The organism is Gaetbulibacter aquiaggeris (assembly GCF_044003965.1).
GTDB lineage: Bacteria > Bacteroidota > Bacteroidia > Flavobacteriales > Flavobacteriaceae > Yeosuana > Yeosuana aquiaggeris.
In genome coordinates this window covers 1326445-1441787 of record NZ_JBAWKC010000001.1, presented here as the reverse complement: position 1 = coordinate 1441787, position 115343 = coordinate 1326445, and the positions used below count along the sequence as shown (strand labels likewise).

General features: G+C 32.4%; 101 protein-coding genes (2 of these 101 only partly in view). 53 read left to right on the top strand and 48 right to left on the bottom strand.

Features of this window, described 5'->3' with window-relative positions:
- On the top strand, positions 1 to 560 hold the 3' portion of the coding sequence (locus tag V8G56_RS06230; RefSeq protein WP_395437560.1) for a 2,3,4,5-tetrahydropyridine-2,6-dicarboxylate N-succinyltransferase. Its footprint begins 256 nt before the window's first position; only the last 560 of its 816 coding nucleotides appear in the window; its start codon lies off the left edge, out of view; the stop codon is at positions 558 to 560.
- An 8-nt stretch (positions 561 to 568) separates the two neighbouring features.
- Here V8G56_RS06230 and V8G56_RS06225 read toward each other — a convergent pair whose 3' ends face one another.
- On the bottom strand, positions 569 to 1327 hold the full coding sequence (locus V8G56_RS06225; protein WP_395437559.1) for a glycosyltransferase family 2 protein: 759 nt from the start codon (positions 1325 to 1327) through the stop codon (positions 569 to 571).
- A 134-nt stretch (positions 1328 to 1461) separates the two neighbouring features.
- Here V8G56_RS06225 and V8G56_RS06220 point away from each other — a divergent pair, with 134 nt between their 5' ends.
- Positions 1462 to 2427 carry a hypothetical protein gene (locus V8G56_RS06220; RefSeq protein WP_395437558.1) on the top strand — a complete coding sequence of 322 codons (966 nt, stop codon included), beginning with the start codon at positions 1462 to 1464 and terminating at the stop codon, positions 2425 to 2427.
- Between the two features lie 141 nt (positions 2428 to 2568).
- Positions 2569 to 3327 (top strand): glycosyltransferase family 2 protein, encoded by a 759-nt coding sequence (locus V8G56_RS06215; protein WP_395437557.1) that lies wholly within the window; start codon positions 2569 to 2571, stop codon positions 3325 to 3327.
- Here V8G56_RS06215 and V8G56_RS06210 read toward each other — a convergent pair.
- Both V8G56_RS06210 and V8G56_RS06205 read right to left on the bottom strand, forming a co-directional pair.
- Entirely contained in the window at positions 3317 to 4084 is a 768-nt protein-coding gene (locus V8G56_RS06210; RefSeq protein WP_395437556.1) for a lipopolysaccharide kinase InaA family protein, read from the bottom strand. The two genes, V8G56_RS06215 and V8G56_RS06210, sit on opposite strands and share 11 nt — an antisense overlap.
- A 95-nt stretch (positions 4085 to 4179) precedes the next feature.
- Positions 4180 to 4833: a DUF1919 domain-containing protein gene (locus V8G56_RS06205; RefSeq protein WP_395437555.1), complete on the bottom strand. Its 654-nt coding sequence runs from the start codon at positions 4831 to 4833 to the stop codon at positions 4180 to 4182.
- Between the two features lie 102 nt (positions 4834 to 4935).
- On the opposite strand from V8G56_RS06205, the gene V8G56_RS06200 reads away from it, so the two are divergent.
- The 5 genes from V8G56_RS06200 to V8G56_RS06180 are packed head-to-tail and all read left to right on the top strand — an operon-like array spanning position 4936 to position 8997.
- Complete coding sequence (locus V8G56_RS06200) at positions 4936 to 5496, top strand: L-threonylcarbamoyladenylate synthase (protein WP_395437554.1); 561 nt, start codon at positions 4936 to 4938, stop codon at positions 5494 to 5496.
- Positions 5497 to 5556: 60 nt separating this feature from the next.
- Positions 5557 to 6981 (top strand): CCA tRNA nucleotidyltransferase, encoded by a 1425-nt coding sequence (locus tag V8G56_RS06195; RefSeq protein ID WP_395437553.1) that lies wholly within the window; start codon positions 5557 to 5559, stop codon positions 6979 to 6981.
- On the top strand, positions 6978 to 7430 hold the full coding sequence (locus V8G56_RS06190) for a GNAT family N-acetyltransferase (protein ID WP_395437552.1): 453 nt from the start codon (positions 6978 to 6980) through the stop codon (positions 7428 to 7430). Before V8G56_RS06195 ends, V8G56_RS06190 begins: the two co-directional genes overlap by 4 nt.
- Before the next feature lies 1 nt (position 7431).
- The gene (locus tag V8G56_RS06185; RefSeq protein ID WP_395437551.1) at positions 7432 to 8448 is read left to right on the top strand and encodes a COX15/CtaA family protein; all 1017 of its coding nucleotides are present in this window, start codon (positions 7432 to 7434) and stop codon (positions 8446 to 8448) included.
- 36 nt (positions 8449 to 8484) lie between these two features.
- On the top strand, positions 8485 to 8997 hold the full coding sequence (locus V8G56_RS06180) for an IS1096 element passenger TnpR family protein (RefSeq protein ID WP_395437550.1): 513 nt from the start codon (positions 8485 to 8487) through the stop codon (positions 8995 to 8997).
- Between the two features lie 9 nt (positions 8998 to 9006).
- Here the strand turns inward: V8G56_RS06180 and V8G56_RS06175 are convergent, their stop codons facing one another.
- Entirely contained in the window at positions 9007 to 10065 is a 1059-nt protein-coding gene (locus V8G56_RS06175; protein WP_395437549.1) for a hypothetical protein, read from the bottom strand.
- A 122-nt stretch (positions 10066 to 10187) separates the two neighbouring features.
- Between V8G56_RS06175 and V8G56_RS06170 the strand changes: the two genes are divergently transcribed.
- The 6 genes from V8G56_RS06170 (at position 10188) to uvrB (ending at position 27032) form a co-directional block, all read left to right on the top strand.
- A complete protein-coding gene (locus V8G56_RS06170; protein ID WP_395437548.1) occupies positions 10188 to 11084 on the top strand; it encodes an ABC transporter ATP-binding protein in 897 nt (298 codons plus the stop codon).
- Between the two features lie 4 nt (positions 11085 to 11088).
- On the top strand, positions 11089 to 11919 hold the full coding sequence (locus V8G56_RS06165; protein ID WP_395437547.1) for an ABC transporter permease: 831 nt from the start codon (positions 11089 to 11091) through the stop codon (positions 11917 to 11919).
- A 27-nt stretch (positions 11920 to 11946) separates the two neighbouring features.
- Positions 11947 to 14667 (top strand): T9SS type B sorting domain-containing protein, encoded by a 2721-nt coding sequence (locus V8G56_RS06160; protein WP_395437546.1) that lies wholly within the window; start codon positions 11947 to 11949, stop codon positions 14665 to 14667.
- Between the two features lie 188 nt (positions 14668 to 14855).
- A complete protein-coding gene (locus V8G56_RS06155) occupies positions 14856 to 19682 on the top strand; it encodes a T9SS type B sorting domain-containing protein (RefSeq protein ID WP_395437545.1) in 4827 nt (1608 codons plus the stop codon).
- A 213-nt stretch (positions 19683 to 19895) separates the two neighbouring features.
- On the top strand, positions 19896 to 25001 hold the full coding sequence (locus V8G56_RS06150) for a T9SS type B sorting domain-containing protein (RefSeq protein ID WP_395437544.1): 5106 nt from the start codon (positions 19896 to 19898) through the stop codon (positions 24999 to 25001).
- Between the two features lie 27 nt (positions 25002 to 25028).
- The gene (gene uvrB, locus V8G56_RS06145) at positions 25029 to 27032 is read left to right on the top strand and encodes an excinuclease ABC subunit UvrB (protein WP_395437543.1); all 2004 of its coding nucleotides are present in this window, start codon (positions 25029 to 25031) and stop codon (positions 27030 to 27032) included.
- Positions 27033 to 27094: 62 nt separating this feature from the next.
- Here uvrB and V8G56_RS06140 read toward each other — a convergent pair whose 3' ends face one another.
- A complete protein-coding gene (locus V8G56_RS06140; protein ID WP_331630167.1) occupies positions 27095 to 27502 on the bottom strand; it encodes a TerB family tellurite resistance protein in 408 nt (135 codons plus the stop codon).
- 370 nt (positions 27503 to 27872) lie between these two features.
- Here V8G56_RS06140 and V8G56_RS06135 point away from each other — a divergent pair, with 370 nt between their 5' ends.
- A complete protein-coding gene (locus V8G56_RS06135; RefSeq protein WP_331630165.1) occupies positions 27873 to 28133 on the top strand; it encodes a DUF1456 family protein in 261 nt (86 codons plus the stop codon).
- 35 nt (positions 28134 to 28168) lie between these two features.
- Here the strand turns inward: V8G56_RS06135 and V8G56_RS06130 are convergent, their stop codons facing one another.
- Positions 28169 to 28477 carry a hypothetical protein gene (locus V8G56_RS06130; protein WP_395437542.1) on the bottom strand — a complete coding sequence of 103 codons (309 nt, stop codon included), beginning with the start codon at positions 28475 to 28477 and terminating at the stop codon, positions 28169 to 28171.
- A gap of 213 nt (positions 28478 to 28690) precedes the next feature.
- The gene (sucC, locus tag V8G56_RS06125) at positions 28691 to 29881 is read right to left on the bottom strand and encodes an ADP-forming succinate--CoA ligase subunit beta (protein WP_395437541.1); all 1191 of its coding nucleotides are present in this window, start codon (positions 29879 to 29881) and stop codon (positions 28691 to 28693) included.
- 203 nt (positions 29882 to 30084) lie between these two features.
- Between sucC and lysA the strand changes: the two genes are divergently transcribed.
- The 27 genes from lysA (at position 30085) to V8G56_RS05990 (ending at position 57756) form a co-directional block, all read left to right on the top strand.
- Entirely contained in the window at positions 30085 to 31320 is a 1236-nt protein-coding gene (lysA, locus tag V8G56_RS06120) for a diaminopimelate decarboxylase (RefSeq protein ID WP_395437540.1), read from the top strand.
- A gap of 310 nt (positions 31321 to 31630) precedes the next feature.
- Positions 31631 to 32359, top strand: a complete 729-nt coding sequence (locus V8G56_RS06115) for a hypothetical protein (protein ID WP_395437539.1) — start codon at positions 31631 to 31633, stop codon at positions 32357 to 32359.
- A 297-nt stretch (positions 32360 to 32656) separates the two neighbouring features.
- Positions 32657 to 34003: an MFS transporter gene (locus tag V8G56_RS06110; protein WP_395437538.1), complete on the top strand. Its 1347-nt coding sequence runs from the start codon at positions 32657 to 32659 to the stop codon at positions 34001 to 34003.
- A 4-nt stretch (positions 34004 to 34007) separates the two neighbouring features.
- Positions 34008 to 34883 carry an ester cyclase gene (locus V8G56_RS06105; protein ID WP_395437537.1) on the top strand — a complete coding sequence of 292 codons (876 nt, stop codon included), beginning with the start codon at positions 34008 to 34010 and terminating at the stop codon, positions 34881 to 34883.
- A gap of 25 nt (positions 34884 to 34908) precedes the next feature.
- A complete protein-coding gene (locus tag V8G56_RS06100; RefSeq protein WP_395437536.1) occupies positions 34909 to 35769 on the top strand; it encodes an SDR family oxidoreductase in 861 nt (286 codons plus the stop codon).
- A 136-nt stretch (positions 35770 to 35905) separates the two neighbouring features.
- Positions 35906 to 37075, top strand: coding sequence for a dipeptidase (locus V8G56_RS06095; RefSeq protein WP_395437535.1), 1170 nt, complete (start codon positions 35906 to 35908; stop codon positions 37073 to 37075).
- Positions 37076 to 37091: 16 nt separating this feature from the next.
- Entirely contained in the window at positions 37092 to 38141 is a 1050-nt protein-coding gene (locus tag V8G56_RS06090) for a proline iminopeptidase-family hydrolase (RefSeq protein ID WP_395437533.1), read from the top strand.
- Positions 38142 to 38171: 30 nt separating this feature from the next.
- Positions 38172 to 39569 (top strand): short-chain fatty acid transporter, encoded by a 1398-nt coding sequence (locus V8G56_RS06085; RefSeq protein WP_395437532.1) that lies wholly within the window; start codon positions 38172 to 38174, stop codon positions 39567 to 39569.
- 42 nt (positions 39570 to 39611) lie between these two features.
- Positions 39612 to 40910 carry a DUF418 domain-containing protein gene (locus tag V8G56_RS06080; protein WP_395437531.1) on the top strand — a complete coding sequence of 433 codons (1299 nt, stop codon included), beginning with the start codon at positions 39612 to 39614 and terminating at the stop codon, positions 40908 to 40910.
- A 13-nt stretch (positions 40911 to 40923) separates the two neighbouring features.
- Positions 40924 to 41961: a hypothetical protein gene (locus V8G56_RS06075; protein WP_395437530.1), complete on the top strand. Its 1038-nt coding sequence runs from the start codon at positions 40924 to 40926 to the stop codon at positions 41959 to 41961.
- Positions 41962 to 41963: 2 nt separating this feature from the next.
- A complete protein-coding gene (locus V8G56_RS06070; RefSeq protein ID WP_395437528.1) occupies positions 41964 to 43379 on the top strand; it encodes an MBOAT family O-acyltransferase in 1416 nt (471 codons plus the stop codon).
- Positions 43380 to 43382: 3 nt separating this feature from the next.
- On the top strand, positions 43383 to 44636 hold the full coding sequence (locus V8G56_RS06065) for a DUF418 domain-containing protein (RefSeq protein WP_395437527.1): 1254 nt from the start codon (positions 43383 to 43385) through the stop codon (positions 44634 to 44636).
- A gap of 112 nt (positions 44637 to 44748) precedes the next feature.
- Entirely contained in the window at positions 44749 to 46485 is a 1737-nt protein-coding gene (locus tag V8G56_RS06060; protein WP_395437526.1) for an amidohydrolase family protein, read from the top strand.
- A gap of 21 nt (positions 46486 to 46506) precedes the next feature.
- A complete protein-coding gene (locus tag V8G56_RS06055; RefSeq protein ID WP_395437525.1) occupies positions 46507 to 47679 on the top strand; it encodes a DUF1624 domain-containing protein in 1173 nt (390 codons plus the stop codon).
- A gap of 12 nt (positions 47680 to 47691) precedes the next feature.
- Entirely contained in the window at positions 47692 to 48999 is a 1308-nt protein-coding gene (locus V8G56_RS06050; protein ID WP_395437524.1) for an APC family permease, read from the top strand.
- Positions 48992 to 49759, top strand: coding sequence for a DUF6090 family protein (locus V8G56_RS06045; protein WP_395437523.1), 768 nt, complete (start codon positions 48992 to 48994; stop codon positions 49757 to 49759). The genes V8G56_RS06050 and V8G56_RS06045 overlap by 8 nt, the downstream gene beginning before the upstream one ends.
- On the top strand, positions 49756 to 50505 hold the full coding sequence (locus V8G56_RS06040; RefSeq protein WP_395437522.1) for a DUF6090 family protein: 750 nt from the start codon (positions 49756 to 49758) through the stop codon (positions 50503 to 50505). Before V8G56_RS06045 ends, V8G56_RS06040 begins: the two co-directional genes overlap by 4 nt.
- Entirely contained in the window at positions 50502 to 51251 is a 750-nt protein-coding gene (locus V8G56_RS06035) for a DUF6090 family protein (protein WP_395437521.1), read from the top strand. The genes V8G56_RS06040 and V8G56_RS06035 overlap by 4 nt, the downstream gene beginning before the upstream one ends.
- 1 nt (position 51252) lies before the next feature.
- Complete coding sequence (locus V8G56_RS06030) at positions 51253 to 51966, top strand: DUF6090 family protein (protein WP_395437520.1); 714 nt, start codon at positions 51253 to 51255, stop codon at positions 51964 to 51966.
- A complete protein-coding gene (locus tag V8G56_RS06025) occupies positions 51963 to 52697 on the top strand; it encodes a DUF6090 family protein (RefSeq protein WP_395437519.1) in 735 nt (244 codons plus the stop codon). Before V8G56_RS06030 ends, V8G56_RS06025 begins: the two co-directional genes overlap by 4 nt.
- 49 nt (positions 52698 to 52746) lie before the next feature.
- Positions 52747 to 52938, top strand: a complete 192-nt coding sequence (locus V8G56_RS06020) for a hypothetical protein (protein WP_395437518.1) — start codon at positions 52747 to 52749, stop codon at positions 52936 to 52938.
- A gap of 197 nt (positions 52939 to 53135) precedes the next feature.
- Positions 53136 to 53888, top strand: a complete 753-nt coding sequence (locus tag V8G56_RS06015; protein ID WP_395437517.1) for a hypothetical protein — start codon at positions 53136 to 53138, stop codon at positions 53886 to 53888.
- A 1-nt stretch (position 53889) separates the two neighbouring features.
- Positions 53890 to 54648 (top strand): DUF6090 family protein, encoded by a 759-nt coding sequence (locus V8G56_RS06010; protein WP_395437516.1) that lies wholly within the window; start codon positions 53890 to 53892, stop codon positions 54646 to 54648.
- A gap of 12 nt (positions 54649 to 54660) precedes the next feature.
- Positions 54661 to 55407, top strand: a complete 747-nt coding sequence (locus V8G56_RS06005; protein WP_395437515.1) for a hypothetical protein — start codon at positions 54661 to 54663, stop codon at positions 55405 to 55407.
- Between the two features lie 32 nt (positions 55408 to 55439).
- Positions 55440 to 56219 carry a DUF6090 family protein gene (locus V8G56_RS06000; protein ID WP_395437513.1) on the top strand — a complete coding sequence of 260 codons (780 nt, stop codon included), beginning with the start codon at positions 55440 to 55442 and terminating at the stop codon, positions 56217 to 56219.
- Positions 56220 to 56222: 3 nt separating this feature from the next.
- Positions 56223 to 56963, top strand: a complete 741-nt coding sequence (locus V8G56_RS05995; protein ID WP_395437512.1) for a DUF6090 family protein — start codon at positions 56223 to 56225, stop codon at positions 56961 to 56963.
- On the top strand, positions 56956 to 57756 hold the full coding sequence (locus V8G56_RS05990; protein ID WP_395437511.1) for a DUF6090 family protein: 801 nt from the start codon (positions 56956 to 56958) through the stop codon (positions 57754 to 57756). Before V8G56_RS05995 ends, V8G56_RS05990 begins: the two co-directional genes overlap by 8 nt.
- A gap of 211 nt (positions 57757 to 57967) precedes the next feature.
- Here the strand turns inward: V8G56_RS05990 and V8G56_RS05985 are convergent, their stop codons facing one another.
- From V8G56_RS05985 to V8G56_RS05975, 3 genes are all read right to left on the bottom strand, one after another.
- Positions 57968 to 58543 carry a hypothetical protein gene (locus tag V8G56_RS05985; RefSeq protein ID WP_395437510.1) on the bottom strand — a complete coding sequence of 192 codons (576 nt, stop codon included), beginning with the start codon at positions 58541 to 58543 and terminating at the stop codon, positions 57968 to 57970.
- A 13-nt stretch (positions 58544 to 58556) separates the two neighbouring features.
- Complete coding sequence (locus V8G56_RS05980) at positions 58557 to 59939, bottom strand: M20/M25/M40 family metallo-hydrolase (RefSeq protein WP_395437509.1); 1383 nt, start codon at positions 59937 to 59939, stop codon at positions 58557 to 58559.
- Positions 59940 to 60011: 72 nt separating this feature from the next.
- Positions 60012 to 60890 (bottom strand): PPK2 family polyphosphate kinase, encoded by an 879-nt coding sequence (locus tag V8G56_RS05975; protein ID WP_395437508.1) that lies wholly within the window; start codon positions 60888 to 60890, stop codon positions 60012 to 60014.
- A gap of 120 nt (positions 60891 to 61010) precedes the next feature.
- Between V8G56_RS05975 and V8G56_RS05970 the strand changes: the two genes are divergently transcribed.
- Positions 61011 to 61739 carry a hypothetical protein gene (locus V8G56_RS05970; protein ID WP_395437507.1) on the top strand — a complete coding sequence of 243 codons (729 nt, stop codon included), beginning with the start codon at positions 61011 to 61013 and terminating at the stop codon, positions 61737 to 61739.
- A 63-nt stretch (positions 61740 to 61802) separates the two neighbouring features.
- Here the strand turns inward: V8G56_RS05970 and V8G56_RS05965 are convergent, their stop codons facing one another.
- The 9 genes from V8G56_RS05965 to V8G56_RS05925 form a co-directional block, all read right to left on the bottom strand.
- A complete protein-coding gene (locus V8G56_RS05965; RefSeq protein WP_395437506.1) occupies positions 61803 to 62966 on the bottom strand; it encodes a sigma-54-dependent transcriptional regulator in 1164 nt (387 codons plus the stop codon).
- 11 nt (positions 62967 to 62977) lie between these two features.
- Entirely contained in the window at positions 62978 to 63853 is an 876-nt protein-coding gene (locus V8G56_RS05960) for a mechanosensitive ion channel family protein (protein WP_395437505.1), read from the bottom strand.
- 1 nt (position 63854) lies between these two features.
- On the bottom strand, positions 63855 to 65168 hold the full coding sequence (locus tag V8G56_RS05955) for an ABC transporter permease (protein WP_395437504.1): 1314 nt from the start codon (positions 65166 to 65168) through the stop codon (positions 63855 to 63857).
- Positions 65169 to 65170: 2 nt separating this feature from the next.
- Positions 65171 to 66097, bottom strand: coding sequence for an ABC transporter ATP-binding protein (locus V8G56_RS05950; RefSeq protein WP_395437503.1), 927 nt, complete (start codon positions 66095 to 66097; stop codon positions 65171 to 65173).
- 255 nt (positions 66098 to 66352) lie between these two features.
- Positions 66353 to 67468, bottom strand: coding sequence for a molecular chaperone DnaJ (dnaJ, locus tag V8G56_RS05945; protein WP_395437502.1), 1116 nt, complete (start codon positions 67466 to 67468; stop codon positions 66353 to 66355).
- 9 nt (positions 67469 to 67477) lie between these two features.
- Complete coding sequence (locus V8G56_RS05940) at positions 67478 to 68032, bottom strand: nucleotide exchange factor GrpE (RefSeq protein ID WP_395437501.1); 555 nt, start codon at positions 68030 to 68032, stop codon at positions 67478 to 67480.
- Positions 68033 to 68263: 231 nt separating this feature from the next.
- Positions 68264 to 69766 carry a hypothetical protein gene (locus V8G56_RS05935; protein WP_395437500.1) on the bottom strand — a complete coding sequence of 501 codons (1503 nt, stop codon included), beginning with the start codon at positions 69764 to 69766 and terminating at the stop codon, positions 68264 to 68266.
- A gap of 11 nt (positions 69767 to 69777) precedes the next feature.
- Positions 69778 to 70347 carry a hypothetical protein gene (locus V8G56_RS05930; protein ID WP_395437499.1) on the bottom strand — a complete coding sequence of 190 codons (570 nt, stop codon included), beginning with the start codon at positions 70345 to 70347 and terminating at the stop codon, positions 69778 to 69780.
- Positions 70331 to 70882 carry an RNA polymerase sigma factor gene (locus tag V8G56_RS05925; protein ID WP_395437498.1) on the bottom strand — a complete coding sequence of 184 codons (552 nt, stop codon included), beginning with the start codon at positions 70880 to 70882 and terminating at the stop codon, positions 70331 to 70333. Before V8G56_RS05925 ends, V8G56_RS05930 begins: the two co-directional genes overlap by 17 nt.
- 174 nt (positions 70883 to 71056) lie before the next feature.
- On the opposite strand from V8G56_RS05925, the gene V8G56_RS05920 reads away from it, so the two are divergent.
- From V8G56_RS05920 to V8G56_RS05905, 4 genes are all read left to right on the top strand, one after another.
- The gene (locus tag V8G56_RS05920) at positions 71057 to 71629 is read left to right on the top strand and encodes a DUF2911 domain-containing protein (protein WP_331633673.1); all 573 of its coding nucleotides are present in this window, start codon (positions 71057 to 71059) and stop codon (positions 71627 to 71629) included.
- A gap of 21 nt (positions 71630 to 71650) precedes the next feature.
- Entirely contained in the window at positions 71651 to 72727 is a 1077-nt protein-coding gene (meaB, locus tag V8G56_RS05915; protein ID WP_395437497.1) for a methylmalonyl Co-A mutase-associated GTPase MeaB, read from the top strand.
- Positions 72728 to 73164: 437 nt separating this feature from the next.
- Positions 73165 to 74913, top strand: coding sequence for an LTA synthase family protein (locus V8G56_RS05910; RefSeq protein WP_395437496.1), 1749 nt, complete (start codon positions 73165 to 73167; stop codon positions 74911 to 74913).
- A gap of 5 nt (positions 74914 to 74918) precedes the next feature.
- Positions 74919 to 75800: a diacylglycerol/lipid kinase family protein gene (locus V8G56_RS05905; protein ID WP_395437495.1), complete on the top strand. Its 882-nt coding sequence runs from the start codon at positions 74919 to 74921 to the stop codon at positions 75798 to 75800.
- 86 nt (positions 75801 to 75886) lie between these two features.
- On the opposite strand, the gene V8G56_RS05900 is transcribed toward V8G56_RS05905, so the two are convergent.
- The 6 genes from V8G56_RS05900 to mnmA form a co-directional block, all read right to left on the bottom strand.
- Complete coding sequence (locus V8G56_RS05900; RefSeq protein WP_395437494.1) at positions 75887 to 76456, bottom strand: phosphatase PAP2 family protein; 570 nt, start codon at positions 76454 to 76456, stop codon at positions 75887 to 75889.
- Positions 76456 to 76683, bottom strand: coding sequence for a hypothetical protein (locus V8G56_RS05895; protein WP_331633667.1), 228 nt, complete (start codon positions 76681 to 76683; stop codon positions 76456 to 76458). The genes V8G56_RS05900 and V8G56_RS05895 overlap by 1 nt, the downstream gene beginning before the upstream one ends.
- 17 nt (positions 76684 to 76700) lie before the next feature.
- Entirely contained in the window at positions 76701 to 78074 is a 1374-nt protein-coding gene (locus V8G56_RS05890) for an MATE family efflux transporter (RefSeq protein ID WP_395437493.1), read from the bottom strand.
- Positions 78075 to 78289: 215 nt separating this feature from the next.
- Positions 78290 to 79231, bottom strand: a complete 942-nt coding sequence (locus tag V8G56_RS05885; RefSeq protein WP_395437492.1) for an NAD(P)H-dependent flavin oxidoreductase — start codon at positions 79229 to 79231, stop codon at positions 78290 to 78292.
- A 2-nt stretch (positions 79232 to 79233) separates the two neighbouring features.
- The gene (locus tag V8G56_RS05880) at positions 79234 to 80847 is read right to left on the bottom strand and encodes a S8 family serine peptidase (RefSeq protein WP_395437491.1); all 1614 of its coding nucleotides are present in this window, start codon (positions 80845 to 80847) and stop codon (positions 79234 to 79236) included.
- Between the two features lie 26 nt (positions 80848 to 80873).
- Complete coding sequence (gene mnmA / locus V8G56_RS05875; RefSeq protein WP_395437490.1) at positions 80874 to 82061, bottom strand: tRNA 2-thiouridine(34) synthase MnmA; 1188 nt, start codon at positions 82059 to 82061, stop codon at positions 80874 to 80876.
- Positions 82062 to 82332: 271 nt separating this feature from the next.
- Here mnmA and V8G56_RS05870 point away from each other — a divergent pair, with 271 nt between their 5' ends.
- Positions 82333 to 83718, top strand: a complete 1386-nt coding sequence (locus V8G56_RS05870) for a fasciclin domain-containing protein (RefSeq protein ID WP_395437489.1) — start codon at positions 82333 to 82335, stop codon at positions 83716 to 83718.
- A 95-nt stretch (positions 83719 to 83813) separates the two neighbouring features.
- On the opposite strand, the gene V8G56_RS05865 is transcribed toward V8G56_RS05870, so the two are convergent.
- From V8G56_RS05865 to V8G56_RS05855, 3 genes are all read right to left on the bottom strand, one after another.
- Entirely contained in the window at positions 83814 to 84506 is a 693-nt protein-coding gene (locus V8G56_RS05865) for a toxin-antitoxin system YwqK family antitoxin (protein ID WP_395437488.1), read from the bottom strand.
- A 70-nt stretch (positions 84507 to 84576) separates the two neighbouring features.
- Positions 84577 to 86475, bottom strand: a complete 1899-nt coding sequence (gene yidC, locus V8G56_RS05860; RefSeq protein WP_395437487.1) for a membrane protein insertase YidC — start codon at positions 86473 to 86475, stop codon at positions 84577 to 84579.
- 63 nt (positions 86476 to 86538) lie between these two features.
- A complete protein-coding gene (locus tag V8G56_RS05855) occupies positions 86539 to 88179 on the bottom strand; it encodes a CTP synthase (RefSeq protein WP_395437486.1) in 1641 nt (546 codons plus the stop codon).
- A 345-nt stretch (positions 88180 to 88524) separates the two neighbouring features.
- On the opposite strand from V8G56_RS05855, the gene V8G56_RS05850 reads away from it, so the two are divergent.
- Positions 88525 to 89955: a glycosyltransferase family 39 protein gene (locus V8G56_RS05850; RefSeq protein WP_395437485.1), complete on the top strand. Its 1431-nt coding sequence runs from the start codon at positions 88525 to 88527 to the stop codon at positions 89953 to 89955.
- Between the two features lie 285 nt (positions 89956 to 90240).
- On the opposite strand, the gene V8G56_RS05845 is transcribed toward V8G56_RS05850, so the two are convergent.
- The 5 genes from V8G56_RS05845 to bshC form a co-directional block, all read right to left on the bottom strand.
- A complete protein-coding gene (locus V8G56_RS05845) occupies positions 90241 to 90474 on the bottom strand; it encodes a DUF3820 family protein (protein ID WP_395437484.1) in 234 nt (77 codons plus the stop codon).
- A gap of 75 nt (positions 90475 to 90549) precedes the next feature.
- Positions 90550 to 92481: a LysM peptidoglycan-binding domain-containing protein gene (locus tag V8G56_RS05840; RefSeq protein ID WP_395437483.1), complete on the bottom strand. Its 1932-nt coding sequence runs from the start codon at positions 92479 to 92481 to the stop codon at positions 90550 to 90552.
- Between the two features lie 216 nt (positions 92482 to 92697).
- Positions 92698 to 94233 carry a glutamine-hydrolyzing GMP synthase gene (gene guaA / locus V8G56_RS05835; protein ID WP_395437482.1) on the bottom strand — a complete coding sequence of 512 codons (1536 nt, stop codon included), beginning with the start codon at positions 94231 to 94233 and terminating at the stop codon, positions 92698 to 92700.
- A 147-nt stretch (positions 94234 to 94380) separates the two neighbouring features.
- Positions 94381 to 95754: a pyridoxal phosphate-dependent decarboxylase family protein gene (locus V8G56_RS05830; RefSeq protein ID WP_395437481.1), complete on the bottom strand. Its 1374-nt coding sequence runs from the start codon at positions 95752 to 95754 to the stop codon at positions 94381 to 94383.
- 3 nt (positions 95755 to 95757) lie between these two features.
- On the bottom strand, positions 95758 to 97359 hold the full coding sequence (gene bshC, locus V8G56_RS05825) for a bacillithiol biosynthesis cysteine-adding enzyme BshC (protein ID WP_395437480.1): 1602 nt from the start codon (positions 97357 to 97359) through the stop codon (positions 95758 to 95760).
- Between the two features lie 263 nt (positions 97360 to 97622).
- Between bshC and V8G56_RS05820 the strand changes: the two genes are divergently transcribed.
- Positions 97623 to 98927 carry a carboxypeptidase-like regulatory domain-containing protein gene (locus tag V8G56_RS05820; RefSeq protein ID WP_395437479.1) on the top strand — a complete coding sequence of 435 codons (1305 nt, stop codon included), beginning with the start codon at positions 97623 to 97625 and terminating at the stop codon, positions 98925 to 98927.
- Positions 98928 to 99125: 198 nt separating this feature from the next.
- Here the strand turns inward: V8G56_RS05820 and rimO are convergent, their stop codons facing one another.
- Entirely contained in the window at positions 99126 to 100430 is a 1305-nt protein-coding gene (gene rimO / locus V8G56_RS05815; RefSeq protein ID WP_395437478.1) for a 30S ribosomal protein S12 methylthiotransferase RimO, read from the bottom strand.
- Between the two features lie 121 nt (positions 100431 to 100551).
- Between rimO and V8G56_RS05810 the strand changes: the two genes are divergently transcribed.
- Positions 100552 to 101628, top strand: a complete 1077-nt coding sequence (locus V8G56_RS05810; RefSeq protein WP_395437477.1) for a serine hydrolase domain-containing protein — start codon at positions 100552 to 100554, stop codon at positions 101626 to 101628.
- Here the strand turns inward: V8G56_RS05810 and V8G56_RS05805 are convergent.
- The 13 genes from V8G56_RS05805 to recR form a co-directional block, all read right to left on the bottom strand.
- The gene (locus V8G56_RS05805; RefSeq protein ID WP_395437476.1) at positions 101625 to 103334 is read right to left on the bottom strand and encodes an amidase family protein; all 1710 of its coding nucleotides are present in this window, start codon (positions 103332 to 103334) and stop codon (positions 101625 to 101627) included. The genes V8G56_RS05810 and V8G56_RS05805 overlap by 4 nt on opposite strands.
- A gap of 59 nt (positions 103335 to 103393) precedes the next feature.
- Positions 103394 to 103606, bottom strand: coding sequence for an SRPBCC domain-containing protein (locus V8G56_RS05800; protein ID WP_395437475.1), 213 nt, complete (start codon positions 103604 to 103606; stop codon positions 103394 to 103396).
- Positions 103607 to 103825: 219 nt separating this feature from the next.
- Positions 103826 to 104779, bottom strand: coding sequence for a signal recognition particle-docking protein FtsY (gene ftsY / locus V8G56_RS05795; protein WP_395437474.1), 954 nt, complete (start codon positions 104777 to 104779; stop codon positions 103826 to 103828).
- Positions 104780 to 104927: 148 nt separating this feature from the next.
- Positions 104928 to 105080: a DUF4295 domain-containing protein gene (locus V8G56_RS05790; protein ID WP_331628309.1), complete on the bottom strand. Its 153-nt coding sequence runs from the start codon at positions 105078 to 105080 to the stop codon at positions 104928 to 104930.
- Positions 105081 to 105125: 45 nt separating this feature from the next.
- Entirely contained in the window at positions 105126 to 105308 is a 183-nt protein-coding gene (gene rpmG / locus V8G56_RS05785) for a 50S ribosomal protein L33 (protein ID WP_007648529.1), read from the bottom strand.
- Between the two features lie 25 nt (positions 105309 to 105333).
- On the bottom strand, positions 105334 to 105570 hold the full coding sequence (gene rpmB, locus V8G56_RS05780; RefSeq protein ID WP_395437473.1) for a 50S ribosomal protein L28: 237 nt from the start codon (positions 105568 to 105570) through the stop codon (positions 105334 to 105336).
- Positions 105571 to 105652: 82 nt separating this feature from the next.
- Positions 105653 to 106903 carry a competence/damage-inducible protein A gene (locus tag V8G56_RS05775; protein ID WP_395437472.1) on the bottom strand — a complete coding sequence of 417 codons (1251 nt, stop codon included), beginning with the start codon at positions 106901 to 106903 and terminating at the stop codon, positions 105653 to 105655.
- Positions 106903 to 107244, bottom strand: coding sequence for an Hpt domain-containing protein (locus V8G56_RS05770; protein WP_395437471.1), 342 nt, complete (start codon positions 107242 to 107244; stop codon positions 106903 to 106905). Before V8G56_RS05770 ends, V8G56_RS05775 begins: the two co-directional genes overlap by 1 nt.
- Positions 107245 to 107856 carry a fumarylacetoacetate hydrolase family protein gene (locus V8G56_RS05765; RefSeq protein ID WP_395437470.1) on the bottom strand — a complete coding sequence of 204 codons (612 nt, stop codon included), beginning with the start codon at positions 107854 to 107856 and terminating at the stop codon, positions 107245 to 107247. It lies immediately after the preceding gene.
- 18 nt (positions 107857 to 107874) lie between these two features.
- Positions 107875 to 108651 carry an exonuclease domain-containing protein gene (locus V8G56_RS05760; protein ID WP_395437469.1) on the bottom strand — a complete coding sequence of 259 codons (777 nt, stop codon included), beginning with the start codon at positions 108649 to 108651 and terminating at the stop codon, positions 107875 to 107877.
- 96 nt (positions 108652 to 108747) lie between these two features.
- Entirely contained in the window at positions 108748 to 110070 is a 1323-nt protein-coding gene (locus V8G56_RS05755; RefSeq protein ID WP_395437468.1) for a dihydrolipoamide acetyltransferase family protein, read from the bottom strand.
- 89 nt (positions 110071 to 110159) lie between these two features.
- On the bottom strand, positions 110160 to 111260 hold the full coding sequence (locus V8G56_RS05750; protein ID WP_395437467.1) for a glycosyltransferase family 2 protein: 1101 nt from the start codon (positions 111258 to 111260) through the stop codon (positions 110160 to 110162).
- A 7-nt stretch (positions 111261 to 111267) separates the two neighbouring features.
- On the bottom strand, positions 111268 to 111885 hold the full coding sequence (gene recR / locus V8G56_RS05745; protein WP_395437466.1) for a recombination mediator RecR: 618 nt from the start codon (positions 111883 to 111885) through the stop codon (positions 111268 to 111270).
- A gap of 137 nt (positions 111886 to 112022) precedes the next feature.
- On the opposite strand from recR, the gene V8G56_RS05740 reads away from it, so the two are divergent.
- Complete coding sequence (locus V8G56_RS05740) at positions 112023 to 113465, top strand: sodium:solute symporter (RefSeq protein ID WP_395437465.1); 1443 nt, start codon at positions 112023 to 112025, stop codon at positions 113463 to 113465.
- Here the strand turns inward: V8G56_RS05740 and V8G56_RS05735 are convergent.
- Positions 113436 to 113798, bottom strand: a complete 363-nt coding sequence (locus tag V8G56_RS05735; RefSeq protein ID WP_395437464.1) for a CoA-binding protein — start codon at positions 113796 to 113798, stop codon at positions 113436 to 113438. The genes V8G56_RS05740 and V8G56_RS05735 overlap by 30 nt on opposite strands.
- Before the next feature lie 115 nt (positions 113799 to 113913).
- Here V8G56_RS05735 and V8G56_RS05730 point away from each other — a divergent pair, with 115 nt between their 5' ends.
- A protein-coding gene (locus V8G56_RS05730; RefSeq protein ID WP_395437463.1) for a TonB-dependent receptor domain-containing protein crosses the window boundary here: on the top strand, positions 113914 to 115343 show its 5' portion. Its footprint extends 1054 nt past the window's final position; the window shows 1430 of its 2484 coding nt (coding positions 1–1430); the start codon lies at positions 113914 to 113916; its stop codon lies beyond the right edge, outside the window.

The window sequence follows — 115343 nt, the reverse complement described above, 5'->3', positions numbered from 1 at the left end:
CAGGATATGCTGAAAAAGGAATAAGAGTGGTACCGCACGCAGTTGCACGTCACGGAGCATATATCTCAAAAGGAACCATCTTAATGCCTAGCTATGTAAATATTGGAGCCTATGTAGATGAAGGCACTATGGTGGACACATGGGCAACTGTTGGTAGTTGTGCTCAAATTGGAAAAAATGTGCATTTATCTGGTGGTGTTGGTATTGGTGGTGTTTTAGAGCCCTTACAGGCGGCTCCTGTTATCATTGAAGACAATGCGTTTATTGGATCTCGTTGTATAGTAGTAGAAGGCGTTCGTGTTGAAACCGAGGCTGTTTTAGGGGCAAATGTTGTTTTAACAATGAGTACAAAAATCATTGATATTACAGGTGAAACCCCTGTTGAATACAAAGGTAGGGTTCCTGCCAGATCAGTTGTAATTCCAGGTAGTTATTCGAAAAAATTTCCTGCTGGTGAATTTCAAGTACCTTGCGCTTTAATTATTGGAAAACGTAAAGAAAGTACAGATAAGAAAACGTCCTTAAATAATGCACTTCGTGAGAATGATGTAGCGGTTTAACGGCCCTTTTAATTAGTCTTTGTTTCCTGTTTTTGAAGTTTTCTGAGTTTAGCGTATTTCATGTAAGAAAAGAAGGCCTGTATAAAAGAAAAGGTAAAACCATCAACTCCATTAAAGATACCTTTCTGTAAAAAATAACATTTAAAGAAAGACACAAAACCATGGCTAAAAGGTGTAAAAGGATTAGTCCGCCTTTTGGTTTTAATAAATTGTTCTGCCTGCCAATCAGTATATTGATTTTTTTTGGCAATAATCTGGTATAAATTACTCCAAGCATAGTGTGCAAAGTGTACATTTACTCTTTTAATATTTTTGCCCTCAACTCTTTGATGTACCATAGCTTTTGATGGAGAGGCAGTTTTTTTATTAAAGAATCTACAGGCATAATCGGGGTACCAACCAGCAAAATCTATAATATCATTACCGAGATAATTTTTTCTTCTAAACTCATAACCATCATAAACATCCGTTTCAAAACTTTTGCTCAATATAAATTCCAAGGCATCTTCCTCTAAAAACTCATCTGCGTCAGGGTTTAAAATCCAGTCATTTTTACAAAACTGCAAACCATGAATACGTTGAGGACCATCTCCTAAAAATTTCTGACAATATACTCTTGCCCCATGTTTTTCGGCAATTTCAGCTGTTTTATCCACACTGAAAGAATCTATAATAATTACTTCATCACAAACTTTAAAAAGAGTTTTAACACATCTTTCAATATATTTTTCCTCATTATAAGTTATAACCAGACCACTGATTCCCATGTGAATTTTAATTTGTGCTTAGCTAAAATATTACTTTTTTAACTAATTACATCATAACCATCAAGGAGTCTTTAAATACTTTGTATTTTTACCAGATAAATAAAATTCTACTAAACAAAGAAACGTCTCTCAGCATGAAAAAAGTTTTGATTATAGCCCCAAAATACATGGGTTACATGGAAAAAGTTGCTGATGAACTCAGAAAAAATAATAATATACTAGTCACAGATATTCACATACCTGAATATAAATACAGTACTTTATCGTTAAAAGTAAAGAACTTTTTTTTGAAAAAAATTGGCGAAGATTTAAAATTTGAATACCGCAAGAAATACATCAAAAAAGTTATTGGCAATGAAAACTTTGATACTATTTTGATTGTCAGACCGGATATGTTGTCTTTTAAAAATTTAGAACAATTAAAATCAAGAACCCCCCTTTTAAAAACCTATTTTTTTGATGGCATCAATCATTACCGGAGAAAATTAAAAACTATAAAATATTTTAATGAAATATATAGTTTTGAACCGGGTGACTGCGAAAAATATGGTTTTAAACCCATTACTAACTTTATCTATGAAGAAAACGATATAAATTCAGAAAATAAAAAATTGAAGTATTGCGTTTTTAATATTAGTAGTTATGACAAAAAAAGATTCCCTGTCTTATTAAAAATATCTTCTATTCTAAGAGACCAAAGAAAAGATTTCAAAATTATTGTAAAAACAAATAAAAAAGTAAACACTTATAACTTAATTGAAATAATCAAGGAACCGATGTCTTTTAAAGATATTAAACTAATTTTAATGGAAACTATCTGCATGCTAGATTTGGGACAGATTCGCAAGCATCGAGGACTGACATTTAGAGTATTTGAAGCCATGGGATTTCATAAAAAATTAATAACAAACAACCCTGACATTGTAAATTACGATTTTTATGACCCACAAAATATTTTGATTATTGATGAAAACAATATAAATATTCCTGACTCCTTTTTATATTCTAGTTACAATCCCATTCCAAAAAAAGTATTTGAAAAATATACTTTAAATACTTGGGTCAAAACAGTTTTTAAAGAAGTCTATACTAACAAATAATTAATAAGCATTTTATTTTTAGAATTCATTATTATAAATGCTTAGCATTTTGCTTACAAAATTTAATAATCTATTTTTGCAACAATAGTCGAGAAAACGGTAATTATGTTCACTGCACTCAATATATTCTAGTTAATAAAAATGATTAAACTTTCAGCTGTTATTATCACATACAATGAAGAGGAACATTTAGAAAAATGTTTAAGCTCTTTAAAGGGGATTGCTGATGAAATTATTGTTTTAGATTCCTACTCTACAGATAGAACAGCAGAAATATGCAAATCATTTAACACTACTTTCATTCAACATAAATTTGAAGGATATATAGAACAAAAAAACCACGCCCTCTCTTTAGCTAAAAATGATTATATTTTATCATTGGATGGTGATGAAGTCCTTTCTGAGGACTTAAAAACTAGTATTTTAAACATTAAATCCAATTGGAAATTTGATGGTTATTTTGTCAATAGGTTAAATAATTATTGTGGTCAATGGATTAAACATTCAGATTGGTACCCGGATAAAAAACTTCGATTATTTAAAAAAGGTAGTGGAGAATGGAAAGGTATAAACCCACATGACTGCTATGTTTTAAAAAAAGGGCTCAAATCGGGTAAATTAAATGGAGATTTATTGCATTGGATGTATAGGGACTATTCTGAGCATAATCAAAAAATAGAGGATTTTACTACTATTGCTTCAGAAGCCTATTTTAAACTTGGGATCAAGTCATCTGTATGGAAAATAATATACAGACCTTTTTGGAGCTTTTTTAAAGCTTACTTTTTAAGATTGGGATTTTTAGATGGGATTAATGGTTTAATTATTTGTGTTCAAACTTACCACGGTACTTTTTTAAAGTATATAAAACTTTATAGGTTATGGAAAACTAAGCGTTAGCATTTTTTTTCCAAAATTTTAGTTTCTTTTTTAATCTCATTCTATTTTGATATTTTTTTTGAAACAGCAGTGTAGATTTCCACATCAAATTAAAAATTAATTGGCGATCTTCTCCTGTACATTTAGCATATTCGTCACTCATAATTTCAACCATGGATTTATACATGGTAAGTCTGGAAAAATTTTTTATTCTCGTTTCAAAATCAAGTTTACCAAAATTCATCCGGTTTAAGTCAACCAAATAAAAATCATAATTATCTCCGTTTTTTTTAATGAGCGTATTCCCAGGTGAATGATCTAAAAACTGAACCCCTTTTTCATGTAATAAATAAGTAAACCTTGTAAAAGCCCTTAAAATAGTTTCATGATTTGGATAATTTAAATCTGTTATGAGCTCTCTATAAGTTAGATCGCAATCCTGTTGCTCACTTAAATAGAAGCTTTTTTTAAATAACAAAAGGGTGTTATATTCAAAAAAAGCTAAGGGTTTAGGAGTACCTATACCAAGTTCTATTAGTTTTTTAGCATACTCAAAAGATCTTTCCGCTTTACTTTTTCTAAAAAACCTGTAGGCAATTTGATTAAAAATATTAGGAATTTTAAACGCTTTAATATTAACATTGACCCCATCAATATTTAAAATTTTAATGGTATTACGGTCGCCTACTCCTCCTTCATAACTATCAAAATCATGAATTGCAAGAGTTAGTTTATTTCTGTTTTTTACGTGATCATGAAAAACCTTCTTTTCCTTCATTCTAAATAAAATCAATATCTATTGCATTTAATTTTTTAAACCCCATGTTAATCATTAAAATCAATTTATGTAAAAAATAATACTCAAAAAAAAACTCAACCTATTAACCATTTACTTAAATCAAAATACAGATAAGTTAGTTTAAATAGTTTTTTTCCATTAGGCACATATTCCCCTTTATTTTTTTCTGATTCTAAAATAACGATATGATTACATGACTTAAGTTCTTCATAATGATTTACCGAAAATGAAATTTTATTTTTGAAAGGTAACTGATGAAACTCCAATAAATTTGACTTTGTAGTTAATTGTCGATCACAAATTTTGAAAAAATAATTATCCATATTGGTTACTTGAAGCATTCTTGCCGTTCTTCTTTCCCATTTTTCTCTTGCTTCGTCTTCAGAAGCAAAGTGCTGAAAATGTATTTCAATATCACTCAATAATCCAATTGGATAGGATTCACCAATTGCAGGATACCTTGAATTAGTTGTAAAAGATAATTTTTGAGCCATATAATACTCAAAATTATTCAGCAATTTCATATAACAAGAACCATGAATAAAAAGCCCAACAAAAGGCGTATTATAAGGTCTTCTATACCATTGGTATGCACTCCCTCCCCAACAATTGTTTGATATGATTACAAACTCCTTGTTTTTCAAAATCTCCAAATCCTTTTTCCTGAAATAATCTTTAAATAAAGACCTGAATTTTCTACTTACAAAAACATATACTTTTCTAAACATTTATAAGGATTAAAGTAATCATGTATTATATTTTAGACTGCAAAATTACGAAGTTTTATGTAATGAATAAAAGTAATGCTAAATTTGAAAAAATATAACTCCATGCAACAAGAAATAAACAAAGCCTTACAAATTTTAAAAGAAGGCGGACTTATACTCTACCCTACTGACACCGTATGGGGTATTGGTTGTGATGCAACTAATCCTGAAGCTGTAAACAAAGTTTTTCAATTAAAGCAGCGTAGAGGTAGCAAAACGCTCATTTGCTTAGTAGCAGATGACAGAATGCTTAAAAAATACATTAAAAAAATACCTGAAGTTGCTTATAACATAATTGAGGTTTCAGAAGAGCCTATAACCATTATTTATGACGATGCACAAAATTTAGCACCGAACCTAGTTGCAGAAGATAATACTATTGCCATAAGAATTCCCAATGATGATTTTTGCTTCCAGTTATTGCGACGATTTAATGGGGCGATAGTTTCAACATCTGCTAATATTAGTGGAATGCCTACCCCAAAATCATTTAAAGAAATATCTCAAGAGGTTTTAAAAGGTGTGGACTATGTTGTAAATTTGCATCGCGAAAAAATTTGCAACAAACCATCATCTATGCTTAAATTAAGTAGTAATGGAGTTGTTAAAATTATAAGACCATAAAAGCTATAAATTTCAATTCAAACAATTGAAGCTTGAAATATTATTATTGCATTATAATTAATGAATTACAAAGACGCCTTAAAACACAATATTTTCAAAATCATTTCTCAATCTGCTAATCAACTAGATCTAGATTGTTATGTTATAGGTGGTTTTGTAAGAGACTTTTTGCTGAATAGAGGTTTGCCAAAAGATATTGATATTGTTGCCATTGGAGATGGTATTCAACTTGCCAAACAAGTTTCAAAAAATTTACCAAACAAACCCAAAGTACAGGTTTTTAAAACTTACGGTACGGCAATGCTTCGCTACGATGATATTGAAATTGAATTTGTTGGTGCCAGAAAAGAATCCTATAGTGAAGACAGTAGAAACCCCGTAGTTGAAAATGGGTCTTTACAGGATGATCAGAACAGACGAGATTTTACAATAAACGCTTTAGCTTTAAATTTAAGCGAATCAAATTTCGGAGATTTACTTGATCCATTTAATGGAGTGCAAGATTTACAAAATAAAATTATACGCACCCCTTTAGACCCTGACTTAACTTATAGTGACGACCCGTTACGGATGATGCGTGCCATCCGTTTTTCAGCGCAATTGGATTTTAAAATTGAAGAGATTAGTTTAAAAGCCATCTCGAAGAATAATCACAGAATTCAAATTATCACTAATGAAAGAATTGTTGTTGAATTAAACAAAATCTTAGAAAGCAAAAAACCTTCTGTAGGCTTTTTATTGCTAGAACAAACAGGTTTACTTGATTATATTTTACCCGAGTTAATGGCATTAAAAGGGATTGATGAAATAGAAGGTCAAAGACATAAAGATAATTTTTATCACACACTTGAGGTAGTTGATAATATTGCAGAAAACACCAATAATTTATGGTTACGATGGGCGGCTTTATTACATGATATTGGTAAAGCTCCTACTAAAAAATTTAGCAAAAAGGTAGGCTGGACTTTTCATGGCCATGAATTTGAAGGGTCAAAAATGGTGTATCAATTATTTAAACGCCTTAAAATGCCATTGAATGACAAAATGAAATTTGTTCAAAAAATGGTATTTATGAGTTCCAGACCAATTGTATTAGCCAATGAAGAAGCAACGGATTCTGCCGTGCGTCGTTTAGTATTTGATGCGGGTATATTTGTAGATGATTTAATGACGCTTTGTGAGGCAGATATCACCACAAAAAATCCAAAAAAATTTAATCAATATCGCAACAATTTCAAAATTGTTCGCGACAAAATTATTGAGGTGGAAGAACGTGACCATGTACGAAACTTTCAACCACCCATATCGGGTGAAGAAATTATGGCAACTTTCAATTTAAAACCTTCCAAGGAGATTGGTATTATCAAAGAGGCTATAAAAGAAGCTATTCTTGATGGTGATATCCCAAATGAGCACAAAGCCGCTTATGACCTCATGCTGAAAGAAGGTAAACGTTTAGGTTTAACAATTACCTCGCAGAAATGATTAAGCTAGTTAGAACAAATTCTGAAAATATAGATTTCATTAATCTTGTGAAAGACTTAGATGCCTTTTTAAAGATTACCGACGGAGATGAGCATGAATTTTATAATCAATACAATCATATTGATGTTATAAAACACACAGTGGTAGCCTATTTAAATGATCAACCTGTTGGTTGCGGCGCTTTAAAACCTTTTGATACTGATAATATTGAAATAAAACGCATGTTTACCCGAACTGAAGCAAGAGGAAATGGTATAGCCACTAAAATACTGCAAGAACTAGAAGCTTGGGCCAGAGAATTAAATTATAAATCCTGTATTTTAGAAACAGGTATCAGGCAAATGGAAGCTATTGCACTATATAAAAAAAACAAATTTCAATTAATGTCTAATTATGGACAATACAGAAATGTAGTCAATAGTTTATGTTTTAAAAAAAACCTTTTATAAAATGAAAAAAGATAATAATAAAGTCATTTATTGGCTGCTTACTGGTTGCATTTTAATATTCATCATGGTTGTTGTTGGCGGTATTACTAGGTTAACACATTCAGGTTTATCTATTTCCAATTATAAATTAATTTCCGGAGTCATCCCTCCAATGAATGATATTGAATGGCAAGAAGCTTTTGATTTATACAAACAATATCCTGAATATCAAAAACTCAACAATCATTTTAACCTTCAAGATTTTAAAGATATTTATTTTTGGGAATGGCTGCACCGGGTCATTGGTCGTTTTATTGGCTTAGTATTCTTAATTCCATTTTTATACTTTTTAATCACCAAACAACTTTCTAAACCTACAATAACAAAATCTATTATCCTGCTTGGTCTTGGGGCTTTTCAGGGATTTATGGGCTGGTATATGGTTAAAAGTGGTTTAGTTGACAATCCAGACGTGAGCCACTATAGGTTGGCAGCTCATTTAACAACCGCATTTGTGACTTTTGCATATACTTTTTGGGTGGCATTGGATTTAATTTATCCTGTTAATAAAGATATCAATATAGACTTTAGAAATTTTATAAGATTTGCTTTAGTTGTCTTATTAATACAAATCATTTATGGCGCTTTTGTAGCTGGATTAGATGCCGGTTTTATTCATAATCATTGGCCTATGATGAGTGAAGGCCAATTCATGCATGACACCGTTTTTATTGAACAACAACCCTGGTATAAAAACTTTGTTGAAGGTAAAAGCGGTGTTCAATTTGCGCATAGAATCTTAGCATATATTGTGGTGTTTTCGGTAATTGCAATTTGGCATAAATCTAAAAAATTGACATTAACTAAACTTCAATCAAATGGTATTTTATCCTTGTTAATAGTGGTTGGGATTCAATTTTTATTAGGCGTTTTCACTATTTTATTTCAAGTTCCGGTGTGGCTTGGTGTGGCACATCAGGTTGGTGCTTTTATTTTATTAAGTTCTATGATATTTACGTTGCATCGCTTTACTAAATAATTGAAAACTGTTACATTTGCAACTTAATTTATTACTATGATTTATAGGTTTAGAGTTATTCTTGATAATGATACAGATGAAGATGTATTTCGTGATTTAGAAATAAAAGAATCTGATACTTTAGAAGATTTACACAATGTCATAACCCAGTCTTTTGGATTTGATGGTACAGAAATGGCTTCCTTTTATGTAAGTGATGCTATGTGGAATCAAGGTCAAGAAATTTCATTATTTGATTTAAGTGAAGATGCCTCAGCTCAATTAATGAGTGATACTGTTATAAATAGTATTGTTTATGAAATGCAACCCAAATTAATCTATGTATATGATTTCTTCAATCTTTGGACGTTTTATGTAGAATTAGCTGAAATTGTTGAGGAAATGGAAGGTGCCTCTTATCCTAATCTACTATTTTCAAAAGGACAAATCCCTGAGGTTGCTCCTGAAAAATTCTTCGAATCTGAAGATTTAGAAGATTTTAATGAATTTGATAATGATTTAGATATTGATGATTACGAAAATTTAGATTTCGACGAAAACTGGAATTAATAAGTTCCTTTAAAATCTGGACGGATTTACATTTTCATAATTTCTCAACACATAAGCTAAGGCATTCTTAATAATATCACCCATATTTTTACTGCGCTTAAATTTGACATCCAGGGTGTATTCATAAATTTTTGATTTTAAGGTATCGATGTTTTCCTTAGTGGAAATAGTGTCTTTTATCATACAATCAAGCAAGGCCTCAATTCTATCGTGATAACTCTTTAAACGCTTTGCAATAATAGAGCGTTCTTCAATTTTATATTGGTCAATAGATAATTTTTGAAAACTATCAGTTACCAGTTTCACCATAATAAAGTTTTCTTTAAAAAATTGAGGACGATAGATGTTAATCTTGCCTTCATACGATTGCTGGTCAAAATCAATAGCTCTTATTTTATAAACCACCTGATCAAAATCATGTGTTGGCACAATAACATAATTATAAGAACGCATATCTCCTAAAAGTCTGATCATGCAACGTTCATTAAATTTGACAAACTCCTTCGCAATTTGTGATTTTTCAGATTTGCTACATTTTGGCAACATATTTTTAATGAATTCATCCCCAGGAATACCTGAAATATGCTCTTCAATTAAAGTGTTTTTATAAACCAGAAAATTTAGATTATACGGAGATAACATATGTTCTAACTCTAAGCCATAAATACGAGAAGCATCAGCTATTTTTACATAAAAATAGGTAAAGTTATCATTCAAAATATTTCTGATTTTTATTCTAAACGGTTTTGAATTACCAAACGTGCAATAATCAATAGCATCAACATTTAGAAAGGCTATGGAGCTTTCGTTGCCGTCAGAATGCAAAATAGTATAGACCCTTTTTAAACTTAAATCAATTTCTTCACGGTCATATTCACTGTAATAAACACGAATCCATAATGTGTCATTATCCAATTTGTCATAAACCGTTACAGAGCCTTGAAACCTAAGGAGGTCTTCATATAAAATAGGAAGCTTTATATTTCTGTTAAACTCTGAAAGATATTTGTGCAACTCATCATTTACAGGATAAGATGGCTTCTTTTTTGAAATTTTTAAATCTTCCATTAATTAAACTATTGAAATTTTAAACTTATTTTTATAAACGCGTATGTAACAAATTTACATAACAATCGTCATATTTATTAACTAACCTGTTGATTTTAGATCAACGCAAAAATTAGAATATCTTGGAGCCTATCCTTACAATTAACAATCTAACAAAAAAATTTGGTTATTTAACTGCTGTAAAAGATTTATCATTTACAATAAACAAAGGTAATGTTTATGGTATATTAGGTCCAAATGGCAGCGGAAAATCAACCACATTAGGTGTCGTTCTTAATGTAGTAAACAAAACTTCAGGTGAATTTCATTGGTTTGATGGCCATACTTCAACGCATCAGGCTTTAAAAAAGGTAGGTGCTATTATTGAGCGTCCAAATTTTTACCCTTACATGACAGCCTATCAAAATTTAAAATTAGTTTGTAAAATTAAAGAAGTTGATGCTAGTAAAATTGAGGAAAAATTAAGACTTGTAGAATTAATTGATAGAAAAGATAGCAAATTCAGCACCTTTTCACTGGGAATGAAACAGCGTTTAGCCATTGCCTCTGCCCTATTAAATGATCCGGAAATTTTAATTTTAGATGAACCAACCAATGGATTAGATCCAAAAGGAATCCATCAAATTAGAGAAATCATCAAAGAAATTGCCAGTGCAGGGACTACTATCCTATTAGCCTCGCATTTACTGGATGAAGTAGAAAAAGTTTGTACGCATGTAGTGGTTTTAAGAAAAGGGGAGAAATTATACTCGGGAAGAGTTGATGAAATGATAACCAGCTTTGGTTTCTTTGAATTAAAATGCGCCAATCAAGACGAACTTATTATATTTTTAGAAAATCACAGTTCTATTTCAAGTGTAAAAGTCAAAGATCATTTAATCACAGCATTTCTAAATGAACCCATGGAATCTGCTGCTTTTAATAAACTGTTGTTCGGAAATGGATTTATATTATCACATTTAGTACAACGCAAAGAAAGTTTAGAAGAGCAGTTCTTAACACTAACCAACAATCAATAAAAGCATGTATAGACTATTAAATATAGAGTTTCAAAAACTAATGCATAGTAGAGCCAGTAAGGTATTAATTATAACCTATTTTGTTTTACTTACTTCCATTGCTCTTATTGCAGCCATTAAGTTTGATATTGGCCCCATTAAATTTCATTTAGCCGAAATGGGCATTTTTAATTTCCCCTACATATGGCATTTTAACAGCTATTTTGCGGCCATTTTTAAATTATTTCTGGCCATTGTGATTGTTTCTATGATGGCTAATGAATATAGTAATAAGACACTGAAACAAAACTTAATTGACGGATTAAGCAAAAAAGAATTCATATTATCTAAGTTTTATACAGTTATTGTCTTTTCAATAGTTTCAACCCTATTTATATTTATTGTTTCTTTAATTTTAGGCCTCATATTTTCAAATTATACCGAGTTAAGTATTATTTTCTCTGACTTAGAATTTCTATTAGCCTTCTTTATCAAGTTAGTTGGTTTCTTCTCGTTTTGTCTGTTCTTGGGGATTCTAGTGAAACGATCAGCCTTTGCTCTTGGATTTCTATTTGTATGGCAGTTTATTGAAGGGATCGTATTTGGGTTATTACGCTGGAAAACAGACGCAGACACCGCTACCAGTATTATGCAGTTTTTCCCTTTAAATTCCATGTCTAATTTAATTAAACAACCCTTTTCACGTTTAAGCGCTGTGCAATCTGTAGCCAATCAAGTTGGAGAGAAATTTGATTTTGATTACGCCGTTCATTGGTATGAAATTGTGATTGTATTATTTTGGACTGCTATATTCATCTTTTTATCTTACAGATTGTTAAAAATGCGTGATTTATAATATCTTTCGATAGCTTTGCTATTGAAGATGAAAAAAATCGCATTACTATTTACTTTCTTTTTTATAAGTTTCTATTCTTATAGCCAGAATGAAGCGGCTAACTGGTATTTTGGCGATAATGCTGGTATTCGATTTAATGTAGATGGAACTATTACTTCCTTATCTAATGGGCAATTAAGTACAGAAGAAGGTTGTACAAGTATTTCTGATAATAATGGTGACTTATTGTTTTACACCGATGGTCGATTTGTTTATGATAGGAATGGTAATGTAATGCCCAATGGCAGTAATTTATATGGTGATAAATCTAGTACACAATCTGCAATAATAATTCCAAACCCAGGAAATCTTAATATTTATTATGTTTTTACCGTTGACACTTCAATAGGACCAGGAGATCCAGATTATGGATTCAATTATTCAATAGTAGATTTAAGTTTAGGAGATGTTACAACAAAAAATTTTTCTATATTATCGGATAGTTCAGAAAAAATAAGTGCAGTGGTAAAAGATTGTGAGTCAAAATCAATTTGGGTTATAACTTTTTCTTCTAAAGATGGACTAACGCAAACGACGAATAATCCATTTAATACTTTTTATGCTTATGAAGTAACTGCTGCGGGTGTCAACCCAAACCCAGTCACAAGGACATTTGATATTGATATTAGTGATGGTAGAGGCTATTTAAAGTTTTCTCCGGATGGCACAAAACTTGTTTGTGCTAATGCAACTTCAGGATTATATCTTTACGATTTTGATGCATCTTCTGGCGTAGTTAGTAATCAAAAAGAAATACCTATAAATTTTTCACCAAATTTATCAAAACCCCAATCTGCTTATGGCGTGGAGTTTTCGCAAAACAATAATGTATTATATGTGTCGGCATTTTACAATCCAAATTCAGATGAATTTAATTTAGCTTCAGAGCAATATGGATCTTTATTGCAATATGATTTAACCGCTGCAAATATTAGTAGTACTGAAATTGTTATTGATAAAAGACAAATGTACAGAGGTGCATTACAATTGGGTCCTGATGGTAAAATTTATCGAGCTATGAGTAACACTTACAACAATGGCTCTCCTTTTCTATCAGTTATAAATAATCCAAATATTATTGGTTTAGGCTGTGATTATAAACATAACGCGATTCCTTTAACCAGAAACTCAAGACAAGGATTACCCCCTTTTATAACCTCCTTCTTTTCTCAAAAAATTGATATCATAGGGAATAATGCAACGTCTAATGATTTACCATTATGTACTGGTGAGATTTATACCTTAAATGGTATTGAACTTCCTGGCGCCCTTTACCAATGGTCCTTAAACGGAATAATCCAAGTAGAAGAAACTGATTTCTATTTACCTATTTCAAAGCCAGGGCTATATAAGCTTTTAATTGATCCTAATGATGGTAATTGTGATAGATTTGAAGGCCAGGCTTTGGTTACTTATAACGAAAACCCTAAGGCATTTCAAACTACCTTAATACAATGCGATGAAGACGGAACAAAAGACGGTCAAACCATTTTCAACCTCAATGAAGCCAATTCCAGTTTAACAGACCCGACGGAAAATGTGTTTACTAAATTTTATAAGGATGCTACTAGACTTGACCAAATATTAAACCCTGACAATTACATTAATGATCCGTACTCCCCAATTATATTTGTCGAAGTTATAAATAGCCAAACTGGTTGTTCAACCAATACGGAACTTGTTTTAAACGTGAGTGTCACGGATTCAAATGATGTGGAATTGATTGTTTGTGATGATGATGGTATAGAAGACGGAAAATACAATTTTAATTTGAGGGAGGCAGATTCAAAAATTATTACCCCCTTAACTAATGGATTGGTAATAAGCTATTACGAATTTTATGAAGATGCTTTAATTGAACAAAACAATTTAGGTGACACCTTTAAAAATACAGAACCCTATTCACAAACCATTTATGCAAGAGTTGAAAATACCAACAATTGTTATGGTATTAGTGAATTATTACTTACTGTTAATAAATTACCAGAAATTAAAACTGATGATATTGTTTATTATTGTCTAAACAAATATCCGGAAACTATTATTATTGATGCGAATGTTATAAATGATGCACCCGATAATTATACATATTCATGGTCAACGGAAGAAAGCACCTATGAAATACAGGTAAATGAACCTGGAACTTATAAAGTTTTGGTAACAAACTCTAATAATTGCACGAAAGAAAGAACCGTGGTTGTAGAACCTGCAAACATTGCTACTTTTGAAACAATAAAGGTGGTTGATGCTGCTCAAAATAACATCATTACTGTTTTTGTGTCGGGTGAAGGCACTTATGAATATTCCCTTTTAGATTCTGATAATATCCTTTACAGACCCTATCAAAATAGTAATATTTTTGAAAATATTGCTCCAGGGTTTTATACCATTTATGTTAAAGATGTCAAGAATAACTGTGGAAATGTCAATAAGAAAGTATCCGTTATAGGCTTTCCAAAATATTTCACACCCAATAATGATGGCATGAATGATACCTGGCAGGTTTATGGTGTTTCCAGCCTCTTTCAACCAGATTCAAAAATCTTTATTTTTGATCGTTACGGGAAACTTTTAAAACAATTAAAGCCAACAGAAAAAGGATGGGACGGCTCATTTAATGGTAAAATTTTACCAACTGATGACTATTGGTTTTCGGTGATCTTGCAAGATGGAAGGGTTTTTAAAAGCCATTTTACGTTAAAGAATTAATCTATAATTGACGAAAAACTAACAAAAGAGCGTTTAGTCTGTTTGTTTTGTATTTAAACTAAAGATTAGCTATTTTTCAAGCATTATTTAATCATAAAACAATGCTGTTTTTACCCCAATTAAGCAAAGTAAAAAGAAACCTACAAAATTATGCCTTATGGGCTCTATTTTTTTGTAGCAGTAGTTTTATGTTTTCTCAAATAATTGTTGACAGCTCTGTCCCGTTAATTGAGCTTATTGAAGATAATTTAATTGAAGGTTGTGTAGAAATTTCAGATATTAATTCTAATGTCAATGGAAACTCATTTGGATTTCCAAGTTATGCTTATTTTAATCGTGGTAGTTCAGACTTTCCTTTTGAAGATGGTATTATGTTATCCACAGGAAGTGCCGAATCTGGAGGAAATGCGAAAAGAGAAGCATTATTAAGTGAAGGCTCAGATATTTGGGGCACAGATCCTGATTTAGATGCCTTAGGAATAACCAATACATTAAACGCCACCTCTATAGAATTTGACTTAGTTTCTGCTACAAACCAAATTCAATTTAACTACCTATTTGCCTCAGAAGAATATTACGGATTCAACTCTTGTAGTTTCGGCGATAGAATTGTATTTCTAATTAAGAAGGCAGATGATACATCACCATTTCGCAATATTGCAGTAATTCCAAATACGGCAAACATTCCTGTAAGCACAGAAACAATACGCCCGGCTATTCCTGATACAGATGATACGTCAGGATGTGACGCACAAAACCCTGAATATTTTGAAGGATTTAATGATCCGGATACGAATTATGAAGGAAGAACTATACCACTATTTGCAACTGCCAGTATAGAACCTTTCGTAAAATATCATGTTAAACTTATTATCGCAGATTTTGCAGATAGCACTAATGATTCTGCTGTTTTTATTGAGGCTATCAGCGTTGACAATCTAGAACTAGGAGACGATATTATTACCTGTCTTAGCTCTAGAACATTAAATGCAGATATCCAAAATCCTTTAGCAACATATAAGTGGTTTAGAAATAATGTTGAGATAACTGGTTTAGATGACAAGCTTTCTAATCTAAATGTAACGACTGACGGTAACTATAGTGTTGAAATTTCAATTCCTTTAAATAGTAAAGTATGTACTTTAACTGATGACATTCAAGTAACGCTAAATAAAGAGCCTATTTATGATGTTATTCCGCCTTATGAAAAATGTGACGATTCGAGTGGCGACGGCATAGAATTTTTTGACCTTCAAACTAAAATTCCAGATATCATTAATATACTTCCTCCCAAAAGCAATTATTATTTAACATTTTTTCCTTCCGAACCGGAAGCCAGAAATGGAAGTAATGAAATAACAACCCCTATCGAAAATAATACGTATCCAGAAATTTTCGTTAAAATAGAGAATATAGATACTGGATGCGTGTCTTATGCCCCATTTAACCTTATCGTAAATGAATTACTCGTCATTTCTCCTGTGAATGATACTATTTGTGACGATGACAATAGTCCGAATGGCCTAACTGATATTTTACTTAGTAACTATGACGATTATTTTATTTCTTCAAACCCAAATGATTTCACAGTTTCCTATCATAATAGTCCGGGGGAAGCCGTTTCTGGGAACAACCCAATCAACTCGACGCAACCTTATTTTAATGCCGTATTACCCTATTTTCAAACATATTACGTAAGAGTTGTAAATACTATAAGCAATTGTTGGAATACGACCACTCTTAATATAGAGATTATAGACAGTCCTTTTATTGATACTGAAAACCCTTTCTATTTAGATGCTTGTGCAGGAGTAGATATAAATGGAGTAGCTATAAATACAGCTACCTTTAATCTTAATGAAATATTGCCTCAGGTTTTACCAGGTTTAACGGGTGTTGTTCCACCAACATTTTATCTAAGCTACGAGGATGCAGAGGTTCCACAAAACCCCATTCTTGACACTGAAAATTTTACAAATACCGAACTTGATGTACAGCGCTTATTTATTAGAGTTGAAAATGAGATCGGTTGTGCAACTATTGTCCCTTTTGAGGTTCACACCAATTTATTATTAACAGGAACTTATTTAGAAGAGGTAGCCATATGTGTTGAGCCTGATATTAATGGTCTAGCGTATTTTTACCTTAATCAAGTTACTAATAAAATAGCCAATGGTATACCAAATATTAGTTTTACGTATTACGATTCACCAGAAAATAGAAATGATGACATAGCACTAGATGCTAATATACTTCATGAAGTGGAAAAAGAAGACGGAAGAACTTTATTTCTTAGCATAACGAACGGTTTATGTACTGTGGATGCACAAATAGATATAATTGTTAATCCTTTATTACTATTTGAACCTCCAGAAAAAGTTCAATATTGTGCTTCTGATGAAAACCTTAATATTAATGTAGATTTACATTTATTGGACGAAAGAATTACTGGTGGAAATACAGATTTTGAAGTTAGTTATTTTTTAGACGAACAAGATGCCATAGATAATTTCTCGAATAAAGAACTATTCTTCTATCAAGTTGATGAAAGCCAAAAATTTTTTGCAAGAATTGAAAACAAGGCTTCAAGCTGTAATAGAATAAATCCTCTTGAAATTCAAATTTTACCAGCTCCTACCATAATCAAACCAGCTCCTGAACTTATTTGTGACGATGATCAGGATGGTTTTGCCGAAGGTATTGATCTTACAAAAACAGATCTTGGGATTTCGGATTTTACTGGATTAAATATCACCTTTTATGATGAGAAAAATGAACTAATAACTAGCCCGGAAAAGGAAAATTTCAAAACTAAAACACAAAAAATTACCATTAAGGTACAAGATACAATTTCCCCATTAAGGTGCACAAGTACAACCTCTTTACAAATTATAGTAAGCACTTTACCTGTCATTCCAACTATTAGTAATTACGAAATCTGTGAAAGTGATGGAGACGGTTATGAATTCTTTTTACTGGAAGAAAAAGATGAAGAAATATTATATACCTCATCTGGTACAGAGGTTTTATATTTTGAAGATCCGGAATACACTATTGAAATAAAAAAAGACATTCCTCATAGAAATGCATTGCCGAATGTAGAACAACCCATATATGTGAAAGTTCAAAATCAATCCGATCCAAGTTGTTTTAATGTATCTCAGTTTTTTATTAAAGTTTCAAAAAACCCGGAATATAATACCGAATTTACAGGATATACTATTTGTGAAAATCCAGATAGCGATGGTTTTCATACATTCGATTTAAACGAAATGGCTTCGGAGATCAAATATGGTGCACCACGGCCATTAAATATTTCTTTTTTTAAAAATAAGACAGATGCAGAAAACAATAATGAATCTGTAAAATTAGAATCGCCATATAGAACCTTGGATGATTCTAATACGATTTATGCTAGAGTTCAGGAAGTTGGTTCAATTTGTTATAATGTAACAGATATAATCATAAAAATTGTATCACGCCCAGAGGTTACCCCTGGTGAAAATCTAATTTTATGCTCTGATAATTATAATGATGATACCGCCATATTTAATTTACGTAACTTCAATTTTACATTACCTCCAAGACTAAATGCTGAAATAAACTATTTCGAAGAGGAAGCTGACGTTGATGATTTATCAAAGGCAATACAAAATTTAACAGATTATGATTCGAGGTCAAGAACAGTTTTCCTGAAAGTTACAGATTTGACGGTAGGTTGCTCTAGCGTAATTCCTTTTAATTTAGTAGTAAACCGTCCTCCAAAAACATATGATGTTGGCACCATACAAATTTGTGATAATGATACCAAAACATATGATTTATCTCAGCTTAATAATGTGATTGTAGATGACCCTGCCGCTGTAAATATTAGTTACCATAGCAGTTTATCCAACGCTCAAAATAGTATCCCATTAACAAACATATTTAATTATACTGACAGTTTTCACAAGTTTTTTGCCAGAATAGAAGACCCAAATACAGGCTGTATCATTATACCTTCATTCAATTTACAGATTAACCCAAATCCGGTTGCCATTGCTCCACCACCTCTTGAAGGTTGTGACGATGATTATGATGGCTTTTTAGTCTTTGATTTATCACAACAAAAAGACGCAATTATTGGTGCAGAAAATAAAACAAATTTTGAAGTTACTTTTTATTCTAACCCAAATGACGCGTTTATTGGAGACAAAAACAATGCCTTAGATGCAAATTATCCTGCTATTGATGGTGAAATTATTTATGCAAGAATGCAAAATAATAAGACGCCCTGTTTTGATATCACTTCTTTTAGTGTTATAGTGCATCGGCTTCCCGTTATAAATGTTGGAGACATCGTTCCTTTATGTATGAATGATTTACCTTTAATAATCGATGCTAGTACAGGCGTTTCAGGGGACACTTATTTATGGTCAACTGGCGAAAAAACGAATCAAATTGATTTAATGCCAGAAGATTTAGGTAATTACTGGATTACTATAACGTCAACTGATAATTGCGTGGCATTTAAAGCGTTTTCAGTCATTGAATCAGAAGAAGCCACCATTAATTTTACAACTACCGTTGATTTTGCAGATCCCAATAGTATTACTGTAGACGTGAGTGGTATAGGAAACTATGTTTACATTTTAGATGATCAAGAACCACAAATTTCAAATGTTTTTGAAAATGTCACTTTTGGACCACATATAGTCACAATAAGAGATGTTAATGGCTGCCAGGATGTTTCAAAAGAGGTCGTAGTTATTGATGTTCCTAAATTTGTAACCCCAAATAATGATGGCTATTTTGATACCTGGCACATCGTTGGGATAGAACAATTACCCGGAACTATTGTCTATATTTATGACAGACATGGTAAACTCATCAAAACTTTGCCTTCTTCTTCACCTGGCTGGGATGGTACCTATAGAGGCCAAAATATGCCTTCTGATGATTACTGGTTTTTAGCAAAAGTTAAAAAAGATGGTGTTGATTTTGATGTAAAGGGACATTTTGCATTAAAAAGATAATTCTAAAAAAACTATTTTTTTGCACATTGATGACCATTTTGTTCCATTTATCTAAAAAGATTAATCCTCTTTAATATTTTTAAGTCTAAGATTATTAAATACTATACTTTAGTATTTAGTTTTATTCTATCAAAAAATATTTAATTAGTTTTAAATTTTCAAATGGTTAACCTTAGCTTATTCAAAACATTATTATTTTCCATAGGTTTTTTTATGACTAGCCTTAGTTTTTCTCAATTAAGCAAAACCCATTTTATTCCACCATTAACTAATGCTGAATTTGGAAATGCTAACCCAGAGGAACAATATATTTATATTTCGACTCCAAGTCCAGTCAGTATAAATTATACCATTAAACCCATGGGGCAACCAACCTCTAACTACATAACAGGTATTGTTTCTAATACAAATCCACGAGAAATTTATGTAGGAACTGGAAATGGTCAATTGTTTATCCCCTCATCTATAACAAGTACCGTAGTTAATGACAGAGGTTATATTATTGAAGCTGAAGCCCCAATTTATGTATCCGTGAGGATGAATGCAGGTGGTGGCGCACAGGCAGGAGCCTTGGTTAGTAAAGGATTAGCAGCATTAGGAGATACTTTTAGAATTGGAAGTTTTACTAATGAAAATCCGCAAAGTAATTATTTAAATTTTGTGTCAATCATGGCAACCGAGGATAATACCCAAGTTACTTTTGACAATCTTCCTTCAGGATTAATAATAAAAAACTACTCCGGAACAACACCTGTAACGGCTATTTTGAATAAAGGAGAAAGTTATACCATCGCAACAAATAGTTATGATAGTGTCATTAATAGAGATGGATTAATAGGATGTTTAGTAAATTCTGATAAACCTATTGTGGTTAATTGTGGATCTGCAAACGGGAGTTTTAGTAATGGCACTGGTAGAGATTATGGTATTGATCAAATTGTAGATCTCTCAAAGGTTGGAACTGAATATATTTTTGTAAGAGGTGACGGTAATAATGATTGGGAAAATGTTTTAATTGTAGCCCATTCAAATAACACATCCATAAGTATAAATGGTAATGCTACTACAAGTATTAATGCGGATGAATACTATGTGATTGAGGGCAATCAATACAGCGCCAATGGCAATATGTATGTCTCAACATCCCAGCCTGTGTTTGCCTATCAAGGCATCGGAGCAACTACAAGCGAAGCTAATCAAGGGATGTTTTTTGTGCCTCCACTAAGTTGTGAAACACGTGGAAACCTTGACAATATAGCATATATAAACAATATTGGAAGTACCACATATTCAGGAGGTGTTTCAATAGTCACTAAAATTGGAGCAACAGTTACTATTAACAACACACCTATTTCAAATTTTTCAACAATAGGTCCTAGCACCGTAACCGGTAAATCAGATTATGTGACCTATAAAGTTCTTGGCCTAAATGGCAACGTATCTGTGCAATGTGATGACGAATTATATTGTGCGTATTTCAACTATAATGGCGCAGCAACATCTGGTAGTTTCTATTCTGGCTTTCCAACGGCGCCTGAAATAAATTTTGATACGTCATTTGTAACATTAGGGATTTGTATAGGAAATAATTTAACCTTAGAAGTCGCGAACATGGGCAACTTTGACAGTATTGAATGGTTTTTTGATGATGGCTCAGGCTCTGGTTTTGTATCAACTGGTTCTAATGCATTACAATATGTACCTATTGATTCTGGTACCTATAAATTAATTGGAAAATTAAACTGCTCTGGTCTTACATTAGAATCACTAGAAGTACCTGTAAGCATTTGTCCCGATGATATTGATAATGATGGTATTCCCGATAATATTGATATTGATAATGATAATGATGGTATTTTGAATTGTACCGAATCTAATGGCAATCAAGAAATTAATTTATTAAACAGTAATGGTGGCACTATTACTGTTGGGAACTACACTTATACAGGTTTAGTTGCTCCCAATGGCAATGTGTCCTCAACATCTTTTATTGGGACTGCAGATGGCACTTTTATGAGTGAAACTCCAAGTAAAAATGGCACATTAGAAACCAGTGTAGCCTATGATTTAAATTTTAACAAAAAACTTAATTTATTATTTGAATACGCAACCTCCACAGCGTTAGGTAACGGTTTACTCACCAACGATGAAGAGTTTATTATTCGGGTACCGAACACAAAAACAATTACCCTTTTAGATCCAGATGACCAGTTATTAGTCGATACTAATTTCGATGGTGTTTATGAAACTGGAATAACTCAAATTTCTGCTTTCGAAATACGTTTTAAACTTAATGGAACATCTTTAGCTTTAGGAACTGGCACGTTTAGTTTTTCGGCAAATGGTGTTGATGCCTTTACCTATATTCACAAAAACACATCCGACACTAACAGTAATCAGGCAACTTTCAAACTAACAGCTACTTGTGTCGCAAATGATAATGATTTTGATGGTATTGAAGATGCATTAGATTTAGATAGCGATAACGATGGCATTCCTGACTTTATTGAAAACACAGGAATCCTTCAACCACTTTCTGGGGTTGATGTAGACTTTAATGGTTTGGACGATATGTATGATATAGCTGGAACACCTCTTGATACTGACGGCGATACCGTTCCAGATTTTTATGATCTGGATAGTGATAATGATGGCATTACAGATTTAATAGAAACTGGACAATTAGGCCTTTTATCTGACACCGATTTAAATGGAATTGTAGATACCGGAGTTCCATTTGGAATTAATGGTTGGGTAGATACTGCTGAAACTAGTCCTGATAGCAATATGATTGGATATACACTTAATGATTTAGATGGGGATACTATTTTTAGTTATATCGATTTAGATAGTGACGGAGATGGATGCAGCGATGTTATTGAAGCTGGTTTTTCGGATGGGAATAATGATGATTTTTTAGGTGATAGCATAGCTTTAGTTGATTTAACAGCTGATATTGCTAAAGGACAAGGTCTAGTTATTAATGCAAGAGATGGGTACACTTTACCAAATAGCATCTATTTAATTGACGGAACCATAATAATCACTACCCAACCATTGGATACTGAAGTATGTGATACATCTGATACTGTTATTTCTGTAATTAGTAGTCCAGTAGATATCATCAAATGGGAGCTCAGTACAGATGATGGTAACAATTGGAATCCTATAACAGATAATGCACTTTACAGTGGCTCATCAACCAGTAATTTAAATGTTTTAGCAGTGCCGTTAACATATAACAATTACAAATACAGGGCTTTTTTAAATAGAACGGATAATATCTGTGGAATTTATTCAAATGAAATAACATTAACGGTTAATTCGTTACCTACAGTTAATAATCCAAGCACCTATTCACAGTGTGATGATGCCTCAAATGATGGGCAAGCATTTTTTAATCTGACCTTAAATAGTATTAAGGAAGAAATCAATTCAAATTATATAACAGAAGGACTTACTTTCAAGTACTACAAAGATCAGAATGAAGCGCTCTCCGATGGCATAGCAATTGCTAACCCCGCAAGTTACCAGGATGCATTAGGCTTTATACTCGAAACCGTTTGGATTAGAGTTGAAAACACCAATGGTTGTTTAAGGGTTGTGCCCCTTACATTAGAAGTTACACCTTCCAGTGCTGCTTTAGATTTATATAACCCAAATTCTATTTACCAATGTGATGACGGCCTTGACCTTAGGGATGGCGTCTCAACGTTTGACTTGACTGCAATACAAAATCATATTACAAATGTCGTTTTTTCTTCTATTAATGTAACAGTTTATTTTTACGAAACACAATTAGATGCTGAATTGGAAATTAATGAAATTATTAACATAGCTAGCCACGAAAACAGCAATTCTCGCGACTCTCAAAATATTTGGGTGCGTGTAAAAAGTGATTTGGGAAACAATTGCCTTGGCTTGAAAGAGTTTAAAAATTTATTGATTGTTGAGTCCTTACCATATGCAAACCCAGTGACAATGCAAAGACAATGTGATTATGACACGTCAGACTCACAACTATCCTATCCTTTTGACACCTCTCAAATAGAAAGTATCTTACTTGGTTCACAAAACCCAGCCGATGTAACCATCACCTATTATGATGAAAATGGGAATATGCTACCAAGCCCGTTGCCAAATCCATTTATAACTACTAGCCAAATTATTACCATTCGAGTGACTAACAATGTTACTTCTGCACCAGATGGTCCTTGTTATGATGAAATCACTCTGGAATTTATTGTAGATGTTCAACCCGCTGCAAATCCAGTTTCTCCTCAAATTGTGTGTGATGGTGATGCAGATGACATAGATAATGATGGTCTATATCCTTTTGATACTTCAACCTATATAAATACGATTCTGCAAGGACAAACTGGAATGGAAGTTTATTTTGATTATGTTGACGAATACGGCAATCTTGTTATGAATAGTCCATCATTACCAAACCCGCTAATATCAGGCTCACAAAAGATTCAAGTAGAAGTAATAAATCCTATAAACACCTCATGTAGAGCATCAACTACTATTGAATTGACCGTGAACCCATTACCAGAATTCTCAATTGACACCCCGCAAATTGTTTGCTCTTCAGACCCTACATTTACAGTTATTTTAGACCCGCTCGAAGATAATCCCTCAGAAGTATTTGATTATGAATGGACATTTCAAGATGGCACGCAACTTTCAAATACTTCAACCTTATCTGTTTCCACACCGGGCACTTATTCTGTTACTTTAACGAAAACAGATGGAACCGGATGCTCCAGAACCAAAGATGTTTTTGTGAATGCTTCAGAATTGGCTACCATTACAAAAAATGATATTAGCATTATTGACATCTCAGATAACAATAGCCTTATCATTACTGATTCTGGTTTAGGTCTAGGTGATTATGAATATGCCTTAGAAGACGCTTCTTCAACATTACAGGATGAAAACTTTTTTAATTATCAAGACGATTTAGTCTTTAATCATATAAAAGGAGGCCTCTATAAATTATATGTTAGAGATAAAAACGGCTGTGGCACAACATTTCTTGAAATATCAATTATTGGATACCCAAAATTCTTCACACCAAATAATGATGGAAACAATGATTTTTGGCAAATTCAAGGGCTTAGCTCTCAGTTTCAACCTAATAGTAATATCTTCATATTTGATCGTTACGGAAAATTACTAAAACAACTAAACCCCTTGAGTAATGGATGGGATGGAACCTTTAACGGCCATTTATTGCCAAACGATGACTATTGGTTCAAGATACTATTGGAAGATGGCAGAGATTTTATGGGACATTTTACTTTAAAACGTTAACCCATATATTTTGTGTAATTTTGCAAAATGCAATTTAAAATTGAATCAGAATTTAGTCCGACCGGAGACCAGCCTCAAGCCATCTCTCAGCTTGTCAATGGCATAAATTCTCATGAGAAATACCAGACCTTACTTGGTGTCACAGGTTCTGGCAAAACGTTTACTATTGCCAATGTTATTGAAGAAATCCAAAAACCAACCTTAGTTTTAGCACATAACAAAACCTTGGCGGCTCAGTTATATTCTGAATTCAAACAATTTTTTCCAAATAATGCTGTAGAGTATTTTGTATCCTATTATGATTACTATCAACCAGAGGCTTATATACCCGTTTCTGGTGTATATATAGAAAAAGATTTATCCATTAATGAAGAGATTGAGAAGATGCGTTTAAGCGCCACTTCTTCACTGCTTTCTGGTCGTCGCGATGTATTAGTAGTAGCTTCTGTGTCTTGTATTTATGGTATTGGGAATCCGGTGGAATTTCAAAAAAATGTCATTACCTTAAAGCGTGATCAGATTATTTCAAGAACAAAATTACTTCATCAGTTAGTTCAAAGTTTATATTCGCGAACCGAAGGAGAATTTAATCATGGTAATTTTAGAATAAAAGGAGATACGGTTGATATTTTCCCCAGTTATGCCGATGATGCTTTTAGAATTCATTTTTTTGGTGATGAGATTGAAGACATGGAATCCTTTAATATTCAAACCAATCACGTGATTGAAAAATATGATTTACTAACCATTTATCCTGCCAATATGTTTGTAACCTCTCCGGATGTGTTACAAAATGCCATTAAAGAAATACAGGACGATTTAGTAAAGCAACATGATTATTTTAAAGAAATTGGAAAACATCTGGAAGCAAAACGACTTAAAGAACGTACCGAATTCGATTTAGAAATGATTCGTGAATTAGGTTACTGTTCTGGTATTGAAAACTACTCCAGATATTTAGACGGTAGGCAACCTGGCACACGTCCTTTCTGTTTATTAGATTATTTTCCTGAAGATTATTTAATGGTGATAGATGAAAGTCATGTCACCATTTCTCAGGTCCATGCCATGTATGGAGGAGACAGAAGCAGAAAAGAAAATTTAGTAGAATACGGTTTTAGATTGCCCGCTGCAATGGACAACAGACCTTTAAAATTTGAAGAATTTGAAGCCATACAAAATCAGGTAATTTATGTGAGCGCCACACCAGCAGATTATGAATTACAAAAATCAGATGGAATTTATGTGGAACAAGTGATTCGCCCAACAGGATTATTAGATCCGGTTATTGAAATACGTCCAAGCTTAAACCAAATAGATGATTTAATAGAAGAAATTCAACAGCGCGTTGAAAAAAGTGAACGCACTTTAGTGACTACGCTTACTAAACGCATGGCTGAAGAATTAACGAAATATTTAGACAGGATTCAAATAAGATGCCGTTATATTCATAGCGATGTAGACACTTTAGAACGTGTAGAAATCATGCAAGACTTGCGTAAAGGGCTTTTTGATGTCCTAGTTGGTGTTAACCTTTTACGTGAAGGATTAGATTTACCCGAAGTTTCTTTAGTAGCTATTTTAGATGCAGATAAAGAAGGATTTTTGAGATCGGCTCGTTCATTGACACAAACCGTTGGTAGAGCTGCCAGAAACTTGAATGGAAAAGCCATCATGTATGCCGATAAAATAACTAATAGCATGCAAAAAACGATTGATGAGACTAATTATAGAAGAGAAAAACAAATAGCTTACAACATCAAAAATAATATTACACCAAAAGCATTAAATAAAAGTTTGGATAATGCCTTAACAAAAAACTCAGTAAGCACGTACAAATATGAATTGGATGCTTTAAAGGCTGCAGAACCAGAAAGCGCCTATTTAAGTAAACCTGAATTGGAAAAGAAAATACGTGAAAAGCGGAAACTTATGGAAGAAGCAGCCAAAGCATTAGACTTTATTATAGCTGCCCGATTAAGGGATGAAATAAAGGGATACCAGCAAAAATTAGAAAAGCTAAACGTTTAAGCGTTTAGCTTTTAAAAACCCTATCGAGAGGTTACTCTTCAAAATTAATTTAAGTAAATTTTCTAATTATATTGTGTTTTAAAAATATCTATTAATACGTCTGGTGGAACGATCTTATTAGGAAAACTTTCCATTAAATAAAGGACTTTTGTAATCGATTCATGGCTTAATCCCATTCTAAGTCCAAAATTGTATAACTTAATAACTCCAGATGAATTGGCGTCCCCGTTGTTTTCAATATTCATTAGTAAAACCAAACGGTGAAATTGAACAATTCTTTCACTATGACTTTTTAAATGAATATAATTAATAGGGTTTTCTATTAAATAATCAAAATCTTCTCTTGAAATTTCAAGTTGTTTTGCAACACCTAATAAAAAATTATATTCTATATTCTTAATGTCTTTATCATACTTCGCAAATGCTATCATTTCCGATAATAAACTTAACTTTTCGACCCGGTTTATCATAATTAGAGGGATTAATTAATTACACTATAAAGTTACAACAGTACTTCACTTTTATAATCGTCGATATTATGTAACTTATCGAAAACACTGGGTTTATTCATCGGTAATTTTATTTATTTCATCATATATTTTCATTTTATTTTAAAAAAACATTTTTATTTCTTGATCAAAATTAACATTTAACATTAATAATTTTAAATTTTATAGTGCTGAATATCAATGTTTTACTATTTTTAAATTATTAAGGATCGCGGATAAAATCCTATAAATTTTTTAACTTCTATATAAAAATCACAAAAACGCTAGAAAACGCTGAGTATTCAATTAATTTTGTTAAAAATAATTAGTTCTACTTTTATAAATTAAAGCCATGACAAATAATGATATTTTAAAAAAATTGCGTGTTGCGTTGAAACTTAGAGATGATGATATTGTTAAGATTTTAGAACTTGTTGATTTTAGAATTTCAAAAAGTGAACTGGGTGCTTTTTTCAGAAGTGAAGACCATCCCAAATACATGGAATGCGGAGACCAAATATTAAGGAATTTTCTAAATGGTTTAGTTATTCATTTAAGAGGTCCGATGCCTAAAAAAGAAGAAAAAACAATTCAAAAAAAGAAAAGCTCCTGATTACAGAAGCTTTTTACAAATAAATTTTAACTTATTTATTTCTTAGTTAATCTTACTGGTACTATATAGTGTTCACTTTCGTGAACCAAAGAAGCTGATACTTTGCTATAATTTAATCTATTTTCAATAAATCTTTTAAATTCAGCATGTTCAGTTTCTACAGATAACACTACAATTTCATCGTATTTGTTAAATGTAATTGTAACAATGGCTTCAACGTCTTGTTCCACATCAAACCTGGCATTTTTCAATAGTTCGGAAATTTCTTTAGTTAAACTAGAAGGATCTTCTGTTTTTGGGGTCGTTCCTGCGAATAATACAGTGCTAAAGGTAATGGCTACCATTAGCAATAAAGTTTTGATTGTTTTCATAATTGTTTGATTTTTAATTGATTTATACTTTATAGACTGCTTTAAATTATAAATGTTACATCAAAATCATCTTTTAACAATTCTTTAACCCAAAAAATTTCATACTCAACGGTCTTGGCAAACTATTAAAAACGAAAAAGGTCAGTACTGATTGTACTGACCTTTTATATAATAAGTTAATTAATTTTAAGCTAAAACTTGTTGTACCTTATCTGCCGCTTCTTGAAACTGCGTAGCACTTAATACAGCTAAACCAGATTCATCAATTAATTTTTTAGCAATATCTGCATTAGTACCTTGTAATCTCACAATAATAGGAACATTAATATTACCCATATTCTTGTAGGCATCGATAACACCTTGAGCCACACGATCACAGCGAACAATGCCTCCAAATATGTTAATTAAAATAGCTTTCACGTTTGGATCTTTAAGTATGATTCTAAAAGCAGCTTCAACGCGCGCCGCATCTGCCGTACCACCTACATCTAAAAAGTTAGCTGGCTCTCCTCCTGCTTGTTTAATTAAATCCATAGTTGCCATAGCTAAACCAGCACCATTTACCATACAACCTACATTTCCATCTAAATCCACATAGTTTAATCCTACTTCTTTAGCTTCAACTTCAATTGGGTTTTCTTCACGTAAATCGCGTAAATCAACATAATCCTTATGTCTGTATAAAGCATTATCATCAATAGTAACCTTTGCATCAACAGCCATTATTTTGTTATCACTTGTTTTTAAAACAGGATTAATTTCAAATAATGACGAATCAGATTTCACATATGCGGTATAAAGATTAGAAACAAATTTTGTCATTTCCTTGAATGCATTTCCAGATAAGCCTAAATTAAAAGCAATACGTCGTGCCTGAAATGGCATCAAACCAACACTTGGATCAATTTCTTCAGTAAAAATTAAATGTGGCGTTTTTTCTGCAACAGCTTCAATATCCATTCCACCTTCAGTAGAATACATAATCATATTTCTTCCAGTACCGCGATTTAACAAAACAGACATATAGAATTCATCTGTTTCACTTTCTCCAGGATAATAAACGTCTTCTGCAACCAACACTTGATGAACTCTTTTCCCCTTAGCAGATGTTTGCGGTGTTATTAAGTTCATCCCAATCATTTTACCTGCAATTTCTTCAACTTCTTTGAGGTTTTTTGCAAGTTTCACGCCACCCCCTTTTCCGCGGCCACCAGCATGAACCTGCGCTTTGATAACATACCAACTAGTCCCTGTTTCAGTAGTTAAATGTTTGGCAGCTGCCACCGCTTCGTGAGCATTTTGAGCTACAATACCACGTTGAATACGCACGCCAAAACTGCTTAATATTTCTTTACCTTGATATTCGTGTAAATTCATAATTTGCTTAATATTTTAAGAACAACAAATGTATAGAATACCTATTAATTACGCTAATGTTTTATTTAGTAATCCCATTATAAGTTTTTACTCATTTTATTTTTGTTAATTATTTAACATTTTGTTTAATATGTGAAATAATTTAATTAATTATTTTTAAATTAAGTAAAAAAAATACCTTTGCTAAAAAATAGAAGTATCTCATGTTGAATTCTCAATTACTTAAAATAGCAGAAAATTTTGGAAGCCCAGTTTATGTTTATGATGCTGAAAAAATAGCCTTTCAATATAAACGTTTAACTGATGCCTTTATAGAGGTGAAACATCTCAAAATAAATTATGCAGTAAAAGCCCTTTCTAATATTTCAGTATTGAAATACTTTAATATACTTGGTGCAGGCATTGACACCGTTTCAATTCAAGAGGTTCAGTTAGGATTAGCTGCAGGTTTTTTACCAGAACAAATTATTTTTACACCTAATGGTGTTTCCTTAAGTGAAATTGAAGAAGCTACAAAATTAGGTGTTCAAATTAATATTGATAACTTATCTATTTTAGAACAATTTGGAACCAAACATCCACACATTCCTGTTTGTATAAGAATAAATCCACATGTTATGGCTGGTGGAAATAGTAATATTTCTGTTGGTCATATAGATTCAAAATTCGGAATTTCTATTCATCAAATACCACACTTATTACGCATTATTGAAAACACTAAAATGAACATCAATGGCATTCATATGCATACAGGTAGTGACATTTTAGATATTGATGTGTTTTTATACGCCAGTGAAATTTTATTCGAAACGGCGAAACAATTTAAAAACTTAGAATTTATTGATTTTGGTTCTGGCTTTAAAGTACCTTATAAAATAGGAGATATTGAAACCAATATTGAAGAATTGGGTAAAAAGCTGAGTGAAAAATTCAATAGTTTCTGTAAAGAATACGGCAAAGATTTAACCTTAGCTTTTGAACCAGGTAAATTTTTGGTTAGTGAAGCTGGTTACTTTTTAACACATGTTAATGCGGTTAAACAAACTACTTCAACCGTCTTTGCACAAGTTGATTCTGGTTTTAACCATTTAATTAGACCTATGCTGTACGGTTCTCATCATGATATTATTAATATTTCAAATCCAAAAGGTAGAGAAAGGTTTTACACGGTTGTAGGATATATTTGTGAAACAGATACGTTTGGTAATAACCGACGCATTAATGAAATTAATGAAGGTGATGTGTTATGCTTTAAAAATGCCGGAGCCTATTGTTTCTCAATGTCTAGCAATTATAACTCCAGATATCGTCCTGCTGAAATATTATGGCATAATAAAAAAGCCCATTTAATCAGACAGCGGGAAACCTTTGATGATATATTAAAAAATCAAGTAGAAATTGATTTTAAATCTAAAGAAGATAAGGTTTTGGTAGGTTAAGCATTATCCCTTTTTAGTTCAAAAGACTCAACACGTTTTGGGTCTTTTTTTTTATGATTAAAAACCTTTCATTTTAATATTTTGAAAAAAAACAGAAAAATATTGAAAAATAAAAAAAAATGCTATCTTTAACATCTCCCTATTAATATGTTAAAGCAAAAATTAAGTTGATAATGATTTAATATTTTGCGTGCTACACAATCGGTGAAATAAACTGATGGTGCCCCAAATTGATTTAAATTTTGGATTTTTACGTTAGACCAAGATCTAACACTTAATTATATATTAACAATTAAAACCAACTAAAATTATGAGAAAATTATTTTATGCATTGTTATTACTTCCATTTTTTGCTGTATCACAAGGAAATGAAGCTTTTTTAATAAACTTATCAGAAATCACTGTAAAACCAGGTCATAATGCCCAATTTGTTGAAGGTGTTAAATCATGGAAGAAATGTTATAAAGACAATGATGGGAAAGACCCATGGAATATGTGGAAACGTGTTCAAGGCGAGGGCACAGTATACACCATGACTAGCACCATGGCTAACTGGGCAGAAATGGATAAAGATGGTGATGCCGCCGGAAAGGAATGTAGGATGGCCGTTGTAAACTTAATTATGCCACATGTAAAAAGTGTTAATTATAATATTGCCCGTTCCATGCCTGACATTAGCAGATCAACTGGCATGCCTCAGGACACCAAAGTTGTTTGGGTTTATAATGCAAAAACTAGCAACTCCGGAAGTTTTAGAGAGGTTGTTGGAGAATTGACAGCTGCCACTAAAAAAGCAGAAGGTGATGCCAGAGGAACATGGTACAATGTTCAAGGTGGAGCTCCTGAAGGAGCCAATTATTTCGTAGCAGTTCCATTCAAGAATTTTGCTGACCTAGATGTGGATCGTGATGGTGTATGGAATATTTATGAAAAAGCCAATGGCAAAGCCAAAACAGATGCCTTAAGAGCAAAAATGAGAGCTTCTGTTTCAAGTGACTGGTCTTATATATATTCATTAAATGAAGAACTGTCCTTTTAACTATTATTCATATTGATGGTAAATTCAATACACTTAAATTTTAAAAGAAGTTCAACAATTGTTGAACTTCTTTTAATTTTCATGACAAAATTTCAATATTTCAAAAATATTAATTAGATTTAACAACTCCTCAAGTCTTATTTGTAGCAAAAATAAAAAGACAACATATGAAACTCTCAAAATTCCTTAAAAGGGAATTAATGTTCTTATATTTTTATTCAAATTGTACAGATTATTTTTGATTTTGTTTTAAAATAATTAAAAAAACAATCTATTAACCAACCAAAATAAACCAATTTGAAACTACAAAATGAATCTATTGACATCGTTGATGACACAGAATCTAAAAAGGATCATTTATTCTTAACTGAAAACTCCGTTTTAAGATATTTAACGTTTTCAGCTTTATATCTCGCCCAGGGAATTCCAGAAGGAATCACCTATTTTGCTATACCTGCTTGGTTAGCAATGAATAATAAAACACCGGTTGAAATTGCAAGTTTTGTAGCAGTAATTGGAATACCATGGAGTTTTAAAGTTTTGATAGCTCCTTTAATGGACCGCTTTACCATTTTATCCATGGGAAGAAAACGTCCTTGGGTAATCTTTGGGCAATTGGGTCTTATAGTTTCTTTTTTAGCAATTGGTCTAGTACACGACCCTTTAAATAATTTAAATGGACTCATGATTGCTGGTTTTTTTATTAGCTTTTTTGGAGCTTTTCAGGACGTAGCAACAGATGGAATGGTTATAGACGTGGTCCCTATTAATGAGCAAGCCAGAGCTAATGGCTTAATGTGGGGAACAAAAATTATTGGTACCTCCTTGTCTGTAGTCATTGGAACCAGTTTAATAAATATTTTAGGTTTTACAATAGCCATTTCTTCTTTATCTATTGCCGTTGCTTTTATTATACTAGTTCCTATTTTCTTTAGAGAACGTCCTGGTGAAAAAATAATGCCTTGGATGGCAGGAGAAGCATCAGATGATTCGAAAAAAGCACAACTAGGAAGCTGGAAAGAAATTTTTAAAAGCCTTTTTAAGGTAATTATTTTACCATCAACCATTATTATGGGCATTGCGACAGTAATTAGTGGTACTATGTATGGTTTAATTGATACTCTTTTACCAATTTTTACGATTCAAGAACTGGGTTGGACTAATACATCCTTTTCCCAAGTATATTCTATAACCACATTAGTTGGTGGCTTTTTTGGCATGTTTGCGGGTGGTGCTTTAGTTGATTTTTTTGGCGATAAAAAAATGATTCTTATTTATCTAATTATAACAACTCTTTTGATAGGTGGATTTGCTCTATTACCTGATTTTTGGAAAAATGACACATTTGTATTTGGGTTTATTTTGCTTTATTATTTATTCTATACCTTCCTCTGTATTGCCATGTTCGCTGCTAGTATGAAATTATGTTGGCAAGTAGTTGCCGCAACTCAATTCACCCTATTTATGGCACTTTCTAATATGGGAAGAGCCGTTGGCTCAGGCCTTGTTGGAACTTTTAAAGAAATGATGTCCTGGGATTATGTCTTAATAATCACCGCCATTTCACCATTGCTTACCATCGTTTTTATAAAATTTATTAATTTCAAAAAACAAAGAGAAACTATAAATCAATTTAAAATTTAAACCTATGAAAAATTCAATTAAATTATTTCTTACAATTCTATTAATTAGCCTCACCTCCTGTGAAAATGCCAAAGTTGAAAAAAACATTAAAATGTATTCGAGTACCTGGGATGAAATTATTAACAAAGGGAATTTAGACCTTATTAATGATACGCATTTTACAGAAGATATTACATTAGTTATGAGTCCGGAAAATATTGTGGGTATTGAAGGTTTTAAAGACTATTATTCAAACTTTGTAACCGGCTTTTCTGATGTTGAGTTTACTCTGGCTGATGTTTTTGGTCAAGGTGATAAAATAGTAAAACATTGGAACTTTAAAGGAACACATTCCGGAGAATTTTTTGGTATTCCTGCCACTGGTAAATCTGTAAATGTTGAAGGTGTCACATTAGTAAAGATGAAAGATGGAAAAATTGCTCAAGAACAAGACTTTATGGATAACATGGTATTCCTTCAGCAATTAGGCATACTATCCAATCCCGAAAATGTGGGTATTATAAACGGTCTTTATAATGCATTTGGTGCGGGAGAGATCCCCAATGTACTAGCTGCCCTAGATGCCAATGTGATTTGGAATGAAGCTGAAGGTAATGCCTATGCAGATGGTAATCCATACATTGGGCCTGAGGCCGTTTTAAATGGTGTTTTTGCTCGTGTAGGTGCAGATCATGAGTATTTTAATCTGGCTAATATAGAACTTCATGATATGTCAAATAATCAGGTACTTGCCACCTTACGCTATCAGGGTAAATTAAAAAAGAATGGAGTGATATTCGATGTACAAGCGGCACATCTTTGGACTCTTAAAGACGGGAAAGTTGTTGCCTTTCAACAGTATGTTGACACCAAAAAACTGGCTGATATCAGCAAGAAATAAAAAAACACTATAAAACCAACCAAAAATGAAAACAGTTTTAGTAACTGGAACAAGTAAAGGCATTGGCCTTGAAACGGCTCTTGCCTTTGGAAGAGCCGGCTATAAAGTATTTGCCACGATGCGCAATACTGTAATGGCCAGTGATTTCAAGGAAATAATAAAAAATGAATCGCTTGATATTAGCATATCTGAAATGAATGTTGACTCTGATGCATCAGTAAAAAAGTGCATAGAGGCCATCATTAATGAACATGGCAAAGTAGATGTATTAGTCAATAATGCTGGAATAGAACGTCATGGTTCTGTAGAAGAATTGAGCATGGAGGATTTTAAATCGATTATGGAGACCAATTATTTTGGAGTACTCAGATGCACTAAAAGCTTGCTTCCTATAATGAGAAAGAATCGGAAAGGCTGTATTATAAATGTGGCCTCAGTTGCTGGTCATATTTCAAACAGTCCCTTAGGTGCTTATGCGGCGAGTAAATTTGCCCTGGAAGCAGTTAGTGAAGCCTTGGCACAGGAGGTAAAACCATTTAATATTAGAGTGGCCATAGTTGAACCCGGTATTATAAATACACAAATGGCTCAGGACATTAAGGGAGCATTGGTAAGTAAATCTATTTATCCTCAGGTAAATCGTTTTGGAGGTCTTTTTGCAGCTTCGCTTAAAACGCCAACACCCCCAACTCTGGTAGCTGAAAAGATATTGGAAATTTCTGAAAGTAACACCTGGAAATTAAGACATCCAGTAGGGCCAGATTCAGAACCATTTATACAATGGCGTGCTTCCATGTCTGATGAACAATGGATAGACTGGAATGCTGCGAGTGATGAAGACTGGTATCAATCTGTTGAGCAAGACTTTGGTTTAAATGCCAGATAATTATTGATAAAGAAACCATTCGTATCAGAAATACAGGCGTTATTGGATATTGTTTTCTATTATAAAGACAATTATTTTTTTACCTTTCTATAATTCATATGTTAAATTTAACCTCAAGTTAATCAGTTCAAAATAAATGAAAATAAAAATCATAATCATCATTCTTAGTTTTACACAGCAATCTATGGCTCAATCCTATAAAGAAATTCATAATAATGCCATTTTAATAGATACGCATAATGATATCTTGATGAAAATGGTAGACGATGGCCTTTTGATGGATAGCAATTTAAAAGGAAAAACCCATAGTGACTTAGCTCGATGGAAAGAAGGAGGTCTTGATGTTCAAATTTTTTCTGTGTTTTGTGATGGGACTAAAGTGAATCCCTTTAATTATGCCAATCTACAAATGGATTCTTTGGATGTAGTAGTCAAACGAAATCCAGATAAAATAGTAAAAGTTGCCAATACCAAAGAATTACTAGAGGCTGTAAAGCAAAACAAAATAGCGGCTATGTTTGGGGTTGAAGGTGGACACATGATAGAAAATGATTTAGAAAAATTAGAAGTTTTATATAATCGTGGCGCAAGATACATGACCCTTACATGGAACAATTCAACAGATTGGGCCAGCAGTGCTTTTGACGAGACATTTACAAAAGATTTACCACATCAAGGCCTTACAGATTTTGGAAAACAAGTCATTCATAAAATGAACCAATTGGGAATGATGATAGATGTTAGTCATGTGGGTGTACAAACATTTTCAGACGTTATAAACACAACTACAAAACCTATAATAGCTTCACATAGCTCTGTATATGCCTTATGCAAGCATCAACGCAACTTAAATGATGAACAAATAAAAGCCATTGCTAAAAATGGTGGGGTTATACAAGTAAATTTTCATCCGGGTTTTATTGACCCCAGTTTTGAGGAAAAAGAAAAAGCCTTTTTAGCAAAGCATCAGTCAGAATTGGATTCATTAATGAAAAGCGGAACAGATGAGTGGTACTCTATGGATTACCTTTATAAAAAATACACGAACGAATCAACGGCTATGCGTCCTCCATTATCCATGCTAATTGACCATATTGATTATATAGTAAAATTAGTTGGTACTGATTATGTTGGTATTGGTTCAGATTTTGACGGTATTAATCTGACACCTCAAGGATTAGATGATGTATCAACTTATCCTCTTATAACAAAAGCTTTAGTTGAAAGAGGTTATAGTCAACAAAACATTAATAAAATATTAGGTAAAAACCTTTTACGGGTATTAAAAGCCAATGAATTAAAATAACCATAAAATAAACCCTATGAAAAATACCTTTTTTTATGTTCTATTATCATTACTTCTTCTTGTTGTTAGCTGCAATGAGAAAAAACAATCTCCTATAGAAAAAGAATGTGATCCAAGCTATTTGGATTATTCAAAAAGTGAGGACCAAAAAACCGGAGGTATTAAAATGATACCTATTACTACTCCTAAAGGCACTTTTAATGTGTGGACAAAACGGGTGGGGAACAATCCTAAAATAAAAGTTTTGTTGCTTCATGGAGGGCCGGGTGGTACCCACGAATTCTTTGAAAATTTTGATGGTTATTTACCTAAAGAAGGTATTGAATATATTTATTATGATCAATTGGATTCTTACTACAGCGACAAACCAAATGATTCAACCCTTTGGACAACAGAACATTTTGTTGAAGAAGTTGAGCAAGTCCGTAAGGCATTACATATGGACAATAGCAATTTCTACCTTTTTGGTCAGTCCTGGGGTGGCATATTGGCCATGGAATACGCATTAAAACACCAAGATCATCTAAAAGGTTTGATTATATCCAATATGATGGCAAGCATACCAGCCTATGAAAAATATGCAGCGGAAGTATTAGGACCTCAGCTACCGCCAGAAGTGTACAAAGAAATTAAGGACATGGAAGCAAAAGAAGATTTTTCAAATCCAAGATACGCTGAATTAGTGACTCAATATTATTATACAGAACATGTATTACATCTTCCTTTAAATGAATGGCCAGAATTTATCAATCGTGCCTTTTCACACCTCAACCCTAACATTTACATCTATATGCAAGGCTATAGTGAATTTGGTGTGACTGGTAATGCCACCTTAAAAGGCTGGGACGTTTCAAGCAGGCTCAAAGAATTAAGCATCCCAACCCTCATGATTGGTGGAAAATATGATACTATGGATCCTAAATATATGGAATGGATGAGTACAGAAGTACAAAGAGGCCGCAGTGTAACTACCAATGGCGCCCATTGTTCACAATATGACGACCCTGAAACTTATTTCAATGGTTTAATTAAATTTATAAAAGATGTAGACAATAAAACTTTCTGATTACATTTATAAAACCTATCAACCAACCAAATGATAACCAAACTAGGTGAAAAAGTAACAGTTTTGTTTCAAAAATACATGCCTGATGCATTTGTTTTTGCCATACTACTTACCTTAATAACAGCCTTAATAGCCTATTTTTGGCTTCATGCTTCACTCTTGCAGATCATAGAGTCATGGTATGATGGTTTCTGGTCTTTAATGGAGTTTGGAATGCAAATAGTACTCATTATCATCACTGGTTATGCCATCGCTATTTCACCTATTATCAAAAAAGGTATTGACAAACTTACACTCCTAATAAAAACACCAAGGCAAGTTTACTTTTTTGTTGTTTTTTCAAGTGCCATACTGAATATGATTAGCTTTGGATGGATTGTTATACCCTGTGTTTTAGCAAGAGAATTAGCACTTAGAATTAAAGGGGTTAATTATCCGTTTTTAATTGCTTGTGTCTATTTTGGTGGTGGTAGCTGGGTTACTGGTTTATCAAGTTCTATACCCTTATTGTTAGGTACAAAAAGCAATTATTTAATAAAAGCGGGCATTTTATCAGAAACAATACCTACCACGGTAACACTTGGTTCTTCCTTAAATATAGTGATGATGGTTGTGTTTCTAGTTTTTGCTCCTTTATTGATTCTTTTCTTAATTCCAAAAAGCAACAACTTTAAAGAATTAAACCAAATGTTAGAATCTACCGATGGCAAAAAAGAACTATCCATAAAAGAAGAAGCTTTAAGTTTTAATCTCTCTACCCCGTCTTTTTCAGACCGATTAAATAATGGTTTCTTATTACAAGGCCTTATCGTAATTATGGGACTGACCTATATACTCTTTCATTTTTACACCAATGGATTCGAACTGAATTTCAATATCATGATATTTATATTTTTAATTATTGGGATGTTACTTCACAAAACACCCATGCGCTACGTCATTGCTATGAAACGATCAAGTGGTAATATTTCAGGTATTTTGTATCAGTATCCGTTTTATGCAGGTATCATGGGTATCATGCTATATACAGGGCTTGGTGAGAAATTAGCCCAGATAATGTCCTCAGTTGCCACCATAGATTCCTATGCATTTTTCGCATATCTAACCGGAGGCATAACCAATTTTGCCATTCCATCAGCTGGAGGAGAATTTGCTGTTGTAGGTCCAAGTATCATCAATGCAGTTAAAGATATTGGAGCGGGCCTGCCTGCTGAAGAGATGTCAGCAATGATTTCCAGAGCTTCATTATCTGTTGCCTATGGCGAAAGCTTAACTAATTTATTACAGCCCTTTTTTCTGTTGCTGGTATTTCCAATTATGGGAGCTGGAATCAAAATACAGGCACGAGATGTTATGGGTTATTTAGTCATACCATTTCTTATATTTTTTGTTATACAATCCATCTTAGTAACATGGATACCTTTATAAAATTTTAAAACAATAAAAACACTAACCAATAAATATTTTTTTATGACCACAACCAACCAACATTTTAAGCCCACTCAACAAAGTGGACGCATTAATTCCCTTGATGTCATTAGAGGCATCGCCTTATTAGGAATATTATTAATGAATATTAACGGCATGGGACTACCTTTTGCTTATTCAGACCCAACCATAGCCGGAGGTTCAGAGGGCTTGAATTTACAAGTTTGGATTGCTAATAATATGTTTTTTGAAGGTACTATGAGAGGTTTGTTTACCATGCTCTTTGGTGCAGGTGCCATATTATTAACCAGCAGATTAGAAAAAAGCGGCGCAGGAATAACCACAGCGGATATTTACTACAGAAGAATCCTTTGGTTACTTCTCTTCGGAATTATTAATGTTTACATTTTTCTTTGGCATGGTGACATATTGTATCCTTATGCCATTTTTGGATTGATGTTATTTCCTTTTAGAAACGCAAGTGTTAAAAATCTCATTTTAGTTGGATGTGCTTTGATAACTATCGGTGTTTTGTGGGATATAAGTGATTACCGCAATAATCTTGATACTCAGAAAAATGGCATTGAAATGCAAACGCTTAAAGAACAAGGGGTGGCTTTGAATGAAGAACAACAAGATGTTTTAAACAAATGGGAGAAATTAAATACTAAGCATACACCAGAAGAAGTAAAAGAAAAAATTGAAAAAATGCATCAAGGCTACTGGTCTGTACTTATGGAAAAAGTGAAAGGGAATCAATTTATGCAAACCTGGTTACCATACAGATTATGGGTTTGGGATATATTAAGTTTTATGCTTTTGGGAATGGCATTGTTTAAACTTCGTGTGTTTCATGGAGAACGGAGTAATCAATTTTATATCATACTCCTTGTAACAGGCTATCTCATAGGACTTAGCATCAACTATATGGAAACAAAGATGCTTATTGATAGCAATTTTGATCCTGTAACTATTTCAAAAGCAGATCAATCCTATCAGTTAGGTCGCTTGTTTACCACTTTAGGTCATATTGGGCTTTTTATGTTATTTATTAAATCTGGTATACTTAGATTTTTGCAAAAATCTTTAGCGGCCGTTGGAAAATTAGCTTTAACTAATTATTTAACACACAGTGTGGTTACTTCCATAATTTTTTATGGCGATGGCTTCGCTTTATTTGGTGAGCTTCAAAGATATGAGTTGTACTATATTGTTGGAGCTATTTGGATAGTTCAATTAATCTTTAGTCCTATATGGCTTAAATATTTCTTGTACGGACCAGCAGAATGGGTATGGCGTTCATTAACCTATCAACAAAAACAACCTTTCAAAATAAATTAAAAAAACAACTATCATGCAATTAAAACAATCCATAATAATAGCTTTAGCCCTCAGCGTATTGAGCCTTACTGCTTGGGAAGTCTTTTGGCGCGCTCAAGGGGTGTATCCCACATTAGACGATAACGAAGCCCTTTGGGCTGTACAAAGGCAAAGAGTAGAAAAAGCCACAGATAAAGATATTGTACTCATGGGTTCTTCAAGAGTGCTTTTTGATATGCAATTAGATCAATGGCAGGAACAATCTGGTATTCGTCCGATTCAACTCGCATCAGTAGGTAGCACACCATTACCCATTTTTCATGATGTAGTTAATAACACCAATTTTAACGGAACTATTGTTGTTGGCGTAACACCCGGACTGTTTTTTTCAACCACTTCTCCAGATGCTCAACCTTGGCAATGGCCTCAATCTAAAGTAGATTATTATAAAAAAAGAACCTATGCACAAATAGCAAATCATTTTTTATCATTACCACTACAAAAAAACTTAGCATTTATAAGTGAAGACCAAGGGGTTGATGGTGTTAAATTAAAAGAATTACTTGGAAAAATAAATGTAGGAGATCGGGTTGTAGACCCAATGCCTCCTTTTCATGAATTTGGAGAAATTCAAGAAGACAGAAATTTAAAAATGAAACAAATTACCGTTACTGATACGGCCTATGCCAATTCAATAATAAAAGTATGGCAGTTTTTTATGAAAGGTGCAGCAAGCGGTCCACCACCAGATAAGGAATCAACTATGACCTTCTTTTTAGATGATTTAAAAATATTTGAAGCTCGTGGTGGTCATGTCATTTTAGTAAGATGCCCCTCTAGTGGAAGTTTAAGAGTCGGAGAAAATATGGGAGTACCTAGAGCAGGATTTTGGGATGACCTTGTAAAACAATCTCATTTAAAAGCATATCATTTTGAAGATTATGACCAATTAAAAGATTTGAAATGCCCTGAAGAGTCACACCTTTCTGCTGAAGATGCCCAATATTTCACCACAGAAATTGTAAAAATAATGAAAGCTGATGGCGCTTTATCTCACCTTAAAACCAACTAATTATGTTATTTAATTCATTAAGTTTCGCAGTGTTTTTAGTAATTGTATTAGCACTGTATTATTCAAAATTATTCAATTGGACTGGTAAAAAGGGTATGCTGCTTTTTGCTAGTTATATATTTTACGGATTATGGAATCCGCCTTTAGTTATTTTACTCTGGATTTCAACAGTGGTAGACTGGATTACAGGAAAAAAATTAGCAATAGAAGAGGATAAGCGCAAAAGACTGTACTGGTTATTGTTAAGTATGTTTGTCAACTTAGGCTTTCTCACCTTTTTTAAATACCGGGATTTCCTTCTCGACAATTTTACTACCGTAGTGAACACCTATGGTTATGGCTATCAATCGTCAAAAATGGATATTATATTACCTATGGGAATCTCGTTTTATACTTTTCAAACCATGTCTTACACTATAGATATGTATTTAAAACGTACTGAACGAGCCAAAACCTTTTTAGATTTTGCGTTATATGTTACATTTTTCCCGCAATTAGTGGCAGGTCCTATAGTAAGAGCTCAAGATTTGATTTCTCAGTTTTACGAAGCAAAAAGAGCGACTGTCAATCAATTTGTCTGGGGTCTGTTCTTATTGACTTTAGGACTTTTCCAAAAAGTAGTCATGGCAGATACCTTGCTTTCAGACAGTGTTGATAAGGTTTACGGCTCAGATAAAATTTTAAATTTCTGGGATGCCTGGATGGGCACCCTAGCGTTTTCAGGTCAAATATTTTTTGATTTTGCCGGCTATTCAACCTGCGCCATTGGAATCGCTTTAATGTTAGGAATTATCTTGCCAGACAACTTTAAATATCCTTACGCCTCCTTGGGTTTTTCTGATCTATGGAAACGATGGCATATAACCCTTTCTTCTTGGTTACGTGACTATTTATACATCCCTTTAGGCGGCAATCGCCACGGAGTAGTGAGAATGTACTCTGCCCTCATGATTACTATGTTGTTAGGCGGCCTTTGGCACGGAGCTGCATGGACCTTTATTGTTTGGGGCGGTTTACATGGTACGTATCTTATTTTAGAGCGCTTACAACGTCAATATATTCCTTTTAAAATCACTAAATGGAATGGGATGTTTCTGGCTTTTACAACCTTTACCTGTGTGAATATTACCTGGGTCTTTTTTAGAGCCAGAGAGTTTAAAACAGCCTGGAATATGATTGGTTCTATGTTCTATTTGCATCCTGAAGGCGAAAAAGTACTAGGTTCCTTTGATGTTTTGAAAGTGGGAATTATTATAGGGCTCCTTTTTATATGCCATTGGTTTATGAGAAACACCTCAGTTGAAGCGGTTTCAAAAAAAATACCACCCATAGCATTGGCTATTGTTTGGGCTGCCATGTTCTTCTTGGTTGCCATAGCACAAGGTAGTGGTGAGCAATTTATTTATTTTCAATTTTAAAATATGACTAATAAAAACAACTTAATTCAACCAGTAAAAAAGGAAAATAGAATCATTTATCTTGATATCTTAAGAGGGATAGCCATATTTTTTATTTTCTCCGCTAATATTGTATATTTCTCGGGCCACTTTACATTTCCCGAAGAAGGGCGCTTACCTTCAACTCTTTTTATATTTGATAAAACTTTAGATTTCATCCTTTATAGCTTAGTTGATGGTAAGTTTTATTCCTTATTCTCTTTGCTATTTGGTATTGGCTGTGCCATTCAGCATCAAAATTTAACAAAACACAATAAACCATTTGCGCCATTCTTTAAACGCAGAATGTTTTGGCTTTTAATATTTGGGCTCATTCATCTGCATATATTTTGGTTAGGAGACATTTTAACCTTATACGCATTACTAGGTTTTGTCCTTATATTTTTTGTGGATTTCACAAACAGACAGCTAATAACTTATGCCAGTGTTTTAATACTCTTACCCATTTTAAATTGGTTTATCATAAATGTGATAGGGTGGAATTACCCAATGTTCTTTTTTAAGTTAAACTCTCAATATTATGAGTATTTTAATTTACCAATGATTGAAAATAATGGTATAAAAAGGTCAAATTTTGGAGCCTTTATTTTAAATGAAAATATTCTTGATTTCTTAAAAATGAATATTGGTAATTCGTTTTTAAGAATTGGAGGTATTTTAAATGAAGGAAGAATTTTTAAAGTTTTAGGGATTTTCTTAATTGGCCTATGGGCAGGTCGAAAAATTTTAAACGAAAACTTATTGGAAAACTCAAGCTTTTTAAAAAAGGTGGCCATTTGGGGAATTTTTATCGGATTACCAATGAGCTTTTTCAGAGGATACATAGAATTTTATGCTCAGAGAACAGAAATATGGAATCTGTTACACACAATCACTTATGCCTTTGGAACTGTTCCCTTGGCTATGGGCTACGCCGCTTTGCTCGCGATTTTCTATAAAAAAATTCCGCTTTTAAACGGATTTGAATTAGTAGGCAAAATGGCTTTATCTAACTACTTATTTCAAACAGCATTAGCAATCACTATTTTTTATGGTATTGGATTTAGCTTTGCTGGTAAACTGGGATTTACTGTAATAATTGGAATAGCCATTTTAATTTATAGTGTACAGGTGTTGTTAAGTATGTGGTGGTTAAAATCGCATAGTTTTGGACCAATGGAATGGCTATGGAGACAATTAACCTATAATAGGTTGTTCAGAAAAAAGAATGACTTATAAATCATTCTTTAACTTCAAATAAAACATCATTTATTTATTTTCAATTTTTAAAAAAAATATTTTTTCAGTATCATATTTAAACTAAACATTTAATAAACTAATAAAATCAATCATGAAAAGGAATCTTTGCATATTTATTTCATTTATCTTAATTAATACGCTTTTCTCGCAAACTTATATAAATAATGTAACCATTGCTGATGTAGAAAATCAGAAAATGATTCCCAATCAAACTGTTGTTATTACGAATGATCTAATAAGTAATATCCAACCCAGTAAAAAAATAAAAATTATAGTTAACGCTACAGTTATAGAGGGTGAGGGAAAATATTTGATACCGGGAATGACCGATGCCCACATCCACTTTTTTCAAAATGGAGGTTTATATGCTCGTCCCGACGTAATTGATTTACGAAAAGATATGCCTTACGAAACAGAAATGGCCTTGACCAAAAGTGATATGGAATATAAATTGCTAAGGTATCTTAAAAACGGAATAACTACTGTAATAGATGTCGGGGCCAACCTTCACTTCCTTAAACAACGGGAAGATTTTAGAGACAAAGATTTTTCACCCACTATTTTTATTACTGGACCTTTATTAACCACTTATGAACCTCAAGTTTATGAAAACTTGGGAGATGACGAACCTTTTATTTTGACCAAAAATATAGAAGACGGCATCAATGGTGTAAAAAAACAATTGCCATTAAAACCAGATTTTATAAAAATTTGGTATATCGCAGGTGCAGACGGTTTGTCTGTAGAAGAGAGCGCTCGCAAAAATCTTCCAATAGTAAAAGCTATAATCAATGAAGCCCACAAGAATAATTTAAAAATTGCCGTGCACGCTACACAGCGCATAACCGCTCAACTGGCTGTGGAAAACGGAGCCGATTTTTTAGTACATAGCGTAGATGATGAAGTTTTGAAACCAGAATTTGTGCAATTAATGAAGAAAAATAAAACAGTGCTCTGCCCTACCTTAATTGTTCATGATGGCTATGTAAAAACGTTTGGTCAAAACATTAACCCAAGTAATTATGATTTGCTAAAAGCCGATCCATACCAATTAGGTTCATTATTAGATTTAAAACATCTACCAGATACCTTGCGCATCAATATGTACAAACAAAGAGCTAATTCTCCGCAAAGCATTGCCAGTTTAAAAGCAGCCGATTCCATCAGTATGGCAAACCTAAAAATCCTTTCAGATGCAGGTGTTTTGATTGCCACTGGCACGGATGCTGGAAATATTGGCACCATGCATGCTTCTTCCTATTTAGCTGAATTGCAGGCGATGCAGCAAAGCGGTATGAATAACTGGCAAATATTAGCCGCTTCAACACTAAATGGCGCTAAAGTTTTGGGTAAACAAAACGAATTAGGAAGCGTAAATGTGGGTAAAAAAGCAAATCTTGTTTTGTTAGATGCCAATCCTATTGACAATATTGAAAACGTAACAAAAATAAACCGCATAATCAATAAAGGAGTTGTTTTTAATCCAGATGAACTTTTAAATGACGCACCAGAAGATTTAGCACAACGTCAACTGAACGCTTATAATTTCAGACATATTGATGCTTTTTTGGAACCTTATGCCGATGATGTGGAAGTGTATACATTCCCAAATACTTTGCAATTCAAAGGAAAAGAAGCGATGCGAAAAGGTTACACTCCAATGTTTGAAAACACGCCAAATCTGCATTGCGAATTGGTTAACCGAATTGTTCAGGGCAATACAGTCATGGACCATGAACGTGTTCAAATAGGCAATAAAATAGTAGAAGCAGTAGCCATCTATCAGATTGAAAATAACAAAATCAAAAAAGTATATTTTATCAAATAATACAGAATAATCAGTTACTCTATGATACCAACAAAATCAAATCGAATTGCCTCTATAGATTTACTAAGGGGTATGGTTATGATATTTATGGCTTTAGATCATGTAAGAGATTATTTTCATTATGATGCTTTCTTTTTTGACCCAACAGATCTATCCCAAACCAATGTAGCTTTATTTATAACCCGTTTCATCACACATTATTGTGCACCTGTTTTTATGTTTTTAGCAGGTACTTCAGCTTTTTTTGTCGGACAAAAACGCAGCAAAAAAGAGTTAAGTGTCTGGTTGTTAAAAAGAGGATTTTGGCTCATACTGGTAGAAGTGACTATTATGAAATTTGGTTGGAATTTCAATTTAAATTATACTATGACCGTGTTTCAGGTAATCTGGGCTCTTGGCGCTTCCATGGTATTTTTAGCAGCCTTTATCCACGTGCCAAAAAAGTTAATGATTGCCATTAGTTTAATAGCCATTTTTGGTCATAATATGTTAGATGGTTATATGCCTGAAACATGGAAAAACCTATGGATCCTTCTGCATGTGCAGGGTCCAATAGTAACACCTATTACCACAATTTTCAGTGCCTACCCGCTTATACCATGGATCTTTGTTATGCCTCTGGGCTATCACTTTGGTTTATTATACCAACAGGATTTTAACCAAAAACTAAGAATAAAATGGTTGAGATATATAGGTGTTTTGGCGATTTTACTTTTTATTATCATTAGATACTTCAATGTATACGGAGACCCGAATATGTGGGAACCACAAAAATCATTTACTTTTACAGTATTATCGTTTATAAATTTCGCTAAATATCCGCCATCATTATTTTATTTATTAGTAACCCTTGGGCCCACCATTTTATTACTCAGCTTTGCAGAAAAGTGGAAAGGCAAATTATATAGCGCCGTAGTAACCATAGGTCGGGTACCCATGTTTTTTTATATCATCCATGTTTATGTTATACATCTTCTGGCTTTAATTGCTGTAACTCTTTCTGGATTATCACCTAAGCTTATGGTTATAGAGTTGTTTGTTACTCGAACGCCTGAGCTTAAAGGATATGGGTATAGTTTATGGGTTGTGTATGTCATATGGTTTTTATTAATACTAGCCCTATATCCGGTTTGCAAATGGTACTGGAATTATAAAAGTAATAATCGAGATAAGTGGTGGCTTAGCTATTTGTAATAAAAATAAAATATGGCGCAAAAAGGAGAAGGATTAAAAAGAAGCATTAGTCTTTGGGGATTATCTGCCAATATTATAAACACTGTCATTGGCGCTGGTATTTTTGCTTTGCCAGCCATTGTAGCTGAAGGACTTGGCTCGGGAAGTATATTTGCCTATTTATTTTGTGGAGCTCTTGTTATTTTAGTCATGCTTTGCTTTGCTGAAGTAGGTAGCAAGATTTCACATCCAGGTGGAATTTATGCCTATATTGAACAAACATTTGGCAAATACGCAGGATTTTTAGCTGCTATTTTATTTTTAATTGCATCCGTTTCAAGTGATGCTGCCGTTGCCAATGCATTAGCAGATATTATCAGTACTTTCTGGCCTTTTTTTCAAGAAACATGGATTAAAACATTATTTTTTATGTTACTTTTTTCAGGATTAGCAGTTATTAATGTCAAGGGAACTAAAGAAGGGGTACGATTTGTAATGTTAATTACCTTTATGAAAATAATTCCTTTATTGGCAATTGTTCTAATCGGGTTTAAGGATATTGACATAACAAATTTGTATTGGAAAACCGTGCCCTCAATAAAGGATTTAGGTGAAATGTCTCTTATTCTGTTTTTTGCTTTTCAGGGTGCAGAATCTGGTTTATCAATTAACGGAGAGGTGAAAAACCCACAAAAAACAATTCCAAAAGCTATATTCATTAGTGTTGCTGTAATTCTTATACTTTACATTTTAATACAAACCGTTGCTCAAGGTGTTTTAGGAAATACATTAATTTCATTTCAAGAAAATCCATTAGGCGAATTGGCAAACCAAATTTTTGGCCCTATCGGATTAACTTTAATTACTATAGGCGCAGGAGTTTCTATATTTGGAACTTTAAGTAGTGAAATATTTGGTATACCCAGAGTCATTTTTAGTGCTGCTAAAGATGAGGTCATACCTATTAAAATACTCACTTCTGTTCATAAAAAATATATAACTCCACATATAGCAATTATTGTTTATGCTACTTTAGGATTTTTATTTGCCACTTTTGGCGGATTTAAACAATTAGCAATACTTTCCAGCGCAGCCTTATTAATTATTTACTTGGGCGTGGCGCTTGCAGTTATAAAGCTAAGAATTAATGAAAAAAAGGAGGACAAATCTAAAACTTTCAGAATTCCTGGTGGTTATATAGTTCCTATACTTTCCGCATTAATAATTCTATATTTTCTTTCTAATTTGACTAAAAATGAAATGATTACTACTGCAATATTCATTGGTATAATATCAATTATTTATCTTGGTATTTTAAAATTTAAAAAGAAAGATGATTAAGCTTTTTAGAAATATCCGTCAAAATCTACTTAATGAAGGTAAAACATCAAAGTATTTCAAATATGCCATTGGTGAAATTGTGCTAGTAGTGATTGGGATTTTAATTGCCCTGCAGATTAATAATTGGAATGAAAAACAAAAAGAGCAAGGAAAAGAACAACAAATACTCATTAGTCTGAGAGAAGAATTTAAACAAAATATTAAGGAACTAGAGTTTGATCACGATGTAAACTTAAGTTGCATAAATGCTATTGTAATGCTATTGAATTTTGATGAAACTAAAAGTTTTGAAACCAAAACTATAGATAGTTTAATTGGGAAAATTTTCAATTTTGCAACTTTTGATGCTAGACAAGGAGTCATGAATGATATTATTTCTTCTGGTAATTTAGAATTAATTAAAGATTCTAATCTTCGATATGTCTTAAACCAATGGACAGGAGAACTCGATGATTACGAAGACGATGCTGTTATTAGACGAGAATATTGGATAAACAATGTGCCTCCTATACTATATAAATTCTTACCACTAAGAAATGCAGATGCCACAATGGACAGAGAAGATTATAAAAGGGACATTCTCATTCCTCGAATACAAGTGCCAAAATCTAATTATGACGAATTTTTAAGCAGTCTCCAAGTAGACAATATGTTGTTTGATTATTACATGAATCAATCCTTTGTCACAACAAACGAGGAGCTTATTATGACGTTTTTAAAAGAAACTCTTGAGTTAATTGAAAACAATATCAAACAATGATTAAATTCTTCCGTCATATTCGTCAAACCCTTGTTATGGAAAATAAAACCAGTAAATACTTTAAATACGCCATTGGTGAAATTGTGCTTGTGGTAATAGGGATTTTAATTGCTTTACAAATTAATAATTGGAATGAGTACAAAAAAACAGATTTAAAAATTAAAAACTCACTGGAAGCCTTAAGAAGTGATTTAATACAAGATACTTTACTAATAATTGAAAGACAACCTTTTATAATAGAACAATATCAACTTAATGAGTCTCTAAGAGCAAGAGTTGCAAAACCTTATGCTACTTTAGACACTTTAATACAAATTATGCATCATCAGTTTAACCCAAATTGGAGTGCTCAAATTATATATAATACAAACGCCTATAATAGTCTTAACCAAACGGGTTTAATAGAAAACCTTTCTGATTCACTTAAGACAAACATTAAGAATTTTTACAATAAGAAGTTCTCTCTTTATGGAAGAGTTGAACAAACTACTAATGATTATAGAGAAAAAATCACATCCTATGTCAATACCTATACTTTTGGCTCCACACCTATTCATGACCAAGGTAAACTCATTGATTCATTAGTTTGGAAAAATATAAATCCCGGGCATCTTGCAGCTACCTTTCAAGGCATCAGTAATTTTAAGAGAATCCTCTTTACAGAAACCAGAGAAGAAATGGATTTTTCTCTTACTAATTCTAAAAAATTATTACAGCAGATAAATAATTATTTGAAAGAAAAATGATCAAACTCTTTAGAAACATCCGTCAAAACCTTCTAAAAGAAGGAAAAAAAGCAAAGTACTTCAAATATGCTGTTGGAGAAATTGTATTGGTAGTAATTGGGATATTGATAGCCTTACAAGTAAATAATTGGAATGAAAACAGAATAAGTATTATAAAAAAAGAAAAACTTCTCAATGCACTCAAGATAGAATTTACCTCTAATCTTACCCAGCTAGAAAAAGTGCTGTATTTTGACAGCATAGTTCTTGAAGGCACCAAAAGGTTAATGAGAATTGATCCTGAAAATTCCATTGAAATAACAAGTGATTCTATGCCAAATTGGTTACAAAACGCCTCCTTTAGATGGACTTTTAACCCCATTAATGGCGCCTTGAGATCAGGTATTTCATCAGGACAAATTCATTTAATAAAAAACGACTCATTAGTTAATTTACTTTTTGGGTGGCAGGACTTTGTAGCCGATTCCAGGGAAAATGAAGAAAGATGTGTAGCAGCGGTCATCGCAGCAAGACCTATTATTGAAAAGTATATCAGAAATCTGGATTATAGAAGAACTTATATAATTGCACTTAGAAAAAGTAGATTCCCCTCAGATTATCAATCCCTATTTACAGACCCTTTATTTGAAGATTATTTAGGGGAGCGTTACCTTTCAATGGATGAAGCTTTATTTGAATTAAAACAGGTAAAAAAACAGAACAACCTGATATTGGAACTTATTGATTTGGAACTTAATAAAGATTAATTTGATCAAGCTTTTCAGAAACATCCGTAAAAATCTTCTCAATGAAGGCAAAACTACCAAGTATTTTAAATATGCCGTTGGCGAAATTGTACTTGTGATGATTGGTATTTTACTGGCCTTACAGGTAAATGACTGGAATGAAATCAGAAAAACCAAAATGTTTGAAAATGAAATATTATACTTAATAGACCAAAATTTAAAAATTGACTCTATTTCACTCTCCATTGAATTATCCAAAACAAAAGAAGCCAACATGCTCACTGAGCGTTTGCTAGACAAAATTTCACAGAAAGACTATAATGATAGTTTAAATATTTGGATGGGTAAAATTATTTCATTTGAACGCTTTAAATCGCAATCAAGTGCTTTTGAAGTTTTAAAAGCTAAAGGCATTGAAAATATTTCAGATAAAAAACTGCAGCTGGAATTAATAACTTATTACGACGAAAACCTGTTTAAATTATACGAAAGTCTCAATGATGTTCTCAACGCCTTTAATTCAGATTGGGTGCCTATTATCAAAACAGATTTTCTAGATTTTAAATGGACCGAATACTGCATACCTATTGACTCTCAAACTTTCTTTGAAAAACCATCTTCCATTATACAGTTTAAATTATATAAAGATAATAGAGCCGGCCAAATGCGGAAAATGGAAAGTGCCTTAGCTAAAATAGCTGAAATAAGAATTTTAATTAATAAAGATTTAAAATGATAAAATTCTTTAGAAATATCCGTAAAAAGCTTATTAATAGAGGTAAAACAACTAACTATCTAAAATATGCTATAGGTGAAATTATACTTGTGGTTATTGGTATTCTCATCGCTTTACAGATTAATAACTGGAATGAAAATAGAAAATTGCAAAGTCAGGAGCTAAAACTATTATCTGATATAAAGTCCAATCTTGAAGTCACGCTAAAAAATTTTATTAAAGACACCATTGCGAATACAAATTATATAGCAGAATACCATAAAATAGAGACCTACATTACAAAAGATTTACCCTATTCAAACGAACTGGATATTCCTTTCGGAATGCTACAATATTGGAATAGTCCCTATATCACATCTACAGGGTATAAAACATTACAAACAAAAGGTCTAGATATTATTAAAAACGAAACGCTTAAAAATGATATTGTTAATTTATACGAAGTGCAATTTTCTTTATTAACTATTGATTACGATAAATCTGAATGGAATCTAAATCAAATTGTTGTGGCTCCTTTTTATGGGAAACATATCAGAAGGTATAACGACAAGTCATTAAACATAGCAATACCCAATGATTTTGAAAGACTCAAACACAATGATGAGTTTCTTAACATTTTAAGCATGATCATTAGATTACGCAAAAAAGGAGTCCTATTTTATCGAGAAACTATGATTCCGCTTCAAAAACTAATAAACGACATTGATAGCGAATTAAAAGCTAGAGCATAACTATTTTTAAAAATTAAATCATTAATACTACACTTAAAAATTAAATATTATGGGAATATTTTGGGATTTATTACAGCAAGACGAGCTTGAAAAACAACAAAAACAAGCAGATACTTTAGAAGATAGAGTAATGCAATTAGAAACAGAATTAGCAAACACTAAAATACTCCTTAAAAAGACTTTAGTGGCTTTAGAAACACATTTGTTAAAAGATATTGACGGTGATGGAAAAATGGGATAAAACCCTTCTCCAAAAGAAAAAAAAGTTAATTGACTTTAATAAAACCTAATTAAAAAATAGATTAACCTAAAAATCATTAAAATTGGAAACCAAAACCATTATTTATCTCGTTGCATTTGCACTTATTCTGCGCATAATTGTTCGCTTAGTAGTAAGACATAATCAAGAACAAAAAAAGGATAAAATAAAAAAGGATAATGATAAAGCTCTTTAGAAACATCCGTCAAAATCTGCTCAAAGATGGCAAAACTGCCAAGTACTTTAAATATGCCATTGGTGAAATTGTGCTTGTTGTCATTGGTATTCTCATTGCCTTACAATTAAATCAGAATGCCGAGAACAACCAACAAGACAAAACAAGGCAAGACTATTATATCCAACTTTTAGAGGACTTAAAAAAAGACAATCAACTAGCCACTGAAACCATTGAACATTTTGAAAAAGATAGAGCTGAATATAATAAGTACCTAGAAACCTATAAGAATAATGAATTAGAACCATCACAAGTCTACCAAATGCTTATGGAATTAAATATAAAATCTAGTACATTATCATTTAATTCAAGTACCATAGAATCTTTACGCAGTAGTGGTGAGATTATATTAATTTCTTTAAATGTTAGGAACAAGTTGATTAATTTACTTAGACTTCAGGATAAAATCTTAAAAGACATCCAACTAAATGATACGGGAAAAAACAATATGTTACAAGATTTGGGTATTTACAGAGGCGCATCAACACTTGCGAACCGACTTAATAATCAGTCTAAGCTTAAATCTTATTTAAAATTTGATGATAATCTGCCACAAATTATTTTAGGATTAGACGCAGTTCACATTTGGAAAGATGTTTCGGAAAAAGGTACAATTAAGCATTTAGAAATAATGGTGGAAGAGATTGAAGCTGTTAGTAATCTCATTGAAATAGAAATTAAAAACCATAAACAATAGTATGATAAAATTCTTCCGGAACATTCGTAAAAAACTAATCACTGAAGGCAAGACTTTTAACTACCTAAAATACGCTATTGGGGAAATTGTGTTGGTCGTTATTGGGATTTTGATTGCCTTACAAATTAATAATTGGAATGAAGCTCAAAATGAAAAAAAAATAGAATTGGGTTACATGAAAAACGTTCTGGAAGATTTAAAAGCTGATGACCTTATTTATTCAAACTATAAAAAAAGTAACATAGATGTTTATAACACTATCGACTCTCTAGTCATTTACTTAAATAAACCAGACCGGATTAAATTTACTAGTAAAACCAGTTACTGGGCTAGAATGATGACCGTAAAATTTACTCGTGCCCAACCCGTTGAAAGAACTTATGAGCAAATGAAAAGTTCAGGCCAATTAAAACTTATAAAAAACCAAAAAGTAACCAATGGAATTTCGAAATACTATAATTCCTTATCTGAGCTTAAACAATACAATGAAGCTGCTATCTTGTGGTTGGCGGACTATTTAAAATCGGTTGGGAAAGTTTTTGATGGCGAAGTACTATTAAAAATCTTAAAAGAGCGAAAGGAACAAAAAACCGATGCTTCGACACTCATTACCGAAGATAAGGCCATTATTAATGAACTTATTGCCAGTGCACAATACATTTATGGTGTTGTAAAATTATCGGAAACGGTTTGTGATAAAAAACAGAAGGAGGCATTGGATCTTATGAATCTTATTAAAAAAGAATATCAAATTGACTAATACCTATTTGCTATGATAAAACTCTTCAGTAACATTCGTAAAAAACTTTTAGCAGAAGGGAAAACTGCAAATTATTTAAAATACGCCATTGGTGAAATAGTTTTAGTAATGATTGGTATTTTATTAGCACTTCAAGTTAATAGCTGGAACCAGTCCAGATTAGAACGTATAGATGAAAAAAACATATTGGCTAAACTTCATGATGAATTTCTTGAAAACAAAAATGAAGTAAATAAAAGTACAGCTATTTTTAAAAGCGCTATGAATGCCAATATAGTTTTAATGAGTTTAGTAGGAAGTGATACCGAAGAATTACAAAAGCATGACCTAGATAGCTTATTCTATGAATCGCTCCCTTCTATGCAAATTGTTTTTTCAAATAATACCATTAAAAATATTGTTTTAAGTGGCAAACTAAACGTTATTAAAAACCCTGAAATTATTCAACTTATAAACCAATGGGAAGCCCATACTGTTTTACTCAAAGAAAGAGAACAAATCCTTTCACAATGGCTTAACAATCAATTAATACCATTTATTTCAGATTATGTGGCCTTTAAAGAAATTGACCATAATGGAAATATGCCTTGGTCCGGAAAATCTAAACTTAAACCAGACTATCATACCTTATTTCAACAATTAAAATATGAAAATATTCTCGACAATGTCCTGTGGTATCACAATAAAAACCGCATCAGTCTGGAAATGGCTGATGACCTTATTGAAAAAATAATTGATGCAACAAAATCTTATAACTAATGATCAACCTTTTTAGAAAAATTCGAAAAAAAATGGCAGATGACAATCGACCATTACAATATTTGAGATATGCCATTGGTGAAATTGTTCTGGTAGTTATTGGTATCTTAATTGCTTTACAAGTGAACAATTGGAACGAAAGTCGTTTAGAACAAAAAAGAATTAACCAATATGCCAAATCTTTGGTTCAAGACCTAAAAAATGATATTGACATGCTTAAAGTAAGTCTTTTTCAAGCTGAAAAAAAATATGGTTTTATTGATAGTTTAAGGTATTTAATTAATCATACACCTCACTCCAATTTATCTAATACAGATTTATATGTTATAGGCCATGATATCATGTATAGACCCTACAAATGGAATCGTACCACATTTAATGAATTAAAAAATTCTGGAGGTCTTCGCTATATTACCAATGATAGTCTACAAAAAAAATTAGTTGCCTATGAAAGTTTCTCAAACCATTTAGATGAAGATTTTGAGTTTGATAAATCAAATGCTGAAAAAGCGGACAATATGATGGTATTACTTCTAAATTTAAATTCCCCCTACATCACTAAAATGACCATTCTTGAAAATAATAGTTTTGACAGCCCCTCTTTTAACATCTATGAAACTGAAGAATATAAATCTTCAAAAGCAAACGATCTTAAATTGGCAAGCTATGATGAAGCCCTTATTCAAAAGTTTGTAAATACATTTATAATAATTCAGGACAATTATCGTACACGTGCCTTTAAAGAAATGCCAGAAATAATTGAGAACGCACATGAACTGATAGCCCTTTTACAAATGGAATATAACCTTTAATATATGATCAAACTGTTTAGAAACTTTCGCCAAAATCTTCTGAATGAAGGTAAAACCTCTAAATATTTTAAATATGCCATTGGGGAAATTGTTTTAGTAGTTTTAGGTATTCTCATAGCCTTACAAATTAATAATTGGAATCAAAACCGCATGAACAAACAAAATGAAAAGCTCATTTTAAAAGAACTTCATAAAGAGTTTATATCCAACAAAACACAATTAGATACAGTGATTTTCATTAATAAAAGATCCTTTCAATCTGTTAAGTATGTAAAATCAAAATTACCCATTGATATTGAAAAAGTAAATTTAGATTCTTTGGCATTTCATTTATATTTTATGGGTTATACAAATACCTTTAATCCTTCAAACGGTGTTACCAAAGCCTTAATGAATAGCTCAACATTTAATCTTATTTCTAATGATGAATTACGTCAGTTATTAATATGCTGGGATGATGTAGTTATTGATTATCAGGAAGAAGAAATTTATGCGTACAACAATTATGTCAATCATTTAAAAGCTTTTGAAAAGAAGCATTTTTATTGGGATGACTATAAACACTGGCTAACAGACCCACGTATAGACTTAACAATCCTTGAAAGTATTGAATTTGACAATTACGTTTTGGACAGATATTATGATTTGAAAGGTATCTTTGAAAACACTTCAGAAGAATTAGAAAATGTCACAAACACTATTGATAAAATTATTGAACTTTCTAACCCAAAACCTAATGATTAAACTCTTTAGAAACATTCGTCAAAATCTTCTGAATGAAGGTAAAACCTCTAAATACTTTAAATATGCCATTGGGGAAATTGTATTAGTAGTAATTGGTATTTTAATTGCCTTACAAATCAACAATTGGAACTCCAATAGAATCCAGAAACAAAAAGAATCCATCTATGTGGCCAATATCAAGCGTGATTTAAAAGAGCAACTCACCACTATTAAATCTCAAATGGCCTATGAAACCAACATTAACAAGATTGCTACGCCAATGATATCTTATTATAAAGCACATCAAGGGTTTAAAATAGACAGTGTTTTTACTGCAAATATTGGCAGTCTAACTGGAAGGAAGACCTTTGTGAAAAATTCACCAACCTACACAGAGCTTATCTCATCAGGAAATATAGATATTATTAGTGACAACATTATAAAAGATGACATCATAAAATACTATCAGGAGCTAGAGCGAATAGAACTTGTTATCAACAAAAACAACAATCTATATACCGATGCTGTATTTATCCCAGAGATGATAGGATTATCAGAAATGCAAGTTTCTAAAGAATTTGAAATAAATAAGCTATTAAATTACATTCCCAATCAAAATATTCCTTTGATAGATTTAAATGAACCCAGACTAAAACAAATCATGGAACAACAACTGGAAAATCCAGAAAACGAATTAAAGATGATTAACTGTATCAATTTTAGAAATTTTATAGCTATCATTCATACTAACCTTTTATCAGAACAAAAGATAAATACACAACTTTTACTGGACAAACTAGAGACGAAAAATTAACTTTCTATAAAAATAATTGGCAAAATAAATTGGTATCTTGTATTTATGAATGGATTTGACATTGTAATGGTAATTGCTATTATCCTTTTTGCCAGATTAGGGGTAAGACTTGTTACCGGTTATATAAAAATGAAAAAGAATGACAAGGAGGATTATAAAGACTAGATAAATAATATCAAGAGTTTTTTTAAAGTTTGTTTAAAACCTATTGCTACTCTCTAACCCTTCCTGTAAATACACTCGCCTTTGAATTATAGGGATTTCCTGAAGCGCGCCTTAACAATACTACTTGTCCACAATGCCATAAGGCATCCGCGATTGGCCCATTGATGTTATTCCAGAAAGGAAATTCACGTTCGCCGAATACTAATTTATATTGAGAAATATCATCAGATTTTCTTAAAATATCTGCAGCCGTTTTTATGTTTATTAAGGTCTGTTGTCTCCTTTCAGCAAAGGTCATTTCAGAAACCTCATTATTACCGTCATTCCCTTTTTTTAAAGTAGCATTCACAATCACTTTTGACAAGCCTAATATATGCTCAACGGTTTCTCCGTTGGTTCTTGCTTCTGCACTTGGCTTATATTGTAAATCGTCTTCATTTAAGCCTTCCGTTGCCCAATAATATCTAAAACCTAAACCATCAAGCATTCTTGCCGCTACGCTTCCCGCTGTATAGGTCTCTGGATAGTCCGAAATTTCATAATAAGGAAACTCTGTGTTCATAGTAACTTGCGATTGCATTTGATAACTCATCAAAACAAAAAACAAAAAATAATTTTTCATAGATATCTATTGACTATTTAACACCATACTTATCCATTAAATACATCAGTGATGTCATGGTGGCCGCCCCCAATTCTAATTCACGTTTATTGATAGCATCAAAGGTATCATTACTGGCATGATGGTAATCAAAATAACGTTGAGAATCCGGACGTAATCCGGCCAAAACAATCTTATCATTTTTTAATGGACCAATATCAGCACCACTTCCACCCTTTTCAAAATAATGTATTAAATAAGGTTTAAATAAATATTGCCAAGTTAATGCTTGATTATAATTCGCCTCATCACAATCAAAAGAAAAACCTCTTGGTGTAAAACCGCCAGAATCACTTTCTAAAGCAAACACATGGTTTTCGCCTTTTTGTTTAGCCTCCTCAGCATATTTTTTTCCACCTCTTAAACCGTTCTCTTCATTCATAAATAAAACCACTCTAATACTATGTTTTGGCTTAATACCTGTTTCTTTTATTAATCTTAAAACTTCCATGGATTGCACAATCCCTGCGCCATCATCATGAGAACCATCACCTAAATCCCAGGAATCTAAATGACCTCCAACAACCATATACTGCTTTGGAAATTCACTACCTGTAATTTCTCCAATAACATTATAAGATTGTACATCACTAAGCTGCTTACAATTCTGTTTAAAATAGAATTTAATGTTTTTATCCAGATTTAACATAGTACTTAATAACTCAGCATCATTAGTACTTATCGCAGCAGCTGGAATACGGTTTTCAACAGAAGTATCACCATAATTCATTGCTCCAGTATGGGGTAAATCATCTAATCTTAAATTCATGGAACGCACAACAACAGCCACTGCTCCATATTTAGCAGCTTCAACGGCTCCTTGACCACGCTGATTAACGCAACCACCATATGCTTCAAACGTATGAATTAAATCCGCTTGCATGGGTCTATTAAAAAACACGATTTTTCCTTCAATATTTTCTTTACCTAAAGCTGCAAGTTCTTCAAAATTATGAACCTCCACTACGTTAGCCTTAATGCCTAATGCTGGGGTTGCAACAGATCCGCCTAAGGCACAAATATTAACAGTGGTTGTTTTGCCGGGTTCACTTTCAATAAAAGCATATTCCTTAGCGCCTCGCACCCATTTAGGAACCATGACTGGTTGCAACCATACTTTATCTAAACCTAATTTATCCAATTCTTCTTTTCCCCAAGCAACCGCTTTTTCGGCACCTAATGACCCAGACAATCTACTTCCAATTTGATTTGATAAATAATTTAACCAATCGTAGCTTTTACCTTTCGTCAAGGATAGGTTGTATATCTCTTTCATCACTTCCTCATCATTTTGAGAATAAAAAGGAATGGATATTAAAATGCTGAGTGATAATAGGGCTGTTTTTAAAAAGTTCATAGGTTGTTTTTGGTTTTAAAGATATACTATAAATGATACTAAATAAGTTAAATATTATGTAAAAAAATGAATTTATTCGCTCTCTAATTGTTTCTTATACAATTCTAAATTTGCCTTTATATCATCATCAAGTTCAGGTTCTTGAATATCAGAATAGTTACTCAAAGTATCGAGCATAATTTTAGCAACGATATAACGTGCAGTTGATTTGTCGTCTGCAGGAATATTATACCAAGGCGCATGTGGTTTTGAAGTTCTGTTTAAAGCATCTTCATAACATTCTTGATACTTTTCCCAAAGTAACCGCTCTTTTAAATCGCCCGCCGAAAACTTCCAGTTTTTTTCCTGTTTATTTAACCTTCTTAATAATCTATGTTTTTGCTCATTTTTAGAAATATTTAAAAAGAACTTAAAAATAATAGTACCGTTCTCAGCAATATGTTTTTCAAAATTATTAATCTGTTCAAAACGTTTATCCCAAAATGCTTCATTAATATCTTCAACAGAATTAACAGAAGGAATATCCTCTGATAAAATATATTTAGGATGTACTCTTGTAACCAAAACATTCTCATAGTGCGTTCTATTAAAAACACCAAATTTACCCCTTACTGGAAGCGCGATATAATGTCTCCATAAATAATCGTGCTTTAACTCCAGTTCTGTTGGCACTTTGAAACTATGAACTACCACGCCTTGCGCATTGATATCTTTGAACACTTCACGGATCAAGCTATCCTTTCCTGAGGTATCCATGCCTTGAAGACATACTAGAACAGCATATTTACCTTGAGCATACATAGTTTCTTGAAGCTCTCCAAGTTTAATTCGGACTGATTCTAATGCTTTATCAATCTTTTTTTCAGAAGCGTCTAAATCAAAACTTGTAAGGGCTTCTTTTAAATTAATTTTTGATGAAACAAGAAACTTTTCCTGTGAAATATTTTTCATAAATCCTTTTTTTAATTCTCGCTAAAGATAATAAAACAATATATTCGATGAAATACACATTATTTTATAATGTTTTTTAATACTTTTGAGTACCTATTTATAAAATATACCCCAAATATTATGAAAAAACATTACTTATTTCTATTCTTCCTTTTAGTATGCTTAAAGTTTCAGAGTCAAACTAATTGTTCTGAAGCAAATTCAGAAATCAACTACGCTTACTCAAATGTTAAACATTCCTATGAGGCTAATAATATTTCACATTTAAAGGAATATGCATTCAAATCATTGGAAGCTTTTAAACGCGCCGAGTCTAAATTAAAAGAATGTGGATGTCAAGTATCTTATAACCACGCCTATGATGCCATGCAGTTGTTAGAAAAAGTGGACCCCGCAGAAAGTTACGAAGATGGTCGCTTTTTTGTTAAACGAGCCAGAGAGCTTGCTAAAGAATGTATCATTGAATTAGATAAATGCACCGCTGAATTTCAAGAAGACACGAGTCTTTCCTTACTGCAGGATGAACAAAAAGAGTTACAACAACAACAATTGTTACTTAAACAAAAAGAAAATGAGATTAAATTAAAAATGGCCGAACAAAAAGAAAAAGAGCTCATATTGAAAAAAGAAGCTATGATTAATCAATATAATAGTGTCATTTCTTCGAATGTAACAAGCTTTAATGATATTTTAAAAATATACAACAGTAAAGATAAAGTTGTTATACCAAATGAAAATTTGGGCAATTTAATGGATAAAAGTCTAGAAGAAATAAAAAGTCATTATTTACAAAATCTAAGAGGATTAACAAACACCTATTTATCCTATTTAAATAAATGTGATATTTAAAAAATAGCAGGCAATGACTCTTTAACTTAAGAGTAAGCCTGCCTTAAATTTGATTTATTCGTATTATTTTGAAGCAAATAATTTAACGTCATTTTCGGTCACTTCCTTATCTCCTAGAATAATTAAGCGCTCTACAACATTTCTAAGTTCCCTGATATTTCCAGTCCAGTCATAATCTTGTAATAATTTAATGGCTTTATCTGAAAACACTTTTTTAGCAGTGCCATGTTCATTCGCGATTTTATCTGTAAAATGATCGATCAGTAAAGGGATATCTTCACGCCTTTCATTTAATGACGGAACTTGAATTAAAATAACGGCGAGTCTGTGATACAAATCTTCTCTAAACCTTCCTTTTTCAATTTCCTTTTTTAAATCTTTGTTTGTTGCAGCTATAACCCTTACATCAACTTTAATATCCTTATCACTACCAACACGCTGAATTCTACTTTCCTGCAGTGCTCGCAATACTTTTGCCTGTGCTGACAAACTCATATCGCCAATTTCATCTAAAAAAATGGTTCCCTGATTAGCCGCTTCAAACTTACCTGCTCTATCTTTTACCGCACTGGTAAAAGCACCTCTAACATGACCAAACAATTCGCTCTCAATCAGCTCACTTGGGATGGCCGCACAATTCACTTCAATCATAGGACCATTAGCACGGTCACTCTTTTGATGTAACCAATGTGCTACAAGTTCTTTACCCGTACCATTAGAGCCGGTTATCAGAACCCGCGCATCCGTTTGGGCCACTTTTTCAATTATATCTTTAATATGAGAAATAGCTTTACTTTCTCCTATCATCTCAAAATTCTTGCTAACTTTCTTTTTTAGCAATTTATTTTCAACAACCAGTTCCTTTCTATCTAAAGCATTTCTAACTGTATTAAGAAGTCTATTTAAATCGGGTGGTTTTGAAATATAATCAAAAGCACCCATCCGCATAGTATTCACAGCGGTATCTAAATCACCATGACCTGAGATCATGACGATTGGGATTTCTGGTTTAATTTTTTTAGCAGCTTCTAAAACTTCAACACCATCCATTTTTGGCATTTTAATATCACAAAGTACCAGATCATAGTCTTCCTTTTTAATTTTTTCAATGCCTTCTAAGCCATCTTCTGCTTCTTCGACTTGGTACGTATCATTTTCTTCTGAAAGAATTTTAACTAATACGCGTCTAATGGCAGCTTCATCTTCAATTATTAAAATTTTAGACATATTATTTTATTTTATTTTTGAATAATGTGTACATCTCTCTGCGGAAATGGTATTGAAACGTTATTTTCTCTAAACAACCTATCAATTTCAAAACGAACATCACTTTTTACACCATTAGCATTAAAACTATCTTCTATTGTAAAAATCACTTTAAAAGTTAAAGCACTATCGCCAAAATCAGAGAACAAAACTGATGTTTCTTCAGGTTCAATGACAGCTGATTGATTATTAGCAGCTTGAATCAGTAACTTTTTTACTAATTGTACATCACTGCCATAAGCGACTCCAACTTGAACAAACTCTCTAGTATTTGGATTATTTTGTGTCCAATTAAATAAACTATTTGCAAGATATAAATGATTAGGAATTACTAGTACCCTATTATCAAGTGTGATAGCTCTTGTGGTTCTTAGTTTTATTTCTTCAACTTTTCCTACTTTCCCATCAATTTCTATAATATCTCCAACATGCACTGTTTGATCTACTAAAATAAAAACGCCTGAAATGATATCTTGAAATAGAGTTTGAAGTGCTAATCCTATACCAATTAATAAGGCCGCAGAGGCCGCAAAAACAGCAGTCACATCTACCCCAACAGCATTTAAAGTAATCAACAAAATCAGCAAATAAACCAACCACCTAAAATAACCAAATACTACATTAAACTTCGCTTTATCATCAGCTGGTAATCTTCTGGTAATTATTCTTAAAAATAATCTTAGAATTAGCGTAGTTATAAAAATTACCGTAATAATGATGATAACATCTTTCACAGAAATACTAATATCTTGACTAAAATTAATATGTTCATTAAGGACTAATTTCAGTTTTTCCCAAAATGAACTTTCTTTTAAAGATTCTTCTATTCTCTTTATTTCCTGATTCATTTTAATATTTTATCCATTTTATCAACTCTTTATAACTTGGCTTCTTACCATACATTAAAATACCAACTCTATAAATTTTGGCAGCAAACCAAACTGTAAATATAAACGTACCAATTAATAACAATAATGATACCACTTGCTGCCATATAGGAACTCCAAATGGAATTCTCATGAGCATCACTACCGGTGATGTTAACGGTATAAATGAAAACACCGTTGAAATCGTGCCATGCGGATCTTCAATCACCGTGAAAAACCCAATATAAACAGCTAAAATTAAAGGCATTAATACTGGTAACAAAAACTGTTGTGTATCTGTTTCATTATCAACTGCGGCTCCAATAGCGGCATATAAGGAACTATATAATAAATAGCCTCCAATAAAAAATAGTAAAAATGCTATAATTAAATTAGTCATTGGAAGATGATGTAATGAGTTAAAAACGTCTTGAACCTGCATTTCTATATTGGAGTTTTGCATAGCTCCCTCTATTATTTGTTGATTAGGGGATTGAGTTTGGGAGGTGTCAATTCCAAAAACAATTGAAACTGTGAATAATAAAGCGCCTCCAATAAATAACCAAATAATAAACTGAGTAATTCCTGCTAAGGAGGTGCCTATAATTTTGCCCAACATGAGTTGCATAGGTTTTACAGAAGAAATGATAACTTCAATAATTCTACTTGTTTTTTCCTCAATAACACTGCGCATAATCATATTTCCATAAATAATAATAAACATGAATAATAAATAGCCTGCAGCACTTCCAAAAAACAGTTTAACGACACTATCTATTTTAGATGTTTTTTCTCCATCAAAACTTTCTTGATTAATATTAACATTCGTTTTTGATGCTTCAATCATAGCAATATCAACTCCTTTTTCCTGAAGTTTTAAATTTTCAATCTTTTTGTCAATTTTAGTTTCTAAATTTGAAATTATAGTTAGTGAAGGAGAATCTTCTGAATAGAATTTAATATGATCAGATATTGAATCCAAATGGTCTGAACCTTCAAGATGTAACAACCCATATGCCTCAGTTTGCCTCACCAATTCTTTAGCATCTGCTAATGACATATTTTCCAATATGTTATAGGTGGTATTATCTTCACTTTTAAAAACATCCTGTACTAACCCGGTTTCATCCAGAATGCATATGGTTCTTTGTTTATCGTTATTTAATTGAGATAAATAGGCTACAACAGAAATAAGAACAATTACTAAAATTGGGCTTAAAATTGTCATTACAATGAATGATTTATTTTTAACCTTAGTCAAATATTCTCGTTTTATAATGAGTGGTAAATGGTTCATAATTAATGATTATTTACTGTTTGAATAAATATTTCGTTAACGCTAGGTATTAATTCTACAAAATGAGAAACTTGACCTTGATTACATAAATAACTCAACAAATCATTTGGTTTTTCATCATCTGAAAGTTTTATGTTTAGCTTTAACTCTTCCCCCAAAGTTTTAAAACTTGCTGTTGATGTTTGAAACTTCTTTGATAATTCTTGCTCTAAAACCCCTTTTTGATTTGTTAAAATCCCGACTTCATAAGTATTGGTTTTAAATTGTCTTTTTATATCAATTAATTTGCCATCAAGAATTTTATTTGATTTGTGAATCAAACAAATATCATCACACAGCTCTTCAACTGATTCCATTCTATGTGTTGAAAAAATTACTGTAGCGCCATCTTCTCTTAATTTTAAAATTTCATCCTTTATTAAATTGGCATTTATTGGATCAAAACCAGAAAATGGTTCATCAAAAATCAACAATTTAGGTTGATGCAAAACAGTCACTACAAACTGTATTTTCTGGGCCATACCCTTTGATAATTCCTGTATTTTCTTATTCCACCAATCTCCAATTTCTAATCGTTCAAACCAATATTTTAGGCGGGCTTTGGCCTCTTTATGACTCAGCCCTTTTAATTGTGCCAAATATAACGCCTGCTCACCCACTTTCATAGATTTATATAATCCTCTCTCTTCTGGCAAATAGCCAATATCTTTAATATGGACACCGCTTAATGGTGTTCCATCTAAAAATACCTGACCAGAGTCCGGCATAGTAATTTGATTTACAATTCTAATAAGTGTTGTTTTTCCGGCACCATTGGGACCTAATAAACCATAAATACTACCTTTGGGAACTGAAATGGATACTTTGTTTAGGGCTGTAAATGATCCAAAATTTTTAGAAACATTCTGGACTTCTAATATGTTACTCATTCTTGTTATTAATTGACATGTGTGTAAATATATTAAATGTTACCTATTAACATTTATAATAAAAAGATAAATGTTTGGAAACTGTATCAAAAAACAAAACCCACCCTTAAAATGAATTAAGGATGGGAAAAAAATTGCTATGAAAAAGAAAATATCACTAAAAAATAGTGATATTCAAATATAAAACTTTTTATTATATAATTACTAAAATAATAGGATAACTTTTGCTTAAACACCCATTTATCAAGCCTAAAATTAAGAAAACATGTCTTTTACTTTCTCAAAAAACGACTTATCAGTACTTTCTGGCTTTGGAGTAAAATGCTCATCTTCACGCATATTTTCAAAAAATTCTCTTTGCTGTTTACTCAATGTTTTTGGAGTCCAAACGTTCACATGAACTAACAAATCACCTCTGCCATAACCATTTATACTTGGAATTCCTTTACCTCGTAATCTCAATATTTTACCAGATTGCACTCCTTGTTCTATTTTTATACGAACTTTACCAGTAACTGTATCAATTTCCTTTGAAGTACCTAAAATAGCATCTGGTAAACTAACATATAAATCATAATGCAAATTATCACCTTCGCGCTGCAAGGTTTCATGAGCTTCTTCTTCTATGGCAACCAGAAGATCTCCTGAAATACCATTGCCAGGAGCTTCATTTCCTTTTCCCGCCACCTTTAATTGCATGCCATCAACTACACCAGCCGGAATTTTTATTGATACTGTTTCCTCTGCAATTTTCAAACCTTGTTCATCGGCGTCAGAAGGTTTTTTATCAATAATTTGACCAGCTCCATGACATGTATTACAGGTAGTCGCTGTTTGCATTCTACCCAAAATAGTATTGGTTATTCTGGTTATTTGACCACTTCCATGACAGGTTGTACACGTCTTATAAGTTGTTCCTTTAGCCTGAACTTTTCGTCTTACTTTAATTTTCTTTTCAACCCCATTTGCAATTTCTTCAAGAGTCAATTTTACTCTTATCCGTAAATTACTTCCTTTTACTCTGCGTTGACCACCACCACTAAATCCTGAAAATCCGCCACCGCCAAAGGCACCACCAAAAATATCACCAAACTGACTGAATATGTCATCCATATTCATACTGCCACCATTAAATCCACCACCACCTTCAAAAGCTTGATGACCAAATTGGTCATAGCGAGCCTTTTTATCTGAATTGCTTAAAACTTCATATGCTTCTGCCGCTTCCTTAAATTTAGCTTCAGCCTCTTTATTATCAGGGTTTTTATCAGGATGGTATTTTATTGCCATCTTTCTATAAGCCTTTTTTATCTCGTCAGCACCAGCTCCTTTGCTTATACCTAAAATTTCGTAATAGTCTCTTTTTGCCATGTAAATATCTTATTGTCCAATAATCACTTTAGGAAAACGAATTACTTTATCACCTAAAGCATATCCTTTTTCAATTACATCAATTATTTTTCCTTTTAAATCTTCTGAAGGAGCAGGTATTTGCGTAATAGCTTCATGATTATCGGCATTAAAGACATCCCCATTAGCTACTTTAATAGGAGCCAATCCTTTTTGTTCTAAAGTCGATTTTAGTTTATTATTTATTAATTCAACCCCCTTTAAAAGATCCTTTTCTTCTGTTTTTGATATTTCAATATATGCCCTATCAAAATCATCTAAAACAGGCAATAATGCCTTCATGACATCTTCATTAGCCGTCTTAAAAAGTTCTACACGTTCTTTTGAAGTTCGTCTTTTATAATTTTCAAATTCGGCAAATAATCTAAGAAACTTATCCTTTTCTTGTTTTATTTCTGCTTGCAATTTTTCTTCTATTGATTGTTCTTCTTTAACCTGTTGCTCCATTTCAGCAGTTTCAGTATTATTTTGAACATCATGAAGTTGCTCCTTTTCTATATCTTTCTGTTTATCCTTTTTACTCATTGTCGCATTTTATTTAACAAATACACAAACTAGTTGGCAAAAGTACTGCCATTATTATAAAAATGTCAAAATGTCATTAATTTTTTTTTATAAAAAAAATTAACTCATGATATATTTAAAGAATCAAATAAAAAATAAAAACAATTAGAATAAAATTTATTCTTGGATTGAATAATTGGAATAATTAATAGAAAGTGAAGAAGGCAGGCATTAGATTCATTGGGATACTCATTATTGTTGCATGGTAATATTGCTATATTTTGCATTAATAACAATATTTTTAGGACTATTCAAATTTCCTGTTGAAAAACTTAAAACAGGGTCCTTACTAGTGCTTTTAGGATGCGTAAAACGGGATTTACTTCCTTTGTACTGCAAATTATAGTCTACACTAGGAAGCATTATAACCGCATTACTGTTATCAAGTGTTACATTCAAATTATTAAAGTCATTATCAATTTTTAAAATTTTTAGATCTCCGATACTACCATTTATAATCGCATTATTAATTAAATTTTTAATAGTTATGTTTGAAGAATTAGAAGTGATTATTACACTTTTAACATGATCTATTTCAGCATTTTTAACATAATTCAAATTGAGGGCTCCTAGATTCCAATAAGTCACATAAATAGGGGAGTAAGAAGCATTAATGGAAGTTTTGCTTCCATTAATGCTATTTGCTATAAGTTTTGAATGTGACAAATCGGCTTTTAAATTATCAACATTTGCCGCAAATTTAAGTTCCCCATACTTTACATTAACCTTTAATTTAGCGTCTTTTGGCATTTTAATTTTAATAGTTCTTTTAACTTTAGAACTATTATTATTCATCATTTTATCAATCTTTGCTCGCCTTTCCTCAGCTAACTTAGAACGCTCTGCGGTTTGTTTCTCTCTTTCAGCAATCATTTTTTCTCTTTCTGCAACCCGCTCTTCTACTCTAGCACCTTGCTCTTCAATTCGGATGGCTCTTTCTTCCATTTGTTTAGCAAAACGTTCTCCCCATTCTTCCATTTGTTTTCCATATTTAGCTTCCCATTCCTTACCGAATTTTTCACCCCATTTCTCCATTTCCTTGCCGTATTTTTCTTCCCATTCTTTACCAAATTCTTCACCCCATGCTTCCATTTTCTTTGCATAGTCTTTGCCAAATTTAGATTCGAAATTTTTAGACCATTGTTCCATATATGCATCTCCATTCTTTTTATATGCATCATAATCAAAGTCTATTTTACTAATGCCTTCTGGTAACTCAGGTAATTCCGGCATCTTTGGCATCTCTGGAATTTGAGGCATTTTTGGCATTTCAAAATTAAAATCAAAATTCATTTCGGGCAAATCCGCTAATTCAAATTTTAATTCCTGTAAAACGGCGTTCACTGCATCTTCTTCTCCCCCTTCATATTTATGGGCCCATGCATATGCAGCACCACCTCTAGCGGAAATAGTCACTAAATTGTCAGTAGCATCTATATCTACTTTCCAGTCTTTTAAAGCTTCTTGTAGCTCTTCTTTTGAAAGTTTCTCTCCTTCAATATAAGCTTCAATTTCTACAACATTCTTATTCCAAGTATCAAAAACAATATTACAATAGCTAGTATTCAAGTCAATTGTGACCTCTTTATTGACTTTTATTGTTTGAGACACTTTTGTTAATTTTTGTTGTGCTGACATACTTCCGGTAATACAGATTACCAGTATAAATAAATTTAATATTAATGACTGTTTCATTTTTTGATTTTTTAGATTGATTGTGAAGCTTCTTTATCCTTAGCATCCGAAGCATTTAATTCGTTTAATTGTTCTCTCAATCGATACAAAAGATTTAATCGATATTTTAAATTGTCAATTAATGCATTCACTGTTAACTCACTTGGACCATTTTCGGTTAATTCAACAGACAAGTTTTTATACTCTTTATTAAGAATGTTTAACTGCTCAATATAGCCGTCAAAAACATCTTTATTTTCATCTGTATATTTAACCTTAGATAACTCTAAATTAATACTTGCCAAATAATAGTCTTCAACTTTTTTAAGTCCAGGAGACACATCTCCTAAAGTTTTTGTTTCCATGACTTTATTTGCAATCACATTGTTTATAGGTTGCTCTGGCTGAAAATAATTAAAGGTTCCAAAACTTAATCCAATTAATACAACTACACTAGCAGCCATTTGAAACCAAAAAAACTTTGTCTTCTTTTTAACTGGCAATGTTTCTTCTAATTTTGAAAGAAACCTTTCTTGATGATTTTCAGGCATCCTTTCTTGAGTTTTGTCCTCCTTAAATAACTCTCTAATATCTTGTGCCATCTTTTGTAAGTGTTAACAGTTCCTGCAATTTTATTTTTCCTCTTGATAATTGAGTGCGTGATGCTATTTCAGAGATGTTTAATATTTCTGATATTTCCTGATGATCATAGCCTTCAATTAAATATAACATTAAGACATATTGATATTTATCAGGCAAACTCTCTATCGCATTTTTTACATCCTCTAGTGTAATAGTATCGTCTACTAACCATTTGTCATCATTTGAAGTATCAATAACTTTTAGGTGCACCTCTTCTAAATCTACTAAACGCTGTTTCTTAGATTTTAAAAAATCAATACTTTTATTGACAACAATACGTTTTAACCAAGCCCCAAAAGTAACCTCAGCTTTATACTGATGTAGTTTAGTAAAAGCCTTAAGAAAAGCTTCTTGAACAACATCTTCAGCATCATTAGTATCTTTCAAGAACCTTTTAGCCACAATATACATACCATCGCAGTACTGGTTGTATAACTGCAATTGTGCCTTTCGGTTGTTTTGTTTACATTGTTCAATAATGTCAACTTTAAACATACTACTTGTACTTTTGGTTTAAGTTAGTTCATTTTTAAAGACGACAGAAAAAATGGAGTGTTGCAAAATTTAATTTATTTTTTAAAATAAAACAAAATTTAATAATTATACGTTAAGTGTTTTCCATATATATCATTTTAATTTACCTTTATATCCATAAATATTTGATTGCTTATGAATAAATTTTTGAAACGATTGCTTATTGTTTTATCAATAATTGCCTTAGGACTTTTTTTATATTCTCATTTTGTTGAGAATATATTTCAATCAAGGCTAAGTCCAAAAGATACGGTTGAGTTTAAGTTAAATGATTTGAAATTAAAAGTAACCTACAACAGACCATCTAAAAAAGGGCGTGAAATTTTTGGTGCTTTGGTTCCATATAATAAAGTATGGCGGACAGGGGCGAATGAAGCAACCACGTTTACAACCAATAAACCACTGTACATTAAAGGATTTAAAATACCAGAAGGAGAATATACCATTTGGTCCGTGCCCAGAGATAGCGTTTGGCAGGTAATGTTTAATACTAAAAAATACCCTTGGGGCGTTGATGCGGAAATGAAGCCTATGTGGGATCCAAATTATGATTTGCTAGAAATTGATGTTCCAGTTGAAAAATTAAATTCAGTGGTAGAACAGTTTACCATTGCTTTTGATAATTCTACAGATAATTTAAAACTTACCATGGCTTGGGATCAAACTAAAATTTCTGTTCCATTAGATATCAGTAAAAATCCTGAATAAGTGTAGTAATAGTGGTATAAATTGACTAAAAAAACAAACAAAACTTCGGCATTAAAAGAAAAAAAAGGTGTTTCAAAATCTGAAATCACTAGTCAGGATTCTATTGATAGAATTAAAAAAAAACGTCATAATCGAATTTCTGCAGAGGCCTTAGCTCTAGATATTTTAAAAGGTAATATTACGGCACTAAGCCGAGGTATCACCTTAGTTGAAAGCAAAAATAAAGATCATTTAAATGAGGCGAACAACTTAATTATGAAATGTTTGCCTTATGCTAACAAATCCATTCGTATTGGCATTACTGGGGTACCAGGGGTCGGAAAAAGCACTTTCATTGAAACCTTTGGCAATTTATTAATTTCATTAGGTAAAAAAGTGGCCGTTTTAGCGATTGATCCCAGTAGCTCTCTTTCAAAAGGTAGTATCCTTGGTGATAAAACACGAATGGAGGATTTAGTGAAACAACCAAATGCTTTTATTCGTCCTTCGGCCTCTGGAGAAACCCTTGGAGGCGTTGCACGTAAAACCAGAGAGAGCATTATTTTATGCGAAGCAGCTGGCTTTGATATCATCATAATTGAAACTGTTGGGGTAGGACAAAGTGAAACCGCCGTACATAGTATGGTAGATTTCTTTTTATTATTGCAGTTAACAGGTGCTGGCGATGAATTACAAGGCATTAAGCGTGGCATCATAGAAATGGCTGACACAATTGCTATTAATAAAGCAGATGGAGATAACTTAAAAAATGCTAAAATAGCTAAGATTGAATATGACAGAACACTTCACTTTTATCCTAAAAAAGCCTCTAATTGGCAACCCAAAACAGTTATATGTAGTGCCTTGAACAATGAAGGCATTGATGCTATATGGCAAATTATTCAGGAATATATACAAGTGACCAAGGAAAATGGCTTTTTTAATAAAAAAAGACAAGAACAAAATAAATTCTGGCTTATACAAACGATAGAAAACCAATTAAAAACGGATTTTTTTAATCACCCAAAAATTAATAAAGAACTTCAAAAACAGCTAGAATTAATTGAGTTAAACAAAACAACTCCCTTTGCTGCTGCAGAATTGCTTTTAAAATTATAAGTATAATTTATACATTAAATTGACTTAATTAAAGTTTAGTAATCCGGACATCACCTCAGAATCACCTTTACATCTTACATAACCAACAAAATGTTGTAACTTAATATATAAAGAAAGCAAATACTATGTTAAAATTAAGAAACTACCTTATTTTAATTTAAGTTTTCAAACTACATTTACACAAAATAAAAGTAAATAAAAAACGACCGTAACCCATGTGGAACAAATTATTTCCAAACAGATTTTCATTACTCAAATCCTTTATTTTAATCTTTATTTTACTTTCATTTATTATAAGATTTGTTTTTTTGTATAAAAGTATATATGAAACCGACAACTCCTTTTTTACCTTAATAAATACGTTTTTAATTGGTCTTTTTTTCGATATTGGCACTATATCTTTTTTTTCAATACCCTATGTTTTTTATTTACTAATAGTGCCTAAAAATCTTTATGGAATTGTTTTTGATCGTATTGTTACACATTTCGCATTCGCGCTTGGACTCCTTATATTTTTATTTTCATTTTTTGCAGAGATCACATTTTGGTTAGAATTTAACAGGCGTTTTAATTTTATAGCGGTCGATTATTTAATCTATACTTATGAAGTAGTTAAAAATATTGATGAATCTTATCCAATACCATTATTGTTAGGTGCTATTTTAATTGTTCTTTTTGCTTTGATTTTTATTACAGATAAAACAAAGGCATTTAGACACACATTTAAAAATGAAACAACTTTTAAACAAAAACTAGTGCCTTCCGCTTTAATAATAGTAATAGCTTTAACATTTACGCTATTTGTTAATAATGAAAAAGCTGAACAATTTGAAAACAGATATAATAATGAAATAGCTAAAGCCGGAATTTATTCTTTTTTTGCTGCATTTCGAAACAATGAACTTTCGTATAAGGAATTTTATAACACATTAAGTGAAGAACAGGTCTTTAAGACAGTAAAAAAGGATTATATCTCTCCTAAGGTGACTTTTGTGAATCCAGAAGAACCTCAAATTTTGCGAAAAATATCAAATTCCGATAGCCTTAAAGTGCCTCAATGCCCCAATGTAATTCTTATATGTATTGAAAGTTTAAGCAGTAGGTTTTTAAATTCTTTTGGTAGTGACTTAAACATCACTCCTACTCTTGATTCACTGGCGAATAAGAGTTTGTTTTTTACCAATATTTTTGCAACTGGCACCCGAACAGTTAGAGGCATGGAGGCCATAACCTTGTCCATCCCCCCAACCCCTGGACGTAGCATAGTTAAACGCGAAAACAATGGTGGTTTATTTACCATAGGCGAAATTTTTAAAGAGCAAGGTTACGAAAGAAACTTTTTTTATGGTGGAGATGGCTATTTTGATAACATGAACACATATTTTGGTGGTAATGGTTTTAATATAGTTGATAGAGGAAGGGGCTTTTTATTGGATACCAACATAAAAACAAAACGCACAAATATTGATGATGATGAGGTTACTTTTGAGAATGCATGGGGTGTATGTGATGAAGATATTTATAATAAAGTCCTTAAAGAAGCCGACAAAACTTTTAATGAAGGAACGCCCTTTTTTAATTTTGTGATGACTACTTCAAACCATCGGCCATTTACATATCCTGAAGGAAAAATTGATATCCCATCGGGTACAGGAAGAGAAGGTGGGATTAAATATACCGATTATGCGATATCAAACTTTCTGAAACAGGCAAAAACAAAGCCATGGTACAACAATACCTTGTTTGTAATTATGGCAGACCATTGTGCAAGTAGTGCCGGCAGATGGGCCTTGGATGTCGAAAATTACCATATTCCTGCATTAATTTTTAATGCAGGAATTAAGCCGGAAAAGGTTCATAAATTTTGTTCCCAAATTGATGTGTTTCCAACTGTTTTTGATTTATTGAACTGGGATTATACAACCAATTTGTTTGGACAAAGCATTTTGGAAATGAAACCTGAAGATGAACGCGCTTTTATTGGAAATTACAGAAAACTAGGCTTACTAAAATCCGATACTTTGATGGTTCTAAGTGACCAGCATAAATCGGATATTTATAAATGGAACAGAAAAGATAATAGTTTAAAGGTAATAGCGGAAAGACCTTCTTTTCTATACAAAACCATTTCATACTATCAAGCAGCCGATTATTTATATAGAAATAATGGCCTTAAACTAGAATAAAACTATTGATACAGATACATTTCATAATAAATCCAATTGCTGGATCTGGCAATCATAACATTAGCAAAAAAATGCTTCAAGCTTTTTTCGACCATAATGAATATGAAATAACTGTTAAGTTTTCGGTCTATAAAAATCATACTACTAAATTAACCCTAGAATCTATTGAACAAAAGGCCCAGATTATTGTGGCTTGTGGTGGTGACGGAACCATTAATGAAGTGGCTTCATGCATTCTTGGATCTCCCATTATCTTAGGAATTATTCCATTAGGTTCTGGAAATGGATTAGCCTCTAACCTTAAAATACCTAAAAAAATTCATAAAGCTATTGCTATTATAAAAAGGCAAGACGTTAAAAAAATTGATGCAGGTTCATTAAATGATAGATTCTTCTTTAGCAATACCGGTGTTGGCTTTGATGCCCATGTCATAAAACACTATGAAGAATCTAATAACAGAAAACTATTCAGTTATGTAACTGCTGTATTTAAATCTTTAAAAAACATTAATGACACGCGCGAGCTTGAAGTCAATATTAATGATCAAACATTTAAAGTAAAACCATTTATGGTTTTTATTTCAAATTCTAATGAGTTAGGGTATAAAATAAGTTTAACTCCAAAAGCCTCTTTGGAGGATGGATTATTAGATATTATTATAGTATCGAAACTAAACCCTTTTAAAATTATATTATTTAGTTTTTTAATGCTTTTTAAAAGGCATCATCTTATTCAAGAAGTTAAAAGTTTTCAAACTAAAAACATGACCCTTTCTCGTAAAGATTTCAATCATTTTAAAATGCAGATTGATGGTGAATACCGTTTAATTGAATCCAACACTATCAATATATCCATCTCAGAAAAGGCGATTAATGTATTTGCATAATACTCTTAAATCCAAAGAGTAGCACAATTATAATTAAACCAGTATTCAATAAATTTGCTGTAATTTTAAAAAAATAATTTTTGATTCTATTTATGAACTAATCGATTTAAAAGTATCTGTCCTAATTTATAAAATGCCCATCCGGAAATAGCTCCAAAAGTTAATCCACTAACAATATCCAAAGGATAGTGAACTCCCACGTATATTCTGCTATAAGCAACTACAGCACTCCAGAATAATAAAATAAAAATTAAATTTTTGTAATACGTTCTTAAAAATAAACCTGCAAAAACAGCGGCAGCCATTGAATTTGAAGAATGCCCCGAGAAAAACCCATATTTACCGCAATGATTAGCTATAAAACGCATTTGAAAAATTAATGATTCTTCACCACAAGGCCTTGGTCTTTCAAACCCTCGTTTAAAGATATTAGTAACCTGATCTGTAAAAGTTATCATTAATGCAATGACAACTACCAAAATCAAAAGGGATTTTAACCCTAATTTTTTATAAAGCAGAAATAACAATAAAGCATAAAGAGGAATAAAAGTGAACCGGTAAGTTATAACGAGCCAAAAATTATCCCAAGCCGGTGTACCTAAATTATTTAGAAATAAAAAAAGAGATTTATCGTATTCTAAAAGTTGTTCAATCATTACTCTTCGTACAAAGAAATTTCTCTATCGTAAAATTCAGTGGCTAATTTTATCATATTTTCAGTCTCAGCAGTTAGCTCCTTTTCATCTTCATCATCAAAATCTTCAAACCATTCCAGATCATCATCTTCAAGGTTAATAATAAATCTTGGAAATTCAGTATGAATCACATAAATGGCATTAGGATAATCTGAGTTATCACCGAGTATAAATTTAGGAAGTGGCATTTTGTTGCTTATTATTATTAGTTAGACAAAATTAACTTTTTGGTTAGATAATTGAATCGAATATACAATAAAATTGCAGCCGTTGTGAGTCCGCCAAGTAATCCTAACCAAATACCAAAGCTCCCATAAGCATCCTCTTCACCCAAAAACCAGCTTATGGGAAAACCAATAATCCAATAGGAGAAAAATGTAATAATTGTTGGTATTTTTACATCTTGCAGACCACGTAAGGCTCCTAATACAATGACTTGTATGCTATCACTTATTTGAAAAATGGCAGCCACTATGAGAAGTTTAGAAGCGATTTCAATGACTTCAGTATTATCCACCAAATTTTTAGTATCATCAAAATCAACATATATTTTTGGTAAGAAATTATTGAAAGTGAAAAATAAAACAGCAAATCCTACAGCTAATATAATTCCAAATAAGAATATTGAATAAGCTATGCGCCTTAACTCAAAATAATTCTGTAAACCTTTTTGATTACCAACACGTATCATAGCGGCAACACTCAATCCCATGGCTACCATAAAAGTCATTGAAGATAAGTTTAAGGCAATTTGATTGGCGGCCTGAGGGTTTTTACCAAGTGTACCACTTAACCAGATTGCTGCAGTAAAAATAGCAACCTCAAAAAACATCTGCATGGCACTCGGCGCTCCCAGATTGATTATTTTTTTTAACATTAAATTCTCTAAAACGAAGAATTTTATGTTAGTGACATAAGCCTTTGATCTTTCCTTTCCTTTAAGTAAATACCATATATGCCAAACCATAATAAATCTGGAGGCTAAAGTCCCATAGGCCGCACCAACTATACCTAGTTCAGGAAAACCAAATTTTCCAAATATCAAGATATAATTCAATATGACATTGGCGATATTTCCTAAAAGCGTCGCATACATGGGGTATTTAGTCATAGACAAACCATCACTAAATTGCTTAAATCCTTGAAAAACAATTAATGGAATTAAAGAAAATGCCACAAAATCTAAATAAGGTATTGCCAACTTCACTACCTCAGCAGGTTGTTTCATTAAGTACATCAATGGCTTGGCAAAAAATACCATTAAAAATAATGAAACCCCCAAAACAGTGCATAAAAACAATCCATGCTTAAAGGCCGATTTACCTTTTTCAAAATTTTCTTCGGCATCCGCTTCTGCAGTTAAAGGTGTTATAGCAGTAGAAAAGCCAATACCTAATGACATAGCAATAAACATAAAACTATTACCTAAAGAAACGGCTGCCAACTCTGCAGTTCCTAATTGGCCAACCATAATATTGTCAACAAAACTTACAAAAGAATGCCCCAACATCCCCAGCATTACCGGAGCTGCTAATTGCCAATTATATCTAAACTCTTTAGTGTAATTTTTAAAATGCATTTGGCAAAAGTAATCTTTAGACTCAGCTTTTACCAATTTTAAAATACGGAATTGACAAATAATTAAAAGTTAAGAGGTGTTTGTCCAAAAATAAGTGTCACTTACTACGATTTAAGTTATTGGTTTTCTTCTAGGGCAATAAAAAAGATAATTTTTATAAAATATGTAGAAGTTCTGTATCTTTTATTTTAAAGAGATTAAAAATAATTACTGGTTTATAAGTTAATGATCTCTTCCTTTGCTAATATAAACTCATCCATGATATCCTCCACTATTTGGGCTACAGGTTTTATATCGTTAATCAATCCTGCTATTTGACCAATTTCTAATTCGCCCTCCACTAAATCACCTTCAAACATGCCTTTTTTAGCACGTGCTCTGCCCAATAATTGTTGTAATTGATCAACACTTGGTGCGGTTTTATATAAGTCTTGAACATCATTATAAAACTTATTTTTTATCAAGCGCACCGGCGCTAATTCTTTTAAAGTTAATTGGGTGTCTCCTTCTTTTGAATCGACCACTAATTTCTTAAATGCTTGATGCGCGGATGATTCTTCACTGGCTACAAAACGACTTCCTATTTGAACAGCATCAGCTCCTAAAACCAAGGCCGCCAACATCCCTCTGCCAGTTGCAATGCCACCAGCAGCAATTAAGGGAATATGAATTTGTTCTTTGACCATAGGAATTAAGGTGAAAGTAGTTGTTTCATCTCTACCATTATGTCCGCCCGCCTCAAATCCTTCAGCCACTATAGCATCCACACCAGCTTCCTGCGCTTTTAATGCGAACTTAACGCTACTTACTACATGCACTACAGTAATACCTCTTTCTTTTAACCAAGTAGTCCATGTTTTTGGGTTTCCTGCAGAAGTAAACACTATTTTAACCTTTTCTTCAACAATAATATCCATGATTTCCTGGATATTAGGATATAACATGGGAACATTGACGCCAAAGGGATGGCTAGTAGCCTTTTTACATTTCTGAATATGTTCGCGCAATACTTCTGGATACATGGATCCTGCTCCTATTAAACCTAAAATCCCTGCATTACTCGCCGCCAATGCCAATTTCCAACCACTATTCCAAACCATACCAGCCTGTATCATAGGATATTTTATTTTGAATAATTCTGTAACTCTATTAGGCATGTTTAGTTCTTTACAATTTTGAATGTTTGTGAAAAAGTTTGAGACTCTATTTTTAACAGATACAATCCGCTGCTTAAAAAAGAAAGGTCCAATAGACTTTTATTTTTATCTAAATCTATTTCTAGAACCTTTTTCCCAAGAATATTATAAAATATACCTTTTGATTCATTATCATTTGAAGGTACTGCTATATTTAAAATATTTGAAAGTGGATTTGGAAATATTTTTATGTCTAAATTATTTTCTTCAGAATCTTTCATTGATAATGCATTATTCAAAGCCAATTGTAAATTAGGAATTCCATAGCCCAAAAAATAATCCGGACTGTTAAATTGTGAAGCAGATTCTCTTACTAATTGCATAATTTCAGCGTTTGTTTTGTCGGGTAACGCTTGCCATAAACAAACAATACCACCAGCCATAATGGGAGAACTAAAGGAAGTACCATTTGCGCTACCAATACCGTCAGATTCATTAATAACTACACTTGCCAATCCTTGCGCAACAACGTCTGGTTTTAGAATTGGTTGAATTGAACTTCCAACAGAACTGAATGTCACATATTCTCCTATTGAATTTACGGCTCCTATTGATAAAACACCTGCTGAATCTGCAGGCGCATTGATTCCACCTAAACCTTCATTCCCTGCTGAGTTTACAATTAAAAGCCCTTTTTCAAAAGCTATATTAGCACCTCTTGTTATATAAGTTGTTTGACCATCAAAATCTAAAGGATGATAATTGTACGATGTTTTATCATAAAAACTACCATACCCTAAAGATGAATTAATCACATCAACGCCTAAGCTATCTGCTCTTTCTGCTGCTTCTACCCAAAAACTTTCTTCAACGGGATTTTCGTTTGGCCCATCTTCAGTTATAAATAAATAATAGGACGCATCTGGTGCAGTTCCCACATAATCATTTTCAACATAACCTCCCATAGTACTTAAAACTAAAGTACCATGATTGCTCTCTGTGTTTGTATAAACATTTTCGTCTCTATTTACAAAATCATAATGGCCTAAAATTTTACCAGCACCTAGCAATCTTTGAAACGAAGACATCGTATTTACATTTGGAAATCCGGCGTCAAGCACCGCTACAGTCATGCCTTCTCCTGTATAGTCTGCCAAGTGCAACTGATCTCCCTTAAACATCTGTATTTGATTAAGAGCATTACCATAATTAAAGGTTGTAAACGTTTCTTGAAATTTCGAAATTTTCTTTACCTGTTCTGTCTTTAATGTGTTTAAACTTTTATCAGCAAAATCTATTAAGCTAACAAACACTAAACTTGCTAGAGCATTTATATTGGTTTCAGTTCCTCTTACGTGAACAGCATTTAACCATTTAGACTTAGCCAGAACACTTATACCAGGTTGGGTTTTTAACAGTGAAATATAATTTTCATTTACAGGCACATCCCGTTCATCAATTAAAACACCATGATTAATTTTTCTGTCAATTGCTTTTTGAGTAAGGATAGTAATTGGATCTGCTATTGAAGCTGAAACATTTTGCTTATCAGCTAAGTACACCCAGGCATCTTCTTGCTGAGCAAAATACAGTATTGGGATGCACCATAGAAATAAAAAAAGTAGGTTCCTTTTCATGACTAATCCTATTAGGTCCTTACAAGTTAAGAAATTACACCAGAACCAACTAATTCATCTTTTAGATACCATGCCACAAACTGTCCTTCTGTAATGGCAGATTGTGGATTATCAAACTCGACATACAAACCTGAATCAACTTTAAAAAGCGTAGCTTTTTGTAATGGCTGTCTGTATCGAATTCTGGCCATTACTTTCATGGTATCATCAGTACTTAACTTTAAATCTTCTCGAATCCAATGCAACTCTTCATTTTTTACAAATAAGGCTGATTTATATAAGCCGGGGTGTTCTTTCCCTTCACCTGTATAAATAATATTTGACTTTACATCTGTTTCAATAACAAATAGTGGTTCTACATGACCTCCAACTGCCAATCCTTTTCTTTGACCTTTGGTAAAATAATGTGCTCCCTGATGTTTACCTATAACTTTTCCGTCTTCTAAATGATATTCCTTTTTTCTAGATAAAAATTCAAGTCTATCTTCTAAGTTATTAAAATCAGGATGACTCCGTTTATAAATAACGTTTTCTTTAAAGATTTCAACAATTTGTCCTTCTTTCGGTTTTAATTGTTGTTGTAAAAAATCTGGCAATTTTACTTTACCTATAAAACAAAGTCCTTGTGAATCTTTCTTTTCAGCGGTTACCAAATCAATTTTTGAGGCTATTTCTCTAACTTCTGGCTTAGTTAACTCACCAATAGGAAATAATGATCTGGACAACTGATGCTGCGATAGCTGGCATAAAAAATAGGATTGATCTTTATTAGGATCGACACCCGCCAACAGCTGATAGATGTCTTTACCATTTTTAGAAATAACACCTTTTCTGCAATAATGACCTGTTGCAACATAATCTGCACCAAGTTCTATTGCAATTTTCATAAACACATCAAACTTAATTTCCCTATTACAAAGCACATCAGGATTTGGAGTGCGGCCATTCTTATATTCCTTGAACATATAATCAACAATGCGCTCCTTATATTGTTCACTTAAATCCACCGTTTGAAACGGGATACCCAGCTTATCTGCAACCAGCATGGCATCATTACTATCATCTAGCCAAGGACATTCATTAGATATAGTTACAGAATCATCGTGCCAGTTTTTCATAAATAAGCCTATGACTTCATAGCCTTGCTCTTTCAGTAAATAAGCAGCAACACTAGAATCTACACCACCAGAAAGTCCAACAATTACTCTTTTCATTAATCTAGTTTGTTATTATTATTTAGACAGAATATTAAATTATCTCTTACTTCATATCCTGCCTAAAAGAAATAATTTAAATAATAATAGTCCGTAAAGATACATATAATCCCCATAATCTGTATTGAAATGGAGACTCCTTGAGATTGATAATGTTTTTTTTGTTTAAAGTTTTGTTAAATTTATTAAACATTATTATTTTTGTTTAATCTATTTGTATTTTTGTTAAACATTTATAGCAGTCTAAATATTAACAATAAAATTATCAAACATGAAAAAATTTAAAAATTTATCAAAAATTACGGCAATATTTGCTTTTGCCTTTTTAGCATTCTCTTGTAGTGACGACGACGATAATAGTCCTGCAGCTGCATTACCTGAAACAATTACTGAATTAGCAGTAGCAACTCCAGAATTAAGTATTTTGGTTGATGCTTTAACAATCGCTGATTTAGCTGCAACGCTTGATCAACCAGGAAGTTATACTGTGTTTGCGCCAACAAATGATGCATTTACTGCTTTTTTAGCTCAAAACAATATTCCATCTTTAAATGATGTTCCAGTTGATGTTTTAACTCAAATTTTATTAAACCATGTCATTGTTGGCGAAAATGCTTCATCAAGTTTATCTACAGGATACGTAAGTACGCTTGCTACTCAATCTAATTCAGATTTAAATCTAAGTATGTTTATAGATACCTCGAATGGTGTAAGATTAAATGGTGTTTCTAGCGTTGCTATTCCAGATATTGAAGCAACTAATGGAATTATTCATGTGGTAGATGCTGTCATAGGTTTACCAACGATTGTAGATCAAGCTTTAGCAAACCCAGCATTTAGTAGCCTTGTTGCTGCGTTAAGTGCTGCAGACGGAAACTTAGTAAGTGTTTTAAGTGGTGAAGGAACTTTTACTGTCCTTGCTCCAGATAACGACGCTTTTGCTACATTTTTAAATGGTGCTGCGTTAGGAGATGTTCCAACTGATGCTTTAGCAAACATATTATTGAACCATGTTTTAGGTAGTGTTGTAACCTCTACAGATTTAGTTGGTGCAGGTGCTGGATACACTAGTACATTAGCTTCCGGACCTGGAATGAGCAATTTAAGTTTATACTTTAATACAACAGAAGGTGTACGTTTTAATGGTGTTTCATCTGTTGCCGCTGCTGATGTAGTTACAACTAACGGAATTATTCATGCTATTGATGCGGTTATTCCTATCCCGACTGTAGTGACATTTGCTGTTGCAGATCCTAATTTTACAACATTAGTTACAGCATTAACTACTTTAACTCCAGCTACTAATTTCGTAAGTATATTATCAAACCCAGAAGGTTTATTCACTGTATTTGCTCCAACAAATGCTGCTTTCGAAGCATTAGCTTCTATACCAGGAGAGTCTGTATTAACTCAAGTATTATTACATCATGTGATTGGTGCCAATGTAAGATCCGGTGATTTAACTCCAAATGGTAATACTGTAGCTCCATCATTAGAAGGTGATAATTTAACGATTTCTTTACCTGGTTCTGGTCAAAATATTGCAAATATGACTGACGGTTCTGGAAATTCTGACATAGGAATCGTTGCAGTAGATGTGCAAGCCGGAAACGGTGTTATCCACGTAATTAACAAGGTAGCAATACCAACAATATAAAAAAAAGTTAGTTTTAGTTTGGTTTGTTTGATTTAGACTTAAATGTCTAAATAAATGTAAGGGCTCTTTATTAAATTAAAGGGCCTTTGCATTTATCATTTTTTTTGTTTGGAATGATATGTATAATCTTTTTCTTCGGTCAGTTTTCCGTTTTCATAAGTTTTCCAAATTCCATGTTTCTTACCCTGTTTATATTGGCCCTCTAGAATTAATTGCCCTTTAGGGTCATAAGACTTAGCTAATCCATGTAACTCTCCATTGACATAATGAAACTCTTTTAAAACTACATTCTTATCTGTGTACCAAAATGAAGGCCCTTCCAATTTACCATGACTATAGAACTGCTTTTCAGCAATCTGGCCGTTTTCATAATATACCAATCGGTCACCATCCAGTTCTCCTTTTAAATCATAATTTTCTAAGGTTAGAAGCTTATTAGAATTTTTTTGATAATACTTCCAAACACCTATGTAAATTTTACCATCCATTTGTCCTTCACTCACCACTTTTCCTGCAGAAGTATAAAAGGTGACATAGGATTTATTATCCGTATCATTAAATTGTTTAGTAGCCGTTAGAGACGCTTTCTTCTCAATATTTTTATAATATTTAAAGAGTCCTGTTTCCTTACCATGATTAAATTCCCCTTCATACCTTAAAACAGTAGTATCATCAAAATATTTTTTCCAAATGCCATGACGCTTGCCTTCAGCATCAAATTGGTTAATGTTTTGTGCTGAAACTAAACCAGCAAAAAACACAAAGATTATAAATGCTAATTTTTTCATACTTTAAATAACGAATTCTTATTGCTGAAATTGTATAGAACAAAAAAGCCGCCAAATGGCAGCTTTTTATTTATTTACGTTTTTGTGATTGCTTTTGTTTTTCTGCCTGTTCCATCATTTCTTTCATTTTCTTTTGGAAACGATTTTCTTTTTTAGGCTTCTTCTTATTCTCTTGAATTCTGGCATGTATTTTATCTTCATCAATAATAAAATTCTTAATAACCAGCATGATACCAATAGTAATTAAGTTAGAAACAAAATAATACAAACTTAAACCTGAAGCATAATTATTAAAGAAAAACAACATCATTAATGGTGAAAAATACATCATATACTTCATCATTTTACTCATATCGGGCATACCTTCCTGAGTGGGTTGTGACGCCATTTGCTGTCCGGTAGTCATTTGCATATAAAAGAAAATCGCTACAGATGCTAAAATTGGAAACAAACTCACATGGTCACCATAAAACGGAATATGAAACGGCAATTTCGCAATGGTATCATAAGATGATAAATCTTCTGCCCAAAGGAAACTTTTTTGACGTAAATCAAAGGCCGAAGGGAAAAATTGAAATAAAGCATAAAACACAGGAAGTTGCACCAGAGCCGGCAAACAACCAGCCATAGGACTTGCACCCGCTTTACTATATAAAGCCATGGTTTCCTGTTGTTTTTTCATGGCATTATCCTTGTACTTCTCAGTAATCTCAGCAATTTCCGGTTTTAGAACCTTCATTTTTGCCTGAGACACATAGGACTTATACGTTACAGGAGACATGACTATTCTTACTAAAATGGTCATTACTATAATAGCAAATCCATAAGGTAAAAATCCACTTAGAAACCCGAAGGTAGGAATGAAGACGTAACGGTTAATCCAACCAAAAATACCCCAACCTAATGGTACAACCTCATCTAAATTTCTGTCATAAGCATTTAATATTTTATAATCTGATGGACCAAAATACCAATTCATGGTTTTATTAATCTCACCTGACGCCAGTTCTAACGGTAATTTAGCTTCAAAAGACTTTGTAAATACAGTATCAATCTCTTCATCTTTAACTAAATTATATGATTTTAAATCGGCTGTTTTAAAAGGGGAATCAGCTAATAAAATAGAGGTAAAAAAATGTTGTTTAAAAGCTACATAGGTCACATCATTTTCTGTAGATTCAGAAAGTTCACTCTGACCCAAATAATTATCCTTACCGTCTTCATATTCATAGATTAACTCTGTGTAACGATTTTCATAAGCTACACTTCTGGCGTGGCGATACGTTTTAATCTTCCAGTCTAAATTAATTGCCTGTGAACTGTTTATTACTTGATCAAGTCCTTGAGATCTGATGGTAAAATCCATCATATACTCATTTTTCTTAATCTCATATCTGTATTCCAAAAACCTGTCTTGTGATACCTTAAGTTTCATAGAAACAATGGTATTCTCTCCATTTTTAGTGATGGTAGGTTCAAAATACAAGTCCTGAGTATTTAAAATACGACTATCTGTAGTTCCAAAATTAATATTGAAAGCTGCATTATTATCTTTTACCAAATAAACAGGAATGGAATCATAATTTACAAAGTTCTTTAACTTAACTTCAGAAAGGAATCCACCCTTATTACTAAATTTCAACTGTAACAAATCATTTTCAATAATGGTTTCATTATTTGAAGCTGACGGCAAGGTAGATGAATAGGCAAAGGCCCCTAATTTATTTTTTAAAGAGGTTAACTGAATCGAATCAGACACTGCTTCCTTAGAAAAATCTTCAGCAGTTGTTTGAATGACATCCTCTTGAACTTTGGCTTTTTCTTCAGCTGCAAGTTGCTCTTGTTTGGCCTTTTCCTGCTCTGCAACCTGTTCTGGAGTTGGTTGATTTTGCCAGAGCATATACATTAATATTCCGAAAATCAGGGCAAAACCTATTATCGAATTAATATCTAATTTTTTTTCTTCCATTTGTTGTTTTTTATTCCTCCTTCAAGTCAAGGATTTAAATGCTAATCAAAAAACTATCCATTTTTAGTTTTGTGACACAGTGGCACTTTTTTTACCGTTTTTAAATTTTAAGGCAGCTTTAACAAACGCTACAAATAACGGATGCGGATTGGCTACTGTACTTTTATATTCTGGATGATATTGCACTCCGATAAAGAATGGATGGCTGGGGATTTCAATAATTTCTACTAATCCTGTGTTTGGATTTAAACCGGTTGCAATCATTCCTTTAGCTTCAATGGCTGCTTTATATTTACCATTAAATTCATAGCGGTGTCTGTGTCGTTCCTTGATATGTTCAGATTTGTAAATATCTCTTACTAAACTACCAAGCTTTAAATTACAGTCCCATGAACCTAAACGCATAGTCCCACCTTTATCAGTAATGGACTTTTGATCTTCCATTAAATCAATGACCGGATTTTTGGTAGCAGGGTTCATTTCTGTGGAATCAGCATCGGGTAAATTTAATACGTTTCGTGCAAATTCAATGACTGCCATTTGCATTCCTAAACAGATACCAAAAAAAGGCATATTGTTTTCACGAACATACTTCACTGCTGTAATTTTTCCTTCAATTCCTCTTTCTCCAAATCCTGGAGCTACTAAAATACCATCTAAATGAGATAATTTTAGTTTGATATTGTCGTCATTCAAATATTCTGAATGAATAGATTCAACATTAACTTTCACTTCATTTTCTGCTCCGGCATGAATAAAGGACTCTAAAATAGACTTATAGGAATCCTGTAATTCAACATACTTCCCAATGAGACCAATAGTAACTTCTGTTTTAGGATTTTTATGTCGGGTTAAAAAATTATTCCATTGTGTAATATCAGGTACTGAACTTTTTAAAGCTAGTTTTTTCAAGACCACTTTATCCAGGCCTTCCTCAAGCATCAAATTAGGCACATCATATATAGTAGATGCATCTATAGATTGAATCACAGCCTCTTCTCTTACATTGCAAAATAAGGCTAGTTTTCTGCGTAAATCATAGGGTAAATCATATTCTGTTCTACACACCAAAATATCGGCCTGCACACCACTTTCCATCAAGGTCTTTACACTGTGCTGTGTAGGTTTGGTTTTAAGTTCACCGGCGGCTGCTAAATAAGGCACTAAAGTTAAATGTATAACAATAGCATTATTTTCACCTAAATCCCATTTTAACTGACGCACTGCTTCAATGTATGGTAATGATTCTATATCACCAACGGTTCCTCCTATTTCAGTAATTACGATATCATAATCACCTGAATTTCCAAGAATTTGCACGCGTCTTTTAATTTCATCAGTAATGTGAGGAACAACCTGAACCGTTTTTCCTAAAAACTCCCCACGACGTTCTTTGTCAATGACACTTTGATAAATGCGACCTGTAGTTACATTATTGGCCTGACTTGTTGGTACATTTAAAAAACGCTCATAATGACCTAAATCCAAATCCGTTTCAGCACCATCTTCTGTGACATAGCATTCACCATGCTCATAAGGATTTAAAGTGCCCGGATCCACGTTAATGTACGGGTCTAATTTTTGAATGGTAACTTTGTAACCTTGTGCCTGAAGTAATTTAGCGAGAGAAGCAGCAATAATACCTTTTCCTAAAGAAGAGGTAACGCCTCCGGTTACAAATATGTATTTGGTTGTTTTTGTCATGATGCGTTTATAAACGCAGGCAAATTTACAAAATTAAACTAGTTATTTAAACTTTGTTTTAGTTATTTAGAAATGAATTGTAAACATCTCTATACAACTCCAAACAAACGTTATTAATTGACATTGTAAGAAGAAAAAAAAACTACCTTCGTTTAACTACTGATATAAATCATTAAAACAATCCATGTCATCGGATTGGCAAACATTACAGATGAAATACCTTCCAATTGACAAATTTATAATTGAAACGAAAAAAGTAGAGTCTGAATTGACTACTCTTCTTTCGCAACAGATTGAACCAAAAAAATACTCTAGAGCGGAAAGTTTAATTTTTAAAATAAAAATATGAGAATTATAAATTGGTTAGATAATTTCATAGATTATTTTTTTGATTCCAAAAGGAGTATTTATATAATTTTATTTATTACTTCATTAATTGTATTACCTAATATTGGTCGAGAATCATTATGGTTGGACGAAATTTTTTCTGCAATTGCTGCTGTAAAAACTTCCTCATTATTTTTAATGTTTTCTGAACATATTTCAAGAGATGGAAGTCCCCCATTATACCATATTTTATTATTTTATTGGGGAAAAATAGTAGGCTCTAGTGATATTGCAATAAGATTATTAAGCTATATATTTACTTTGTTTGGTTTTATATTTTCCTATTTACTGTTAATAAAATATTTTACAAGAAGGATTGCAATTATATTTTTATCATTAAGTGCTTTTACACCTGGTGTGTTATATTTTGCCCAAGAGGCAAGAATGTATGCCTTGCTTTATGCATTAGCTTGTTTTGTAAGTATTATTTTTTTTATTTTTATAATTAGAATTAGAGATAATCAACAAATCGAAAAGAAGTTGATTATTTATTATTTTTTTGCTGGAGTTTTAATCTGTTATACTCATCATTTTGGAAGTCTACTTATTTTTTCGCTATCTTCAGTCGCAATTATATATTCATTATTGTTAAAAAGAATCACCTCTACAATAACTATATTTTTTGTTTCTTTTTTTATTGGAACCATTGCCGTTCTTTGGCTTTTTTTTCAGTTTTATTATGTCAATTTCGGAAATCATATTCAAGATGTTTCTTGGGTTAAAAATAATATTATTGGTATTATTTTAAATTTCTCAACTCTTCTAGCTATTAATAAATATGGTGTAGTGGTTCTAATATTTTTACTTATTCCATTTTTAATAACATTGCCTAACTTTTTAAGGTCTGTAAAAATATATATTATAATTTTACTTCCTGTTCTGTGGTTGTTTTTAATAGCATATTTAATTAGTTTAAAAACATTTAGTATATCGGAAAGGTACTTAATCGTAACAATACCACTAATTCTCTTGTTTTTTTCTTTCATTTTTAATGAATTATATAATGACAAAAAACAATATATTCTTTTATATCTAATAGGATTGCTAATATTATCTTCCTATAAAAATTACACTTATAAAAAACAAAATTGGAGAGACGCATCAAAATATATTGAAAGTAACTTTAATTCATCAAATTGTAAAGTGCCAATTAAGGCTTTGTCAGAAGGTTCTTTTGATAGGTTGCTGTTTGTTTCTTATTATTTAGGGTCTAAATATTCTTATTCATCCAGCGGTCCTGAAATTCAAGATAATTGTGATTTGATATATATAGATGGTCATACGAATGAAGAAGGAATTCGTAAAACCCTTATTAATTATAATATTTCTATACCGTATGAAATTTTAAACTTTAGTAAAGTTTATGTAGTTATAAAAAAGCGGAAATAATATTATTCAAGGAATAATTAAGCATAAAAATCCATTTTTACCGAGAATGATAGGAGAGTTTAAAACTCAATATGACAGAAGTTCAAAAATATTCTTAACAGAATTATTCAGATCAGAGTAAGATAAAAACAAAAACGATTTGCCAACAATGGCTAAAAAAAATTGCTTAATTATGCTAAATAGAAAAATTAAACTAACTTTAAAACTTAGCAACAAACAGCAGAAAATTACGGTTTCAAACCCGCAACTTTTCATAGCCTAAACCGTTAAACGAAAATTAAAAAACTATTTAGGATATTGCTTTTTAATGTTTCTGATTAAATGTTCCAGACCATTCAGTTTAAGTTCATAAACCGTTTGAAGTAAGTCCCCTAGTTTTCCCTTAGGAAAACCCTTGTTATGATACCAAACCACATAATATTCAGGTAAATCAATCAAATAACGATCCTTGTATTTACCAAAAGGCATTTTGGTGTGTGCTAAGGTTATCAGGAAATTTTTGTCTGGTTGGATCAACATAGGTAATTAGAATTGCAGGCACTAAGCATTATATTTTTACTATATACCACTGTAAAAAGAGTATTTAAAAAATGCTTACTCCTTAATTTCCACAATCCTTAAATCCTGATATTTTACCAAGTAGGATGCCTCATTGTAATAGCCACCAAACAATTTCTTTTTATACTCAAATTTGTTTTCAACATATTCTGTTAACGGACTTTCATTGACAGATTTGTATAAATCATCGGAGGATACTAATCTTAAAACTACATCCATCGTAACATCAAAACCTCTTACAGCGCGCTTGTTGGGCGTTACATGGTAAATCTCTATATATTTTTTGATAAAAGAATTATTTATATCACCATCATTACTTTTTGACATACTGCCAAATGTAAATTGTAAGTTTGACAAATGTTCATTAGATATTTCATCACCTTCAAAAGCAGAATTAATATTTGTAGTGGCCAGTATAATATCAATTCCTACTTTATTCTCTGCAATATTCTCTACCTGAATTAATGAATTTAAAATACTGGTCACATTTGAAGCGAATCCTTCATTTTGGGTTTCTAAGAAAACAATGTTTTGTCCAGGCTTTAAAACTGCGGCAATATCATCAACTAAAACATAATTGGCATCTTTGCCTTCTTTATTTTTCCTTGAATACACTTGTCTTGCACTTACAAACTCTTTCTTAATTTGACTGGCGACAAGAGTATTTTTAGTATCAGAAATGATAACTACATTATTCACATCAGGTACTGTTTTCACATATCCTATAATCTTATTTCGCAAGAATTCTACCGATGGTCTTGATTGGAATACATTCTCAACCAAATTCAAATTTTCACCAATAGGTGATATTACTGGAATATTATAAATTCTTAGATCAGCAACTGCTTTATCAAAATTATTTGGCGTTAATGGTCCAATAACGGCATCAACATCTTCAAAATTATGTTCTCTAATAATTTTCTCCACTTCACTTACCTGATATTTGGTATCATAGACATCTACTTTCAGTGAGATTCCCAACGTTTTTAAAGAATCTATAGCTAATAATATTCCTGAATGAAAATCTAAAGAGGCATTTAAATAAGGATCTTTATTGATACTTTGCTTTATGCCTGCAATAGAATCAAAATCAACTTTATTTAAACGAAACGGTAACATGACAGCAATATGTTTTGTTGAATAATCACGCACATAATGCACCAGATTTTTAACATTTGATGTCCCATCATTATTATTAACACTAGCATCAAAAGGCACTTTTAAAACCATTCCTTCTTTTAATCCTGTTTCTTTTAAAACCGGATTTAAGGCTTCCAATTGGTCTTGTTCCAGTCCTAGTTTAAGTTTTAATCTGTAGAATCCTTCTTTTGGTAATACCTTATAGTAACTGTATTGTTCATCAACTATCTTTTCATCTGTCTTAGTAATATTTGGCACATTAATAACCTGACCTTCCTGTAAGGTTTCACCCATATGTGGATTTAAGGCATCCAACTCTGTAACCGTTATTCCAAATTTATAAGCAATACGCCATTTACCTTCTTTAGGTAAAACCATGTAAGGTTTTGTTGGTTCCCTTTCTTCAACAACTTTAGTTGTTTTAAAAATTGGGATTTGAATTTTATCTCCTTTCCTTAAAGGATTCGCATATAAAAATGTGTTGTATTTTTTAATATCCTCTTCTGTAACATGATATTCTTTAGCTAAACTATATAAGGTCTCTCTTTTACCGGTTCTATGAGATCTAAATCCTTGTAATTCTTTTGTTATAGTAACTTTGGGCTCGTCTGCTTTGGAATTAGGAATGATTAAAAGGGCATTTAGTTTTAATCCTTTTTTAGCATCTGGATTTAAAGTATATATTTCAACAGGCGTGACTAAATATTGTTTAGCAATACTCTCAATAGTCTCTCCTTGTTTAACTTTATGTGTTTTATAATTTTGCCCTTGAACCGTATTTATACTGAAAAGAAACACTAAACAAATAATGGAAAAGAATTTAATCATGTAATCTGTTTTTAAATTTGAACTCAGGAAATTTTCCTTGGCTTAACTTAGGTTAACTAACTTTTTCTTCTAATACATATAGCATGCCAAAAAACCATATTAGAAATTAACTCAGCATAAAGTTTTACTCATTCTGATTATATACGCCCCTGACGCGTATTTTAGATGCTATCAAAAAAGATAAATATAACTTTAAATTATTGTATCTGCCAAAAATTATTCCCATTCAATAGTAGCTGGCGGTTTTGAGCTAATATCATATACTACTCTATTAACGCCTTTTACTTTATTTATTATATCGTTAGATGTTTTCTGTAAAAACTCATAAGGTAAGTTCACCCAATCTGCAGTCATACCATCTGTACTTTCTACCGCTCTAAGTGCCACACACTTTTCATAGGTACGCTCATCACCCATAACACCAACACTATTTACAGGCAGTAACATAGCCCCTGCCTGCCAGACCTTATCATATAAGCCCCATTCACGAAGACCATTTATAAAAATAGCATCTACTTCTTGAAGGATGCGGACTTTTTCAGCCGTAATATCTCCTAAAATACGAATGGCCAGTCCAGGACCCGGAAATGGATGTCGGCCTAATAATAAAGGATCAATACCCAAAGTAGCTCCTACTCTGCGAACCTCATCTTTAAATAATGACTTTAAAGGTTCTACTATTTTAAGTTTCATGAAATCTGGTAACCCGCCAACATTATGATGGCTTTTTATAGTAGCTGATGGACCGCCAGTAGCTGAAACACTCTCAATAACATCTGGATAAATGGTTCCTTGTGCTAACCAAGTTACATTTTCAATTTGGTGGGCTTCATCATCAAAAACTTCAATAAAAGCATTTCCAATGGCCTTTCGTTTTTTCTCAGGATCATCAATACCTGCCAAAGCATCCAAAAACCTTTTGGAAGCATCAACACCTTTTACATTAAGGCCCATGCCTTCATATTGCTTCAAAACACTTTCAAATTCATTTTTTCGAAGCAAGCCATTATTAACAAAAATGCAATATAAATTTTTCCCAATAGCTTTATGTAGTAAAACCGCAGCCACTGAAGAATCAACGCCACCGGAAAGGCCTAAAACGACTTTATCGTTTCCTATTTTATTTTGAAGATCTTCTATTGTTTCTTCAACAAATGATTGAGGCGTCCAGTCTTGATGAACCCCTGCTATATTGACTAAAAAGTTCTCTAATAATTGTTTACCATCCGCAGTATGATATACTTCCGGATGAAATTGAATGGCGTAGGTTGATTCACCTTCAATTCTATAGGCCGCGTTTTCAACATCATGCGTACTTGCCAATAAAACAGCCTTTGTTGGTAAATGCTTAATGGTATCACTATGACTCATCCAAACCTGACTTCCTTTTTTAATACCATTGAAAAAAGCTTCCTCATTTTTTATAAATGAAAGATTGGCTCTTCCGTATTCTCTTGTATTTGATGGCGCCACTTCACCTCCGGAGAAATGTGCTAAATACTGCGCGCCATAACAAACGGCAAGCATGGGCTTTTTTCCACGTATTTTTGATAAATCGGGATGGGGGGCGTCTTCACCTCTTACTGAAAACGGACTTCCAGAAAGAATGACCGCGTTGTATTCTGATACTGTTTCCGGTATTTTATTGTAAGGATGAATTTCGCAATAAATATTGAGCTCTCTGACTCTTCGGGCAATAAGTTGTGTGTATTGTGACCCGAAATCTAAAATAAGTACCTTGTTGTGTTGCATGCGCAAAAGTAATAATTGATTTTAGAATGACGAATTAGGACTGACACTTTTTTAAAATTTTATTTTATATGTTTCTTTCCTGAATTTTTTATCAAATTTATGGACCAATTAATGAATTATTAATTTAATAGACCTACACTACTCCTGCTATATCATAGAATCTAAAATCATTTCTATATCTTTTTCTGTGGTATCGGGATTGATAAAACAAAAACGAGAAACGGTTTCATAAGTTGAGCCTTTTTTCCATTTAGTTGGGGTGACTAAGGCAAAACCTTTTTTATGATTTTCATAAGTCCAATGGGTATAGTCTTCAGGTTTCCATCCAATTCTTCTGTATAAAACACAAGATAAGCTTGGTTCTCTTACTAATTCCACATGCGATTTTTCCTGAATTAATGTACCGGCTATTTGAGCCAATTCAAGACCTCGTTCAATGGCCACTTTATATCTATCAGTGCCATGCGTTGCTAATGAAAACCATAAAGGCAAGCCTCTTACCCGTCTGGTTAATTGTATCTGATAATCACTTGGATTAAATCCATGTGCACCTTCATCTTTAAAAATATCCAAATAAGAACCTTCTTGAGAATGTGCCTTTTTTGCCAACTCCGGGTTTTTATAAATCACAGCACCGCAGTCATAAGGCGAAAACATCCATTTATGAGGGTCAATGGTGATACTATCTGCTTTTTCAATGCCATTAAATAAATGTCTTACAGAATCTGCCACTAACGCACCACCACCGTAGGCTGCATCTACGTGTAACCACAACTGTTCCTTTTTACAAATAACGGCTATGCCATCTAAATCATCAATGATTCCTGCATTGGTAGTGCCGCCCGTTGCTACTATGGCAAATAAACGTTGGCTTTGATGGCTTGTTAAATTATCTATGGTGTTTTGTAAGGCCTTTGCTTCCAATCTGTCTTCGGTATCTACCAATAAAACATCAACATCTACCACTTTAGCCATAGCCTTAATTGAGGAATGTGCGCCTATAGAAGTAATAATAAGACCTTTTTCCACTTTATTCTGATCATTCAAACTGCGCCAATATTCTCTTGCTGTAACAATTGCAGATAAATTAGCAGCTGTTCCGCCACTGGTAAAAACACCAAACGCCCCTTTTGGTAATCCCGTGAGAGAGACGATCCATTTCATGGCTTCATTTTCGCAAAAAATGCCACCAGCACCTTCCATCCAGTAAGCACCATGAATACTTGAAGCCGAAGTCACTAAATCAAACATAATAGCCGCTCTTGTAGGAGACGCCGGAACAAAAGCCAAATGTCTTGGATGATCAATAGACACATTGGCTTTCATTAAATGCTCTTTCCATAAATTAAAAGCTACTTCACCACCAATGCCCTTTTCGGTGATGGTTTCACCTACTAAGGCCATCAAATCTTCTGCTTTTTGTGGAATACCTATTTTTGGTTCGGTAACTGATATCCTATCAATAGCATATTTCATGACATCTAGGGTCATATTTACCAAATCAATATCTATTTTGTGCATTATTTAAAGTGTTAATATTAAAAACTCTGTTCTGAGAGGATTTAAGTTTTCAATTAATTGTGGGATTAGTTCCTCACCATATTCTATATAGAATTGTGAAAAATTAGTGTTGCGTTCTTGCAAACCTTGGTTTGGAAACAACTCATTTTGCAATTCAGTCATTCTTGAAACCTGATCTTGTAGTTTTCTCTTTTGAGCTTTTAATAATCGTTTTTCAAGATTTTCCAGACCTTTTAATTGTTTCACTTCCTGAGCCTTTACGGCACTAACAAAGGATTTATCTGTTTGTTCAGCTATTTGGTATAAATCTTCAAATTGTTGAATTAAATGCTTTTTTTGAGGAGAAAAGTCAATATTGATATTCGATATTTCCCTTACTTTTTTATTAATAAACACCTCTCTCTTCAAAAAGATATCTTCATTAGATATATTTAAATTCTTAAGTTTTTTTTGTTGCTGAACCGATTGGATTAAGACGGAATTACGAAGGAGCATAATTGGAAAAGGCACTTTAACTTCATTAAAGAAGGCCTTCAGTTGAAACCAATATGCCAATTCACCACCACCACCAATATAACAGAGATTAGGTAAAATCACTTCCTGATATAAAGGACGCATAATGACATTAGGACTAAATCGTTCTGGATAATCATCTACTTCTTTTAAAAGAGCTTCCTTTGTCCATGTAATATCGGCATTTACAACTGTATAAATCTCATTTTCAAAAACAATACGTTCCCTTAAATTATCATTTAAATAAAACAAATTAATCTCACGTGGATTCACTTGAATTTTAGTATTTCCGGGCAGTGCATTAATAGCATCATTTACTTTTGAAACCAATTTAAAAGACGTCTCATGAAGCAATTCATCTTTTATAAAAGGCACAAATTCTTGCTTTAATTCCTTTTTGTTAGCATCAATAATGACCAACCCATATTCTGAAAAAAGCGCATTAGTTAAATATCTCGTAGCATCCGCCAGATTATCATGTTTTAAATAACTTTCAGCAAACAAATCTCTCAAAAAATCAGCATGTTTACCTACCCCTAATTCTTTAGAAAATAACTCAAAAACTGATTCCAAGCCAGAAGTTGATAATTCACCTACAGCTCCATTTGTGACTTTATTCCAATGAACCTTTTTTCCTTTAAAATTGAAATAATTAATCTCTTCAAAATCATGATCTTCCGTTGCCATCCAATAGACAGGAACAAAATTATAATCAGGATAAGCCTTATTTAAATCAGTAGTAAGATTTATAGTTGAAACAATTTTATACAAAAAATAAAGTGGCCCGGTAAAAATATTTAATTGATGTCCTGTAGTAACAGTAAAGGTGTTTATTTGGTTTAAAGATTCAATATTTTGCGCTGTACTATCAGAGGTTTCTATATGTGTATATTGATCTCTTAAACTATCAACCAATATACTTCTGGAAAGCATACTAAAGGAAGCATGTTTTTCTTCAATTTGCTTCCTGAAATTTTCAAGCTTAGGGAAACGATTATAAAACGGTTTTAACACCTGTGCTTCCTCAATATAATCACAAATTAATGAAGAAAAATAGCCTGTTTTTTTAAATGAAATGCTTTCAGTTGGCATAATTTCAATTATTTTTTACAAAGGGTAAAGATACGTCTATTAGATTTTTAAATTCTAAAAAAATAGTTAAGAGTTCTATCTTTTAAACAAAAAATCAACTGAACTCAAATCGAATTAAAACAGAAAATTATTGTCATGATCAGCATTATTGAAGATAATTAAAATTGCCAATTTTTTGTTAATGATTTAATAAAACCCTTGATATTTTATCAGTATTTGAGTAACTTATACTTTTTATAAGTAACCACTTAAGAAGTGCTGTCATGAAAAAAGAAAATACTTTAAAAAACAGTTTAGTATTGTTATATACTACTATGGTTTTATGCGTTTTTGGTCTACAATTTACTACTCAGGCATCCAATGTATTTCAAGAGCCCTTGCAGGGTATTCAGACAATCAATGAGTTTAAAGGACATGTTTATGATAGCAGCTCCAAAGACGCTTTGGCTTATGTTGATATCAATATAACAGGAACTAATATCAGTACGATTACAAACAAAGAAGGTGCGTTTTTATTAAAAGTTCCTACTGAATATTTAAATAAAACCATTAAGATTTCATTGCTTGGGTATGCCGAAGGAGAAATTGAAATTTCATCACTAAAAATTGATGATAACAAAATTTATTTAGATCTTTCTATAACTCAATTAAGTAATGTAAATGTTTATGGTATTAAAAATGCCGAAGCTTTAGTACGTGCTGCCTTAAACAGAAAAAGTGAAGTATATGACAATAATAGAACAAAAATGACCGCCTTTTACAGAGAAACTATAAAAAAACGCAATAAAAATGCGTCGCTCTCTGAGGCCGTTTTGGCCGTATACAAACAGCCTTATACTAATAGTAAAAGTGATGAATTGAGTCTTTTAAAATCAAGAAAAAGCACAGATTATTCCAGACTAGATACCCTGACATTAAAACTACAAGGTGGACCTTTTAGCACTTTATATACTGATATAATAAAATATCCTGAATATATTTTTAATAAAAATGATTTGTCTAATTACGTTTTCACCTTTGATGAATCCACCCAATTAAATAACAGACTGGTTTATGTTGTTAATTTCAAACAAAAGGTGAATAACGATGAACCTTTATATTACGGTAAACTTTATATTGATTCTCAAACACTTGCACTTACAAGTGCCATATATAATTTAAATATTTCAAACAAAGAATTAGCCAGTAAAATGTTTGTTAGAAAAAAACCGTTTAATGCCAGAGTTTATCCAACTGTTGCTGCTTACCGAGTTGATTATAGAACCAGAAATGGAAAATGGTATTATGGATATGGTAAAATTGAATTGACATTTAAAGTTAATTATAAGCGTAAATTATTTAATAATGTTTACACTTTGAATTGTGAAATGGCGATTACTGATTGGAAAATTGATGATAATTCGAAGCTTGTAGGAGAAAAATTAAAACCCAATGTAGTGATCATTGACAAAGCTTCTGGTTTTTCAGATCCTGAATTTTGGGGTGAATACAACATTATAGAGCCTGAAAAATCAATAGAAAACGCCATTCAAAAGATTAATAAGCAATTAGAAGATGCTGAATCTTAATTTTCTCAATTAAAAAAACAGTAATCCATTCTGAAATCAAACGCCATAAAGTTTTACCTCTGTCGTAGTTATTACATCTGTAACGAAAACTTTTAAATCTTTTAGAAGAATTGACTTTGTACAAATTTTGGAATAACTTGGTTTAACAGCTGAGATAAATCATTCAAACAATACATATCATTATGTTAAACGACATCCTTAATTTAATACATCAGCATATAAATCAAAATCTGCTGCTTCAGTAATTTTAACAGTTGTAAACTCGCCTGTTTTTAAATAAGTTTTAGTAGCATCAATCAATACTTCGTTGTCTACGTCAGGTGAATCATATTCAGTACGCCCAACAAAGTAATTACCTTCTTTTCTGTCAATAACCACTTTAAAAGTTTTACCAATTTTTTCCTGATTTAATTCCCATGAAATCTGCGCCTGTATCTCCATAATTTCATTGGCCCGTTCTTGTTTCACTTCTTCAGGAACATTATCTTCTAAATTATAAGCATGCGTATTTTCTTCATGAGAATAGGTAAAACATCCTAAACGTTCAAAACGCATCTCTTGTACCCATCGTTTAAGTTCTTGATAATCCTCTTCAGTTTCTCCAGGATAACCCACAATTAAAGTCGTTCTGATAGTCATATCTGGGACAGCCACTCTAAATTCCTTTAATAATCTTGTTGTTTTCTCTTTAGTAGTGCCACGTCGCATACTTTTAAGAATGCTGTCAGAAATATGTTGTAATGGAATATCTAAATAATTACAAATTTTTGGTTCGCGGTTCATTACGTCTAGCACATCCATAGGAAAACCTGTTGGAAAGGCATAATGCAAACGAATCCACTCAATACCTTCCACTTTTACCAATGCTTCAAGCAATTCAGCAAGGTTTCGTTTTTTATACAAATCTAAACCATAATAGGTTAAATCTTGAGCAATTAATATAAGTTCTTTAACCCCTTTAGCAGCCAGTTTTTCTGCTTCAGTAATTAAATCTTCTATAGGTGTTGATTTATGTTTTCCGCGCATTAATGGAATGGCGCAAAAACTACATGGCCTGTCACAACCTTCAGCAATTTTTAAATAAGCGTAGTTTTTTGGTGTGGTAGTTAAACGCTCACCTATCAATTCATGTCTATAATCTGCGCCTAAGGCCTTAAGTAAACCCGGTAATTCTGTAGTACCAAAATATTCATCGACATTAGGGATTTCTTTTAATAAATCTGGTTTATAGCGTTCACTTAAACAACCAGTTACAAACACTTTATCAACTTCACCATCTTCCTTTTTCTGTACATATTCTAAAATAGTATTGATGCTTTCTTCTTTGGCGTTATTGATAAAACCACAGGTATTTATGACTACAATATTACCTTCCTCTTCATGAACCACGTCTTTTCCACTGGCTTTTAATTGCCCCATAAGCACTTCGCTATCGTAGACATTTTTACTACAACCAAGGGTTACAACATTAATTCTATTCTTTTTAAGTGATTTCGTTCTCATACAAAAATTTAAGTGTGCAAAGATACATAATGATTGCCGATTATCGATTTCTGTTAACGAAATTCAACTTTATATTAAACCTTTTATATATTTGATAGTCTCAAATTTAAAACCTACTGTTGTGAAAAAATGGATATACTGCCTTCTGGCTATTAATTTGTTTTTGAGTTGCTCATCAAATGACAGTCCAATCGAACCCAATCCTACAGATAATCAACTTTATTTTCCACCTTTAAATTCTAACACTTGGGAGACAATATCTGTTGCTGAATTAGGATGGAATGAAAGTCAACTTCAACCTTTAATAGATTATCTAGAACTTAAAAATACTAAAAGTTTTATGATACTTTTTAATGGCAGAATTGTTGTTGAAAGTTATTTAAATGGTCAGTCAAGCACATCCCCTTGGTATTGGGCCAGCGCAGGAAAAACTCTTACATCAACTGTTTCCGGAATTGCTCAAGAAGAAGGATTGATAAATATTAATAATAAAGTTTCTGATTATTTAGGAATCGGTTGGACCAGCGAAATGCCAGAAAAGGAAAACTTAATTACCTGTAAAAACCTATTATCTATGAACTCTGGTTTAGATGATAGTTTGGGTGATGATGTCTCGCCAGCCAATCTACAATATAAAGCTGAAGTTGGCACACGATGGGCCTATCACAATGTGTATGTAAAAATGCAGGATGTTGTGGCTGCGGCAAGCAATAAATCTTGGAATACTTATTTTAATACTAAATTAAGAGATAAGATTGGTATGACTGGCAATTGGATAGATTTAGATAATTTAAGCGTGTATTGGAGCAACACCAGAAGTATGGCTCGTTTTGGACTTATGATTTACGCCAAAGGCAAATGGGGGAACACACAAATTGTCCCTGAAAGTTATTTAAATGAGGCCACAACAACCTCACAAGCCATCAATGAAGCATATGGTTATTTATGGTGGTTAAATGGAAAAACTACTTATCATTTACCTGGTTTACAAGTTCAATTTAATGGCCAATTAATTCCGAATGCACCTGCTGACATGTATGCTGCCTTGGGCAAAAATGACCAGAAAATCTATGTAGTACCTAGTAAAAAATTAGTAGTTATCAGAATGGGTGAAGTTGCCAATCCGGATAATCCAACATTTGCACTCTCTGGCTTTGACAATGAATTATGGAGTAAAATTGATACTTTAATCAACTAATTATAATTTTTTGGCATTTTCCTCATTTTTGAAGCTTGCTCATAAGCATAAGCCCATTGCAACAAAAACTTTTCATTGAGTCGCTTTCCTATAAAAGTCAATCCTTTTGGTGCATTTTTATCTGAAGAATATCCCATAGGTATTGTAATGGCCGGATATTCTGCCACAGCAGCAAAACCTGCGTGGTAATTATTTATGGACAATATGGCATTCAAATTATTTGCTTTCATTGGCGTATCAAAAAATAATTGACCATTCTTTTTTAATTTTGATTTAATAGCTTCAAGTTCTTGATTGGTCGCTTTATCTGCAACAATCCCTTCAAATAATTTTTGCCCATAAGGCATCCTATTTATAGAATCTGATTTATTAAACTCAATAACATCTTCAACAGAAGTTACCAAAATACTGTCATGAGCACTTGCTTTTAAATAAAATGGCAAATCCTTCTTCATATCAAGATTAAGCAATCTTATAAAACCTGGAAGTTCTAAGGTTTCAGGTTTCAATACAACCATTTCTGCACCAAGCTTTTTCAAAACTTCAATAGCTGAAGCAAACAACGAGTCTTGTTTTGATTCTTCAAAATAACCAAAACGCTTCCCTTTTAAATTCGGAACTACTATTTTTTCATAATAAAACCCATTATCTAAGAGAGCATCTATTGATTTATTATCTTTCTCATCCGGACCAAACATAGCATCCATTAGTAATGCATTATCCATAACATTCTTTGTCATAGGTCCAGGAGTATCCAATGTTGAAGATATAGGAACAATGCCGCTTCTACTTAACAAACCAATAGTGGGTTTAAATCCTACTATAGAATTTTGACTAGAAGGCGACAAAATAGAACCTGAGGTTTCAGTTCCAACAGCAGCAACACAAAAATTGGCAGCTACTGCCACACCACTTCCAGAGCTAGAGCCACCAGTGTCAATAATTTTACGTCCATAAGGATTGAAAGTTTGTCCACCAACAGCACTATAACCAGAGGGACAATCTCCACAAAAGAAGTAAGCCCATTCACTTAAATTTGTCTTTCCCAGAATTAAAGCCCCTTTATCTTTAAGCTGTGCTACTATAAAGGCATCCTTATTGACATTATTATCCTTCAAAGCCACAGCTCCTGCTGTTGTGGGCATACCAATAGCATCTATATTATCCTTCAACAAAATAGGCATACCAAAAATGGGGTGCTTTGTTTTTTTATTTCTTCGTTCCCTGTCCTTCTCCTTAGACTCCACTATCACATTTGGATTTAAGGATATTACAGAATTTAAAGACCAGGCATTCTCCCTGTCAAACTTTCTGATTCGGTATAAATAGAATTTAACTAATAATTCATATGATAATTTCCCGTTTTGTATATATTTTTGAATTGTAAGAATATCCTGTTCCAGAATAAGGGGTTTTAGGTTATTATAGGTCCCTTCAGAAAACGATTCTAAATCTTTAGCAAAGGGGTTCCAAAGGTCATTAACATTGATATATTTTGAATCAAGCACTTTAAATTCACGAAATTCTTTGACTGATATTGCACTAATATCTGTAGAATCAGTAAGTGCTTCATCTTCCAGAACACTTAATGTATCAGAAGTTTTTTCAACAATAGCATCGTATGAAGGCAGAGCGTCTTTTTCTTTATTTATATACTTACATGAACAAACTAAAAATAGTAGGAGGATTAAAGTGAATCTTATCATAAATAGAGATTTTTAATAAAAATAGTAAAAATCAATTATTTAATTGAGTGAATAAAATATTAGTTTCTCTTTTCAAAAGGAATAGCAATTCCGTTTTCAAGGTAATTTTTTAAGCCATTAAGAAGCATGGCCCAGCAAAAAGAGGAATGTTTAAAATTATGATTTAATTCCTGCCAGTTTTCATGGCTAAATTTTAATAAAGTCCCCTTATCAACCTCTTCCAACTCAAAACCAAAAGTTGTGGCATCCCAATCAGGATCAGATTTGGTCATGTAAATATAAAATGATTTATTAAGAATGCATGATGAAACTTTACCAAACCAATTATACGTATCAGTAAAATTTAAATTATATTCTGCGTTTAATATTGGATTACCCGTACACTTTATTGTCTACCAATTGTTTAAATGCTTTGGACGTGAAACAGCGTCAAAAACTTGTTTGGTTGAAGCATTTATAATTAAACTATGGTAAACAGTAAAACTCATTTATCATTTAAAAAATGAATCTACAAACTCATATTTATTAAAAACCTGCAAATCATCAATTCCTTCTCCTACACCAATATATTTTACAGGTATTTTAAACTGATCTGAAATACCAATGACCACACCGCCTTTTGCAGTCCCATCAAGTTTAGTAACAGCCAATGAAGTAACTTCTGTTGCTGCCGTAAATTGCTTGGCTTGTTCAAAGGCATTTTGCCCTGTAGAACCATCTAAAACCAACATCACATCATGGGGCGCATCTGCCACTACTTTTTGCATTACTCGCTTCACTTTTGTTAGTTCATTCATTAAATTTACTTTGTTATGCAAACGCCCGGCGGTATCAATAATTACCACATCCGCATTTTGCGTAACAGCACTTTTAAGCGTATCAAAAGCTACTGATGCTGGATCACTTCCCATAGATTGTTTTACCAAAGGAACACCCACTCTATCAGCCCAGACTTGCAATTGATCAATGGCGGCAGCCCTAAACGTATCGGCTGCACCTAAAACCACATTTAAACCTTGTTTTTTAAATTGACTGGCCAATTTACCAATGGTCGTTGTTTTACCAACACCATTGACACCAACCACCATAATAACATAAGGTTTTTTATCTTGTGGAATTATAAATTCTGAAGCCTCTCCACTATTCGTTTCAGATAATAATCCAGCTATCTCTTCTCTCAGAATTTGATTTAATTCATCTGTTCCTAAATATTTATCTTTAGAAACTCGTTCTTCAATGCGCTCAATAATTTTCAAGGTTGTATTCACACCAACATCACTGGATACTAAAATTTCTTCAAGATTATCTAAAACTTCATCATCAACCTTAGATTTTCCTGCAACTGCTTTACTTAGTTTATTGAAAAAATTAGTGTTTGATTTTTCTAATCCTTTATCTAATGTTTCCTTTTTTTCTGATGAAAAAATCTTTTTAAAAAAACTCATGTAAAAATAATTTGACTTACGTTATTAAAAATAACAATTTTCTTGCCTGAAGTTCAAAACTGTTAAATTGTCATTAAAGGTAATATAAATATAAAACAAAAGCCACTTCGAAAAAAGTGGCTTTATAATGCTATGTAAAAAGTAAAACTTATTTCTTATTCAAAAAATCGCTTACTAGTTCAGGTGCCATAATTGCTTCAACAAACATGTAAGCTCCAGTTTTAGGAGATTTTACCATTTTTATTGCTTTTGATAATCTTTTGGATCCTGTTTGTAACGATGCTACTGATTTCTTTGCCATGACTTATATGTTATTTGACATTTTCACTAAAGCGAAAATCTCTAATTATTTAATTTCTTTGTGAACTGTCATACGCTTTAAAATTGGATTAAATTTTTTAATCTCCATTCTATCTGGCGTATTCTTTTTATTTTTAGTAGTAATGTATCTTGAGGTTCCTGGTTGTCCAGATTCCTTATGTTCAGTACATTCTAATATTACTTGTATTCTATTACCTTTCTTTGCCATTTCTTTTATTTATTAAATACAGCTATTATTTTAAAAACCCTTTTGATTTAGCATCTTTTATAGCTGCAGTAATACCTATTTTATTAATAGTTTTTAAAGCAGATGTTGAAACTTTTAAAGTTACCCAGCTATCATCCTCTGGAATGTAAAAACGTTTCTTCACTAAATTCGCATTAAATTTGCGTTTAGTTCTATTCATTGCGTGAGACACGTTGTTACCAACCATTGCCTTTTTCCCAGTAAGTTCACAAACTCTTGACATTATTTTCTAACTTTAAATTTTAGTTGTTTAAAAACGAGGTGCAAATATACAAAATCTTTAATTTATCGCAATCTAAATTATATCAATTTTTAAAAATTTCTTTTAACAGCATTTCAAAGGCTTTATTTACGGCCTTATTTATCACTTTTGCACGGTGATTCCCTAGCATAAATTTTTCTGAGTAAACCTCGGTTTTAGTAGCTATAGCAATAAAAACAGTGCCTACTTCTGCGGCAGAATCTCCTTTTGTTGGGCCAGCATTACCCGTAGTAGCAATCGCATAATCTGAATTAAATAATTGCAGTACTTGCTTAGCCATGGCTTCAGCAACCTGATAACTTACCACAGAATTATCTTCAATTATATCTTTTGAAACACCTAATACCTTAATTTTTGAATCGGTTGCGTAACTTACCACGCTACCTTTAAAATAATTTGAAGCCCCCGCATGACTTGTAAAACGTTCTGCGATCTTACCACCGGTACAACTTTCTGCAACCGCCAATGTTTGCCCTAATGCCGTTAATTGTTTAGCTATGATAGATTCAACAGCTCCGTCTTCATCCTCAAAACCAACAAAATGGTCTTTTATTAAAGGTAAAACAGCGTCAATTTGTTTCTGAACTTCCAATGTAATTTTTTCTTTATCAAATCCTTTTGCTGATAATCGCAATCGAACTCTTCCTAAATCAGGTAGGTATGCCAGTTTTACAAAACTTGGCAAAGCATCTTCCCAAGATTCAATTTTATCAGCTAAAGTACTTTCACCCAAACCATAAACGAGTAAAGTTTTATGCAAAATAAAAGGCAAATGATACTTCCTTGTTAGTTTTGGCAAAACTTCAGATTGAATTAATGCTTTCATTTCATAAGGAACTCCCGGAAGTGACACAAAAACTTTCTCTCCTTTTTCAAGCCACATACCGGGTGCTGTGCCATGAATATTCATTAGCACCTTTGCTTTTGAAGGCACTAAAGCCTGATCTTTATTAACCTGTAATAATGTTTGCCTAAGGTGTTGTTTCCAAATATTTTCAATATTTTTCAACACAGATTCATCCAAAACTAAGGTGTCATTGAAATATTCAGAAATAGTCTTTTTAGTAATATCATCTTTAGTTGGTCCTAAACCACCCGTAATAATGATAATATCTACGCGACTTTCGGCATCTTTAAAAGCCGTTAATATGTGGTTTTTATCATCTTGAACAGAGGTGATTTGATATACTGAAACACCTATTTTATTAAGCTCTTTAGCTATAAACGCAGAGTTGGTATCAATAACTTGTCCTATAAGAAGTTCATCACCAATAGTGATTATCTCTGCTAACATTATAAATTAAAATCTGATCTGATCTCATTCACTGCCAAGTCAACAGCATTTAAAACAACAGCTAATTGATCCGTTATGTCAAGTTCCGTTTTTTGAAATTTTCCCCAATCCTGGACCTCAATTAGGGTATCAAGAACTCCTAACTCGAATAAATCAACGGTTGGTTTCATTTTATGAGCTGCCTGATAGGCATTATGGTAATCTTTTTCAGCAACCGCCTTTTTTAGCCGTTCGGCATCTTCTGGTACTTCTTCTAAAAATGCTTGTGCCAAAGCACCAATGAAATCGTCATCATTGTCTGCTAATTCTTTTACCCGGTATAATTTATAGTGTTGTTCCATTTATTTTACTGTTATTGAAAACATCTGATTATTTTCTAAAAATCCTATAAGTTTATCATTTGCAATTACTTTGCCCACTCCTGCCGGAGTTCCTGTAAAGATAATATCTCCAATCTTTAAAGTAAAATATTTTGAGACATATTCTATTATTTCGTCAATTTTCCAAAGCATATGGCTTGTATTCCCTTTCTGCACTATGTCATCATTCTTTTGTAAAGAGAAATTGATATTATTAACATCTTGAATGTCACTTACAGGAATCCAATTACCAATAACAGCAGCCCCATCAAACGCTTTAGCTTTTTCCCAAGGCAAACCCTTTTCCTTTAATTTATTTTGTACATCTCGAGCAGTAAAATCAATTCCCAATCCAATTTCATCATAATATTTGTGAGCAAATTTTTTATCAATATATTTTCCTACTTTATTGATTTTTACCAAAATTTCTACCTCATGATGCACATCATTTGAAAAATCCGGAATAAAAAAAGGCTGCTTTTTAACTAAAATTGCAGTATCTGGCTTTAAAAAAATAACAGGGTCTGTTGGTTTTTCGTTTTCCAACTCTTTAATATGCTCCGTATAATTTCTTCCTATGCAAATAAGTTTCATTTGTTAAAGGCTTTAATTTTATCCTAATTTATTATTAAAGTTTCTCAACTTGATAGCAGTCAAAACCTTCTTTGTATACAATGGAAAATCGGCATTTAACAACCAACCAAAATATCCAGGTTCGGTTTCTAAAACTTCAGTTACTAATTTTCCTTTATGTTTTCCAAAAGAAAAACATTCTTCACCTTTTTTGTTATATGCAATAAATCCTGCAAAATCTGCAAATTGCTTTCTTGAACTAAATTCTGCCAAAAACTTGGTGTCATTTTCTATTTCATCGTACTTGGCAATTTGGGCCTTTAGCACTTCAAAAGTGGCTCTTGTATCTGCCTCTGCTCCATGGGCGCCTTCTAATTCTTCATTACAATAAAACTTATAGGCGGCACTTAAGGTACGCTGCTCCATTTTATGAAAAATAGTTTGAACATCAACAGCCACCCGATTCTTCATATCAAAATCAATATCAGCACGCAACATTTCTTCCGCCAATAAAGGAATATCAAATTTATTGGAGTTAAAACCTCCTAAATCTGAATCTTTAATCATATTATAAATTTCTTTGGCTAATTCTTTAAAAGTCGGTTTATCAGCAACATCTGCATCAGTAATGCCATGAATAGCTATAACCTCTTTAGGAATAGGCATTTCAGGATTTACCAACCACGTTTTACTATCCTCTTTTCCGTTAGGAAAAACTTTTAAAATGGAGATTTCAACAATGCGATCTTTAGAGATATTAACACCTGTAGTTTCAAGATCAAAAAAACAAATGGGTTTGGTTAGATTAAGATTCATTAAGTAATTATCTTTAAATATTAAAATCTTGTTTTACAAAAATAGAAAACCTAACCGTTTTGAGGTTAGGTTTTTGAATATAGTTTGTTTTGTTTTTTAAACCTCTCTATTACTATCCCAGGCCTCTAAATAATCTTTTACGGCTTTCACAAATTGACCTCCAAGCGCCCCATTAACCACACGATGATCATAAGAATGGGATAAAAACATTTTATATCGAATCCCGATAAAATCTCCTTCCGAAGTTTCAATCACTGCCGGAACTTTTCTAATAGCACCAAGTGCTAAAATTCCGACTTGAGGTTGATTAATGATAGGAGTTCCCATAATACTTCCAAAAGTACCAACGTTAGTCACTGTATAAGTTCCTCCTTGGATATCATCTGGCTTTAGCTGATTTAAACGCGCTCTATTGGCTAAATCATTAACTTTTTTAGTCATACCAACCAAATTTAATTGATCAGCATCTTTTATAACTGGCACAATTAAATTACCATCAGCCAACGCCGCTGCCATGCCAAGGTTGATATGTTTCTTTTTTATAATGGTATCCCCTTGAACAGAAATATTCATCATAGGATAATCTCGAAGCGCCTTTGCAATGGCCTCCATAAAAATTGGGGTGAATGTTAAATTTTCACCTTCACGTTTCGCAAAACTATCTTTTACTTTATTTCTCCAATTCCAAATTTTAGTAACATCAGCCTCAATAAAACTTTGAACATGCGCAGAGGTCTGAACGGACTCAACCATATGATGTGCAATAATTTTACCCATTCTGGTCATTTCAATAATTTCATCGTCAACGCTTGACACAATTGGAGTCTTTTCAACTTTTGGCGTCTGCACAACATTTGTTACTACTGGTTGCACGGGATCCTTTTGAACAGGTGCACTAACAGTTTTTGCTACACCTTTATTATCAATATAATCTAAAATATCATTTTTTGTGACTCTGCCGTCCTTTCCTGTCCCTTTAATCGTATCTAATTCAGATTGTGAAACACCTTCTTGTTTTGCGATATTTTTAACTAACGGTGAATAAAAACGATCCTCATTTGAAATTATAGGAGCTACCGTTTCTTGCGCCGAAGCCACTGTTTTTTCTACTATATCAGCTGCCTCTAAAGAACCCTCTTCAATTTCTGTTTCTGGTGTAAAAACCTCAGAATCTTCGTCGTCTGTTTCAATAATAGCCACTACCTGACCAACTTGAACAACATCATCTACATTAAAAAACTTTTCCACTAAAACGCCATCAACTTCACTTGGCACTTCACTATCAACCTTATCAGTGGCTATCTCAAGCACTGCTTCATCAAGCTCAATAGTATCTCCAACTTCTTTTAACCATGAGGTGATTGTTGCTTCTGCAACACTTTCTCCCATTTTTGGTAATCTAAGTTCAAATCTTGCCATATCGATAATGTAATCCTCGTTTTTTAATATTAGTTTGCAAAATTAATTAAAAATGATCAATTTTTTTAAATTATTTGTAGTAAAATCTTTTAAAATCTTAAAATTTCACCTCTATATATTGCGTTATCACTTCCTATTATAAATTTAGAATCTTTTGGTAATATTTTAAAGGTAACCAGTGGGTTTTTTTTAGTTTCTTCAAAAAAAACTATCATTTCTTTGTAAGTAAGCACATTGGCATCAAAAATAATTTCAGTATTATTTGGAATAAATTCATTTAAGTTACATTTCAACAGGAGTTCTGTTTTTAATACTTTTTGCAGGTCCTGATTCATTTTATCTGAAATAAAAAAATATCGATCAATTGATTTTTTATTAACAACAGGTATCTTTCTAAATAAATAAACCACTCGAATACCTAAGCCTACCAAAAAACTAAAAACAATATTTTTTTTGAAGTGTTTTCTGTAAAAAATCTGCATGGCACCATAAAATCGTTTTGCATAAAGCTGATCTCTTAAAGTGCTTTCTCCTTTAAAATGAATAACTTTTGATACACCATAATAATAATTATCATAGCCCGCTTTTATAACTTTATATGATAAATCAATATCTTCACCATACATGAAATAATCTTCATCAAATCCGCCAACACCGTGATAGACTTCTCGTTTTATCAGCATAAAAGCACCAACTAATACATCTACCTTTCCTGTTTCATTTTCGTCTAAATGATTTGCATAATATTCTTTTGGATTGCCCAACATCTTCTTAAAAGCTGCTTTCACAAAAGGAATATTTCGCTTACTTTCAGGTAAAAAATCACCTCTTCCATTAATCAATTTACAACCTACAATACCAGCATTGGTTTTATTACTTATAAAGTCTAGAAGCGATTCAAAAATATCTTCTGGAACTACCGTATCAGGATTTAAAATGCAGATGTATTCTCCCTTTGATTTTGCAACACCTATATTGTTTCCCTTTGAAAAACCAAAATTCTCCTTATTTTCAATAAGAATCACATTGGGAAAATTTTTGCGAATCATTTCGCAACTCTCATCTTCTGAATTATTATCAACAACAATAATTTCGGCCTCCAGGTTCTTGATAGCTTCATTTACACTTTTTAAACATAACTCTAAAAAGTAACGCACATTATAATTCAAGATGACAACTGAAAGTTTCAAATGATAGTTACATTTTTAAATTGATTTCAAAAGGAATTCTGTTTAAAATACTTCGTCCTAAAGTAACTTCATCGGCATATTCTAACTCATCCCCAACTGAAATTCCTCGAGCAATTGTTGAAATAATTATATCACAATCCTGAATTTGCTTAAAAATATAAAAATTGGTGGTATCACCTTCCATTGTAGAACTTAATGCAAAAATAAGTTCTTTAATACTGCCTTCCTTCACCTTTTTTACAAGCGACTCAATATTTAAATCATGAGGGCCAATCCCATCCATTGGTGAAATTTTACCGCCTAACACATGGTACAAGCCTTTGAATGAACTCGTATTTTCAATAGCCATGACATCTCTTATATCTTCAACTACGCATACAATTTCTTCATTTCTATTTGGATTTGAACAAATTTCACAAAGCTCTACATCACTAATATTATTACATGATTTACAAAATTTTATGTTGGCTCTCATGGACTGCAGTGCCAGTGATAAAGACACCGTATGCTCTTTAGGCTGTTTTAGCATATGCAATACTAAACGCAAAGCCGTTCGCTTACCAATCCCAGGAAGTTGAGACATTTCATTTACTGCTCGTTCTAATAATTTTGAGGAGAATTCCATGGCTGCGAATTTACAATTTTAATACAAACTGTCTAAAAGTATAATTATTATTAATTAAAATAAAAAATTATATTATACAGCAGCACATTTGGAAAATGAATTATTTAATTAGTAATTTGAGCAAAGAATATTTTTACATGACCTCAATATACATTCTTTCACTGATAGCTTCATATTTCTTTGTACTTATTACAATATCCTATTTTACGGGAAAAAAATCAGACAATGATTCCTTTTTCAAAGCGAACAAACAAGCGCCATGGTACGTTGTGGCCTTTGGTATGATTGGCGCGTCTTTATCAGGGGTTACTTTTATCTCTGTACCTGGATGGATTGAAGCTTCCCAATTCAGCTATATGCAAGTAGTTCTTGGCTATGTTGTGGGTTATTTGGTTATAGGAACTGTTTTATTACCATTATACTATAAACTAAATCTAACCTCAATTTACACTTATTTAGAAGAACGTTTTGGAACCTTTTCATATAAAACAGGTGCCTCCTTTTTTTTAATTTCCAGAGTTGTAGGAGCCAGTTTCAGATTATATTTAGTAGCAAATGTTTTGCAAATAATCATCTTTGATGAAATAGGAATTTCTTTTTGGCAAACCGTGACAATTACCATATTACTCATTTGGTTGTATACATTTAAATCTGGCATAAAAACCATTATATGGACTGATACTTTACAAACTCTTTTTATGTTAGTTGCCGTTGGTGTTACCATATATTTTGTGAGCACTGATTTAGGTATAAGCAATGGCAACTTATTAAGTTATATTTTAGATAGTGATTTATCTAAAACCTTCTTTTTTGACGATTATAAAGCAGGCAATTATTTTTGGAAACAATTTATTTCTGGTGCTTTTATAGCGATTGTTATGACAGGTTTAGATCAGGACATGATGCAAAAAAACTTAACCTGTAAATCGCTTAAAGATGCTCAAAAAAACATGTTTTGGTTTACTATTGTGCTTACTATTGTGAATTTTATCTTTTTAAGTTTAGGCCTTCTTTTAACTGTTTATGCACAGCAAAATGGCATAGATGCCCATAAAGATGATTTATTTCCGATTTTGGCAAAAAATCACTTAGGCATTGGCGTCTTATCGTTTTTTATTATTGGGCTGATAGCCGCCGCTTATAGTAGTGCAGACAGTGCTTTAACAGCTCTAACTACTTCTTTTAGCATAGATATTTTGAATATTGAAAAAAAATATAACCCTCAAAAGCAAGTAAGTATTAGAAAAAGAATTCACGTGTTCATTTCACTCATTTTAATTCTTGTAATAATCTCATTTAAATATCTCATAAAAGATGAAAGTGTCATCGCGAAATTATTTGTGTTTGCAGGTTATACTTATGGCCCTTTACTTGGCTTATATGCGTTTGGGCTCTTTACTAAATTAAAAGTTAAGGACAAACTAGTTCCAATAGTTGCCATACTCTCACCTATTTTGTCCTATTTCATTAGTGTAAACAGCATCAAATGGTTTGGTTTTGAGTTTGGTTTTTTTATTTTAATCTTAAACGGCCTTTTGACTTTCTTAGGATTAATATTGATTAATAGAAAGCAAAACTAAAGTACAAGCCACTTCGTAAGAAATATGATTAGCTGTTAAAATGGCATAAAATTCCGAATTCTCTGTTCCAGGATTAAAAATAACTCTCTTGGGTTTGAGTGAAACGATATAATCATAGTAAAATTGTTGTGCTTTAGGGTTTACATACAAAGTTACCGTATGAATATTTTTATAAAATTTTAAAGTGGTATCAATAGGAATGCCGGCAACTACTCCAGACTTCAATCCAAAAGCAACGACTTCAAATTGATGATTGACGAGCCTTTGCACAGCTAGGTAAGAATATCTGTCTGGTTTTAAAGAGACTCCTAAAACTAATGTTTTTTTATTCATTTGTTAAAATATTGTTAACGATTCGAATTAGAGTAACAACTATCAAAATTAGTCGTCTCTAATTAAAGAACCTAATCAGTTCTAGTTAATTATTAAACATCAAATCAATCAAAAAATGAAAAAACTCGTACTCCTGTGCGCAATATTTTGTTGTGCCTTTACAAATGCTCAACCTTTAAATAACGAACCCAGAACAGGTTCAATTTCTGGTAAAATAATAGATGCATCACTTCACCAGCCTTTACCCTACGTCAATGTTATTATTAAAAATGAAGCAAATGAAACCGTAACTGGCGGTATTTCTTTGGATGACGGGACCTTTAACATTACAAAAATCCCTGAAGGCAAAGTGACCATAACCATTCAATATATTGGTTTTAAAACTGTCACAAAAAATATTAATGTTGGTGAAAACATTTATGATATTAATCTTGGTGATATTTTGCTGGAGGAAGAACTTGCCAATTTAGATGAAGTTACGGTTGTAGCTGAAGTTTCAACCATTCAACAAAAAGTTGATAGAAAAGTAATTACAGTTGGGAAGGATTTAACAACCGCTGGGCCTACAGCTTCAGACATTATGAATAATATTCCATCGGTGAGTGTCAATCAGCAAACAGGAAACATCAGTTTGCGCGGCAATGAAAACGTGCGTGTTATGGTTGATGGTAAATTATCTAACGTCCCGGTAGCTCAATTACTCAAACAAATACCATCAACTTCCATTAAAAGTATTGAATTAATAACAAATCCTTCAGCCAAATATAACCCTGAAGGCATGAGTGGGATCATCAATATTATCTTACATAAAAACACAAATATTGGATTTAACGGTAATATCAATGTAGGATTAACCAAAGAAATCAATGCCCGTTTTAATAGTTCAGTAGACTTAAATTACAGAAATGGAAAATTTAATCTTTTTGGAAACTATGGCAACAATATTGGGAATTCAGCGAATTACGGAAGAATTGAAAGGTTAGATGATAACTCTGCACAATTATTTGATTTTAGGAACAATAATAAATCGCATTTATATAAAGTTGGGCTAGATTTTTATATGAATGATAATAACACATTCTCGGTATTTACAAATCAAAACAAATATGATGGTAAAGGTTCAGGTTCAACAGGAGTTCAATATCTTAATCAACCATTACAAGAACAAATATTTGATAACTCTAATGACAATTTATCGTCACAATATAATGGTATCTTCAATCATAAATTTGACAAAGAGGGTGAGAAATTGGATGTAGAAGTTGATTACAGCACTTTTAAACAAGACGAAGTTGCCAATTTTGATTTCTATAATATTGTATTTCCACCAAATTATTCTGATTTTGTTAATACAAAACGAGATCAAACAGTCGCTAATATTGATTATGTAAATCCACTATCTGAAAAAGCTAAATTAGAAGTAGGTTTAGAGGCAAGGTTATTTGAAACAAATATTGATTATAGTTCTACGGGCTTTTCGGTAAATGAAAATCAAGATAACATAGTAAATAATGGTGATGAATACATTCCTACGCCAAGCACCTA

What these genes read in the sequence shown, in the direction of transcription:
- V8G56_RS06225 (WP_395437559.1), bottom strand. Translation starts at nt 1,327, where the DNA reads ATGGGAATCAGTGGTCTGGTTATAACTTATAATGAGGAAAAATATATT.
- V8G56_RS06220 (WP_395437558.1), top strand. Translation starts at nt 1,462, where the DNA reads ATGAAAAAAGTTTTGATTATAGCCCCAAAATACATGGGTTACATGGAA.
- V8G56_RS06215 (WP_395437557.1), top strand. Translation starts at nt 2,569, where the DNA reads ATGATTAAACTTTCAGCTGTTATTATCACATACAATGAAGAGGAACAT.
- V8G56_RS06210 (WP_395437556.1), bottom strand. Translation starts at nt 4,084, where the DNA reads ATGAAGGAAAAGAAGGTTTTTCATGATCACGTAAAAAACAGAAATAAA.
- V8G56_RS06205 (WP_395437555.1), bottom strand. Translation starts at nt 4,833, where the DNA reads ATGTTTAGAAAAGTATATGTTTTTGTAAGTAGAAAATTCAGGTCTTTA.
- V8G56_RS06200 (WP_395437554.1), top strand. Translation starts at nt 4,936, where the DNA reads ATGCAACAAGAAATAAACAAAGCCTTACAAATTTTAAAAGAAGGCGGA.
- V8G56_RS06195 (WP_395437553.1), top strand. Translation starts at nt 5,557, where the DNA reads ATGAATTACAAAGACGCCTTAAAACACAATATTTTCAAAATCATTTCT.
- V8G56_RS06190 (WP_395437552.1), top strand. Translation starts at nt 6,978, where the DNA reads ATGATTAAGCTAGTTAGAACAAATTCTGAAAATATAGATTTCATTAAT.
- V8G56_RS06185 (WP_395437551.1), top strand. Translation starts at nt 7,432, where the DNA reads ATGAAAAAAGATAATAATAAAGTCATTTATTGGCTGCTTACTGGTTGC.
- V8G56_RS06180 (WP_395437550.1), top strand. Translation starts at nt 8,485, where the DNA reads ATGATTTATAGGTTTAGAGTTATTCTTGATAATGATACAGATGAAGAT.
- V8G56_RS06175 (WP_395437549.1), bottom strand. Translation starts at nt 10,065, where the DNA reads ATGGAAGATTTAAAAATTTCAAAAAAGAAGCCATCTTATCCTGTAAAT.
- V8G56_RS06165 (WP_395437547.1), top strand. Translation starts at nt 11,089, where the DNA reads ATGTATAGACTATTAAATATAGAGTTTCAAAAACTAATGCATAGTAGA.
- V8G56_RS06160 (WP_395437546.1), top strand. Translation starts at nt 11,947, where the DNA reads ATGAAAAAAATCGCATTACTATTTACTTTCTTTTTTATAAGTTTCTAT.
- V8G56_RS06155 (WP_395437545.1), top strand. Translation starts at nt 14,856, where the DNA reads ATGTTTTCTCAAATAATTGTTGACAGCTCTGTCCCGTTAATTGAGCTT.
- V8G56_RS06150 (WP_395437544.1), top strand. Translation starts at nt 19,896, where the DNA reads ATGACTAGCCTTAGTTTTTCTCAATTAAGCAAAACCCATTTTATTCCA.
- uvrB (WP_395437543.1), top strand. Translation starts at nt 25,029, where the DNA reads ATGCAATTTAAAATTGAATCAGAATTTAGTCCGACCGGAGACCAGCCT.
- V8G56_RS06140 (WP_331630167.1), bottom strand. Translation starts at nt 27,502, where the DNA reads ATGATAAACCGGGTCGAAAAGTTAAGTTTATTATCGGAAATGATAGCA.
- V8G56_RS06135 (WP_331630165.1), top strand. Translation starts at nt 27,873, where the DNA reads ATGACAAATAATGATATTTTAAAAAAATTGCGTGTTGCGTTGAAACTT.
- V8G56_RS06130 (WP_395437542.1), bottom strand. Translation starts at nt 28,477, where the DNA reads ATGGTAGCCATTACCTTTAGCACTGTATTATTCGCAGGAACGACCCCA.
- sucC (WP_395437541.1), bottom strand. Translation starts at nt 29,881, where the DNA reads ATGAATTTACACGAATATCAAGGTAAAGAAATATTAAGCAGTTTTGGC.
- lysA (WP_395437540.1), top strand. Translation starts at nt 30,085, where the DNA reads ATGTTGAATTCTCAATTACTTAAAATAGCAGAAAATTTTGGAAGCCCA.
- V8G56_RS06115 (WP_395437539.1), top strand. Translation starts at nt 31,631, where the DNA reads ATGAGAAAATTATTTTATGCATTGTTATTACTTCCATTTTTTGCTGTA.
- V8G56_RS06105 (WP_395437537.1), top strand. Translation starts at nt 34,008, where the DNA reads ATGAAAAATTCAATTAAATTATTTCTTACAATTCTATTAATTAGCCTC.
- V8G56_RS06100 (WP_395437536.1), top strand. Translation starts at nt 34,909, where the DNA reads ATGAAAACAGTTTTAGTAACTGGAACAAGTAAAGGCATTGGCCTTGAA.
- V8G56_RS06095 (WP_395437535.1), top strand. Translation starts at nt 35,906, where the DNA reads ATGAAAATAAAAATCATAATCATCATTCTTAGTTTTACACAGCAATCT.
- V8G56_RS06090 (WP_395437533.1), top strand. Translation starts at nt 37,092, where the DNA reads ATGAAAAATACCTTTTTTTATGTTCTATTATCATTACTTCTTCTTGTT.
- V8G56_RS06085 (WP_395437532.1), top strand. Translation starts at nt 38,172, where the DNA reads ATGATAACCAAACTAGGTGAAAAAGTAACAGTTTTGTTTCAAAAATAC.
- V8G56_RS06080 (WP_395437531.1), top strand. Translation starts at nt 39,612, where the DNA reads ATGACCACAACCAACCAACATTTTAAGCCCACTCAACAAAGTGGACGC.
- V8G56_RS06075 (WP_395437530.1), top strand. Translation starts at nt 40,924, where the DNA reads ATGCAATTAAAACAATCCATAATAATAGCTTTAGCCCTCAGCGTATTG.
- V8G56_RS06070 (WP_395437528.1), top strand. Translation starts at nt 41,964, where the DNA reads ATGTTATTTAATTCATTAAGTTTCGCAGTGTTTTTAGTAATTGTATTA.
- V8G56_RS06065 (WP_395437527.1), top strand. Translation starts at nt 43,383, where the DNA reads ATGACTAATAAAAACAACTTAATTCAACCAGTAAAAAAGGAAAATAGA.
- V8G56_RS06060 (WP_395437526.1), top strand. Translation starts at nt 44,749, where the DNA reads ATGAAAAGGAATCTTTGCATATTTATTTCATTTATCTTAATTAATACG.
- V8G56_RS06055 (WP_395437525.1), top strand. Translation starts at nt 46,507, where the DNA reads ATGATACCAACAAAATCAAATCGAATTGCCTCTATAGATTTACTAAGG.
- V8G56_RS06050 (WP_395437524.1), top strand. Translation starts at nt 47,692, where the DNA reads ATGGCGCAAAAAGGAGAAGGATTAAAAAGAAGCATTAGTCTTTGGGGA.
- V8G56_RS06045 (WP_395437523.1), top strand. Translation starts at nt 48,992, where the DNA reads ATGATTAAGCTTTTTAGAAATATCCGTCAAAATCTACTTAATGAAGGT.
- V8G56_RS06040 (WP_395437522.1), top strand. Translation starts at nt 49,756, where the DNA reads ATGATTAAATTCTTCCGTCATATTCGTCAAACCCTTGTTATGGAAAAT.
- V8G56_RS06035 (WP_395437521.1), top strand. Translation starts at nt 50,502, where the DNA reads ATGATCAAACTCTTTAGAAACATCCGTCAAAACCTTCTAAAAGAAGGA.
- V8G56_RS06025 (WP_395437519.1), top strand. Translation starts at nt 51,963, where the DNA reads ATGATAAAATTCTTTAGAAATATCCGTAAAAAGCTTATTAATAGAGGT.
- V8G56_RS06020 (WP_395437518.1), top strand. Translation starts at nt 52,747, where the DNA reads ATGGGAATATTTTGGGATTTATTACAGCAAGACGAGCTTGAAAAACAA.
- V8G56_RS06015 (WP_395437517.1), top strand. Translation starts at nt 53,136, where the DNA reads ATGATAAAGCTCTTTAGAAACATCCGTCAAAATCTGCTCAAAGATGGC.
- V8G56_RS06010 (WP_395437516.1), top strand. Translation starts at nt 53,890, where the DNA reads ATGATAAAATTCTTCCGGAACATTCGTAAAAAACTAATCACTGAAGGC.
- V8G56_RS06005 (WP_395437515.1), top strand. Translation starts at nt 54,661, where the DNA reads ATGATAAAACTCTTCAGTAACATTCGTAAAAAACTTTTAGCAGAAGGG.
- V8G56_RS06000 (WP_395437513.1), top strand. Translation starts at nt 55,440, where the DNA reads ATGGCAGATGACAATCGACCATTACAATATTTGAGATATGCCATTGGT.
- V8G56_RS05995 (WP_395437512.1), top strand. Translation starts at nt 56,223, where the DNA reads ATGATCAAACTGTTTAGAAACTTTCGCCAAAATCTTCTGAATGAAGGT.
- V8G56_RS05990 (WP_395437511.1), top strand. Translation starts at nt 56,956, where the DNA reads ATGATTAAACTCTTTAGAAACATTCGTCAAAATCTTCTGAATGAAGGT.
- V8G56_RS05985 (WP_395437510.1), bottom strand. Translation starts at nt 58,543, where the DNA reads ATGAAAAATTATTTTTTGTTTTTTGTTTTGATGAGTTATCAAATGCAA.
- V8G56_RS05980 (WP_395437509.1), bottom strand. Translation starts at nt 59,939, where the DNA reads ATGAACTTTTTAAAAACAGCCCTATTATCACTCAGCATTTTAATATCC.
- V8G56_RS05975 (WP_395437508.1), bottom strand. Translation starts at nt 60,890, where the DNA reads ATGAAAAATATTTCACAGGAAAAGTTTCTTGTTTCATCAAAAATTAAT.
- V8G56_RS05970 (WP_395437507.1), top strand. Translation starts at nt 61,011, where the DNA reads ATGAAAAAACATTACTTATTTCTATTCTTCCTTTTAGTATGCTTAAAG.
- V8G56_RS05965 (WP_395437506.1), bottom strand. Translation starts at nt 62,966, where the DNA reads ATGTCTAAAATTTTAATAATTGAAGATGAAGCTGCCATTAGACGCGTA.
- V8G56_RS05960 (WP_395437505.1), bottom strand. Translation starts at nt 63,853, where the DNA reads ATGAATCAGGAAATAAAGAGAATAGAAGAATCTTTAAAAGAAAGTTCA.
- V8G56_RS05955 (WP_395437504.1), bottom strand. Translation starts at nt 65,168, where the DNA reads ATGAACCATTTACCACTCATTATAAAACGAGAATATTTGACTAAGGTT.
- V8G56_RS05950 (WP_395437503.1), bottom strand. Translation starts at nt 66,097, where the DNA reads ATGAGTAACATATTAGAAGTCCAGAATGTTTCTAAAAATTTTGGATCA.
- dnaJ (WP_395437502.1), bottom strand. Translation starts at nt 67,468, where the DNA reads ATGGCAAAAAGAGACTATTACGAAATTTTAGGTATAAGCAAAGGAGCT.
- V8G56_RS05940 (WP_395437501.1), bottom strand. Translation starts at nt 68,032, where the DNA reads ATGAGTAAAAAGGATAAACAGAAAGATATAGAAAAGGAGCAACTTCAT.
- V8G56_RS05935 (WP_395437500.1), bottom strand. Translation starts at nt 69,766, where the DNA reads ATGAAACAGTCATTAATATTAAATTTATTTATACTGGTAATCTGTATT.
- V8G56_RS05930 (WP_395437499.1), bottom strand. Translation starts at nt 70,347, where the DNA reads ATGGCACAAGATATTAGAGAGTTATTTAAGGAGGACAAAACTCAAGAA.
- V8G56_RS05925 (WP_395437498.1), bottom strand. Translation starts at nt 70,882, where the DNA reads ATGTTTAAAGTTGACATTATTGAACAATGTAAACAAAACAACCGAAAG.
- V8G56_RS05920 (WP_331633673.1), top strand. Translation starts at nt 71,057, where the DNA reads ATGAATAAATTTTTGAAACGATTGCTTATTGTTTTATCAATAATTGCC.
- V8G56_RS05900 (WP_395437494.1), bottom strand. Translation starts at nt 76,456, where the DNA reads ATGATTGAACAACTTTTAGAATACGATAAATCTCTTTTTTTATTTCTA.
- V8G56_RS05895 (WP_331633667.1), bottom strand. Translation starts at nt 76,683, where the DNA reads ATGCCACTTCCTAAATTTATACTCGGTGATAACTCAGATTATCCTAAT.
- V8G56_RS05890 (WP_395437493.1), bottom strand. Translation starts at nt 78,074, where the DNA reads ATGCATTTTAAAAATTACACTAAAGAGTTTAGATATAATTGGCAATTA.
- V8G56_RS05885 (WP_395437492.1), bottom strand. Translation starts at nt 79,231, where the DNA reads ATGCCTAATAGAGTTACAGAATTATTCAAAATAAAATATCCTATGATA.
- V8G56_RS05880 (WP_395437491.1), bottom strand. Translation starts at nt 80,847, where the DNA reads ATGAAAAGGAACCTACTTTTTTTATTTCTATGGTGCATCCCAATACTG.
- mnmA (WP_395437490.1), bottom strand. Translation starts at nt 82,061, where the DNA reads ATGAAAAGAGTAATTGTTGGACTTTCTGGTGGTGTAGATTCTAGTGTT.
- V8G56_RS05870 (WP_395437489.1), top strand. Translation starts at nt 82,333, where the DNA reads ATGAAAAAATTTAAAAATTTATCAAAAATTACGGCAATATTTGCTTTT.
- V8G56_RS05865 (WP_395437488.1), bottom strand. Translation starts at nt 84,506, where the DNA reads ATGAAAAAATTAGCATTTATAATCTTTGTGTTTTTTGCTGGTTTAGTT.
- yidC (WP_395437487.1), bottom strand. Translation starts at nt 86,475, where the DNA reads ATGGAAGAAAAAAAATTAGATATTAATTCGATAATAGGTTTTGCCCTG.
- V8G56_RS05855 (WP_395437486.1), bottom strand. Translation starts at nt 88,179, where the DNA reads ATGACAAAAACAACCAAATACATATTTGTAACCGGAGGCGTTACCTCT.
- V8G56_RS05850 (WP_395437485.1), top strand. Translation starts at nt 88,525, where the DNA reads ATGAGAATTATAAATTGGTTAGATAATTTCATAGATTATTTTTTTGAT.
- V8G56_RS05845 (WP_395437484.1), bottom strand. Translation starts at nt 90,474, where the DNA reads ATGTTGATCCAACCAGACAAAAATTTCCTGATAACCTTAGCACACACC.
- V8G56_RS05840 (WP_395437483.1), bottom strand. Translation starts at nt 92,481, where the DNA reads ATGATTAAATTCTTTTCCATTATTTGTTTAGTGTTTCTTTTCAGTATA.
- guaA (WP_395437482.1), bottom strand. Translation starts at nt 94,233, where the DNA reads ATGCAACACAACAAGGTACTTATTTTAGATTTCGGGTCACAATACACA.
- V8G56_RS05830 (WP_395437481.1), bottom strand. Translation starts at nt 95,754, where the DNA reads ATGCACAAAATAGATATTGATTTGGTAAATATGACCCTAGATGTCATG.
- bshC (WP_395437480.1), bottom strand. Translation starts at nt 97,359, where the DNA reads ATGCCAACTGAAAGCATTTCATTTAAAAAAACAGGCTATTTTTCTTCA.
- V8G56_RS05820 (WP_395437479.1), top strand. Translation starts at nt 97,623, where the DNA reads ATGAAAAAAGAAAATACTTTAAAAAACAGTTTAGTATTGTTATATACT.
- rimO (WP_395437478.1), bottom strand. Translation starts at nt 100,430, where the DNA reads ATGAGAACGAAATCACTTAAAAAGAATAGAATTAATGTTGTAACCCTT.
- V8G56_RS05805 (WP_395437476.1), bottom strand. Translation starts at nt 103,334, where the DNA reads ATGATAAGATTCACTTTAATCCTCCTACTATTTTTAGTTTGTTCATGT.
- V8G56_RS05800 (WP_395437475.1), bottom strand. Translation starts at nt 103,606, where the DNA reads ATGACCAAATCTGATCCTGATTGGGATGCCACAACTTTTGGTTTTGAG.
- ftsY (WP_395437474.1), bottom strand. Translation starts at nt 104,779, where the DNA reads ATGAGTTTTTTTAAAAAGATTTTTTCATCAGAAAAAAAGGAAACATTA.
- V8G56_RS05790 (WP_331628309.1), bottom strand. Translation starts at nt 105,080, where the DNA reads ATGGCAAAGAAATCAGTAGCATCGTTACAAACAGGATCCAAAAGATTA.
- rpmG (WP_007648529.1), bottom strand. Translation starts at nt 105,308, where the DNA reads ATGGCAAAGAAAGGTAATAGAATACAAGTAATATTAGAATGTACTGAA.
- rpmB (WP_395437473.1), bottom strand. Translation starts at nt 105,570, where the DNA reads ATGTCAAGAGTTTGTGAACTTACTGGGAAAAAGGCAATGGTTGGTAAC.
- V8G56_RS05775 (WP_395437472.1), bottom strand. Translation starts at nt 106,903, where the DNA reads ATGTTAGCAGAGATAATCACTATTGGTGATGAACTTCTTATAGGACAA.
- V8G56_RS05770 (WP_395437471.1), bottom strand. Translation starts at nt 107,244, where the DNA reads ATGGAACAACACTATAAATTATACCGGGTAAAAGAATTAGCAGACAAT.
- V8G56_RS05765 (WP_395437470.1), bottom strand. Translation starts at nt 107,856, where the DNA reads ATGAAACTTATTTGCATAGGAAGAAATTATACGGAGCATATTAAAGAG.
- V8G56_RS05760 (WP_395437469.1), bottom strand. Translation starts at nt 108,651, where the DNA reads ATGAATCTTAATCTAACCAAACCCATTTGTTTTTTTGATCTTGAAACT.
- V8G56_RS05755 (WP_395437468.1), bottom strand. Translation starts at nt 110,070, where the DNA reads ATGGCAAGATTTGAACTTAGATTACCAAAAATGGGAGAAAGTGTTGCA.
- recR (WP_395437466.1), bottom strand. Translation starts at nt 111,885, where the DNA reads ATGGAATTCTCCTCAAAATTATTAGAACGAGCAGTAAATGAAATGTCT.
- V8G56_RS05740 (WP_395437465.1), top strand. Translation starts at nt 112,023, where the DNA reads ATGACCTCAATATACATTCTTTCACTGATAGCTTCATATTTCTTTGTA.
- V8G56_RS05735 (WP_395437464.1), bottom strand. Translation starts at nt 113,798, where the DNA reads ATGAATAAAAAAACATTAGTTTTAGGAGTCTCTTTAAAACCAGACAGA.